General features: G+C 41.1%; 85 protein-coding genes (2 of these 85 running past the window's edge). 43 read left to right on the forward strand and 42 right to left on the reverse strand.

Annotation, left to right across the window (positions count from 1 at the left end; all coding sequences use genetic code 11):
• Positions 1-1,083, forward strand: the 3' portion of a protein-coding gene (locus BM176_RS03585) for a glycoside hydrolase family 31 protein (protein WP_090099608.1). 1,080 nt of this gene lie to the left of the window's left edge; only the last 1,083 of its 2,163 coding nucleotides appear in the window; its start codon lies beyond the left edge, outside the window; its stop codon occupies positions 1,081-1,083.
• Complete coding sequence (locus BM176_RS03590; RefSeq protein ID WP_090099609.1) at positions 1,047-2,255, forward strand: alginate lyase family protein; 1,209 nt, start codon at positions 1,047-1,049, stop codon at positions 2,253-2,255. The genes BM176_RS03585 and BM176_RS03590 overlap by 37 nt, the downstream gene beginning before the upstream one ends.
• Before the next feature lie 233 nt (positions 2,256-2,488).
• On the opposite strand, the gene BM176_RS03595 is transcribed toward BM176_RS03590, so the two are convergent.
• A complete protein-coding gene (locus BM176_RS03595) occupies positions 2,489-4,618 on the reverse strand; it encodes an elongation factor G (protein WP_090099611.1) in 2,130 nt (709 codons plus the stop codon).
• Positions 4,619-4,826: 208 nt separating this feature from the next.
• Between BM176_RS03595 and BM176_RS03600 the strand changes: the two genes are divergently transcribed.
• From BM176_RS03600 to BM176_RS03610, 3 genes are all read left to right on the forward strand, one after another.
• Entirely contained in the window at positions 4,827-6,605 is a 1,779-nt protein-coding gene (locus tag BM176_RS03600) for an ABC transporter ATP-binding protein (protein WP_090099613.1), read from the forward strand.
• A 72-nt stretch (positions 6,606-6,677) separates the two neighbouring features.
• Entirely contained in the window at positions 6,678-7,094 is a 417-nt protein-coding gene (locus BM176_RS03605) for a DUF983 domain-containing protein (RefSeq protein ID WP_090099615.1), read from the forward strand.
• A 45-nt stretch (positions 7,095-7,139) separates the two neighbouring features.
• Positions 7,140-7,622: a hypothetical protein gene (locus BM176_RS03610; RefSeq protein ID WP_090099616.1), complete on the forward strand. Its 483-nt coding sequence runs from the start codon at positions 7,140-7,142 to the stop codon at positions 7,620-7,622.
• 96 nt (positions 7,623-7,718) lie between these two features.
• Here the strand turns inward: BM176_RS03610 and BM176_RS03615 are convergent, their stop codons facing one another.
• The 5 genes from BM176_RS03615 to BM176_RS03635 all read right to left on the reverse strand — a co-directional run bounded on the left by BM176_RS03615 (position 7,719) and on the right by BM176_RS03635 (position 15,357).
• Positions 7,719-10,175 (reverse strand): TonB-dependent receptor, encoded by a 2,457-nt coding sequence (locus BM176_RS03615; RefSeq protein WP_090099618.1) that lies wholly within the window; start codon positions 10,173-10,175, stop codon positions 7,719-7,721.
• A 107-nt stretch (positions 10,176-10,282) separates the two neighbouring features.
• Positions 10,283-10,609 carry a hypothetical protein gene (locus BM176_RS03620; protein WP_090099619.1) on the reverse strand — a complete coding sequence of 109 codons (327 nt, stop codon included), beginning with the start codon at positions 10,607-10,609 and terminating at the stop codon, positions 10,283-10,285.
• A gap of 118 nt (positions 10,610-10,727) precedes the next feature.
• A complete protein-coding gene (locus BM176_RS03625; protein WP_090099621.1) occupies positions 10,728-12,308 on the reverse strand; it encodes a DUF1501 domain-containing protein in 1,581 nt (526 codons plus the stop codon).
• Between the two features lie 25 nt (positions 12,309-12,333).
• Entirely contained in the window at positions 12,334-13,989 is a 1,656-nt protein-coding gene (locus BM176_RS03630; RefSeq protein WP_090099623.1) for a DUF1800 domain-containing protein, read from the reverse strand.
• 621 nt (positions 13,990-14,610) lie between these two features.
• Positions 14,611-15,357, reverse strand: coding sequence for an ester cyclase (locus BM176_RS03635; protein ID WP_177230283.1), 747 nt, complete (start codon positions 15,355-15,357; stop codon positions 14,611-14,613).
• 447 nt (positions 15,358-15,804) lie between these two features.
• On the opposite strand from BM176_RS03635, the gene BM176_RS03640 reads away from it, so the two are divergent.
• From BM176_RS03640 to BM176_RS03650, 3 genes are all read left to right on the forward strand, one after another.
• A complete protein-coding gene (locus BM176_RS03640) occupies positions 15,805-16,950 on the forward strand; it encodes a transglutaminase-like domain-containing protein (RefSeq protein WP_090099635.1) in 1,146 nt (381 codons plus the stop codon).
• 201 nt (positions 16,951-17,151) lie between these two features.
• On the forward strand, positions 17,152-18,006 hold the full coding sequence (locus BM176_RS03645) for a hypothetical protein (protein WP_143097689.1): 855 nt from the start codon (positions 17,152-17,154) through the stop codon (positions 18,004-18,006).
• 2 nt (positions 18,007-18,008) lie between these two features.
• On the forward strand, positions 18,009-18,695 hold the full coding sequence (locus BM176_RS03650) for a hypothetical protein (protein ID WP_090099647.1): 687 nt from the start codon (positions 18,009-18,011) through the stop codon (positions 18,693-18,695).
• A gap of 15 nt (positions 18,696-18,710) precedes the next feature.
• Here the strand turns inward: BM176_RS03650 and BM176_RS03655 are convergent, their stop codons facing one another.
• From BM176_RS03655 to BM176_RS03730, 17 genes are all read right to left on the reverse strand, one after another.
• Positions 18,711-19,124 carry a beta/alpha barrel domain-containing protein gene (locus BM176_RS03655; RefSeq protein WP_090099649.1) on the reverse strand — a complete coding sequence of 138 codons (414 nt, stop codon included), beginning with the start codon at positions 19,122-19,124 and terminating at the stop codon, positions 18,711-18,713.
• Positions 19,125-19,344: 220 nt separating this feature from the next.
• Positions 19,345-20,820 carry a calcineurin-like phosphoesterase C-terminal domain-containing protein gene (locus BM176_RS03660; RefSeq protein WP_090099651.1) on the reverse strand — a complete coding sequence of 492 codons (1,476 nt, stop codon included), beginning with the start codon at positions 20,818-20,820 and terminating at the stop codon, positions 19,345-19,347.
• Positions 20,821-20,834: 14 nt separating this feature from the next.
• Positions 20,835-22,349 (reverse strand): DUF5689 domain-containing protein, encoded by a 1,515-nt coding sequence (locus tag BM176_RS03665; protein WP_090099653.1) that lies wholly within the window; start codon positions 22,347-22,349, stop codon positions 20,835-20,837.
• A gap of 6 nt (positions 22,350-22,355) precedes the next feature.
• Positions 22,356-23,858 (reverse strand): SusD/RagB family nutrient-binding outer membrane lipoprotein, encoded by a 1,503-nt coding sequence (locus tag BM176_RS03670; protein WP_090099654.1) that lies wholly within the window; start codon positions 23,856-23,858, stop codon positions 22,356-22,358.
• A gap of 10 nt (positions 23,859-23,868) precedes the next feature.
• Positions 23,869-27,363 (reverse strand): SusC/RagA family TonB-linked outer membrane protein, encoded by a 3,495-nt coding sequence (locus BM176_RS03675; RefSeq protein WP_090099656.1) that lies wholly within the window; start codon positions 27,361-27,363, stop codon positions 23,869-23,871.
• A gap of 58 nt (positions 27,364-27,421) precedes the next feature.
• Entirely contained in the window at positions 27,422-28,381 is a 960-nt protein-coding gene (locus BM176_RS03680) for a FecR family protein (RefSeq protein WP_090099658.1), read from the reverse strand.
• A gap of 73 nt (positions 28,382-28,454) precedes the next feature.
• The gene (locus BM176_RS03685) at positions 28,455-28,997 is read right to left on the reverse strand and encodes a sigma-70 family RNA polymerase sigma factor (RefSeq protein ID WP_090099660.1); all 543 of its coding nucleotides are present in this window, start codon (positions 28,995-28,997) and stop codon (positions 28,455-28,457) included.
• Positions 28,998-29,156: 159 nt separating this feature from the next.
• The gene (locus tag BM176_RS03690) at positions 29,157-31,559 is read right to left on the reverse strand and encodes a TonB-dependent receptor (RefSeq protein ID WP_090101600.1); all 2,403 of its coding nucleotides are present in this window, start codon (positions 31,557-31,559) and stop codon (positions 29,157-29,159) included.
• Between the two features lie 212 nt (positions 31,560-31,771).
• Positions 31,772-32,506: a hypothetical protein gene (locus BM176_RS03695; protein ID WP_090099662.1), complete on the reverse strand. Its 735-nt coding sequence runs from the start codon at positions 32,504-32,506 to the stop codon at positions 31,772-31,774.
• A gap of 106 nt (positions 32,507-32,612) precedes the next feature.
• Entirely contained in the window at positions 32,613-33,185 is a 573-nt protein-coding gene (locus BM176_RS03700) for a class I SAM-dependent methyltransferase (protein WP_090099664.1), read from the reverse strand.
• 123 nt (positions 33,186-33,308) lie between these two features.
• On the reverse strand, positions 33,309-33,440 hold the full coding sequence (locus tag BM176_RS32835) for a hypothetical protein (RefSeq protein WP_255373425.1): 132 nt from the start codon (positions 33,438-33,440) through the stop codon (positions 33,309-33,311).
• A gap of 283 nt (positions 33,441-33,723) precedes the next feature.
• Entirely contained in the window at positions 33,724-35,004 is a 1,281-nt protein-coding gene (locus BM176_RS03705) for a TCR/Tet family MFS transporter (protein WP_090099666.1), read from the reverse strand.
• A 275-nt stretch (positions 35,005-35,279) separates the two neighbouring features.
• Positions 35,280-36,122 carry a VOC family protein gene (locus tag BM176_RS03710; protein WP_090099668.1) on the reverse strand — a complete coding sequence of 281 codons (843 nt, stop codon included), beginning with the start codon at positions 36,120-36,122 and terminating at the stop codon, positions 35,280-35,282.
• Positions 36,123-36,494: 372 nt separating this feature from the next.
• Positions 36,495-37,271, reverse strand: a complete 777-nt coding sequence (locus tag BM176_RS03715) for a pseudouridylate synthase (protein ID WP_090099670.1) — start codon at positions 37,269-37,271, stop codon at positions 36,495-36,497.
• 210 nt (positions 37,272-37,481) lie between these two features.
• The gene (locus BM176_RS03720) at positions 37,482-39,011 is read right to left on the reverse strand and encodes a right-handed parallel beta-helix repeat-containing protein (protein ID WP_255373426.1); all 1,530 of its coding nucleotides are present in this window, start codon (positions 39,009-39,011) and stop codon (positions 37,482-37,484) included.
• A 175-nt stretch (positions 39,012-39,186) separates the two neighbouring features.
• The gene (locus BM176_RS03725; RefSeq protein ID WP_090099674.1) at positions 39,187-41,043 is read right to left on the reverse strand and encodes a T9SS type B sorting domain-containing protein; all 1,857 of its coding nucleotides are present in this window, start codon (positions 41,041-41,043) and stop codon (positions 39,187-39,189) included.
• 359 nt (positions 41,044-41,402) lie between these two features.
• Entirely contained in the window at positions 41,403-41,903 is a 501-nt protein-coding gene (locus BM176_RS03730) for a MarR family winged helix-turn-helix transcriptional regulator (protein WP_090099676.1), read from the reverse strand.
• Between the two features lie 186 nt (positions 41,904-42,089).
• On the opposite strand from BM176_RS03730, the gene BM176_RS03735 reads away from it, so the two are divergent.
• From BM176_RS03735 to BM176_RS03745, 3 genes are read left to right on the forward strand one after another with little or no spacing between them, the layout of a single operon-like run.
• The gene (locus BM176_RS03735; RefSeq protein ID WP_255373472.1) at positions 42,090-43,379 is read left to right on the forward strand and encodes a TolC family protein; all 1,290 of its coding nucleotides are present in this window, start codon (positions 42,090-42,092) and stop codon (positions 43,377-43,379) included.
• A gap of 23 nt (positions 43,380-43,402) precedes the next feature.
• Positions 43,403-44,479 carry an HlyD family secretion protein gene (locus BM176_RS03740; protein WP_090099680.1) on the forward strand — a complete coding sequence of 359 codons (1,077 nt, stop codon included), beginning with the start codon at positions 43,403-43,405 and terminating at the stop codon, positions 44,477-44,479.
• A 2-nt stretch (positions 44,480-44,481) separates the two neighbouring features.
• Complete coding sequence (locus tag BM176_RS03745; RefSeq protein ID WP_090099682.1) at positions 44,482-46,059, forward strand: DHA2 family efflux MFS transporter permease subunit; 1,578 nt, start codon at positions 44,482-44,484, stop codon at positions 46,057-46,059.
• Between the two features lie 125 nt (positions 46,060-46,184).
• Here BM176_RS03745 and BM176_RS03750 read toward each other — a convergent pair whose 3' ends face one another.
• The 4 genes from BM176_RS03750 to BM176_RS03765 form a co-directional block, all read right to left on the reverse strand.
• Complete coding sequence (locus tag BM176_RS03750) at positions 46,185-47,048, reverse strand: HvfC/BufC N-terminal domain-containing protein (protein ID WP_090099684.1); 864 nt, start codon at positions 47,046-47,048, stop codon at positions 46,185-46,187.
• Positions 47,041-47,964, reverse strand: a complete 924-nt coding sequence (locus tag BM176_RS03755; RefSeq protein WP_090099686.1) for an MNIO family bufferin maturase — start codon at positions 47,962-47,964, stop codon at positions 47,041-47,043. Before BM176_RS03755 ends, BM176_RS03750 begins: the two co-directional genes overlap by 8 nt.
• A 9-nt stretch (positions 47,965-47,973) precedes the next feature.
• A complete protein-coding gene (locus BM176_RS03760) occupies positions 47,974-50,064 on the reverse strand; it encodes a ferritin-like domain-containing protein (RefSeq protein WP_090099688.1) in 2,091 nt (696 codons plus the stop codon).
• A gap of 138 nt (positions 50,065-50,202) precedes the next feature.
• Positions 50,203-50,850, reverse strand: a complete 648-nt coding sequence (locus BM176_RS03765; RefSeq protein ID WP_090099690.1) for a DUF6266 family protein — start codon at positions 50,848-50,850, stop codon at positions 50,203-50,205.
• Between the two features lie 702 nt (positions 50,851-51,552).
• Here BM176_RS03765 and BM176_RS03770 point away from each other — a divergent pair.
• The 3 genes from BM176_RS03770 (at position 51,553) to BM176_RS03780 (ending at position 53,544) form a co-directional block, all read left to right on the forward strand.
• Entirely contained in the window at positions 51,553-52,101 is a 549-nt protein-coding gene (locus BM176_RS03770) for a 2OG-Fe(II) oxygenase (protein ID WP_090099692.1), read from the forward strand.
• 117 nt (positions 52,102-52,218) lie between these two features.
• Positions 52,219-52,599 carry a DUF805 domain-containing protein gene (locus BM176_RS03775; RefSeq protein ID WP_090099694.1) on the forward strand — a complete coding sequence of 127 codons (381 nt, stop codon included), beginning with the start codon at positions 52,219-52,221 and terminating at the stop codon, positions 52,597-52,599.
• 45 nt (positions 52,600-52,644) lie between these two features.
• Entirely contained in the window at positions 52,645-53,544 is a 900-nt protein-coding gene (locus tag BM176_RS03780; RefSeq protein ID WP_090099696.1) for an alpha/beta fold hydrolase, read from the forward strand.
• 45 nt (positions 53,545-53,589) lie between these two features.
• On the opposite strand, the gene BM176_RS03785 is transcribed toward BM176_RS03780, so the two are convergent.
• The 5 genes from BM176_RS03785 to BM176_RS03805 all read right to left on the reverse strand — a co-directional run bounded on the left by BM176_RS03785 (position 53,590) and on the right by BM176_RS03805 (position 57,495).
• Positions 53,590-54,480, reverse strand: a complete 891-nt coding sequence (locus tag BM176_RS03785; RefSeq protein WP_090099698.1) for an amidohydrolase family protein — start codon at positions 54,478-54,480, stop codon at positions 53,590-53,592.
• Positions 54,481-55,146: 666 nt separating this feature from the next.
• Positions 55,147-55,716: a phage tail protein gene (locus tag BM176_RS03790; protein WP_090099709.1), complete on the reverse strand. Its 570-nt coding sequence runs from the start codon at positions 55,714-55,716 to the stop codon at positions 55,147-55,149.
• Positions 55,717-55,749: 33 nt separating this feature from the next.
• Positions 55,750-56,295: a phage tail protein gene (locus BM176_RS03795; protein ID WP_090099711.1), complete on the reverse strand. Its 546-nt coding sequence runs from the start codon at positions 56,293-56,295 to the stop codon at positions 55,750-55,752.
• 36 nt (positions 56,296-56,331) lie between these two features.
• A complete protein-coding gene (locus BM176_RS03800) occupies positions 56,332-56,886 on the reverse strand; it encodes a phage tail protein (protein WP_090099713.1) in 555 nt (184 codons plus the stop codon).
• Between the two features lie 249 nt (positions 56,887-57,135).
• Positions 57,136-57,495 carry a DUF4180 domain-containing protein gene (locus BM176_RS03805; RefSeq protein ID WP_090099715.1) on the reverse strand — a complete coding sequence of 120 codons (360 nt, stop codon included), beginning with the start codon at positions 57,493-57,495 and terminating at the stop codon, positions 57,136-57,138.
• Between the two features lie 164 nt (positions 57,496-57,659).
• Between BM176_RS03805 and BM176_RS03810 the strand changes: the two genes are divergently transcribed.
• The 9 genes from BM176_RS03810 (at position 57,660) to BM176_RS03850 (ending at position 72,425) form a co-directional block, all read left to right on the forward strand.
• Positions 57,660-58,274, forward strand: coding sequence for an RNA polymerase sigma factor (locus BM176_RS03810; RefSeq protein ID WP_177230285.1), 615 nt, complete (start codon positions 57,660-57,662; stop codon positions 58,272-58,274).
• A gap of 48 nt (positions 58,275-58,322) precedes the next feature.
• The gene (locus tag BM176_RS03815) at positions 58,323-59,519 is read left to right on the forward strand and encodes a FecR family protein (protein WP_090099719.1); all 1,197 of its coding nucleotides are present in this window, start codon (positions 58,323-58,325) and stop codon (positions 59,517-59,519) included.
• Between the two features lie 245 nt (positions 59,520-59,764).
• On the forward strand, positions 59,765-63,067 hold the full coding sequence (locus tag BM176_RS03820; RefSeq protein WP_177230286.1) for a SusC/RagA family TonB-linked outer membrane protein: 3,303 nt from the start codon (positions 59,765-59,767) through the stop codon (positions 63,065-63,067).
• A complete protein-coding gene (locus tag BM176_RS03825) occupies positions 63,067-64,467 on the forward strand; it encodes a RagB/SusD family nutrient uptake outer membrane protein (RefSeq protein ID WP_090099724.1) in 1,401 nt (466 codons plus the stop codon). Before BM176_RS03820 ends, BM176_RS03825 begins: the two co-directional genes overlap by 1 nt.
• A gap of 121 nt (positions 64,468-64,588) precedes the next feature.
• The gene (locus BM176_RS03830; protein WP_090099727.1) at positions 64,589-65,515 is read left to right on the forward strand and encodes an ABC transporter ATP-binding protein; all 927 of its coding nucleotides are present in this window, start codon (positions 64,589-64,591) and stop codon (positions 65,513-65,515) included.
• A 10-nt stretch (positions 65,516-65,525) separates the two neighbouring features.
• Positions 65,526-67,811, forward strand: coding sequence for a DUF4350 domain-containing protein (locus BM176_RS03835; RefSeq protein WP_090099729.1), 2,286 nt, complete (start codon positions 65,526-65,528; stop codon positions 67,809-67,811).
• Between the two features lie 69 nt (positions 67,812-67,880).
• On the forward strand, positions 67,881-70,667 hold the full coding sequence (locus BM176_RS03840; protein ID WP_090101603.1) for a M16 family metallopeptidase: 2,787 nt from the start codon (positions 67,881-67,883) through the stop codon (positions 70,665-70,667).
• 199 nt (positions 70,668-70,866) lie between these two features.
• Entirely contained in the window at positions 70,867-71,724 is an 858-nt protein-coding gene (locus tag BM176_RS03845; protein ID WP_090099731.1) for a helix-turn-helix domain-containing protein, read from the forward strand.
• Between the two features lie 77 nt (positions 71,725-71,801).
• On the forward strand, positions 71,802-72,425 hold the full coding sequence (locus tag BM176_RS03850) for a class I SAM-dependent methyltransferase (RefSeq protein ID WP_090099733.1): 624 nt from the start codon (positions 71,802-71,804) through the stop codon (positions 72,423-72,425).
• An 82-nt stretch (positions 72,426-72,507) separates the two neighbouring features.
• Here BM176_RS03850 and BM176_RS03855 read toward each other — a convergent pair whose 3' ends face one another.
• On the reverse strand, positions 72,508-74,622 hold the full coding sequence (locus BM176_RS03855; RefSeq protein ID WP_143097690.1) for a chondroitinase-B domain-containing protein: 2,115 nt from the start codon (positions 74,620-74,622) through the stop codon (positions 72,508-72,510).
• Between the two features lie 642 nt (positions 74,623-75,264).
• Here BM176_RS03855 and BM176_RS03860 point away from each other — a divergent pair.
• Complete coding sequence (locus BM176_RS03860; RefSeq protein ID WP_090099736.1) at positions 75,265-76,281, forward strand: endo alpha-1,4 polygalactosaminidase; 1,017 nt, start codon at positions 75,265-75,267, stop codon at positions 76,279-76,281.
• A 146-nt stretch (positions 76,282-76,427) separates the two neighbouring features.
• Here BM176_RS03860 and BM176_RS03865 read toward each other — a convergent pair whose 3' ends face one another.
• Positions 76,428-78,671 (reverse strand): ATP-binding cassette domain-containing protein, encoded by a 2,244-nt coding sequence (locus tag BM176_RS03865; protein ID WP_090099738.1) that lies wholly within the window; start codon positions 78,669-78,671, stop codon positions 76,428-76,430.
• A 289-nt stretch (positions 78,672-78,960) separates the two neighbouring features.
• Here BM176_RS03865 and BM176_RS03870 point away from each other — a divergent pair, with 289 nt between their 5' ends.
• The 3 genes from BM176_RS03870 to BM176_RS03880 all read left to right on the forward strand — a co-directional run bounded on the left by BM176_RS03870 (position 78,961) and on the right by BM176_RS03880 (position 81,297).
• The gene (locus BM176_RS03870; RefSeq protein WP_177230287.1) at positions 78,961-79,551 is read left to right on the forward strand and encodes a Crp/Fnr family transcriptional regulator; all 591 of its coding nucleotides are present in this window, start codon (positions 78,961-78,963) and stop codon (positions 79,549-79,551) included.
• An 85-nt stretch (positions 79,552-79,636) separates the two neighbouring features.
• A complete protein-coding gene (locus BM176_RS03875) occupies positions 79,637-80,122 on the forward strand; it encodes a nuclear transport factor 2 family protein (RefSeq protein WP_090099742.1) in 486 nt (161 codons plus the stop codon).
• Between the two features lie 590 nt (positions 80,123-80,712).
• Complete coding sequence (locus BM176_RS03880; protein WP_090099744.1) at positions 80,713-81,297, forward strand: hypothetical protein; 585 nt, start codon at positions 80,713-80,715, stop codon at positions 81,295-81,297.
• Here the strand turns inward: BM176_RS03880 and BM176_RS03885 are convergent.
• On the reverse strand, positions 81,292-81,681 hold the full coding sequence (locus BM176_RS03885) for a DUF1801 domain-containing protein (protein WP_090099747.1): 390 nt from the start codon (positions 81,679-81,681) through the stop codon (positions 81,292-81,294). The two genes, BM176_RS03880 and BM176_RS03885, sit on opposite strands and share 6 nt — an antisense overlap.
• 250 nt (positions 81,682-81,931) lie before the next feature.
• On the opposite strand from BM176_RS03885, the gene katG reads away from it, so the two are divergent.
• From katG to BM176_RS03915, 5 genes are all read left to right on the forward strand, one after another.
• Positions 81,932-84,208 carry a catalase/peroxidase HPI gene (katG, locus tag BM176_RS03890; RefSeq protein WP_090099749.1) on the forward strand — a complete coding sequence of 759 codons (2,277 nt, stop codon included), beginning with the start codon at positions 81,932-81,934 and terminating at the stop codon, positions 84,206-84,208.
• A gap of 353 nt (positions 84,209-84,561) precedes the next feature.
• The gene (locus tag BM176_RS03900; RefSeq protein WP_143097691.1) at positions 84,562-85,572 is read left to right on the forward strand and encodes a hypothetical protein; all 1,011 of its coding nucleotides are present in this window, start codon (positions 84,562-84,564) and stop codon (positions 85,570-85,572) included.
• Between the two features lie 209 nt (positions 85,573-85,781).
• On the forward strand, positions 85,782-88,982 hold the full coding sequence (locus tag BM176_RS32840) for a sigma-54-dependent Fis family transcriptional regulator (protein WP_255373427.1): 3,201 nt from the start codon (positions 85,782-85,784) through the stop codon (positions 88,980-88,982).
• 402 nt (positions 88,983-89,384) lie between these two features.
• Positions 89,385-89,741, forward strand: a complete 357-nt coding sequence (locus tag BM176_RS03910) for a YciI family protein (RefSeq protein WP_090099756.1) — start codon at positions 89,385-89,387, stop codon at positions 89,739-89,741.
• A 135-nt stretch (positions 89,742-89,876) separates the two neighbouring features.
• Positions 89,877-90,656 carry a succinate dehydrogenase cytochrome b subunit gene (locus BM176_RS03915; protein WP_090099758.1) on the forward strand — a complete coding sequence of 260 codons (780 nt, stop codon included), beginning with the start codon at positions 89,877-89,879 and terminating at the stop codon, positions 90,654-90,656.
• 54 nt (positions 90,657-90,710) lie between these two features.
• Here the strand turns inward: BM176_RS03915 and BM176_RS03920 are convergent, their stop codons facing one another.
• The 4 genes from BM176_RS03920 to BM176_RS32360 all read right to left on the reverse strand — a co-directional run bounded on the left by BM176_RS03920 (position 90,711) and on the right by BM176_RS32360 (position 93,217).
• Positions 90,711-91,994: an RNA polymerase sigma factor gene (locus tag BM176_RS03920; RefSeq protein ID WP_255373428.1), complete on the reverse strand. Its 1,284-nt coding sequence runs from the start codon at positions 91,992-91,994 to the stop codon at positions 90,711-90,713.
• A gap of 24 nt (positions 91,995-92,018) precedes the next feature.
• On the reverse strand, positions 92,019-92,360 hold the full coding sequence (locus BM176_RS03925; protein WP_090099762.1) for a YciI family protein: 342 nt from the start codon (positions 92,358-92,360) through the stop codon (positions 92,019-92,021).
• A 32-nt stretch (positions 92,361-92,392) separates the two neighbouring features.
• Positions 92,393-92,851 (reverse strand): carboxymuconolactone decarboxylase family protein, encoded by a 459-nt coding sequence (locus BM176_RS03930; RefSeq protein WP_090101608.1) that lies wholly within the window; start codon positions 92,849-92,851, stop codon positions 92,393-92,395.
• Between the two features lie 189 nt (positions 92,852-93,040).
• Positions 93,041-93,217, reverse strand: a complete 177-nt coding sequence (locus tag BM176_RS32360) for a hypothetical protein (RefSeq protein WP_177230288.1) — start codon at positions 93,215-93,217, stop codon at positions 93,041-93,043.
• 491 nt (positions 93,218-93,708) lie between these two features.
• On the opposite strand from BM176_RS32360, the gene BM176_RS03935 reads away from it, so the two are divergent.
• Positions 93,709-95,781: a cellulase family glycosylhydrolase gene (locus tag BM176_RS03935; protein WP_090099764.1), complete on the forward strand. Its 2,073-nt coding sequence runs from the start codon at positions 93,709-93,711 to the stop codon at positions 95,779-95,781.
• An 84-nt stretch (positions 95,782-95,865) separates the two neighbouring features.
• Here the strand turns inward: BM176_RS03935 and BM176_RS03940 are convergent, their stop codons facing one another.
• Positions 95,866-99,324: a NosD domain-containing protein gene (locus tag BM176_RS03940; RefSeq protein ID WP_090099766.1), complete on the reverse strand. Its 3,459-nt coding sequence runs from the start codon at positions 99,322-99,324 to the stop codon at positions 95,866-95,868.
• A 612-nt stretch (positions 99,325-99,936) separates the two neighbouring features.
• Here BM176_RS03940 and BM176_RS03945 point away from each other — a divergent pair.
• From BM176_RS03945 to BM176_RS03970, 6 genes are all read left to right on the forward strand, one after another.
• The gene (locus BM176_RS03945) at positions 99,937-100,671 is read left to right on the forward strand and encodes a hypothetical protein (RefSeq protein ID WP_090099768.1); all 735 of its coding nucleotides are present in this window, start codon (positions 99,937-99,939) and stop codon (positions 100,669-100,671) included.
• Between the two features lie 154 nt (positions 100,672-100,825).
• The gene (locus tag BM176_RS03950) at positions 100,826-101,380 is read left to right on the forward strand and encodes an RNA polymerase sigma factor (RefSeq protein ID WP_143097692.1); all 555 of its coding nucleotides are present in this window, start codon (positions 100,826-100,828) and stop codon (positions 101,378-101,380) included.
• 64 nt (positions 101,381-101,444) lie between these two features.
• Positions 101,445-102,530 carry a FecR family protein gene (locus BM176_RS03955; protein WP_090099772.1) on the forward strand — a complete coding sequence of 362 codons (1,086 nt, stop codon included), beginning with the start codon at positions 101,445-101,447 and terminating at the stop codon, positions 102,528-102,530.
• A gap of 28 nt (positions 102,531-102,558) precedes the next feature.
• The gene (locus tag BM176_RS03960) at positions 102,559-105,915 is read left to right on the forward strand and encodes a SusC/RagA family TonB-linked outer membrane protein (RefSeq protein ID WP_177230289.1); all 3,357 of its coding nucleotides are present in this window, start codon (positions 102,559-102,561) and stop codon (positions 105,913-105,915) included.
• Positions 105,916-105,926: 11 nt separating this feature from the next.
• Positions 105,927-107,480 carry a RagB/SusD family nutrient uptake outer membrane protein gene (locus BM176_RS03965; protein ID WP_090099774.1) on the forward strand — a complete coding sequence of 518 codons (1,554 nt, stop codon included), beginning with the start codon at positions 105,927-105,929 and terminating at the stop codon, positions 107,478-107,480.
• A 150-nt stretch (positions 107,481-107,630) separates the two neighbouring features.
• Entirely contained in the window at positions 107,631-109,100 is a 1,470-nt protein-coding gene (locus BM176_RS03970; RefSeq protein WP_090099775.1) for an RICIN domain-containing protein, read from the forward strand.
• Between the two features lie 160 nt (positions 109,101-109,260).
• Here BM176_RS03970 and BM176_RS03975 read toward each other — a convergent pair whose 3' ends face one another.
• The gene (locus BM176_RS03975) at positions 109,261-109,848 is read right to left on the reverse strand and encodes a thioredoxin family protein (protein ID WP_090099777.1); all 588 of its coding nucleotides are present in this window, start codon (positions 109,846-109,848) and stop codon (positions 109,261-109,263) included.
• Between the two features lie 503 nt (positions 109,849-110,351).
• Here BM176_RS03975 and BM176_RS03980 point away from each other — a divergent pair.
• From BM176_RS03980 to BM176_RS03990, 4 genes are all read left to right on the forward strand, one after another.
• On the forward strand, positions 110,352-112,091 hold the full coding sequence (locus BM176_RS03980; RefSeq protein ID WP_218162140.1) for an FAD-binding protein: 1,740 nt from the start codon (positions 110,352-110,354) through the stop codon (positions 112,089-112,091).
• Between the two features lie 2 nt (positions 112,092-112,093).
• Entirely contained in the window at positions 112,094-112,942 is an 849-nt protein-coding gene (locus tag BM176_RS32705) for a class I SAM-dependent methyltransferase (RefSeq protein ID WP_218162141.1), read from the forward strand.
• A 2-nt stretch (positions 112,943-112,944) separates the two neighbouring features.
• Entirely contained in the window at positions 112,945-113,979 is a 1,035-nt protein-coding gene (locus tag BM176_RS03985; protein WP_143097693.1) for a hypothetical protein, read from the forward strand.
• A gap of 65 nt (positions 113,980-114,044) precedes the next feature.
• Positions 114,045-114,524 carry a hypothetical protein gene (locus BM176_RS03990; RefSeq protein WP_143097694.1) on the forward strand — a complete coding sequence of 160 codons (480 nt, stop codon included), beginning with the start codon at positions 114,045-114,047 and terminating at the stop codon, positions 114,522-114,524.
• Positions 114,525-114,574: 50 nt separating this feature from the next.
• Here the strand turns inward: BM176_RS03990 and BM176_RS03995 are convergent, their stop codons facing one another.
• A protein-coding gene (locus BM176_RS03995; RefSeq protein WP_090099782.1) for a DUF6929 family protein crosses the window boundary here: on the reverse strand, positions 114,575-115,343 show its 3' portion. The gene runs 134 nt beyond the window's last position; the window shows 769 of its 903 coding nt (coding positions 135-903); its start codon lies off the right edge, out of view — the gene reads right to left on this strand; its stop codon occupies positions 114,575-114,577.

The raw sequence follows: 115,343 nt of genomic DNA on the forward strand, positions 1-115,343 counted from the left end.
ATAGATGAAGTAGACGGATATGATTATTACCTCTGGCCGGATATTGCCACATTCCCCTCAGGTAAAGATGGCGAACAAATGCGTCAGACTTATGGTCTGCTGGCGCAACGCTACAGTGAGGAAATGTACCGCGCAAGAAATCAGAGAACATATGGCCTGGTGCGGGCGTCAAATGCCGGGGCCAACTCTTTTCCTTATGTGATCTATAACGACTATTATAATCATGAAGATTTCATAACGGCCCTAATCAACAGCGGTTATGCAGGTGTATTGTGGACGCCCGAAGTACGGGTTTCGAAAACTGGTGAAGAATGGTTGCGCAGGTTTCAGACAGTAATTTTTTCTCCTATGGCCATGATCAATGCATGGTCAAGCGGAACAAAACCCTGGAGCTATCCTGAAGTAGCAGAACAGGTGAAGAAAATGGCGCTGCTGCGTATGCAGATGATACCGTATTGGTATTCCGAATTTGCAAAATATCATTTCGAGGGCACCCCTCCTTTCAGGGCCATGAACCTGGAAGAAGGGTTTGCACAGGATGTAAAGAAAGAGTCCGGCAATACCAGCCTTGAAGAAAACCCCTATGCAGAAGCAACAACTAAAGAAATAAAAGATCAGTATATGGCAGGCGAATACCTGCTGGTAGCGCCTCTTTTTACAGGACAGAAAACCCGGAAGGTAGTATTACCTAAAGGCAACTGGTACGATTTCTATACAGGTGAGCGAGTAGGAAACGGGGAAGTGATTACCATAACTCCCGGGCTGGATAAGATCCCGGTATATGTAAAAGATGGAGGCATTATACCAATTATGCCGCCTTTGCTCCATGCACCCGCTGCAGGAGAAAAAGTAGATCTTGAAATAAGGCACTTTGGCGAAAAGAATGGATTGTACAAACTTTATGACGACGATGGTGAAAGTTATAATTACGAAAAGGGTGAATACTCCTGGCGTGAAATAAAAGTTGAAAAAGATAAAAACGGAAAATGGAAAGGAACAATCTCCGCTGCCGTAAAAGGCAAGCCAAATACTATAAACAAAATAACATGGAAGTTTATGACAGAAGCAAGTCAGCCACGCTGACAATAGTTCTATCACTGTTTTTGTCGATCTCCTGTTCCGCTCAGTATTTTGGCAACAGTGCATCTGGTAGTTCCTCTCAAAAGGAGATTACCGCCGTTTTGCACGAACAGATTATTAAAGATGCTTTATGGGCTCTGGATCAGAAACCCATAACTGTTACGGCTCAGTCATCTGGCAGAAGTGCAGGAGGCAAACACGACTTCTTTTCCGAAGGCGACTACTGGTGGCCCAATCCCGCAAGTGCCGATAGTCCGTATATCCAGCGCGATGGCATGACAAACCCCGATAACTTTGTTGCTCACCGCCTGGCAATGATCAGGTTCAGCAGGATAATGGGTGCACTTTCTTCGGCTTATAAACTGACAGGAGACAAAAAATATATGAGGCATGCCATTGTTCATTGCCGTGCATGGTTTTTAGATACTGCTACCAGGATGAATCCTAATCTTTTATTTGCCCAGGCTATTAAAGGAAGACATACAGGAAGAGGGATAGGTATTATTGATACCATTCATTTTATGGAAGTTGTGCAAGGCCTGATGGCAATGAATGGAGTGGAAATTTACGATAAAGAAGCTATCGCCGGAATTAAAAGCTGGTTCGAACAATACCTGCAATGGCTTACCACCCATCAGTATGGTAAGGATGAAATGAATGCTGCCAACAATCATGGCACATGCTGGGTAATGCAGGTTTCCTGTTTTGCAAAGTTCACCGGCAATAAAAAGATAATGGATTTTTGCCGTGATCGTTATAAAAATGTGCTGCTTCCCAATCAGATGGCTGCTGATGGAAGCTTCCCACAGGAACTTAGAAGAACAAAGCCTTATGGTTATTCTATTTTTAACCTTGATGCTATGGCCACCGTTTGCCAGATCCTTTCAGATGATAAAGACAATCTGTGGACATATACCACTTCCGATGGAAGGTCTATGAAGAAAGGTATAGAATTCATGTATCCTTTTCTTGCCGATAAAAGCAAATGGCCTTTTAAAAACGATGTGATGTATTGGGATGAATGGCCGGTAGCTCAGCCTGCACTGGCTTTTGGAGCAATTGCTTATTCAAATGAGGACTGGCTTAATACCTGGAAGCGTTTAAAGCATTCGCCAACGGTAGAAGAAGTTATCAGAAATTTACCTGTTCGTAATCCACTTATCTGGATAAACTGATTATCCAAACGAAATTAAAATAACGGTTAGGGCAAAACCGCTGTGATGATAAAATTTCATTTAAAATAGCAACGGCTGTTCTCAATGCAGAACAGCCGTTGCTATTTGAGAATTACTGATCAAATAGAAATTAGAGGAAGAAACTAATTCGCTCCCTTTGTTAAAATGGACAGAAGCGAAAATATACAGCCACCTCATATTTGTAGAAGCTATACAGTTCATGAGCTCTACAATTATGCAGGCACTTCCTCCTTCTTATACTCTTCCGCCAGTTTCTTCTGCAATTCACCGGGCACAGGGGCATATTCTGCAAACACAGCTTTAATCTTTGCCTTCCCCTGGGTAACATTCCGCAGCGCAGCATATAATTTATCCAATTCTGCCTGCGGCGTACGGGCACGGATCACCTGATAGTTATTATGTGTATCCATCCCTGTTATAATGCTTCTCCGGGTTTGGAGTTCGCCCATGATGTCCCCCATCATGCTATCGGGGGCTGTAGTTTCCACATCAAACACGGGTTCCAGCAACTGGGGATCTGCCTGATGGAAGGCATCACGGAATGCCATCATACCAGCTATTTTGAAAGAAATATCGTTACTATCTACAGGGTGCATTTTACCGTCGTATACACTTACCCGTATGTCCCGCACATATGAACCGGTAAGTGGTCCTTCATGCATTTTTTCCATGATCCCTTTCAGGATGGAAGGCAGAAAACGGTTGTCAATAGCACCACCTACAATGCAATTATTGAATACCAGTTTACCTCCCCAGGCAAGATCTATTGTATCGGTATCGCGTATAGGGTAATCCTTTAATGGAGGCATGCCTTCATAATAAGGTTCTATCTTCATATATACTTCACCGAATTGTCCTGCTCCGCCGGACTGCTTCTTATGCCGGTATGTGGACATTGCCTGCTGGCGGATCGTTTCACGATAAGGGATTTTCGCAGGCAGGAACTCCACTGGCATTTTATAGATGTGTTCCAGTCGCCAGCGGATCAGCGCAAGGTGCAGTTCTCCCTGTGCATGCAGGATTACCTGCCGGAGTTCTTTGTTGTATTCTATTTCAAGGGTAGGATCTTCCATGTGAATTTCTGCCAGCACCTCTCCTAGTTTTTCATCATCCGACTTATTAACCACTTCTATGGCTACCCGCACTTTTGGAGGCGGAAATTCGATGCCGGCTATCTGTTTGCCAAATTGCTTATCACATAAAGTATGATTGGTAAATGTATTTTTCAGTTTAAGTGTACAACCGATATCGCCGGAGCGTAGCACTTCTACGGAGTTACGGTTCCTGCCATCTGCGATGAACAGCTGGTTGAGGCGTTCTGCGGTATTCCCTTTCTCATTGTACAATTCTATACCTGGTTTTATTTCGCCGGAAAGTACTTTAAAGAATGACAGGCGGCCGATATGTGGTTCCAATAATGTTTTGAAGACAAACAATACCGGAGGGCGGGCAGGATCGCAGGGAACAGGGTCACCTTCTTCTGTATGTTCCGGCGGCATCTCTATAGCAGCAGGCGCTACATTATCAATAAATCCCATCAGTCGGCCAGAGCCCATATTGTTCACCGCCGAAAGGCAGAATACCGGGAATACCTGGTGTTTCAGCATCCCTATTTTCAGTCCCTCCCTAAGTTCATCTTCATCCAGGTTCCCTTTCTCAAAATATTGTTCCATCAGGGTATCATCATTTTCTGCTGCTTTCTCCACCAGCTCATTATGCAGGCGTTCTGCAGTTTCCATTTCACTGTCTGGTATAGGCAACTTCTCCGGTTTGCCTCCGCCGGCAGGAAAACGGTACAAGGTCATTTTGAGGAGGTCGATCACACTGTTAAATCCGGGCCCCTGGTTTACAGGGTATTGCATGACGGTTACGGCGGACCCAAGAGTACGACGGGCATCTTCTACAGTAGATGTAAAGTTGGAAAATTCTGTATCCAGCTGATTAACAGCCAATATGGTGGGTTTCTGGTATTTATCTACATAATCCCATATCAGCTCTGTTCCCACTTCCACCCCATGTTGTGCATTCAATAGTAAAACGGCAGTATCGCAGACGCGGATGGCAGAAATTACTTCTCCGATAAAATCTTCCAGTCCGGGGGTATCAATAATATTGATTTTACAGTTTCGCCACTCTGTATGCAAACAGGTGGCGTATACCGAGCTTCCCCTTTCATGTTCAATTTCGTGGTAGTCCGAGACAGTATTACGTTCTTCTATTGTACCGCGGCGGGGAATAATACCAGCTTCAAATAACATTGTTTCGCACAGGGTCGTTTTACCGCTCTTGGCGGCACCCAATAGTACGATGTTCCTGATGTGTTTCTCATCATAGGTCTTCATAATAAAAAGATTAAGTATGTGACGGGCGGGGTAGCCGCATCGAGATTAAGTAAACGTGGAAATGCCGTTTTTGTGAACTCTGCCGGTGCGAAAATAGCTGTGTAACCGATTCTTCCTATTAAGTTACTTCATTTTTCTGAGTACTGAATCAATATAATATGTTGCAACATCAACTTAATGTACCTTTGCAACCTAGATTGTTTTAAGCATGAAATTGTTTTTGCATTATTTGAAAAGTTACAGGTGGCTAATTGTACTCGCACTGTTGCTTGCCACCGTTAACCAGGTGTTTTCTTTACTGGATCCATACATCTTCGGTAAGATCATTGATCTTTTTGCTTCGCATCCGCATAACACCGGGAAAGGTATACCACGTCCGCAATCGGAGTATATTAACGGGGTGATGTGGTTATTACTGGCTTCTATTGGCGTAGCCATGGTATCGCGTATTGCCAAAGCCTTCCAGGATTATTTCGTGAATGTGATCATTCAGAAATTCGGGGCAAAGGTATACACCGATGGATTACGCCATTCATTACGGCTCCCTTATCAACAGTTTGAAGATCAAAGGAGTGGAGAAACGCTGGCGGTCCTTCAGAAGGTAAGGATTGACTGTGAGAAGTTCATCACCTCTTTTGTGAACGTACTGTTTGTAGCAATGGTAGGGGTAGTATTCGTGATGGTCTATGCATTCCGCGTACACTGGAGCCTGGTATTTGTATACTTCGGCGGATGTCTGTTATTGGGCTGGCTGATGAATGTACTTAGCCGGAAGATCAAAACGATCCAGAAAACGATCGTAAAGGAAACCACCATGCTGGCAGGTGCCACTACGGAGTCCCTGCGTAATATTGAACTGGTAAAAAGCCTGGGGCTCACCAACCAGGAAATCCGCCGGCTCAATTCCACTACTATCCGCATCCTGATGCTGGAACTAAAAAAGGTAAGGAGCATCCGCAGTATCAGCTTTGTACAGGGAACTTTTGTGAACTTCCTCCGGCAGGTAATCCTGTTTATGCTGTTGTACCTGATTTATAAGGATACAGTAACTGTAGGACAGCTCTTCACGCTCCAGTTGTATTCCTTCTTTATATTCGGTCCCTTACAGGAGCTGGGCAATATCATCCTCTCTTACCGTGAGGCACAGGTATCCCTGCTGAATTTTGAAGGGATTCTGAATACGCCGGTAGAAGAAATGCCGGTAAATCCGGTGCAGATCAACCAGATAGATACCCTCACATTTGAGCATGTAGGATTCAAACATCTGACTGCTGCTACCAAAGCATTGGAAAATATCAGCTTTAAAGTTAATGTTGGCGAAACAGTGGCCTTTGTAGGACCATCCGGCTCCGGTAAAACCACCCTTGTAAAACTGCTCGTGGGTTTATATTCCCCACAGGAAGGACAGATCGATTACAATGGTGTAAGCAGCACTCAGATAGATATTGAAGAATTACGCTACCAGATTGGATTTGTAACACAGGATACACAACTCTTTTCCGGTAGTATCAAAGAGAATATGCTATTTGTGAATCCGCGCGCTACAGACGATGAGATCCTGCAAGCGCTGAAACAGGCCAGCTGTGACTCCCTGCTGGATAGAGCCGATAAAGGACTTGATTCCATGATCGGTGAAGGCGGGATTAAGATATCCGGTGGAGAGAAACAACGTTTGTCTATTGCCAGGGCATTGCTGCGTCGCCCGCGGTTGCTGGTATTTGATGAGGCCACTTCTGCGCTGGACTCTATCACAGAAGAAGCAATTTCCACTACTGTAAGACAAGTGACGGCCAGCCGTGAACATATCACTGTAATGATTGCACACCGGTTGTCTACCATTATGCATGCAGACCGTATATACGTACTTGAAAAAGGACGTATCATTGAAACAGGAACTCATGCCAACCTGCTGTCGGAAAAAGGATTGTATTATGCGATGTGGAGACAGCAGATAGGGGAACGTTACTCTACATCAGGAGTTAGCTAAAAAGTAGGATAAATTTTTATTTGAAGAGCCTGTATAATCACTATACAGGCTTTTTAAATTTATCTTTGCGCTATGAGTAAAAAGCGACCGAATTATCTCCTGAGCCTATTAGGTATGAAATGCCCACATTGCCGTAAAGGTCACATGTACAATACCAAAAACCCTTTTCACTGGCGCTTATCGAAGATTTTTGACATGCCTGAACGTTGCCCCGTTTGTGCACAGAAGTTTGAACTGGAAGCCGGCTTCTGGTTTGGTACCGGTTATGTGAGTTATGCTTTAAGTGTAGCTCTTTCTGTAGCTACGCTTGTTGCTTATTGGGTGCTAATTGGTATCTCCTGGCAGGATAACAGTATTTTTATCTGGCTGGGGGTGAACGGCTTTTTGCTGGTAGTTTTACAACCCTGGCTGATGCGCATTAGCAGAGTAATCTACCTCTACTTCTTTGTATATTATGATGAGAGTACAGCAGATCTCCCGGAAAAATAATATTCATTGCACGACTTTTGTAATACTCCCTGCAAAAGATCTATCATGCAACGATCACTCATATTGTACATTCTGGCAACTACATTGCTGACCAGCTGTGTATCATCTGCCTCACAGGAAAGCTCCGCCGACAGCTCCAGTGTAATAACCGGTGCCAGGAACGAAGCCGTTAAACAAATAGGCGCAGATACTACGTCTTTAGTTTCGGATTCAACTACTCTCAGGCCACAGGCTGGCCCCTACTCGCCTGAATGTTATAAGGCGATTACTGATATTGTGTTAAGCTCCAGTTTTAAATCTGATGATGCTAAAAAGGAAAATATCAAAGTGAGGATAGACAGGCAGATAAACAGTAAACTCATTATACAACTCTTTGCCAGCGAAAAAGACCATGAATCCACCCTGGGATGGTTAAGACTGGATAAGGCTAATGAGAAACTGGAAGATATCACAATAGATCCGGACAAACCGGTATTACTTGATTATGATAAGACTTTAATAAGTGCATTAAGACAACATTGCCCGTAAAAAAATATCAATAAAAACACCGACTCCGTAGACTCCCTGTTTATAATATTTAACAGAAGAATCTACGGAGCCGGATTTTATACATGTCCCCCTTAATTACTTAAAATCTATTGGTATTGTTACTTTCACGCTGAAATTCCTCCCCATATTGAATACTCCATTACGACCAGTCACTTCATTTTCAGGACCATATTTCAAACGGCTCAGGTGATTCTGGTAGGCCACATCAGTGATGTTATTGGCAGCCAGGTGTAAAGAGAATAATACTTTATTGTTTTTGTTTACAAAGTCAGTCCCCAATCCTGCATTAAACAAAGTATAACCAGGTGTGGCAGTTTCTGTCTGATAAGCATAGAATACATCATTCTGCGCAAAGGTTTTATCCATTTCGATGCCGATGTAGGCATTCTGCATAACACCTCCTACCTTTTTAAATTTCCCTTTCAGTTCTGATAACCAGCGACCAGCAGGAATATTAGGCAGATATTTAGTAGAGTCGGTGGCATTGGGAGAGATTGCCTTTACATAAGAAACTGTGTTCTCAAAATGCAGCCAGTCGATCGGATGCGGATGAATATCCAGTGTAAATTCGCCACCATACAAGTTAGCGGTGCTCTGCTGATATTTGAAAGCGCTATATCCTTCACTATTATCTACGGTAGGAATGGAATCATTACCCGCAGCATTCTGCAATTTACGACTGTAGATGAAGTTGGATATATGATTATAGAATACACTGGCAGCTACCGATACATGTTCTGAATTAAAATCCACACCGGCATCTCCCTGCGTACTTACTTCGGGTTTCAGATCATTATTGCCGTACTCATACTTGATGGTTCCTTCATGTACCCCATTGGCAGCCAGTTCGGAAATATTAGGAGCCCTAAAACCACGTGCAGCATTCAGTTTCAATGTAACCTTATCACTGGCAGCATAACTGAATCCAACACTCCCGGAAATGTTAGAGAAGTTTTTATCGAGACTGCTGAATTTAGTTTCACCACCTGTACCTACGGGTTTGCCATCATCATCCAGAGAAAGTGATTTTGTTTTCATAGAACGGTTATCGAACCGCAGTCCACCACTCAGAGTAAGTTTATTAAATGTTTTACTGGTAACCGCAAACACACCTGCATCAAACAAGTCATAAGCAGGAATCAGGAATTCCTTACTGGAAGAAATATCGTTATGCTGCTGCATACCATTTACGCCAATGGTTGTTTGCCAGCCCTTCATTTCCGGAAGGAAATATTTCAATCCGTAATTGAACGTATTTAATTTCAGGTATAACCCTGCCTCATTGGGGCTTAATACATCTTCAAATTCCTGACGACGGTTCCACTGGTAACCCAGAGTTAATGCAAGACGTCCCCCATTATTCAGATAAAGATTATTATCCCATACCAATTTCTGGTGATTGATCTGCTGACGGGGTAAGCCTAAGCTGTAAGATTTGAAATCGCTATTGGTAGCTACGGCTTCATCTTCTGTACCATTGTTATTAACTGGTTTAATAAATTTGCCTTCTGCATTACGTTCTCCTTCTACAATACCGAGGTGCTGATTAAAAGAAGTAAAACTCAGGCTGGAAGATCCCCAGCTTTTATTAAGACCGATTGCAGCTCCAAAATTGGTGTTATTAAATCCGGAGCCATACACATAACCGTCGTATTTATTCTGATAGTCGTGCGCCCATTTCTGAGTACCATATACACTCCAGTTAAAACCGTTCTGGTTACCGGCGATATCAGCGTGATAAGCGATCTGACCGTTATTGGAGAGATAGTTAGCGGCCACATTTCCTTTGATATGACCAAGTGGCACCGGACCAGGCGGCACGATATTCACCACACCTGCCAGTGCATCAGAACCGTATACCAGTGAAGCGGGACCCTTCAGCACTTCCACTTTGCTGACGTTATAATCATCCACCTCAATACCATGTTCATCCCCCCATTGCTGTCCTTCCTGGCGAATGTCATTACTTACAACCACTACGCGGTTGTAACCTAATCCGCGAATGAAAGGTTTGGAGATAGCCGGACCTGTAGTCAGCTGACTAACACCCGGTAATTTAGCGATAGCATCTATGATATTGGTGGAGATATTGGCATCAAGATAATCCCTTCTTACAATACTTACTGGTGTAGGTGTTTGTTTTAAGGTAGTAGCCATGCTCACACCGGTAATTACGACTTCATTCTTTTCTATCAGTGTTTCGGACAGATAGATATCGAGAGTTGTAGAACCATTGATCTGAGCAGCCTGCGTAAAAGCAGCATACCCGATATAATGAGCTTCTACAAGGTATCTTCCTTTTGGCAGGTTTTTGATGGTGTAATGGCCCTGTGCATCAGCCGAAGCACCTACATGAAGATCCGGCAGGTAAATAGTAGCGCCGGGTAATGGGGTGTTTGATGATTTATCCCTAACGGTTCCGCTTAATGTATTATCGGCAATTTCGTCCGGTATGTTTAAAGCAGATGCCGCTGGCAATACCAGCATCAATACGGCGATTGCTCCTAATATAGAGACACGTAAATAGTGCATAAAAAGTCTTATTTATATTTTTTGTGCGGACTGGCATCATGTCCGCTGTACGCGAATAATTAAAAAGCAGGTATAGCCTGCTCCGGAAAGAGTAAATGGGTAGAGGTTTATGCGACAGGAGGTGCGCGGAGCGATAATGCCCTGAATGGAATATACCTGACAACAGGCATAAATGGTGAAGCGTAATTCCAGATGATATGCTGTACGGATACCTGGTAGAAAGCGGTTACGTGTTCGTAAGGTTCCGGTTCTATCTGGAGGTAAGCACAATGCTGGTGTTTAGCTGAAAACGCGGTGATATCATGAGATATGGTAGTATCTTTTGTATCATGATGTTCCAGGAACTGGTGAATAAACTCCCTGGGGATAGTATTAAATGTAAATACACCCAGGAGCGTGACCGCCAATATTTTATATAGAAAGTTCTTCTTCACCAGTTATTAAGACGAAGACAAAGGTAAGAAAATTAACTTATTTGCAACAATGTTGAAAAAAGGAAACTCCCGGTAAAGCAATTCACTTCACCGGGAGTTTCTTTATAATTATATTTTCTTACTTCACTTTTAACATAGTTCTTACCTGTTGGTAAGGACCATTCTGCAAACGGGCATAATAAGTACCAGTAGCCAGTTGTTGTGCATCAAATGAAAGAGTGTATTCTCCGGCTGCCAGGATCTTATTTACAGGTACGCCGATAAGGCGGCCCATGGTATCAAAGATCTGGATCATAGTATGTCCGCCTTTGCTTTTATATTTCAATGTTGTAGAATCAGCAAAAGGATTCGGATAGTTGGTGATCAGATTCTTGCTGCCGTTGTTAACATCATCGATAGCAGTGATCGTACCGCACGCGATGCCATTTACGATAGGCAGGCGCTGGTAATCTTTCAGCAGAATGGTTTGCAGGGTGGTGTTATCCACACAGAACCATTGTTCCAGCAGGGATGCATATACGGAACGGAAATCGTACTGCATAGGCATGTTATCGTTCACTGAAGTAGCATCCGGGATGGTGGGTGAGGCACCCAGTACCCCCTGGAGTACATAATCTCCAAAAATGATCATAGGAGCAGCAGCACCGTGGTCGGTACCCATACTACCATTTGATTTTATACGGCGGCCGAATTCTGAGAAGGTCATACCGGTAACGCGGCGGGACACTTTCAGACCGGTAAGGTCATCCATAAATGCTTTAACGGCAGAAGACACACGTCCCAGCAGTTCTGCGTGATAACCGGTAGTGTTATCTCCACCTTGAGTCTGACTGGCATGCGTATCAAAATAACCGATGCTTACCATATAGAGGCGGGTTTTTAAACCACCGGCAATAAGGCGGGCAACTATTTTGAGCTGGTCTGCCAGGCCATTATGATCCGGATAAGCACCCTGGGCAGTCACCTTAGATGCAGCCGCTTTGATAGCATCTGCAAACTTGTTGGTTTGCCGGGCTATAGTACGGATATATTCCAGTTCTATCCCCGCGTGTGTATTAGGCACGGGGTCCTGCACACCATCTATCAGATTATAAAAGTCTGTAGAGCTGGTGATAGCAATACCCATGTTGGCATCAGGTCCCTGGAAAGCCGGGGATACGATAGAGCCTATCTGGATAGCCAGCGGATCTGTCTCCTTATCATTAGGATAATTATCCGGGAAATCGGGGTGATCTGTAGCCAGGTAACGGCCAGCCCAACCGGTCTGTAATACCTGGTTGGAATCGGAACCCGTTAACCATATATCTGTAGCACGGAAATGCGAATAATCCGGTGAAGGATAGCCCACACTTTGTACGATGCACACTTTTCCATCATCATACAATTCCTGGATACCTTTCATCGCTGGATGAAGGCCTGTTTTAATATTATTGATCAGTGGCAGTACCTTGCCTTCAGGGATGGCAATATTGGTACGGGCTGCCTGGTATTTATCGTATACATCCAACGGAACAACCATGTTCAATCCATCATTACCACCAGCAAGCTGGATCATGACGAGCACATGGTCATTATCTGCAGCAGCTTCCAGAGCAGCCAGCAGCGACGATGAACCAAAAGCTTTTACGGCAAACCCATTTATGAATGTGGGTAGTACGGCGGCCGGTGCGGTATATTTAAGAAAGTCTCTGCGTTTCATAGTAATAGTATAGGTCTTTCTAAGATCAGGCTAATTGATATTCAGACAGGTCCATAATGTACTTATAGAGCGTTTGCAAGCGGCTTTCTATGATCTGTTGATAGCTAGCATTGCCGGGATTGGATTTATAATCATTCCAGGCATCAGTCCAGTAATAGTCGCTGTCCGGATTCTGTCCGCTGAGTAATATGGTATTTTTAAGCCAGCTACGTGTAGCATCAGATACATCTATACGATACAGAATATCGAGAGAATCTTTTACAAGTGCAACAGGATCTGAAGGTGCAGAGAGTTGATCTGCAAAGGCCAGTACATCAATTTTGAGGCCTTCAAAACCGCCGGCGCTAACTAGGCTGTCGCTTAACCGGTTACGTTTAGGCAGTGTATCGGTATTGATCCACAATTCATGAAATTGCGGTTCCTGGTAGTAAGCATCCCAACCGGCAACAGTAGGCGGTTGTCCGATGTCCTGCAGCATTTTCGCCATATAGTCACGCATGGTATCCCAGGCGGTATAGGCATCCATGTAGGCAGTCGGGAACTTAACACCAAATTCACGGCACATACCCACAGTAAAGTCTACCGGACTTTTAATCAGGCAGGACATATTTAACGGATCATAAAAATGTTCGCTTTTAAATAATGCCCTCAGTACAGGAGCGATTTCAAAACCACTATTACGGAAAATGTCTGCCAGTGGAGAAATCACATTCGTTTCTACCGCATCATCTATCAGATAGTATACGAAGAAGCGGTATAATTTCCGGCAGATATGTTTTGCCACTTCATTGGCGGAAAAGATAATATCCAGCAGTGAGTCCAGCTCAGTAGCACCAGCCGGCCCTGTTTGACCGGAAACCTTTTTATTCAGATAGAAGTCTGAGAATTCTTTATTGGTAATTTCGTGTTGTGTAGTGTCAAAGTAGCTGGTCATTGTAACAGGATCCACTCTGAAACCGGTTAGCACGCGCGCTGCAGCTCTTACATCCTCCTCTGTATAATGAGAACCAGATCCTTTCCCTACAGTAAACAATTCCTGCAACTCACGGGCATAGTTTTCATCTGCCACCTCTTTACCATTCAGATTACCATTCAGGTAAATCAACATAGCAGGATCCAGGGTAACCGCTTTCACCAATGCCTTGAAATTACCCAGGCCATTTGCACGAAACATGTTATTGTACCTATATAGAAGACGGGCATCAAGCACCTTATCTGCTTCTGTTGAGAAGTGGTTATTCCAGAAGAGTACCATTTTTTCCTGGATACTTCTACCCTGTGACAGCATTACGCTTAACCACCATGCCTGGTAGGTAGGGCGTCTCATTTTATCCAGATCAAGATCATCTGTTGCTGCAGGTGGCGGAGCTGAATTTACCCAGGTAGCTCCTGGAGCAATCCCCGTAATATCATCACCATAAGTATTTAAAGGAGAGGTAGATACTGTTGTTATAGTTGTTAACAGCGCTTCTACTGCCTGGTCCATTCCGAGTCCTTTGCACCATGCCACGTCTGCAGGAGTAGCCCCAAACATAGTACGTTTAAGCAAATGTACAGCCTGACCAGTATCAAATGTACCGGTATAAGCTCCAACACCGGAATCAGTACGGCCACCGGTAATATTCGCTTTCACCGCTTTCTGGCGCTGAGGAGATAGCGTAAGGAATTGTCTGCGATCCATAAAAATGATATGGTTATATAATTATTGGGATAAATTAAAGATAATATAGGCTTTCACACAGGTCCCCAAAAGTTCCAGGTACCAAATTAATAAAAAGTTTAATTTATTGGAATTATTTTATTGGTAAAAGGGGGTATGTAAACGTAGTTAACCTGGAGAATTTAATTAAAAGCATGATTATCAACACAAAGTACAAGAAAAATTCATTCCCGCCATCCTGGTAATCTGATACCGGAAAGTGATGTAACCCGGATCCTGGATCAACGAATCCCCTCTGTAAACTTCAAACAGGATTATTTAACCAGGAAGTGACATTGACTGTACAGATGTTTCTATATGCTTATAAGCTGCTAGGCCTCTTCCTATAAGGTTCTACCTAGGTTTATATAAGCTTAGCTTATAGGAACCTTATAAGAAGGTTATAGGAAGGTAGGTAGCAGCTTATAAGAAAAGAGGATTTATACAGTACCATAACAGGTTTCAGGGTGATGAAAAGGCGAAAAACGGGGTATTTGAGGCAAAAAGAGGGAGTATGACCATCTCCCTCTTTCTTATTAAATGATTATGTATAGAATTTAATACCGGAACAATCTTAGCCGAAAGTAGTCAGGCCTTAAGATCCTAATAGTCATCCAGTTTTGAGTAAACACCTCTGTCAGCAATAACATTTAATCTTTTCAACATTGCTGGCATATCAACTCCCTGTTTTTTATATTCTGCCTGTACCGCTTCTTTTGCTTTATTTAATGCAGCTGCATTTTCCCATAAGGCGACAGTAATACAAATCAGATTCCCATTCTCATCTGTACGCTCATATGCAGCATCTTCAATAAATCCGGGTAACTGTTTAATGAAGTTCCGGTTAATACGTACCCTTTCATAAAACTCATTCTTCGCATTGGCGGGCACCAGGAACTTATCAATGAAGCGAACATTGTCCTTACCTGATTTCCTGGCTAACAAGGTTAAATCAAGTGGTAATACCTCTAACTCCTGTTGGAACCCTAAACGGTCTGTCAGAATATACGTATCCGTTACTTTACCATCATTCAATTCATAAATACCAATTCCATCATTTGTAATCAGTTTACCTGTTGCCGCAATATTTCTAAATGACGCAGTATGAGTGCCATGTAACTTCCATCTTACAACTACCTTATTTCCTTCACCGATCAGGTCCTTTATTTCCCACTGCATATCTGGAAAAGCCTTTATAAGTGGAGTAACATTTTCTTCAAATCCGGCGGCGCCTTTCTTCCCCTGAACACCTATATAATCTTCAGATATGAAATCGCTGAGTAAGGCCATGTTTCTCTTATTCAGAGATTCTTCATACAGTTTCCGTATTACTTCTTTGTTTCTTTCCATGTTAGATTTATTATTAGTTAATTGGGCATCAGAGATCACGGGGATCATTAGAATAGCTAATATCAGAATTGATTTCATTGTTTTTTTTTACAAAAGTAGCTATGGCTCAAAAGGGAGGATTGTAAAAAATCATTGATCTTTTATGGGAACAATAACGTCCAGATATAGATAAACAGAATTCATCTGAAAATTTGGAAAATCTGAATTTTATTGCTAATCTTGTTTCATTGCCAACCATGTGGCAGCCCGGCCTGTGGGATGTTATAGTATTTGTGCCTGACTCGGTATAAATCCATGGAATATCGTTGACCTGTTTACCAGTAAATAACTTTTATATCCCGTTTATTGCCATCCTGAAGGAGTTTGACTATGCTGATGTAATCATTAAATAATAGGGATTGGGGCTTGGGACAGGCGACAGCCTATTTATTAAAATTCAAATTCATTATGATAAAACAGTTAAGTATATCCCTGACTTTTATGCTTTCAGCACAGCTGCTTTTTGCTCAGAAAGAATTACCTGTAATCAGAGCGACTGGAAAAAGTGTAAACATACGCGATGGGAATAACTTCAAAAAAAATGGCTGGACAATTGCACCTGAAATAAAACCGGATATCTATTTCACAAAACCAATTCCAGGAAAAACCAAAAAGGTTACATTTTATACTGATATAGATTCCATTTCATTTGATGTTAAAACAAACTCACATTTCCTTTTTAATATCGTACTCAATAATAAAGACACAGCATTAACAGGCATAATGCCATCCTATGATACTTTGGGTATACTGAAGAGAGCCGGTAAGTATAATTATTCAGAAAAAAGAGACTTACCTGCATTCACTTATCAATCTGCAGATAATCCGAATCTTCAGGCACTTAAAAAGGCATTTAACCTGGACTCTATTGCAGGAGGAGGCAATGAGGCGTCTAAAATTTTAAACTTATTACACTGGATCCACAATTTAGTACCACATGACGGGAACCATGGTAATCCAGCTTCGATGAATGCAATGGATATGATCGCAGTTTGTAAGAAAGATCAAAGAGGATTAAACTGCAGAGGGCTGGCAATGACGTTAAATGAATGCTATCTATCCCTGGGAATCAAATCAAGATATGTTACCTGTATGCCAAAGGATAGTTTAGGCGTTGACAATGATTGCCATGTAATCAATATGGTTTATTTAACTCAACAGAAGAAATGGATATGGATTGACCCCACTAATGATGCTTATGTGATGAATGAAAAAGGAGAACTGCTGGGTATAGAAGAAGTAAGAGCAAGAATCGTCAACAATAAGCCATTAATTCTTAATCCGGAAGCAAACTGGAATCATAAAGTGTCTTACACAAAAGGATATTATTTATACAGCTACATGGCCAAAAATCTATATCTACTGGAAACCCCTTTAAATAGCCAATTTGATTTGGAAACAAGGCAGGCCGGGAAAACTATCAACTCTGTACAACTTATCCCTTTAGACTCTAAAAAATCACTTGACAAATCCGTAAGTACAAATAATACAACCAAAGTAACCTGGGTAACATATAAAACCAACAACCCGGATTATTTCTGGCAGGTACCATAAGGACGCTCTCCTTCCCTAAAAAACACCACTTAAATGTATCATAAAATTTTTCTTGAAATAATTTTATGATACATTTACTATAGCAGCAGCCACATGCTTTCCTTGAAATAATTTTGCACTAAAACATTGTATGTTAAACTGATTACACCTGAATCATTATACTACAATAAAGGCTGATTTAGTTATATGAATATATGGTATATGAAGGGACCTCATAAAAAATATTTAATTAACAAGTTAAGGGGTGGAAGGATAAATGAACGAGGGAATACATTCGAGAATTATTATGCATGTTATAAAATCATGCAAATTACGCATGCATTTCCTTTACAACTTCATGACTTCCTGATATCAAGTCAGGCAACTTCCTTTGTGGATGATCTTTATATAAATGATGTAAAGGAGAAAAATGAATCATTCTATCAATTAAAGATGGGGAACGATTTGTCCTGGGGAACAAAATTCCAATCCCTGTTCTTTGACTTTAATAAGCAGAAGAATATACTTCAATATCGCAAAAGGAAATTTAAACTTTATCTGGTAGTAGGATGTTCAATTGTATTTGAGAAAATGAAGAAGTCCTTACCTGCAAAATTAAAGAAGTGTACCATTATAGAATATTTCCCTTCTCATCATTCAATTAATTCTCAACTAATCAACAATTCTCAATTTAGAGATGTAGTATCTCATTTATGCGCTTTAAACGATCTTAATAAACTTGAGGCTCTTGCCTCTTGTATTCTCGGAGCCTGGGGTTCAACAAATAAAAACAACATTCCAATTTCCGATATTTTAAATCGGGTAAGAAATATGGGGTATTCATATTTAAAAAGTGATATACCTTTGTATATATCCCCAACTTTAGATAGTATTCTTCGTAATATCTCAGGGTTTAGCTACGAAATTAAAAATGGATATTTCAGCTGGACATATGGCACTGCAGACAGCGGAAGTATACCTAATTCAATAGATTCAACAGAATTTCGTAATATTGAATCAGAGATCATAAAAGAAGTACCTAAAACATTTGATGACCTTGAAAAGATAATGGCTTGATTATGAGACAACTGAGTGAACATGCCGAAGGTTCTATAATTGTTCAGGATCTATTGAACAAACTAGCTGATTTCAATACTACTCCTGTAGATTATGCTCAATCTTTTTATCATCTTGGGGAAATTTTATCTGATATCATTAAAAAGAAATTTGATATTTCTAATTCTAAAATAACAATTGCTTGTTCTTCTGAAGATGCAGACTGGTTATCCAAAGGGATTCTGGATCATACACAAAATGCACATACATCATTAGCTGTATTTTGGAATTTAAGAGTAAATCCTTTTGACAAAAAAGATATAACAATCGCTCCTATCATTAAATCATATATTGAACCAACAGATCGTATTGATTACCTGATAATATGTAAATCAATAATAAGTACATCCTGTGTTATCAGGACTAATCTTACTTATTTAATTGAAAAAACTCAACCCAAAAAGATAATTATTGCTTCACCGGTATTGTTTGCAGATGCTATTTCCAACTTATCTAAAGAGTTTTCTTCAGACATTAGTAGCAGATTTGAATTTTTATATTTTGCTACCGATAACCAATTAAATGAAGCAGATGAAGTTGTACCTGGTATTGGCGGATCTGTTTATAAACGCTTAGGTTTGGAAGATCAGTTTAAGAAAAATAAATACATTCCTGATATTGTCAGAAAACGTAGAGCTTCCATGAAATAAAAAGGCATTTTTATTCTAGCGAGCATTAAGCATACTTTTCAATCTATCCCTTTGATAACCCCGTTTGAATGAGAAGATCTTTTGTTCTCTTTCCTTCTGAGCCGTATATGTAATAAGGGAATGAATTTTTGCCAGCAATAATTCCAGACCATTAAGATCAGAGAGATCCTTCTTTATATCTGCTTCCTCCAGTAAAAGATCGATGATTGCATCAACGTTTCTGTAATCTATGTTTTCCTTATTAACAAACTCTTCAAGTTCTGTTACACTTAAATTGTTGAAGATATTTTTGTCCTTGAACTTTGTCGCATTAAATGCCTGATGAATATTTTCCAGTGCCTTTCCCGGGTTACTCTTTTTAAAAGCTAATACCGCTTCTAATGCTCTGTTCAAGTCTTCAACTCGTTCCAGGATATAGTCTTTGGGCATAAAAGTAATTATTGAGATAAATAAATGTACCCATTTATCAGGAGAAAATGGCAGATGATGGAATTGAGGCAGTTAAAAGAAGAGGTGAGGCAGTTGAAAATAAAATAACCCTTAAGCTAAAAAAGAGGAGCCTGTATCACAAGGAATACAGGCTCTTTTATTCGGGTTTTAGATGGCGATACGTAGTTGTTATAGCAATTCTCAGGTACTCTAACCTTTATCAGATCGTTTCCTCATACACATTACCAAATCTGTCTGTTGCTTTTACAGTAATCTTTTTAGCATCGGCAGAAGGCTTTGCAAAAAACATATGATCGTTTAATGTAGGTTCAACGAATGCCCGTTTTTTAGGAAGCGCAGGTCCAAGATATAGCTCTACTGCCCAGGGATCATAAGCCACACGTTGCTCCATCGGACCTTTAAGAACGCCATCTTCAAACCATTCCACTTTCCATTTATTATCCCAGTTCCATACGTTGGCGGAAATTTCTTCAGGTGCATCCTTCAGCCGGCCTTTAGCATAGATCCTGAGTTGTTTGTCCTTTGCCATACCCGTGGATTTATAATGCCATTTGATCTCTGTGCCATCCACTTCATAAACACCGTAGCCACTGGGAGTACCATCACCGCAGATTGGTCCTGTCCACCATGCACCGCAAACAGTGCCATGATTGTGTTCCATGATATTCCCTTCTTCCCAGTTATCGTTAAAATGCGTATGGCCACTCATGATATGTACTTTGTAAGGAGCCAGCATTTTATACAACTGTTTTCTGTTGGCCACTGTACCTCCAGGTTCTTCTGCTTTCTTCGCTCTTCTTGCAGAACCTGTGAAAGTAGGAATGTGCAGACTTAATACGATGGTAGTTCCTGGTTTTACCAGCGCCAGATCCTGCTCAAGCCATTGCAACTGATTTTCCGTGATATAACCGATATAATTTTTGGCAGCACCTAAAAAGAACACATCATCCAGTACTACATAATGAATCTCTCCCCTGTTGTAGGAATAATAGGTAGGTCCAAATTGCTGTTTGAATGTATTGGCCGATTTATCATCGGTACGTGCATCGTTATCCATATCATGATTACCAATCACATTGAAGAATGGAATCCCACACATTTCAACGGCTTGTTTGTAATCTTTGAATAATTCAAACTCATCCCATACCAGATCTCCACATCCTATACCATGAATCAGAGTATCCTTTGGATAAGATTTTATAACTGCCTGCAAATCCGGTACTGACTGGCTTAACAGAAGCTCCACATCTTTCTTTGATTTCATCTGTGGATCTGCCCATACCACAAAAGTATGTTTACGATCATCTACCGTCAGTTTGTCCAGTTTAAAATCATTCTTAGATGAATTACTTATTGACTTGTAAAATGTAGCAATACCTTTCTCTTCAGGGAATGCATATCCTGCAGGCACAGTGATGTAAACAAATTCTGCGGTAGAGTTGCTCACCAGTTCATATTGCCCGTTCTTATCTGTTAATGTGATGTTGATACCATCTGTTACGGCTACTCCTGCGATACCTTTTCCCTGATTATGTACCTTTCCTTTTAAGGTAATAGCTCCAAGATCTATGTTGGCGGGTTTGGATAAAGGTCTTGCATTCAGCAACACTGAAGGCATGGTTAGTAAAGAGCCAGTAATGCCTAAGTTCTTTAAGAAGTTTCGTCTGTTGATCATAGTCTGTTTATAATTTATTTGAGCGTTGTAGATCCCACACCTTCTATTTCACTGATAGCGGATTCTTTGGTTAATAAAACGTTTGTCTGGGTTCTGGCTCTGATCCATTTACCTAAAGCCGGACTATAAATACCTCCGAGCATATAAAAATAGCCCAGGTCGGCTGTGTTGTAACTAAGGTTAAGTGTATTTGAACCACTTAAATAAAATGGCTGATCTTCCCTGGTGATAGGATTTTTTACATCATAAAAATCTGTGGTGGTAATGCGATACCCCTTTGCCGGAGAACCTGGAGTATATAAACTTCCGCCAGTAGAAATAAACATAACATCAACAGGTTTGGAGTTAACAGTTACTACTGTATCCTTAAATACCGCCATGCCGAAAGCATTACCACTGTTGGCTAACAGACCTCCTGTTTTGGTGCCAAAACCATCTCCGTCAGCAGTTGTATAATTGAAAGCCCTGATCCAGTTGGATGTACTCATGCTAGTAGAACCGGCACCGTTAATTGTTTTACCGTCACCACCTACATAGAAGAAGGACCCCTTGGCCGCCGAACCTTTTGACAGGTTAAATTTAAACGTACGCATCCCTCCGGTAGCCCATCCCTTAGCAGGATAACCTGTAGGCGTTGACGCATTAGCGTTATTAGTAACTATCACCGCGTAAGGCGTGTCTGCAAAATTAATATCCCTTGTGGCCATCATCTGTATATACTCATAATTACCATCTCCCCCCTTTACATCACTGATAAAACCGGTAATGATGACAGGTGCAATTTCTATAGTGGAACTTAATACCGATACATCATCTCCTTTACGAAGACGTAACTGTGGCACAAGCTGTCCCTCTTTCGCGATTGTATTAAAAACAATACCATAATAGTTAGCACTTACAGGAACCGAATCCTGTGCGAATGCAGCAGTAGGGAGTGTATGCAAAGTAAGATCGCCAAATCCATCATTCAGGATCTTATCACCTGCCAATACATCTGTAGGCGAAGGCAGCGGATCAAATCCACCTCTTACTACAACGGCCAGCGTACTTTCATAATCATCCGGCTTTGCCAATATGAGATTTGTTGCAACCCTGTTAATGCGAATTTCATTTCCGGAAGATACTTTCGTGATATCTTCTTTTTTAATACCAGTGATCTGTAAAATACCATCTACTCTTTTCAGAACACTACCTGCTACATTGATCACCACAGAATCCCCTGGTAAATAACCTGCTGCATCTGCACCCAACGGAATAGAAATCCCCCTAATCTGTGACAGACGGCGGCCATCCTGCACAATCAGTAAACCCTCCGGCAGATTACCTTCTGTATGATCTGATACAACCATAGCGGCAATCTTATCAGAACCCAACATATTATCTACTGTAAGCGTAATATCCTGCCCCTTATACAGACTTCTTACATCGTATATAGCTATATAAGGGCTTATTGTTCCACCCGGATAAGTATCCTTTTTACATCCCCAGAAAAAAAGCAGGATAAAGGCGTATATGAATATTCTTTTCATAGTTTATTATGGTTTTTGCCACCATACCTGCGTAGAGATCACATCAGGTCCCTGCGCGGCAACAGCCAATTTATAATTTGTGGGATTAGTAGATTGTACATACACCGGGTAAGTCATCCTTGCGGGCATGATGCCGTTATTTCTCAAACCAGGCCCTTTAGGTAATGCCGGATGACCAGTGCGGCGATATTCAAACCATTGCTGCATATCGGTCAGAAACAGAGCATAGTATTTCTGTAAATGAATCTTCTCCATCTTCTCATCTAGTGTAGCACTTTCAATCCATTCAATGTCTGCAGCAGTGAGGAAATCTTTAATAGGTACAGACCATTTGGGCAGCCAGAGTGTGATACTATTTAAAGCTCCATTATTATAATAGCTTTCAGCAGTACCACTTATCCATCCCTTTACCGCAGCTTCAGCAAGAATAAACTGCAACTCGGCATAATTCATCATCATACCTGTTAATGGCTCCGTCATTAAAGAAGAAGTCGAGGTATTTGAATAGAAATATGATTTCTTAATAGGATTCTCTCCGGGAGCATAACCAGCGGGAATTCCCTGGTATGAACCTGAATAAGGAGCAATACCCCACCTGTTAATACTATTGGTGCCATAAGTAGGAATATCGATACGGGGATCATTCCATGCTGCGAGGTGATCAATGAAAAAACTACCAAGTCCGGGAGTTTTAAAGTCCTGTTCTCTTACACTCAAATAAGGAGAAGAATAAGGTCCTACGCCGGTCCATCTCAGAATGGCAGATTCAGCATTGCTTGCTATAATCGGATAAGTTGCCGTATTCACTATCACGATATCCTTGATTTTTGCAATACAACTTTCTGATACTTCTGCTTTACCGGAAAGTCTTAACAGCAGTCTTAAGTACAGCGAATTGCCAAATTTACGCCAGTTAGCTACTACACCACCATATACCGGATCACTTGCGGCATTGATAGCAGTACCTACACTTAACAGAGTATTTGCTTCTTCCAGTTTCTTAAAAATATCGAGGTAGATATCTTTTTGTGCATCAAAAACAGGTTCGTAAATACCACTGTCTTTCCCCAGGTTTGATTCCGAATAAGGAATATCACCATAAGTATCCGTGAGCATTGAATAGATCCATGACTGACAGATCAATGATATGCCCATATAGGATTTATTATAGTTCAGCTCCTGACTGGCAATTTTATAAATGTCTTTAAAGTTAGTTAGTTCCGAATACCATCCATTATAGAGATAGTCTGCCCAGGTAGCGCGATAATCATATCTGAAAACTTTCCCTTCGGCATCACCCATATCTACTGTTACCTGCATGAGTTCATTATTGAAGTTGCGGTTACGCAACATTCCATATGATAATGTGCTCACCAATGCCGGCGCTAAGAGCTGTTGCGGCAATGCCACGGGAGTACCATTGGGATTGGTATTAATCTCCTTGAAGTCTTTTGTGCATGATGAGAGCAGAATGCCACACATCAATAAACAACCAATTATTTTCTTCATTTCAAAAAAGTTAAAGTCCGATTACAAGGTTAAATCCAAATGTCCGGGTAGAAGGAAACTGACCAATTTCAAAACCCTGTACGATATCAGTTCCACTAAGTGTACCGAATTCAGGATCAAACATTGGCCATGTTGACCAGATATGCAGATTACGGCCATAGACACCTACGGTAGCACGTTGCAGTCCTATTCTCTTAGTGAGTTGCGGACTAAGAGTATAATCCAGACGTGCTTCCCTGAATTTGATAAAGTCGGTCCGGAAAGTACTGCCTTCAGCATTGTCCACACCATAGTGAGAACGATAATATTCATCAATATCAGTAGCTATCACATCATTCTTTCTGTATTTTCCATCTCCGTCCTGCACAACACCATTACCTATAATCCCGCTATATCTTCCAGGAAGTGTATTACTTGTTTTCCCCTGCTCTGCCAGTTTGTAGTGCATTAGAGAATGCGCAACGCCGCCATACTGGGCATCGAATAACAGGTGCAGATTAAATTGTTTGTATTGAAAGTCATTGCTGAATCCCAGTTTCCATTTAGGGATTGTATTACCCAGGTATTTAACACCCTCTGTAAGTAATGCAACACCGGTGGTAGCATCGTAAACAACCTGACCATCGGGAGAGCGCTGATATCCTCTTCCATACAGATCTCCCATGCTTCCACCTACCTGCGCTACAATCTGTCCACCCCCTACCGGGCCTGTCTGCAACACTAAAGAACTGTCTAGCAGTTTCTCAATTCTATTACTGTTAGCAGAGAATACAATATTCGTGTTCCATCTGAATCCACTTTTCGACTTAACAGGCGTGCCATTTAAAGCCAGTTCCAGACCCTTGTTGCTCACTTCGCCTGCATTGATCAATACCCATTGAGAACCTGAAGAACGGTCTACTACGCGCCTTAAATGCTGATCGCGTGTAGTTCCTTTGTATACTGCCAGGTCAAATCCCAGGCGGTTATTAAATAGCTGTACATTGGTACCTGCTTCATAAGAGGCTGTTCTAAGGGGCTTAAGATCTGGATTGGCTAATAATCCGGGGTTCTTTAAACCACCATTATAAAGGCTGCCTGCTGAAACATAAGTATATGCGGTAAGGTAGGAGACAGTACTTCCGCTGCCCACACTGGAAGCAGAAAACCGCAGCTTTGCAAAGTTGATAGCCTTAGGTAATTTAAATGCTTCGGAGACAATAAAGCTCAGGTTTGCAGATGGATAAAAGAATCCTGCATTGGTGGTACGACTGGGTGTTGCCAATGTACTGGCCCAATCCTGACGGGCTGTTACATCTAAAAAAAGGAAGTCTTTATAACTGGTAGCCAATAATCCATAAAAGCTATTGATAGCATATCTGCTTCTTTCAGGTATTGTTACTAAAGGGCCTGCAGCGTTGGCCATTGTATAAATACCGGCAAACGCCAATGAGTCTGCGCGGGTTTCATCTTTATTGTAAGTATTTTTCAGAGTACTACCACCGGCGGTAACAGAAAACGCAAAATCATTGTTGATCTTTTTTGCATATTTTAACAGAAAGTCACTACTCGCTTCCAAGGCAAAAAGATTCTGTGTGCGATAACTTCCTTTGGGCAGTTTTGCTCCCGCATCATAAGGACGTCGTTGTTCACGCTGCTCATAAGCTAAATCCACAGACGTTCTTACCATCAGGCTTAACTCATTAGTGAAGTTATAAGTGGCCTGAATATTACCTGTGATGCCATGACGGTTCGTTTCATTGATAAACTCATAAGCTACCGCATATGGATTTTCGGGGAAAGAACTAAAGGGATATTTTATCACCTTGTTTTCCTGACCCTTTGCCCAGTAATTCCGGAGCCAGTCCAGGTTTGCATTCGGCTGCCAGAAAATATACCAGTACATCAGCGACTGGTTGCCGTATCCGGAGCCTGGCAGGTTATCACTCCATTTATTGGTATAATTTATTTTTGAAGAGATCTGTAATTTATCATTCACTTTTGAATTGACGGACATCGATACCGTATTACGTTTATAGCCGGTATTGGGTACAATCCATTTGTTTGAAACATTGGTGAATGAAAAACGGGCGGTGGTTTTATCGGAACCACCATCTACGCTGATTGTGTTCGTATATGTTTCTCCGGTATTGAAGAACTTTTGCAGCTGATTGGGATAAGCTACCCAGGGCGTTTTTTCTGTGCCCTGCGCTTGCGTTACCGGGTCATACTGATAAAACTTTTGTCCGTCGAAGCGCGGGCCATAAGCGGAACTGGTACCACTTGTGTTGGCAGCACCATCCGGAGAAGTTCCATATGAATAATAACCTGCACCATCCAGACCTTGTCCGTATTCATATTGCAGGTCGGGCCAGCGGTTTACCTGTTCCCATGAGGCGTTGGAATTGAAGGTAACACCTAAACCTTTTTTACGCGGTCTACCGGATTTTGTGGTGATGATTAACGCTCCGTTTGCACCACGCTGACCATATAGAGCAGAAGCTCCCGGTCCTTTCAACACAGTTACAGATTCAATATCCTCAGGGTTAATATCATTTAAACCGCTACCATAATCTGCAGGCATATTATCGCTACTAGTGCCATAGGATGATTCTCCGGAAATAGCATTACGACGGCCGCTACTCTGATTAATAACTACACCATCCACTACAATCAGGGCTTCATTATCTCCACTCAGATTATTCTCACCTCTTAAGATAATTTTATTGGAACCGGTAGGACCGGCATTTGATCTTACCAGGTTTAAACCAGCAACCTTGCCGGACAAAGCATCTGTCCAGTTGGCTGATATAGCATTTGTTAACTGCTCTCCTTTAACTACAGTAGCAGCATAACCCAATTCTTTCTCTTCACGTTTTATTCCGAGTGCAGTTGTTACTACCACCTCATTTAGTGCTTTAGCATCGGGAGAAAGTTGTACATCCAGCTTGCGTGTTTCTATTACGGAAACTTCGCGACTGGTATATCCCAGGAAAGAAAAAATGATAATAGTACCGGGGGAAGAAACAGTAAGAGTATAGTTACCGTCCATATTGCTGATGGTTCCCCGGCCACCGTTTTTAGGCCGGATATTTACACCAATTAAGGGCTCTCCTTTTTCATCGGTCACTTTACCGCGAACAACTATATCCTGCGGTTTACGCATTATTACAAACGCATTGCTGTTGCGTACAAATTCATAACTGGTACCATGCAACGCTGTTCTGAGGATTTCAGGTACAGTGGCATGCTGCAGGTTTACAGATACAGTTGTATTACCATTCACCTCATCTCCACTATAATTCACCAGGTACCGGGTATTCTTTTGGATAAACTGGAAAACGTTTTTCAGTGGCTGGTTTTCCAACGCAATATCCAGTGTTGGCTCACTGGCCTGCGCGTTGACAGATGAAAAGAATGCTCCAAAGAAGAATAGTACTACCAGCACTGTACATCTGATGATACCGTTCGGTTCCGGGCAGCAATTTCCGAACGGGACTCCCCGCTTTTTTGTACTTTTATCCATTCATTTTAAAATTTAGCTCAGTTCTGAATTTCGGCACCCTGTTACAGCAGGGTGTTTTTTATTGTATAAGTATTTGGTCGTCAGTAATTGTGTAAGAGATATTACTCATCAGTTTCAGCTGCTGCATAATCGTTTGAATGTTATTGTTTCTGAAAGTGGCATTAAACCGTCGTTTCATCAACAGCGAATCTTTCACATCAAAACGTACAGCATATCTGTGTTGCAATACCTGCAGCACCTGTTGTAAATCTGCATCATGAAAAATGAGTTCTCCCTTTGTCCAGGCAGTTGTAGCAGCGGTATCAATGTTCTGTTTTGTAAGTGCTCCTGTATGTTTGTTCAATATAGTGCCGGTGCCGGCTATTAATTCAAATTGTCCCACAGCCACCCTGCCGCTATTAACGGAAACAGCAGCCTGTTTTTCATCGCTGTAATTCCTGACAGAAAAAGAGGTACCTAACACCTGCACTTTCAGTTGAGTCGATTTTACAATAAAAGGATGCTGTGCATCCATAGCTATATCAAAATAGGCTTCTCCTTCTTTCAGATAAACAATACGTTGTGTTCCTTCAAACTTTTCAGGGAACAACAGTTCGCTACCGCCATTGATGGTAATGCGCGTACCATCTGTCAGTACCAAAGTTGCTTGTTTTCCGTCTGCAACCTTCATACTACGAAACTGTTTAGTGGCTTTTCCATTCCTGTTAAACAGACTGGTACTTTTCCTTAAAAGGAAAGTGCTGCCTAACAGCAAAATGAAGATGGCTGCATAACGGCTGATATTTTTCCATTGGATCAGTTTCCCTTTTGGCTTCACAGTTTGTTTGAAACGGGACAGCGCAGCTGTTATCTCCTCTTCAGGTAGTTGAAAACGGTCTTTCTGCAGATAGGCATCTACAGGAAAAAGTTCCATGCGTTCTTCTTCCGTTAATGCCGCAAGAGCATTCCGTAAGTCTTCCTTTTCGGAAGGTGTTAATTTACCTGCTGCGAAATCGTCTAATTTTCCCCTGAGATCCATGCTGACTGAGATAGTTTATTATAAGAACAGTAAATGGGAAAGGTTACCGTCAGCCTGGGAGGTTAAGAAATTGTTACCAGAAAAAAATCATGCTGGCAAGGCGGGAGCGCAGGGAACGGAGTATGCCTCCAATATAGCGTTCCACTGTTTTTTCAGAAACGCCTTCCTGCAGAGCAATCTCTTTATAGGTGAGTCCCTCTTCCCTGTTTAGCAGATAAAAGCGGCGGGCTGCTTCCTTATGGGTGTTAATGGTATGGTCTATGATCTGCTGTTGTTCTTTTATTTCTATAAGGTTCGAAGCGCTGCTTATTTCAATGTATGTACTGGCGTAAGCATCATATTGTTTCTTTTGCTTTAAAGCCAGTTTCAGATGATCCAGGAAGCAATTGCGGGACATTATTAATATATAGCGCAGTGCCTCTTCCTCATCTTTGGGGAGCAGTTCCAGTTTCTGCCAGACTTTGAGGTATGCTTCCTGAGCAAGGTCTCTTGCCAGTTCTTTATTGTTGCTTATTTTTTCCAGGTAGGCAACAACATTCGGAAAGGTTTCCCTAAACAGCCCGTCAAAATACACCTCAGGATCAGATGACGCACTATGTACACTATTGAATCTCATCGTTATGTTACCTGGTATTTACCGCAAAAATACACTGCCCTTGTTAAGCCAATGTTAAGTCTGTGTAAACAGGTTCGGCATACCGGCTAATTTTTAAAAAAATAGTCCCGGTTACATGATGCAACCGGGACTATTTTTAACCGTCAACTTTTTCGGGAATCAAAACTTGTAGGCAAAGCTGGCAGCAAAATTTCTTTGCTTCTGCGGGTTAATAGACCAGTAACCAATATAATATTCGGCGTTATTGATGTTATTTACATTCAGGGTAATTCTGAATTTATTTGAATTATAGAATACGCTTCCATTTATAAGGGTATAACCTGGCAGGTTAAAAACACCTGTTACACTATTATCAATTACTTTATACTCACCAGCATAGTTTCCTCCAAGACCAAGACCGAAGTTCTTCAATTTACCTTCTGTAATTTTATATGTTGCCCAGAGGTTTGCCAGATCTGAAGGACCTTGTCCTCCGGGAGCTCTGCCTGGTTCTGTATAAAAATCGGTTGAACTTCCTTCCAGGTTTTTTATTTCGTTGTGGCTATATCCGGCAATCAGATTTAATCCGGGTAACAGATGAGCACTCATCTCAAACTCAATACCCTTACTACTTACCTTTCCTCCCTGTCTGTAGTCGTTTTTATTATCAACAAGAGGAACAACTCTGTCCGCTACCCTTATATCATATACAGAAATAGTAGCGCTGAGTTTATCATCCAATAAATTAGTTTTCACACCGAATTCCCATTGGTTGGCATGTTCCGGTTTAAATGATTTCATACCGGTGCTGTTACCATCTTTATCGGATGTTTCCCGTGGATTTACATTTATAAATGCGTTCATATAGTTTGCAAAAACGGACACCTTATTCAGAACAGGTTGATACACCAATCCAAATTTAGGTGACAATGCAAACTGTTCGAAATCATCATCAGCGGTAGCCTTCTCTCCTTTGGACTCAAAATAGTCTGCCCTTAAACTGACCATTGCCATTAATCCGGGAGTGAAATTGATTACATCAGAAACATATGCACTGTATGTGCTGTTAGAGATATTACTATTGTTTATGCCCGATCCCGCCAGCAGATTATCAATAGTAGCCCTTGATAAGTCTACAGCATTCATCGTATCTCCCTGTGGAGTTACACTTCTTCCAAGCACCGTTCCTGAGCCGTTATCAATAACATTGCGGTTAAAATAATCCAGTCCTATCAATACACGGTTTCTCATTTTACCAATCTTGAAATCACCATTAAAATTCTGTTGTATATCAGTGGTATTGATGGTATTATTTTCATTGTGGAAGTATTGCTCAAACCAATTATCTCTCGCTACATCATCCCATATGTAAGTATAGATCCCTTCTGACTTTACTGATCCCCTTGAGAACACCGTTTGTGAAGTCCACTGATCAGATAATTTATATAACATCTGTCCCTGCAGATTATACCTGGAATTTTTTATTGTGAGATCGTTACTGGTAAAGGAGAGATAATTATTAAGATTTAATTCCTTTACCGTTTTAAAATCAAGTGAACTGTCTCTATTGTTATGAAAAAATACCGGAGGGACTGCCCTTTCTTCATTCAGAATTTCTGTCATAAAGGAAAATGAAAGCCTGTCATTCACTTCATATGATAAAGAAGGAGCGACGAAGAAAGACTTTTTAAATCCTGCATCCTGAAAGCTGTTTTCCGAATGATAAGCCGTATTTACACGTAATGCTATCTTTTCTGTTTTGCTTAAAGGAGTATTGATATCTGCGGTTACTCTGTTTAGTCCAAAGCTGCCGAAATTATAGGCAACTTCACCACCAAAATCGTAATACGGTTTCTTTGTGATGGTATTAATGATCCCTCCATAGCTATAGAAATTACCACCGAACAGCGTTCCTGAAGGTCCTTTGATTACCTGTATCTCTTCAACATTTGCAGGATCCAGATTACCGCTGGTAATACCCGGCAAACCGTTATACATTATAGGTTGTGCGTCAAAGCCTCTTAATGCAAAATAAGAAGCACCATCGCCGGCACGTCCGGTAGATTCCCATGTACGGCTAATGCCAGGAACATTCCTCATGGCATCATCATAATTCGTAATTCCCTGTTGCTTTAATATCTCTGATGAAACAGAACTGTATACCTGCGGATTCTCCAGGTTTTTAAGGGGTATTCTGGCTACAGACTTTACCTCTTTCCTGGAGTTTTTAGTTAACACAATCACCTCTTGTAGTTGAGCAGCATTTTGATTCAGTACAAAATCAAGCTGCAAGGTTTGCGCTGCCACAATAGTAATTGTCTTCTCCTGCGATCCCGCAGCAACAGCAGAAACTTTTAAGGTCCAGTTACCGGGTTTTACATTCTTAATCGTATATTCTCCATTCTCGTTACTGATATCACCCCATTTGGTATGGTCGATCCTTATGGTAACATTAACGGCAGGTTTACCATCGCTGGTAGTGATTGTTCCTTTTATAATAGCATTATTATCTTTTGCACTCTGAGCAAATAATGCGGAGATGGAGCATAATAATGTAATAGTAAAGAAGAAACGTTTAGTCATTATAGGCATTATTGTTCGGTTGACAGAATAATTTTGAAGTGCAAAGTTGACTTATCAAAAAAGGAACAATTTGCGCAATCGGGAAATTATTTTACAACGGGCAGGAAATGACTTTCAAATGACAGAATAGAGACCAGGAATGGGTTTCATGATAACTATAGAAGGATTAGATGTTTCCCCGGCACTTATAACGTCAACTATTTATTGCTTTATTAAGGTTGAGCAGGATGCTCTCTTCTCCATGTTTGAGAAAAATATTTACCAGATTCTTTGATGTATTCAAGGTATTGGTATTCGGTTTCGAAACCCTGAAGTGTTTCATAACTGGGCCTGTATTCTACCATGAAGGTATCAAGGGCGGGCGGCTGTAAACCTGTTATTTTCTTTACCAGCCCTTTGTTGAACCGGTGATCCACATATTTATCACGCTCCAGTTGCTCCATATAACGTCTGAAATTCTCCATCCTCTTAATCTTTCTGATACTGAATAACGCATCCAGGTTAATACCCACCCCTCCATTGCCACTGGCTATGTATTCTGGTTCATAGTTAAACACCTTCTTATACTCTTCACGGTTTTCCAATGAATCCAGATGATAACTTCTCTGTTGTACCACAACTGTTGGTAATACCTTGATATCCACATGCAGACTCATGTCGAAGGGGCGGTTTATGGGAATATCCTTTACCGGGAATTTTTGGGTAGCCTTCCCCTGGTAGGAAAAACTGATGGAATCGCTTAATGGCAATCGGATGCTGTAATGCCCTAAAGAATCGGTGATTGTTCCGGCACCGGTAGTACTCCTCACACTCACCCCTTCCATTCCATAGCGCGCCGAACGCTCATAGACTGTACCGTTGATCTGCACCTGTCCGGAGGCGGCCAGGCGAAACAAAACTAATAATGTAAATATTGTTATCTTTTGCAAAAGATTGTAGGTCTTCATCAGATCCGAATCTAAGACAGGATGAAAACATAATCAAGAATAGCTGGAATATTAACAATTCTTTTTCTCTGACCGGCGATTTTTCATCGACCAACGCCCTGTTTCATCAGAAATCAGGTACTCTCTTCCTACCAAGATATTCTACAACCCCTCTATCTTTTACAGGTCTTTCAGTATGGCTGATGAGATCAAAGGATGATACTAAAGACAATAATTCATCTTTTTGAAGTGGCATGTTTTCTACTTGCAGGTCTGTTGGTTTACTAACGGCGAGTTTACAGATGAACAGCCCCTCGGGTTTAAGCGCTTTAAATATTTCGGGGAAAAGCGCCCTGTCAAAATGATAATATAAAATGATGAGGTCAAACGATTCAGGTTGCAGGTGATAGTGGGCCACATCCAATATAAAAGTATCAACATGCACGTGAAGACTGGCGGCGGCTTCTTTGAGTTGATCGATTGCTACTGCAGAAATATCTACAGCTGTAGGCTGCCATTGACGATTTGCCAGATAAAGAGTATGTCTCCCAATTCCCGCAGCCAGGTCCAGCACCTTTCCTCCCGATGGATATGTGTTGCTGATATGCTGCTCATACATCGTTATAAAAAAAGGATCCGGTTTTACCAGCGACGATAATCCCTTTTTAAACCTGTCATCCCAAAGTGCCTTCGCATCCATACTTTTAATTAAACTACGAGGCAAAATTAGCTATAATAAGATGATGGATGAAATTCCTTTCCAAAATAGCAAAAGGTTGAAATCCCTCTCCCGGAAGGATTCCAACCTTTTACTAAATTCATTTTATCTGTAATATCCATGTCCGTGATAATAACGATGAGGGTGATAATATCCCGGCCTGTCGCGGACAACCAGGCAACTACTTAATCCGGATATTAGCAATGCTGTGATAACAAGATATTTTAACGTTTTCATGATTGTAAGGTTTGAATGTATGTGGTGAATTAAGGGAAGTTAAGCGTCTGCAGGCCGTTTAATCTTCTTGTTCAGATATAGTAAATGACAAAACTGTGCCAGACTCGGGGGAGAACTGTTATTTATTGTTAACGTAGAGCAGTAGGTTACTGTGGGGTATCTGAAGAGACATTATAGAAAACAAACAGCCGCCATTAAATGTAATGACGGCTGTTTGCTTTTTATGGTATGCCCTGGAGGGGCATATGCTGAATAAGATTGTTGAAGTTGAATAAATTAACGGTTAATGCACAGGTGTATCACTAAGACTGCCTACACCTTTAATCACCTGCAATAGTTCAGGACGATCTTTCTTTTCCCGGCTCAACACTTTGTACGTAATAACTATACTAAATAGCATGCACACTGCTCCAATTAAAAAGTGTATTCCCGGAAAATAAAATGGTGCTCCATCTGTTGTAAAATAAGCAAATGTACCGTTCATAATCAGTGGTCCAATAATGGTAGTAAGGCTCATCAGACTGGTAAGAGCACCCTGAAGTTCCCCCTGCTGATTAGCTGGTACATGTCCTGATATTACGGATTGTAATGAAGGTCCACATAGCCCGCCCAAACAATAAGGGATCAGAAAAGCAAACATCATCCATCCCTGTGTGGCAAAGGCAAACAGGATCAATCCCAGGGTGTAAAGAGATAACCCGAGGTAGATGCTCTTTTCATTCCCTATTTTAGGATTTATAACTCGTGTGAGCCCGGCCTGCACAGCTCCAACCAACACACCTACTACTGCCAGGGAAATACCAACCATTTTTTCACTCCAGTTAAAACGGTAAATAGTGAAGAAATTCCAGTTACCCTGAACTGCCTGGCTTCCAAGATAAATAAGGAAAAAGCTGAGTGCCAGTCCGCCTATCTCAGGATGTTTGGTTAAAAATTTCAATGAGCCAAATGGATTAGCACGTTTCCAGTCAAAGGGCCGGCGATTCTCTTTGCTTAATGATTCGGGTAAGAAAAAGTATCCATATACACAGTTAAGCAGGCAAAGTGCAGCAGCTGCATAAAAAGGAGCCCTTATACCCCAGTTTGCCAGCAACGCACCAAGAGCTGGTCCAAGTACAAAACCCAAACCAAATGCGGCACCGATCAGACCGAAATTCTTAGCCCTTGATGTTTCATCTGTGCTTACATCAGCAATGTAGGCGGTGGCTGTAGTAAAACTCGCTCCTGTAATACCGGCGATAACACGTCCTACAAATAACCATCCATATGTGGGAGCCAATGCCAGAATAATGTAATCAATCCCAAAGCCAAGTAAGGAAAATAATAAGGTGGGGCGACGGCCGTACCTATCACTCAGGTTTCCAATTACAGGAGAAAATAAAAATTGGGTAATGGCAAAAACGGATAACAAAAGGGCGCCATAAGTACTGGCCTGATTAACGGGAATGCCTTTTAGCTGTGCAATCAAGTCAGCCATTACAGGAATAATCAGCCCCCATCCCATTATATCAATCAGCAATGTAATGAAGATAAAACTTATGGCAGCCTTCTTAGATGTGTGCATAATATTACTTTAGAAAATTTGCAAAAGTGAACATTTTTGAACAAAAAAAACAATCCTTTCCGATTCCGGTATCAACCACCAACCTGATCAAGATGCTTTTCTTACCAAATACGCAATCAAATTTAGCTCTGGCTTATGCCATACCAAAGAGAATTCCGGTTAGAAACATTGCTTAACCGGTGAAAGCTGAATTTTTACCGGTAAAAGTGACAAGTATGAATAGCAATTTATCTTGTACTATATAACGTAAATGCTGTATGAGGTTTTATACGAGGTTATGCATTCACCAGATCTGCAATAATTAATTTTTTCATTTGCATCAGCGCATTCATAACTCGTGGGGCCCTATTAGGATCTTTTACTAATTCCATTAATACTTTTGGTATTATTTGCCAGCTTATGCCATATTTGTCCGTCAACCAGCCACAAGCCACTTCGTGTCCACCGTTAGTAGTCAATTGCTCCCAATACTTATCAATTTCAGCCTGAGTGTCACATTCCACAACTAAAGATATAGCATCATTAAAACCAAAACCATGAGCTGCCGAACTATCCATTGCCATAACAACATAGTCCTTGATTTTAAATTGAGCATGTTTCACAAACTCAGGATTGTCGCCCTCCCCTTCACTATATTTTAAGATACCCTTAATATTGGATTGTGGAAACAGTTCAGTATAAAAATGCACTGCGCTTGAAGCCTTACCTGCATTAGCTCCTGTAAACATTAATGTAGGGCAGAATTTTTGCGGCGTATCAGTTCTACTACCGGTGTACACTTGCCAGGAAACACCATATTTATCCTGCACCCAACCATATTTAGGACTCCAGCCATAGCTATCTAACGGCATCATAATATTTCCCCCGTCAATCAACTTGTTCCAGTATTGTTCTGTCTCTTCTGCTTTTTCGCAAGTTACCATAAAGGAAATAGATGCATTAGGTGATGAAGTTGGTCCCTCATTCAGCAGCAGAAATTTTTGCCCGCTTAATTCAATTTGAATTACATAAGGTGAAGTTTGTCCAATTTTTCCTTCTCCAAAAGTGTTGATATAAAAATCAGCAGCTTCTGCAATTTTGCCTTTAATGGTAAGGCAAGGATAAACGAAATTGTTCATGATCTTTAAGTTTTTATTGTTTACTAGTTCTTTCAGTTTATTTAAGGCAGTGTATGTGTGTCCGTTTTGTCAGCAAAACTGTAGTTTTAAAAAGTATCATCAGGGGGTTCTGCTTCTATGCCAGTCATCACTTTTCGATTTATCCAACTATTCGTTCAATGCAAAGATATACCTACTGGAAAGACTTCACGGGGGGAGGAAAAGACATTAAGAGGGGTAAATTGCGACATACTAACGGGAATTACAATGCTTCAATAAAGGTTTTGGGGGAACTCCAACGTCATCAACATTTTTCAGAAAGGGTAAATATTTTACATATTACACAAGTTTAATCAGCTAAAATATCAAAGAAGAAAAGTATAATAACATATTCTATCCCGCTAGCATATGCGTAAGTATAGGAGCACATTTTTCCTGGCAAGGATTATAGAAGTGTCCATGTTTCCAGGAAGCCGATTTAGGAGATAAACCCCACCAGAATTCGGCCAGCGCCAATGGCTCCATCTCATGACGAAAGGCATATTGTAATAGTTTAGGTGCAGCACATTCTCCAGCACCTGCAGGTGGTTTTTTATAAGGGGTGTCTTCAAAAATCTCAATTAAACTTTTTGATTCACTGGCCTTATTCAAAAAATGATATTGCTCAAAAATTTTATTTTGCAGGGAGATGGAATGGGTTTTCCGTAATATTTTCAGGAGACGGATTTCTTCATCATATGCTTCATTTTTATACGATTCCAGCAAACTGATTTCTTCATTAATCTGAGTAAGTTTTGTCATCCCTGCATTCACAAAACCTCCTTCTGCCAGTCCGTCGAAAATTGGCGGAACAAATTTAGCATGATGATTTCCGCCTGCTAATTTTCCCGAAAATGCTGCCAGATAACCCAGTTCATTTCGTTTCGTTCGAACGATCAATACTCCGAACATCTTCCCTATTATTGTCCCTTCTATATCAGATGACAACCCAAAATTGTGCGTCCATTCCTGTTGATGCTGCAAATATAACTGCAGCTCGCCAGCGGCCAGCAGGCAAAGTGGATGCGGCGCATCGTTTAATGAAAAGGTAAGTCCGGCTGCTAGTGAATTGACTTCTTTTGATTCATCAAATGGAAAGAATGCTGAATTCCGGTAAACCTGATTATGCATTATAGATATAGAGATGTTTTTAAATTAATGCTATAGATCAGGAAGTAATATATAATACCATATAAATGGCGCTAAATACAATCTCATCAGTGCATAGGAATAATTCAAATATGGCGCAAAGCTAGGAAAAAAAGTGCGCAAACGTTACCGGCATCATAAAAGGCCGTCTTCAAAAATAATTGAAGCGGCCTCTTTTTATGCATCAACTTCTTACTGCTGTGCCCCCTTGCTGATCATATTATTCTTAATACGGGGATTACCATCTATATCCAACGTGCCATTGATATCTGCACTAATTACAAATCCGGTGTTCCTGGCGGGAGAAGATGTTTGTATATGCAGGTCGGGCGTTGTTACACTCACCAGTAAAGGATCTACACCATAAGTGGACGCGGCATCGGTACCACTGGTTGCCTTCCAGGCATCAAAACTCGTCAGAGGTGCATCATTGGTACTGTTCCAGATCCATTGAGGTGTGCCAGTGGTATAATAAAGATTGTTGTCTATTATATTCCCGGATCCCGTATTTGTATATTTGTGAACGAAAATATCTACAGGTCTTGCATATATGATATTATTACGAATCACATTGTTAAAGCATCGTTCAGTCAGCCGGATCTCCCCTTCAATTTCGCCGAAAGCACCGATGGCGCGATCATTCTGAAGCAGAGTATTGTTCAATACGTAACAGTCATATGTACCACCGGAAGTATAGTTCAGGTAATCTCCCATATAAATGCCGGTACGCCAGCAGTTGTACACAAAGTTATTCCTTACTATGGTAGTTTTTGTAGGATAGATATTGCTTTCGCTCACCAGTCCAATACCACGATCGCAGTCGCGTACAATGTTTCTCTCTATTACAGTACCTGTGCCTCCGCAAACGTAGATGGCAATGGCACCATAGTTACCGGCACCCCATATGTCCACGCTATTGCTCATGGAAATGTTGGACAGTTCATTATCGCTGATTACTCCATTGCGAGCGTAATTGGTCGCCACATTACCCTTAGGATTCAGGTTATCTCCACCGGCAATGATAATCCCTATGTTTTCAGTATGGTACATCTTGTTATGGCTGATGGTAAAGCTGTCAATATTCCCTGCCAGCGTAATGTTTTCACTGGTTCCGGTTTGTGTATCATGCACAGTGCAACCGGTAATCAGCAGCTTGGTGATAGCCGTGGTTCCATTGCCAATCACCAGTATTGCATGTCCGCTACGCCAGTCTTTCAGCGATGCATTGCTTTTTATATTATAGATATTGCAATTCCTGATGGTGATATGATGCGAATCACCATTAATTGCAATGCCCTCCGGGTCTGTATTGAAAGAAGAGGAGACAAGGTTACATATATCAAACCCTTCTATTGAAATGTACCTGACATTACTAAAAGTCACCAGTGCCTGCCAACCCTGAACTAAAATATTGCTACCGTCAATCAGTGGTTTTTCACCGGAATATGCTTTTAATGTGATCCAGTTGTCTGCCGCGCCAGAGCGGGGAAACGTGATCTGTTCATAATAAATACCTCCCCTGGCTATTACTGTATCCCCGGGTACAACCTTGGCCAGAGCTGTTGCAATGGACTTCAGTGGTGCAGCCAGTGTGCCTGCATTGGCATTGTTACCGTTGGGAGATACATAATAAGTGTGATGTTTGATGATATTGTTAACTTCTGCCGGAGGGTTGCTTTTGCTGCACGCCGCCGCTATCATAACTGCTAAAAGCACTTTCATTATAACGTTTTGTTTCATGAGTAATCTGGAATTGTATAGTACAACGTATAGATTAACTACACTCATTTATGCAAAACGGGTGACTATGCGAGCGTTTTTTTTGGGGGAAATTATTCCGTAAAAAGAGGGGCTCGCCACATAGCAAGCCCCAGATAATATAAGAAATGATAATAACCTACCTTATTATTACCAGCGGTCCTTTGTATATTTTCACTCTCCCATCTTCATTTACTTCCAGAATATAACTATACAGTCCCTGGTAACATCCTTGTCCATCCCAATCGTTCTTATAATCTTTTGACTGGTAAACCAATGTTCCGCCACGCAGCAGATTATAGATAAATAACTTTGAGTTTGGATATTGTTCCAAGCCACGGATCACAAATTTATCATCCCTGCCATCTCCATTAGGTGTAATTACATTCGGGATAACGAGTCTATTAGGCCCACAATGCGTTGGCGCACGATCATTATCTGCAATTGAAACAACAGTATCTGTTACCGGACCAACCGGATAATGCAAATTATTCCCATATGCACTATCTGTTACTATTTTAACATACTCGGTGTCTTCTACTGCATTGTCATCAATAATCGTTATTGGTATAGTAGTACTATGCTGACCGGCCGGAATAATAACATCAGCAGGTATTGTAAAGTCAGTACCTTGTGTGGCAGTTGTTCCGGAAGGGTCAATATGATAATCTACCTGGACATCTTCTGCTGCAACTAAATCATCTGAATAAGAGAGTGTAATACTTCCCTGCGTTCCACCTTCTTTTCCATTCGCTGAACCGGCAATAGTGATGTTTGCAGAATCATCGTCAATGATGCTAATGTATACCGCATCATTAATATAATAGTCAATAGTTGCGCCAGGTGGTATGGTTACATTGCTGATATGTACTTCAACAAACTCATTCCCTTCTATAATATTATCATTCAATGCAGGTACAGGTACGTTTACCCAGTTATACATTGTATCAGTAACCGGAACTATAACGGTTTGTGGCATAGTATAGTCGATTCCATTAGTTGCTGGACCTTTCGTTGTCAACGATACGGTAATTGGTTCTGAGATAGGTAAACTACCAAGATTTTCAAAGCGGAGAAAGAAGTTACCAGGATTATCAGCACTACCTTCTGTGGAGGAGTAAGCACTTCCATTTCCTATTAATCTAACCACCCCACGGGCAACGGGGATGCTATCATTATCAAAGATGTAAATAGTATCTCTTCCATGAGCCACGTAGTAGAAATAATTATCTTCAGCTCCATAGGCGTCAAATATATCCAGTATAATATACTCTGTACCTTCCGTTTTATAATCATCAGCTATATAAATCGGTACAGTTACACTGTTCTGACCTTCAGGAATAACAAGTGTGGGCTCGTCTAAATCGTAACCACCTGCAGTTCCAGAAGCACTAGCCGCTACTGTAATTGGCTCTGAAGCAAGGTAATCACCCTCTATACCAACCGTTACAGTTGCATACTCGCCTCCTTCAATTCCATCTGTTTTGCCTTTGAAAGTTATGAGTTTACCCTCATCATCATCCTGAATAGCAACACTTGCTGGTCGGTCAGGTAAATCTACAGTAGTTCCGGATTGCGCAATTGCACTTTGAAATTTAAAGATGATAACTTCAGTATATTCCATTATCCTGTCATCAATGGCATGTACAGGTATCGTTACACTACCACTGCCAGCAGCAACAGGGATTTTAACTGTTAGGGGGAAGGGTACATAATCCACTCCTATCTGAGCCTTCCCTTCTACAGTATAAGTAACCGTCACAGTGTCTGTTACTGTTAAAGATCCGGCAGTAGTTACAGTAATAGTAAAGCTGCCATCTGTTCCATTCTCCCGTGCAGTAATGTCGCTGAATGAAAGTTGATAATCCGCAAAACGGGTTGATTGTTCAAGCTGATGACGGAAGTTTGCAGTCGGGAAATTCCAGCTGGTAATACCAGCGGATACAGATATACTGTTGCATAGAAACAACAGCACTACAAGTAGCGGTAATTTCATAAAGAGAAGATTATTAGGGGTACAAAAAATATAGGCACATCCGGTAGATTGCCTTATTTATAATTTATTGAGGAAAACGCGCTCGCCGGAATGTATGGGAACACAGCATAAATAGAAGTGTAAAGTTGGGCATAATCTTGGTCTTAGAGGTTATTAATGGTATATTATCAGCTAAAGAACTATGGTCCTAACTAAGTTACAAAATTATTGTATCTACTCAATGTAAATTTCGTATTTCGATGTTATCTTTTTTAATTAATTGTAAATGAGCCAATTATTATTTATAAAATACTCAATAACGACCTTGTATGGTACTACTATAAGTAACAATAGATAAGCGTATAGGCTTTGGCTGTTTCTTAGTCGCCAAAATGATCATCATTATCGTCATCATGTGTATTTAGAGATTCATGATAATTGATGATCTTATTTAAGACATCGAATGCAATGTCCAGGTTCTTTTCACCCACCAACTCTTTATAAGTATCCATCAATTTAGCTAACTCAATGTTTGAATCCAGGATTAGTTGCTTACCACTCGGCGTCAAATAGAGGCACTCGCTCCTTTTATCACTTTTGCTCGTTTCGCTGAAAAGCATACCCTTTTCCTCCAGTTCCTTGATTGTACGACTCATTGTTTGCTTCACAATCATTGACCTGCGGGCTATTTCCATGGCGGTGCTGCCTTCTACAGCTATGTTACAGATTACCGGCCAATAGGATATTTTCATTTGACCCCAGCGTGGCTTAATATGCCTATGAGCCCAGATATCCAGATGCTTTCTTAAAACAAAGATCAACCGTTGCCAGTTTTTGCCTTTCTGATTTTCAAATTGTTTTAGCTGTTCATCTATTTCCATGTCATCATTTTGTAAAAAGAGTAGAGAAATATAAGTAAGCAATGTTTACTATTTGGTAAACATTGCTTACTTTTGTTCTACGAAGTTCCAGAATTTTACTGAATAATCATAGCATAGCTATGATCTAAATTAACAGCAACTAATAATATGTCTAAAAGATTGATTTTTAGGTTTATACCATTATTAATGGTATTGCCAGGGGTCTCCTATGCCCAACAGTTAAGGCGATTGCCCTTGCAAGAGGCAATTATGCTTGCACATAAGCATAGTAACCAACTCAGTGCCGACAGTCTGCAATACCGCATTGCACAGACCCATGTATCACAAGCCTCGGCAAACGCTTTACCGCAGATTAACTTAAGCTCAAGTTACCAGCGTTTAAGTAATAACATTACTCCCTTTTCAATTAGTCTGCCAAGTGGGTCTTTTCAATTAAATCAGCAAATCTTAAACCAGTCATTTAATGCTGTACAACTTACTCAGTTGTTATTCAGCGGAGGAAAGCTGACCTACGATAAACAGGCCTTTAAAAAGGAAGCAGCGGCCGCAAAATCGGACTATGAAAAGAATGTGCTGGAACTGGATCATCAGGTCACAGACCTTTGGTTTAACCTTTACAATGCAACAGCTTCCCAGAAAATTATACTGGCTAATATAGAGGCTCTCAGCAAAAAAAGGGACGACCTGGAAACATTCCGTGTACAGGGACTTGTACTGGATAATGATGTGCTGAAGATTGAATTGTCTATCACAAATCTTCGTTCCAACCTGGCTGATATTTCCAGTCTTGCCGGAAGCCTGAATTATAATCTTTGCCTGACAACAGGCATCGACCCTACTACAACTATTGAGATTCCGGATGATTATCTGCATACGCTAACAGCAATAGAACCTCTGCAGAATTATATTAGTTCGGCCTTAACTAAAAGGGCTGAACTAAAGAGCTACAAATACCGCAGTGAAGCTGCTGCGTACAGAATAAAAGCTGTAAGAGCGGATTATTTTCCTACAATAAACCTTATTGGGAATTACAACTATGATAAACCCAATCAACGGGTAATACCTAGTGTGGATAAGTTTAACTACTCTGCCTATGCAGGTGTTAACCTGGCCTGGAGACTATCATCTTTCTATACTAATCGCACAAGGGTAAGTGAGAGCAAACTAGTTTTCACACAACTGAACAATAATTTACAACAGACAACAGAAAACATTCAGATAGAAGTAAACACTAAATATCTGGAATACAAAAAGACACTGGAGAAGATAACACTTGCGCAAACAGAATTGGAACAGGCTACAGAGAATTTCAGAGTAGAACAAAACAAACTGAATGCACAAACGACAACTCCTACAGATTTCCTGGATGCAAATACAAAAATGTTACAGTCCCAGTTAAATCTGGCTACTGCTAAGGCAAACGTAGAACTTGCCTATCGTAAACTTATTAAATCAACGGGCGAAACTGCCAATTAATTAAACTTAAACTACATCACACCATGAAAGCTATATATACTCTTTTACCCATACTCCTCGCTTCCTTATTTATGGCCGGCTGCTCCGGAGAAGGAACAGATAATGCTCAGTTGGAAGCCGATATTAGTCCTGTAATTCCCAAGGTAAACAGTACCGTAATGGAAGTCCGTGTTACGGATAACCAACAGGTGAAAAAAGGGGATACCCTGATAATACTGGATGATGCAACCTATAAGATTGCTGTGGAAGAATCTGAAATTGCTTTACTCCAGGCCACCCGGAATGTAAAAGTGGCCAGCATCAATAATTCATCTGCTAATGTGAATGTATCCAATGTCACAGCTAATTCTTATGCAGTTTCAGCTACTTTATCCTCAGCTAATACCACTATCGAATCTGCCAAAGCACAACTGGCTGTAGCCGAAAAGAATTTCGAACGCTACTCAACACTTTTACAGCAGAAATCAACTACACAGCAACAGTTCGACCAGGTAAATGCAGACAAGATCGCTGCAGAAGCCAGACTACAGACGGCTATCGGCCAACGGGATGCTTTGCTGAAACAAATTGATGCGAGTAGATTACAGATTGAAAATACCCGTACCCAATTATCCGGCACCAATGAGAATATAGGACTGGCAGAGCTTTCCGTTAAACAAGCACAGGCTAAACTTGATGCATCCAGACTACAACTCTCCTATTGTACAATAGTTGCCCCAGCGGACGGTGTTGTATCGAAAAAAAATGTACAGATAGGCCAGGTTGTTGCTATCGGTAATCCCCTGATGGCCATTGCCAATAATAGAAAAGTATGGGTAGTAGCAAATTTCAAAGAGACCCAGCTGGAAGAAATTCGCCCCGGACAGGATGTTAAAGTTGAGGTAGACGCCTATCCCGATACTACTTTTAGCGGAAAGGTGGAATCCATTTCACAAGCTACAGGTGCAAGGTTTTCATTTCTGCCAGCTGACAACGCCACTGGTAACTTCGTAAAGGTTACACAGAGGATTCCCGTAAAAATCACTATGGCAGAAAATATGAGCCAAAATTATCCGCTGCGTGCAGGGATGAGTGTTTATGTAAAAGTTAAAACCAACTAATAATGGAAACGATAGCTGATACTAAACCCACTTTTGAGGTGGGCGCACGTAAATGGCTGATCACTATAACGGTCATTACCTGCGCTATCATGGAATTGATTGATACCTCAATCGTGAACGTGGCTACCCGGCAAATCGCCGGTAACCTGGGAGCGACTGTTGAGGAAACAGCCTGGGTGATTACAGCTTATGCGATCTCCAATATCATCATTATACCTCTAACCGGCTTCCTGGGGGATATTTTCGGCAGGAAGAATTATTTTACTGCCTCTGTTATATTATTTACTGTCGCTTCATTAATGTGCGGTCTTTCCGGTTCTATATGGACTCTGGTTGCATGGCGATTTGTGCAAGGTATAGGCGGAGGTGCGTTACTGGCAACAGCGCAAACTGTGCTGGTTGAAACATTTCCTCCCGAAGAACTGGATAAAGCGAACGGCATTTTTGGAGCAGGCATCGTGATGGGGCCTACACTCGGCCCCGTTTTAGGTGGTTATCTCACCGATAATTATTCATGGAGCTGGATATTTTATATCAACATTCCTATCGGGATTGTTGCTGCGATTCTATCCTGGAAATTTATAAAAGGAGCTAGCAGCAAGATAGCCGGCAAGGTCGATTACTGGGGTATCCTGGCTTTGGTAGTTGGTATTGGCAGTTTGCAATTGCTACTGGAAGAGGGAGAAAGAAAAGATTGGTTTGCCAGTACTTTTGTTATCATTTTCTTTATCCTGGCCATTGCCGGAATCTGTCTTTTTGTGTTGCGTGAACTCAAAGCTAAAAATCCTGTCGTGGATCTTCGGGTGTTACGTTTCAGGAATGTAGCAGTGGGATCGGCTCTACGATTTGCTTTCGGTTTAAGTATCTACTGTTCGATATTTCTGTACCCGGTTTTTGTACAGGGTGTTTTAGGTTGGAACGCGACAAGAACAGGTTTTCTTATTCTTCCCGCTGCTTTTATAACGGGGATGTTAATGGGAGTAAATGGTGCATTGATAAAAAAAGGTATCAGCCCTAAAATACTGCTCATTTTTGGCTTTGGGATGGTGATCGCTTATGAATATATCACATACCGTTTAGCCACACCGGCTGCCGGTGAATGGGACTTCTTATGGCCACAGCTTATACGTGGAGTGGGTTTTGGCTTCATATTCGTTCCCGCGGCGAGTCTCACCTTAGCCGGTTTAAAAGGGAAAGATATTAGTCAGGCTTCAGGTCTTTCCAATATGCTCCAATTGTTAGGAGGATCAGTTGGACTGGCTATCATTAACACATATGTTACAAGAAGAATAGCAGCACATAGAATAGACTTAATGGGCAACCTGTCTTTGTATAATCCGGAAGCTAATGAAAGGCTGCAAGCTCTTACAGGGCAACTAATAGCGAGTGGAAAGTCGGGCGAACAGGCGCAACAAATGGCAATGGGCATTATGGAACGCGCACTATCGGGACAATCGTCAGTATTGGCATATAGTGAAGGGTTCATGATGATCGGTATTATTTGCGCAGTCATACTTCCTTTAGTATTTATTGCGAAGATTAAAAAGGGAGAAAGCCTGAGTAGTGGAAGTATGCATTAGTAATTAAACGACTTATATAGTCGTACAATATATTTTGTTACAAACAGTGTAACAGTTGTAGGTTTAAGCAATACACCGGTGCAATCCTGCATCGGTGTTTTTATTTATCTTGAACTAACAGGAGTTTAAGGGAGCATTAAATCAACAGTATCATCCCGGTAAATATATCCGGATCTTAAAGCTATAGGTATCCATAACATCAGTTCGGCCATTAGGGTACCGTTACTTATCCCGGAGTTTCCGGCGGCGATGCTTATAGCAGTAAGATAATTATTATTGCTTTGCAATACTTTTAGAAACTGCCATTGCCATAGTTCCAGATCGTTTAGATGAACAATGTAATTTTTCCTGCTAATAGCTACAAAGCTTTCTTTTATACCTGGTGTTATAGCATCTTCTCCATGTTGTACAGATTTTATAAATCCCGTTAGTGGAAAATGGAGCTGCAATAAAACCAGGCATGGTGAAGTTTTAAATGATGCCGTATCAAAAAGATAAAGCATCTGGTTATCATCAGTACTTTCTTTTTCCAATCCCTCAAGACCTTTACATCTGGAAACCTCAGCCAAAGCACGTTCAAGCTGTGCGAGTTCAACGGGAAGATCAAGCATGGTTGGTTCATCACTCACTTTATTTTTGGGTTGCGAAGCCTTTAGGAATGCAGGAAAGTTTAGTCCGAGGTCGTACAGATCGGTAGAAACAGGAGGCATTTCCACCAGGTACGACCGTGCAAAAGTATTGAACAGCTTTTCACCAAGCAGATGTAAAAGTATAGGGTATTCTGCCGTCATACATTCCATCAAACGCAGTATATATCCTTTGGCATATATCTCTATTTTTTGTCCGGACGACATACTTCCATCCTGCCGGATCACTTCTGTATGGTTGAGTTGATAGAACTGATCTGCCATACCTATTTTATCATTTAGCCTGCCGGGTTTAATGATAATGGATGTTAACCATTTCTGAATTTTGGCCAACTCACTCATTAGTTATTTGCATTTGATGATCAATTGGATTTGAAACCGCATCGGCATAAGGAGTACGGTAAACCGGTACTTCGGGAAAATTACCCTGCAATACTTGTTTGGCTTTATTTACTTCAGCAATCAGCTCATCATACTCCGGAATATTTGCATCCCATTCTAATAACGTTGATACACCTCCGGTAAACTGTTGTGCGAGGTGGTACAAATGCCACACGGGAGTAGGTACAGGCCTATCATGAGTATCTAAATAGTATTGGTCGCAATCTGTAGGTCCGGCAATATGTATCTGCACTACGGCTTTATGAGGTATGTTGCGGATATAAAATTCCGGATCAAAATTGTGGTTATGACCTGATACAAAAACATTGTTTACATCCAGCAGTAAACCGCAACCGGTTTTATTCACCAGTTCAGTCATAAACTCCCATTCGTATAAACTGGAGCTTTGGAACTCCATATAGGTGGAAGGATTTTCCAATATCAACGGACGTTGAAGAATATCCTGAACGCGATTAACGCGATCGGCTACATGTTGCAGGCTTTCCAGCGTTAAAGGTAAAGGCAGCAGATCATGTGTGTTTAAATGGGCTACACCCGTCCAGCATAAATGGTCTGATATCCAGACTGGTTTTACTACATCGGCCAGCTCTTTCAGTTGTTTAAGATACTCCAGGTTTAATGGGTCCGTGCTACCTATAGACATAGATACTCCATGCATCACAATTGGTCTTAACCCGGCAACATGTTCCAGCACATGTCTGGCATAGCCGAAGTTATTCATATAGTTTTCACTGATGATTTCGAACCAGTCAATGGCCGGATCATTTTGCATCAGGTGAGCATAATGTTTGCTGCGTAAGCCAACGCCCAGGCCCAGATTCGGAAGGCCCAGACGTTGATTATTATTTATATCCATACAAATAGATCAGGTAGATGGAGGAAATGCCAGTCTGATGTCGCTGGGTTGTGGTTTTACAGGTTCCGGTGCATCAGGGTTTCTGCTTTGTAAAACTTTAGTATAAGCATCCCATGCCACATCATAAACCAGATCGCCGTATTCAAATATAACACGGCCTGGTAATTTAGTAGTGCTGTGTTTCGGACCTTCAAAATCATTCAACTCCATAGCGCCAACAGTTGCAGGTTTCCCTTGTTGATCAGTAAATGGAGGATAGATCTGCGATGCAGAAATAGGAACAGCACAGCCACCAAAACTCTTGCACATATTATCGGCAGGGGCGCTGTATGGAGGAGCAGGTAAACCGCAACCAGCTTGTACGCCATCTGCTCCTACTCCTTGTACCAACCTAACGCTTTGGCTGCATGATTTTGATTCGCCAACCAGTTGTACAAATCCGCAGCCTCCTTCAGCCTTACATGAGTTGGAGCCCTTGCAGTTATGGTAAACCTCCGCTGAAGCACAGTTATTATCAACGGGTGCATCCTGGTTCAGATTCATGCCCTGGCATGCATGATACAGTGTATTTGCCACACGGGGTTGTACTCCTACTGAAAGATCGGGAAGCTGCCCAAAAACAGCCCAGCACATCATCAAACGATCGCCAGAGCCACCCATTGACGGATAAGGGAATCCTACTGAGGTATCTTGCCAGTATTGGTCAAGCACGGTGGTAATACCAGCTATTGCACCTGTGGCAACTTCGCAAAACTGTTTGTAGTTGGCATCACGTTTTGCAGTATCAAGATTCTGAGAATCTTTTAACAATGGATTATTCAGGCGGTTTAACGCACCTGCAATGTCCTCCGCCGATGGTAACGGGTGTTTATTCTTATCATAATCTACACCCATTAAATCCTTTGCAGTCCATTTATTGGCATCTTTTCTTATTTGGGAATGCCAGGTAGGCCATGTTATAATTTTGCCTGATTTAAGATCATCGCGTATCTCTTCAAATCGTTCATAATGGTCTTGCGCGCCATTATCAAAACGGGCATAAGCATGTGATGAAGGAGCAGGAGTCCCCGCATCGGTATAAGATGGATAATCCGCTTTAAGGGCTTCATCTGAAGCCTGGTTAACCGGATCAACGGCTTGTAAACCTATTGATGGACGTATGTTTTTTCTGATACCACTACCTTCACCCTGATCGGTTATACCGCAAATAAGTTTGAACACAAGTTCTTTAGCTTTTTCAGGTAACCAGCCTGAAATGGTAGTTTCCAATTTCTGAAACTCCTTATAGGGGTGGCTTGAAGAAACAGTGTTAAATATATCTTGCTGAATAGAGGCCGGAGAATACATTTTTTCCCAAAGAGTAGTAACGCTGCCTTCATCATCTTTATAGGTGATATCAAGGTAATCCCAAAGGCATTGGTACATATGACCAATACTACCAAACATAGGCAACGGATCACCTTTTTCCCAGTTCCCGAAAGGAGCTATGGGAAAGTACTTTTCCGGATTTTTTACACGGGCTTTAGCTTCTTCTTCAGGTGCTTCGATGGCCAGAAACAAGTCGTTCTGACTTAAATTAAGCTCATCAAGTTTTACCTTCATGCCGGCATACTTAACGCCGTTTGATTCAGGTTTACAATCCTTGAAATCAATAATGCCTGGAATAACAGTACTGTCTGGACTATAACATGTCCATGCATAATTGCCGGAAGCGGGAGACAGTTGTGTGAATTGAGGAACAATACCCAAGGCAGTAGCGACATTTGAAGCCAGTTGCAGGTGAAGCATTTCTTCAATAAATACGCTGAATATTGTATTGAATGCTTTTTCGTTTTCAGGGATATTGTTTAAAGATGATCCTGTCCCTGGTCTAAATGTAGGTGCTAATCCCGGCCATAATCGTCCCTGATATAAGTCGCTGTTTTTCCCGGTAATCTGATGTACTCCCTGAATAGAATACAGGGATGTCATGTACAATGGGATTGTAAATAGTTCAACATTTACAGCTTGTTGTACAATAGCCTCAACGGCAGCTTTATCAACTTCAAAAAGGCTTAAGGGGCGATCAAAGAGATCTTTTGGGTCTGCTTTAGTTTTCATTTTAGGTAATGTCTTTAGGGTAACTTAATATATCCAAAGTATACTATACTTCAAATGTATTAAGCAGTGAAAATATAAGAATGATGGTGCTGAATATTAACATGGAAGATTATGTTTTTGTTTGGTTTAATGAAACCGTTAGCCTACACTAAAATTCCCTGTATAAATACTATCGGTACATCTGATCCCATTTTCAGTAATAAATGAAAGGTACGTTTCAACCACTACGTCTCTCCCCCATTGATCAACTGGCAAAATCAACTGATCGGTACCTGTACTTCTCCTTTCTCCGCAAAGGATATAAACTGCTTCGTTTAAAACGGGTGAATAAGCCAGCAGCATTACACGATCACTGGCATGTTTAAAACTATTATCCGGAGTCCAGGTAAAAATCAATTTATTATCCTCCAATGTGGCTGCAGCGTGGATATCCTTTGTATCTATTGGTCCTGCGGTAACTTTTACCGCTGCATAATCTATTGTCAAATTGGGATATTCTCCTACAATTGCATTTTTAATCTGCCAGCCAACGGCGGCTTCGGTTGCACTATAAGTTTTCCCTATAGATATGTAAGCAAATCCGGCTTTTACAAATTCTGCAAATGCTCCTAAAAATCTTTTAGTAATCTTCATTTTCAACCTGCAACTCAACTGTTTTTCAGAAGGCGGTTTAGTACTCTTTGCACGACGCGTACGATAAACTAATTGTCCTCTCAACATATACCCTTCAATATTACCTATTGCTCCTGTAATACCACCCAGGAGGCCATTTTTTAAACGTGCCATTATGTGTGTATTTAAGTTTTGAAGAAATCGGGATCCTTATACTTTTTATTCCATTTTAGCAGGGTTTAATGATGAATAAGTGAAACAGAAGGCTTGTTCCCATTGACTTTCATCATTACAGCAATATTAATAAATCTTCCATTTCACATTTCAAAAATATGCACGGGCATCACAAAAAACATGCACGAACAGCCTAAAAAGCAGCACGAACGGTTTTTACTTAAATATTTATGCAGATAATACATAATATAAAACCGGTGTACCCGAAAGAAAGGATCTGCCGGGAAATCAGTTTTTGAAGGATGAGACTACTAAGTGAGTTTATAGGTTGAACATACATTGAACGAACATTGGACATTCGTTGGACAATCTTTGATCACATATACCTGTTCAAAGATTGTCCAACGAATGTTCAAGGTATGAAGCAATTATAGACTCACTACGAACTTGCTACAAACTTTTCCCGAAAGTGTCATTCACCTGAAAAAAAGGTAAATTATTAACAATCAATGATCATCATACAAAAAGGCATTCTTAATATAAAGGATTGGCCCAAAGACCCGAAAAACAGTGTCCTGTAAACTTAGGATATTTCACTGAAAACACTTTACTTTGTGTCAAAATAACATAAAGCAAATATAACGTCTGTGTCCAACTTGAAAACAGGCATATTTCCAGCCAATAGCCGAGTAAAAATATTTTATGGAAAAACATGTTTATACCCAGGACATCTTTACTATTAGTAATTTCCTGAGCAGGGAAGAATGCGATGCTCTCATTCAGAAAAGTGAAGCCATAGGTTATGAAGAAGCTACAGTAACTGCTGCTGGTGGTGTACAACGTATGCTTAAAGAAGTGCGGAATAACGAAAGAGTTCTATACAAGGATGAGTCTTATGCTGCTATTATTTGGAACCGGCTAAAAGATTTTGTTCCGGAAGGGAAGTCTGATGCAACCGCATGCGGACTGAATGAGCTATTCCGGTTTTATAAATATAGCCCAGGCCAACGCTTTAAAATGCATAAAGATGGTAGCTTTATAAGAGATGCTTCGGAAGCCAGTCAGTACACTTTTATGATCTACCTGAATGATGAATATACAGGAGGTGAAACGATCTTTGCATCCGGTGAAATTATCCGTCCGGAAACAGGTTCGGCCCTCATTTTCCACCATCCGTTACGTCATGAAGGATCACTGCTGACAGCTGGTGTGAAATATGTGTTGCGAACAGATATTATGTACAAATTATGAGACCTTAAATACCTGCTATGTCTATATGAAATTGTCCGGAATAATTCTAGGATATTCCAGCAAACTTTCAGATCTTACATTAAAGGACAATTTTTAATTCGTTTAAAATCACCATGAATGTTTAAGTCTCCATTTTCATCTGAGGGACGTATCAGAAGAAAAGAATACGGCATTACACTAATTGTTTATACAATCTTAGCAACTCTGGTCAATACGTTATCTTCATTAGCGCAATTAGGAAATACCTCTTTGGATATGGATGCTGCAATTGGCATTGTAACACTTCTCCTTTACATACCAATACTCTGGCTGCTGCATGCTCAGGGAGCTAAACGATGCCATGATGTGGGTAAAGCTGCCTGGTGGCAACTCATTCCGTTTTATCCTTTTGTTCTGCTGTTTCGGAATGGTATTAAAGAATCGAATGAGTATGGAGTAAATCCCAAAGCTGATCCTACAGTCACGCTGATTGACGCTATAGGGCGAAGTGATAATTAAGCAGAATACCATTATCAATACATTTATACAACCAATTTCCTGCTTATGAAATCTATATTATTCCTCAGTACTTTCATCTTTTGCGTAATCTCCAGCAGTTATTGCCAGCAAACAAATACAAAGGATAGTAGTGTCCTTACATCTGACAGTGTTTCACTTTATCTTAAAGTATCCGGCAAGGGTACCCCATGTATATTTGTACATGGAGGACCCGGAGCCTGGAGCAGATCTTTTGAGGCAATGGGGGGCAACAGCCTGGAAAAACATCTCACAATGTATTATTACGACCAACGTGGTTGTGGGCGCTCCCAATCACCGCGTAATAACGACTACAGCCTTGACAGAATGATAGAGGATATTGAAAATATTCGCGTGCTGTCCGGATCTGATAAGGTTTACCTTTTGGGGCATTCGTTTGGTGGTATCCTCGCCTTTAAGTATGCAGAAAAATATCCTACCCATGTAAAGGGACTTGTACTTCTTAATGCTACACTTTATATAAATAACTCCCTACGCTCACAGATCCGGTTCATAAATCAGTTGTTAGGTGAAAACGTAGCTATGAAGAATGATGACTCCATTATGCAATCCTTCTTTATAGCGAAGGAGTTACTGAACAAAAAACAACTGGCATATAAAATGTTGTCCGACAATAAAGCCGCTATAGAAAAGCTGGATAGCATTGACGCGATCCCCCGTAACTATTCATTTGGACAACATGCATTTGGCATTCACGAATATTTGAATGACTTCACAACAGAAACTGCAAGGGTAAACATTCCCGTACTTGTAATTTCAGGAACAGAAGATCATAATATTGGTCCGGATCACTATAAATTATTCAGGTTTCCAAATCAACAGACAAAAATTATTAAAGGCGGCCATGTGCTCTATTATGAAAAGAATAATGAGTTTGCAGAAACCGTTTTCAGATTCATAAAATAATGTAAAAAGAGGAAAGCAGCTGTGAAACGCTTTCCTCTTTTGTTGTTAATCATGGGTTTTAATCTGTAGCAATCTGCATGCATTTGTATAGAATATTTTCTTTTCTTCTTCCCTCGTAAAGCCCATAGCGTGAACGCCATTAATCGATTCCGATGGAGTAAACACCGGAAAGTCTGATCCGAATAAGAACTGTTCCACTCCAATCTTCCGGATAATCCATACCAGTTGATCACGGAAAGGTGAGTCTCCCAGGAGAGGTGCAATTGCAGATAAATCGAACCAGATATTTTTTTTGTACCAGGGATATTTCTTCAATGCCTCAATAGTAATTAGCTGTGGAAAATTCACTAGTCCCGAATGAGCAAATATGAATTGTGTGGTCGGATTACTCGCCGCCAGCAGGATCAATTTGCCGATTTCATCGGAATCCCACGGACTATAACTATCAAACAGCAGCACCATATTCAATTCACCAGCTTTCTTCGCTACTACATTTACTTCCGCCGCCGCTACATCAAATTTTTGGGTATTGGGATGTAATTTTAGAATACGCACACCCTGGTTATGCACTCTTGTCATTTCTGCAAGCGCATCCGCTCCGTCCATTGGGTGTACAGAACAAATTGGGATTAAAGAAGGGTATCGTTTGCTCGCGGAAATGATGCTGTCATTTCTCAAGCGTGTATCCTTCATATTTCCTTTCTGTGCCATGGTAATGATAACTGCTTTTTCTATGGATGCTTTAGGCATGAAAGCAAGTATATCTTCCAGTTTATTTGTACGTTCTGCACTTAAATTATCTCCTTCTTCTATAAAAAGGTGCACGTGCATATCGATTATAGCACCCTTGTAAAATGTATCCTTTGACTGACCTCTACCATTGAATGAAATAAATAATAAGGATAAACCAAACGCGTATAGGAGCCGTTTTTTCATTAATAGTTGTTTATAGGTTTAAAATGGGTTATGACCTATGAATATAAGGATTATTATAGATCTGACGATGCTTCCGGATTCAGTTTGATTTTTTCATCCTGCCATTGCTCTAATAATTTCTCACCTAACCGATTCTTATTGGCAGATATCCATAACATTTTATTAAAAAATCCCCCTTTTGCAGGAGTAAAAACCTGTGCTATTCTCTATATCTTTAAATAGCAATACGTTTTGTAAAACCTTTAAACCTTGTTTTATGAAAAAGAGAACAATGCCAAAGCTGAGGCTTGACAAAATTAAGATTGGAAATTTAAGTACGAACAGCCAAATTGTAAACAAAGGAGATAACAGGTCAACAAACTCTTTATTTGCAGTTTGTAGTCAGATTTGCGCTAGCGTACGCTGCTCTTTTGAATGCTAAAGGAGAGCCAATAGATTTACAGATTAGGATCTATACCTATGAATCTTTTCAGCTAAGAGGTCTTCATTGTTTGCACATATAAATTGTTTCACCCTAAGGAAAGAGCTAATATTATTTACGATCCTGCCCTACCAGCAAACAAGATTAAAATTACAACATCAACTTTCTGATTAGTTTATTCCATTAACACACATCTGCAAACCCTGGTTTACAGATGTGTGTTAATGGAATAAACTGATCACTATTTACTGAAAAGATGGAAAGATACCGTTCAATGCGATAATGTAGTTAATACATACGTATGGCATCATGTTATCATGAGGCTGGGTTCCTCCCGTCATACTTAGCGAATTAACGTCGAGTGTTACATTGGGCGTACTGGGGCCTGATGGCAGCGGCAGTGTAGTATACAGTTTTACATCCGGATAAGGTGGTTGCACCGTACTGTCATTTCCGTTTGTTTGAGCAAGAAAATTATTAGTGGGGTCGCCGGTGGTAGCTGGGGTATTACTTGCCATCAGGGAATGGGTATGTGATGCTGTATTACCTGGAAGAAGAGTAACCTGTGGTGCTCCTCCTATTTCTCCAGGAATATAATTTCCACCACCCGCAAGCTGCCCCATCCCAACGCCTATCCTTACACGAAAATCAGGTAATGCAAAAGTGGTTATTCCATCACCACCATAAGTAGTACCCAGCAATGAAAAAAGCGCGGTTTCACTATTGATACTTTGCAAAGCACCGTTGCACAATGCCCAGCCAGCCGGGGCATAGTTACCTGCAAAGATTCTTATTTCTCCAAGGAAATTATCCATATAAATTAATTAAACGTTTTTGTATAAATGAGTTTATTGCCTGGAAGGATAGATCCCGATAGTTGCAATACAATAGTTCATAACAAGGAACGGCATCCTGTTTTCATGTGGAATGCTTCCTCCGGAAGATGTGATAGCAGGCGCAAGTGGAGCGGGGGTACCTCCCTGCGGAGCAAACAGATTAACTGTAGCTTTGTTTTTATTTCCAACATTGGTAGAGGTGTTGGCATTCGCGAAATAATTAGCAGATGGGCTACCCAGATCGTATGAAATGTTTGCAGATACCAGGTGATTGTGAGAGGGAATGTTATTAGTGGTTAGTGTAACATTTTCTGTACCTCCCACACTTCCAATTGGATAGGTTGTACCAGATAAACTGGAGCCTTCTCCGATAATTGCTCTGCCATTTAAATTGGGCAAGGCAAAAGTTGTTATGCCATCTCCACCGTAATATACCCCGAGCAATGAAAACAGTGCTGAATTCTGGCTGATCGACATAAGTTGACCGCTACACACTGCCCATCCTCTGGGGGTTCTATCAAAACCAAAGAGGCGAATTTCTCCTATAAAATTATCCATATGATGTAAATGAGATAAGGTTAGAAAATACAGATACTACGAATGTGGAGGGAATATTCCTTCTACACAGATCGAATATGTTAGTGCCAGATAAGGTGACATATTCTGGTGTGGTGTACTACCGCCTGTAAGACCTATTGACTGTTGATTTAGTATTGTACCATTGTTAAGTGTATCGGAATAAACAACAATACCCTGAGAGAGGCCGGATGAAAAAGCATTAGAGAGATATACATTGGCCGCAGGTTGCGCTGTAGCAACAGTTGTCTGTTGCAGGCTCGTACGCGTAACAGCCTGGATATTGTGATTATGGGCGGGCATGGTAGATGTTACCAGCGCTACCTCTTCACTGCCGCCGTTTTCTCCTGGGGTATCAAAACCGGAAATAGCGGGATTAACACCTGTTAATACTATTCCGCGGAGGTCCGGAACCTTAAAATTCGTAGTACCATTACCACCGAATTGAATACCAATAATAGCAAAAAGGGCCTGGAAAGAGTTGATACTATAAGTACTACCATCGCAGGCCAACCAGCCAACAGGTGTAAAATTAAATCCCAAAGCCCTGATTTCGCCAATGAAACCATCCATAAGTGTAAGTTTTTAGGTGAGTAATTGGTAGTTATAAAATGAAAGGGTAACCGGAGGAAGGGGTAATTCCACTCCGGTAATATCAAAATAAAATATTTTACTAGTTAATAAAATAAGGTTGTTATGGGGACCTCTTCTATTGATAAAGCAAATGGTAATTAATAAACAGTGCAGATGCAAAAAGGTTCAAACAATTTATTGATTGAGGGCTCTTAATCCAAATTATGGGTAGCGGTATTTAAGAATTTATCATTTCGACATTTTTTCAACAGCCAGTTCAACTGAATCCAGGAAATTGAAACGCTGTCCTTTATTACTTTCGTAAATGAAAGCTTTGAGACTCTTGCCTGGATATTTTGTGAATTCGCCGATGATGAACAGCTGTATTTTGTAGTTGGAGAATTTCTGGAGGACTTCTCCTGCGATACCAGTTTCCAGATTAAAGAAATCCGGTGTGATATTTTTTTCGTGGATAATTATTTTTTCAAAGTCCTGGTAGTAGAGGTCAACAATAAAATCGAGCGCATCCTCCTGATTTTTAATCAGGACTTCTTCTGAAATCACTTCTGCTATTTGAATGTCACCAATCTTGTGTATTTCTATGTTCATTATGGGTTGAATAAGGACAGGAATATTACCTGTAAAATAAAACAAATCAATTCGTAAATTTTAACTTTTAACTTCCCGAATGTAATTTTAACTTCTTTAGCCCATTCAGAAGATACCTTTTACTTCTGAATGTTTTTGATTAAATTTGGCTCAAACGCAAGGGGTTGGCCAATAACGGCATTTCAGATACTAATAAGCTTCATAATGATCAGGATATCATATCACGCTTTTCGCAAGGTGATGAAGTCGCGTTCCGTATAATATTTAATGAGCAGTTACGTCCCCTTTGTTACTTTGCTCATAAGTTAATAGGCCAGAAAGAAGAGGCCGAAGATATCGTTAGCACAGCATTTGCGAGCTTATGGGAACGCAGGCAGCAGTTTTCCGCTTTCAGTGCAGTAAAATCATTTTTATATATCGCTGTGCGTAACAGCTGCTATGATTTACTGAAACATCGCAACGTAGTAAACAAATCAGAAGATAATCTTCAATATACCGGCAATACACCTGATATTGCTGTTGATGCCCGCATCTTACAAACCGAATTGTTACAGATCATTCTCGGGGAACTGAACAACCTTCCTGAACGTTCCCGTCAAATCCTGGAATGGAGTTTTTTAGAGGAAAAGAAAACTTCCGAGATAGCAGCACTACTTTCTTTGTCTGAAGCTCACGTCCGGATGGAAAAATCCCGGGCATTATCACAGTTGCGTAAGTTACTGAACGACAAACAATTACTAGAATCCTTACTTCTCCTTTGGGTTATCCTGGAAAAATAATTTAAAATTCCTGTTGCACTTTCCTACCCCGGTCGTTTTAATATATGTATGCAACCAAACTCTGAAGTTTCGCCTTTATTAGTCCGCATTTTATATAAATGCCTGTCTGGAGCCGTATTAAGCTCCGGCGAGCAGCAGACTCTTGATGAGTGGTTGGATGCAGAACCACAAAACAAGATTGTGTACGCTGAGATCATGTCTGGCGAGTGGCCGGTTTCTGAACTGAAATACTATAATAGTATTTCATACGATGACAACTGGGCCAGGGTTCAACAGAAGATAGCAGGCGCTGCATTATATGAAGAGCGGCCTGTTAAACGGCTTCGCTTCTGGTGGGCCGCTGCTGCTATTGTTTTCGTGCTTCTGGGCGGCATATGGTTCCTGAAGCAACAGACTCAGCCGAAAAATGAAAAAGGAGTACAGCTGGCAGATATTGCCCCAGGTACCCAGGGAGCAATACTAACGCTGGCAGACGGATCTACGGTAGTGCTGGATAGCCTCAACAATGGTGTGGTTGCAAGCCAGCATGGAGTAAAAGCTGTTCTTATGAATGGCGAGTTATTGTACCAGAAAAGTGGCAGCGAAAGTGCAAATACCATTGTATATAATTCAATGACAACCCCCAAAGGCCGCCAGTTTCACCTGGTTTTACCGGATGGCTCTCACGTATGGCTGAATGCACAAAGTTCGATTCGCTATCCCACAACCTTTACAGGTAAGGAAAGAAGAGTGAATATCAGTGGTGAGGTATATTTCGAAGTGAAAAAAGATGAGCAGAAACCCTTTATTGTAAACGTTCCGGACAGGGCAGAGATAGCCGTACTGGGTACAGATTTTAATATAAAGGCATATATAGAAGAACCATCTCTTAATACAACTCTTGTAAACGGGACCGTAAAAGTATTGTCCACAAAAGGACAGAATGCAATACTCAAGCCTGGTTATACGGCACAGATACTTACCAGCCGGCCAGATGATATAAAAATAGTGCCAGCGGATATTGACCAGGTACTGGCCTGGAAAAACGGTGCTTTTTATTTTGATGACGCCACTTTACAGGAAGTTATGCGCGAGCTTTCCAGATGGTATGATATTGAAGTAGTATACGAACCGGGATTACCGGAAACCCGTTTCGGCGGAAAAATAAGCAGGGATGTAAGTCTTGCCGGTTTATTAAGAGGCCTTCAGGCCACCGGCGTACATTATAGAATTGAACAGGGACGAAAATTAGTGGTTTATAAATAATAGTAATCAATCAAAGATTGTCGATGACGCTTACCAGGAAATCTTAAATCAGAAACCAACCTATAAAACAAAACCGAAAGTGCTAGAACACTTTCGGCGCGTATGGTTGAGTCAAAATTCGCTTCAACACTCATTTTAACAACCAAACAATGCAATTTATGCAAAAAAATGCTGATTGTTCCGGGACCTTCGTGCGCCTGCCACAATGGCCCAAGGGCAGTCCCTTGCCAAATCTAATTCGGGTAATGAAATTAACAGTGATCTTACTGACCGTAGCTTTTTTGAATGTTCAGGCTACGGGGTTTTCTCAAAACGTTACGCTTTCAGGGAAAAATCTTCCCCTGAAAAAAGTGTTTAATGCTATTGAAGAACAAACCGGATTCATGGTGTTTTATAACCAGGATGTACTTGCGAATGCCAGACCTGTATCAGTATCTGTAAAGGAGATGTCTCTGACGTCTTTTCTGAATGTTGTGCTGGCAGATCTTCCGGTATCCTATATTATTGAAGGAAAAACTATTTATCTGTCACAGCAAAAAATTGTGACTCAAGCCCCGTCACAACTCCCTCCGGGAGAGATCAGCGGAACCGTAAGAAGTACTTCCGGAGAATTACTTGCCGGTGTATCCATTAAGTTAAAACGATCCAATACAGGTACCATCACCTCCCAGAAAGGAACGTTTAAGTTGAGCGATGTTGCTGAGGGAGACGTCGTACTGGTATCTATAGTGGGATATATGCCGGTAGAAATTGTTGTTCACAGCACAGGTGAAAGTTTTACCGCCGCTGTTGTCAACAGGTTTCAGGCAACATCATTAAAAGTTGTAAAAGGAGAAATTGCTATCATCATGACTCCTGTTGTAAGCAATCTCTCAGAGGTAATTGTAAATAAAGGGTATTATACAGAGAGCCAGCGCCTGTCTACCGGCAGCGTATCCAGCATAGACTCAAAAATAATTGAAAAACAACCTGTCACAAACGTATTACAGGCCCTCCAGGGACGAGTACCCGGATTAAGTATTGTTCAAAGCAATGGTTTCCCGGGCACAGCTTTTAATGTACAGGTAAGAGGTGTCAATTCTATGCTTAGAACCTCTACTCCTCTTTATATAGTGGATGGCGTTCCATTCCTGTCCGAAGCTATCAATGCACAAACGGGTACTGAAGTTACCGGGTCCAATGGTTCTACCAGTCCATTAAACAGCATTAGTCCGGCAGACATTGAACGTATCGAAGTACTGAAAGATGGCGATGCTACCGCTATCTATGGTTCCCGTGGGGCTAATGGCGTGATACTTATTACCACAAAAAAAGGCAAACCAGGAAAAACAAGGTTTGACCTGAATGTGAATACTGGAGTTTCACATATTCCTAAAACAGTGCCGGAATTAAATACAAAAGAATACCTGGAACTGCGCAAACTGGGATTCAAAAACTCCGGTACCACGCCTAATGCTACTAATGCGCCGGACCTGGTGCTTTGGGACCAGAATGCTTATACCGATTTTCAGAAACTGCTTATAGGAAATACCGCTAAATCTACAGATGTCAATGCGAGCGTGTCCGGTGGTGATCTCAGGACCAACTTCCTGATCAGTGGTACCTATCATAATGAAACAACTGTATACTACCTCGATAAATCGTACAAAAGAGGATCTGCAAATTTCAGTGTTAATCATAACTCTATAGACCAGAAACTGGGTATCAGCTTTTCAGTAATGTACAGTGCCGACAACAACAGGTTGGCAGTAGAAGACCTGACTTCCCGTGCATATCAGACATCACCAAATTTCCCCTTGTACAATCCTAATGGGAGCCTCTATTGGTCCGGATCACTGGTACAGAATCCAATAGCTGTTATGATGCGTACCAACCGTAACAAAACCTCTAACCTGAACAGTAATCTGAATATCCGTTACAGACCATTTGCAGGATTAGAATTTAAGATACTTGGAGGGTTTGGCCGTGCAGACATGGATCAGGCACAATTAATACCTCTTGCTTCGCAGGATAGGTCTGTGGCCACCAATACTTCGAGATCAATATTTTCTTACAGCTATACCAACAATTATATTGTAGAACCACAGGTGAGTTATGTGAGAGGTATCGGTCTGGGTAAAATATCTGCACTTATCGGCGGGTCATGGCAATACTCAAAATCCAGGCAGCCTTATTATACCCTTGCATCAGACTTTATTTCTGATGAATTCCTGGAAAATATAGGATCGGCGGCAACAGTAACTACAAGGTCCAGCTCTGCAGATTATAAGTTCGCATCTGTGTTCGCAAGACTGAACTACACTTACAAAGAACGTTATGTACTGAATGGTATCTTCAGAAGGGATGGATCTTCCAGATTCGGACCAAGCAACCGCTTTGGTAACTTCGGTTCCATTGGTGCAGCATGGATCTTTACCGATGAACCTTTCATGGCCGCTCAGCAAAAATGGTTAAGCAGCGGAAAACTTCGTGGTAGTTATGGTATCACCGGAAGTGATAACATCGGTAACTATGGTTATCTGGATACCTATTCATCTACCTCCTATAACTACAATGGTTCTCCAGGATTATTTCCTTCCCGTATAGCTAACAGTAACTATAAATGGGAACAGACGAAAAAGATAGAGATAGCGCTGGAACTTGGATTCTTAAAGAACAGAATACGATTCACGCCTGCTTATTATAACAATAACACAGGTAATCAGCTGATCACCTATACCATCAGCTCTCAGGCCGGTTTCAGCAGCTATCAGGCAAACATGCCGGCTACAGTGCAGAACAGCGGACTGGAATTGACATTAAGCACCATCAATATTGTGAAGAAAAACTTCACCTGGACCAGCAATTTCAATTTTTCAATGAACCGGAATAAGTTGAAATCATACCCCGATCTCAAAAAGAGTTCTTACTATACCAGGTATGTTGTAGGAGATCCTGTTTCCAGTATCTACATTTACAAATATGCAGGTTATGATAGTACCACCGGCCTGCCTAAAGTGGCAGACCTGGATAAGAGCGGTACTATTTCATCTGGACTGTATGCTAAAGGTCTGGGAGACCGGTATTATTATGGTACTTCCTATCCGAAATATTTTGGTGGGTTTAATAACTCGTTCACCTACAAACATTTTTCCCTGGACGTGATGTTACAGTTCGTTAAACAAACCGGCAGGGATTTGCTGGTATCCAATACCTATCCTCCAGGATATATCTATAATGTATCTAAATCATCACTCGATAAATATCTGGCCGATGGCCCGGCCGATAAGCGACATGTACTGGCAGGCTATAACAGCAGCATAGGCAATTATTTCGGCTCTGATGCAATGATGGTGGATGCTTCCTTCATTCGTCTGAAAAGCGTTGCTTTCTCATATGATCTTCCTGCTCAGGTAGCAATGAAGATGAAAATGAATGCTGCAAAGCTGTATATCCAGGGACAGAATCTGTTTACGATCACATCGTATAAAGGGTTTGATCCTGAATCGCAGGGAATGTCTCTGCCTCCATTACGTACCTTATCTGCTGGCTTAAAAATTTCTTTCTAATGAGACGAATAATGCTTTTCAATAGTATATTACTCATAACGGTGCTGACTGGCTGTGAAAAAATGATTGAGATTCCGGCGCCTATTACTGAAATGTCCAGCACATTGGTCTTCAGTTCGGAAAAGACGGCGTTGTCTGCATTGTCCGGAGCGATGAGCAGTACCACCAATTCTCTTACGATGTCTGTATATCTTACATCCTATACTGCAATGGCAGCTGATGAACTGAAATTCTTAGCTAACACCAACTATGAGGAATTAGAAAAAAACACTTATATGCCGCTGTCCAGCACTTCTGCTGTCAGCAACCTTAATACAATGTGGGCGGATCTGTATGCTGGTATTTACCGTTTCAACAGCTTGCTGGAAGGAGTACAAAACACTACAGCGCTTTCTGATTCACTGAAAATACAGTTATCCGCAAATGCAAAGTTTATGCGGGGCCTATGTTATTTTTATCTGGTAAATCTGTATAAAGATGTACCACTGATATTAGTGACAGATGTAAACCAAACAGCACTGGCTCCTAAAGACTCTGCAAGCAAAATATACAATCAAATCATTGCAGACCTCGTCCAGGCCCGCGATGTATTACCAGATAATTATACTTCCGTTACCGTTCCCGGTGCAAGAACAATCATTACCAAATGGGCAGCCAGCGCATTGCTGGCAAGAGTATATCTCTATACCGGACAATGGGCACTTGCAGAACAGGAAGCAACTAAAGTGATAGAAAGTAGTGGATCATTGTTTGTAATGACACCAACCGCGACTATCAGTAATGTGTTTGTAAAGAATAACAGCGAAGCCATTTTACAATTCGGTTCATACATTTCCGCAACAACCGGTTATACTTATGAAGGCATGAGCTTTGCCAGTAACGGTACACAGTATTCGCTGCTGCCAGAATTTATAAACAGCTTTGCATCAGGTGATGTACGACGTACAAAGTGGATCAGAGATACCACTTATTTAGGTGTACTTAACTATCAACCGTATAAATTCAAGGTAACAACCAGTGCTAACGGTACCGGACGTATGGAAGCCCCTACTGTCCTCAGACTTGCAGAGCAATATCTGATCCGTGCAGAAGCGAGGTTACAATTACAGCGCGCAGTTGAAGGTCGTGACGATATGAACGTGGTACGCGTACGCGCAGGGCTGACTGCCAGTACATCTACAGACGCTGCTGTTATTGCACTGGAAATCGAAGAAGAGAACAAACATGAATTCTTCTGCGAAAATGGTCACCGCTGGTTCGACCTTCGGAGAACTAATCGCATCGATGCTGTGCTGGGAGCTCTTAAACCAACATGGCTGCCACGTGCGGCTTATTTCCCTCTGCCACAAACTGCTATAAACGCCAATCCTAACCTAATACAAAACCCGGACTACCAATAGTCCCTTTACCCGGAATACATTTAGTTGTATTCCGGGTATTCCTTTCAGTTATCGCCATAAGTCTTCATGCATCAGAATATGATGTCAGGAACTTATTTGAATTTTCAAGGAAAATCTATTTATGGATACAAGTATTGTAAAAATTGAAAACCTTTCGCACAGGTACAGTCAAGCCTGGGCTATAAAGGATATCAACCTGGAGATCAGGCAAAAGGGTATTACCGGCTTTCTTGGCTCCAATGGCGCCGGCAAATCTACTACGATGAATATTTTGTGCGGTGTGTTAAATCAAACGCAGGGAAATGTATTCATAGATGGTATTGATCTGCGTACACGACCACTGGAGGCTAAGAAACTGATCGGGTTCCTGCCGCAGAACGCACCATTGTACCTGGACCTTACAGTAGACGAATATTTACGTCACTGTGCCTATATGCGACTTATTCCTAAAAATAAGATCCGGTCGGCCATGGAAGAAGCAAAAGAAAGATGCGGAGTAGCCCATTTCAGTAACAGGCTACTCAAGAACCTGTCTGGTGGGTATAAACAAAGAGTTGGTATAGCACAGGCTATCATTCACAAACCCAAACTGGTAGTACTGGATGAGCCAACGAACGGGCTTGATCCTAACCAGATCACAGAGGTGAGAGGACTGATTAAAGAAATAGGAGAAGACCGCTCAGTGATTTTTTCTTCTCATATCCTTTCAGAAGTACAGGCCACCTGCGATACCATTAAAATGATAGAACAGGGAGTAGTTGTTTTTAGCGGTACGGTAGATGATTTCAACAATTATATCGAGCCGGACTCCATGGTGCTTTATCTGAAAAATCCGCCAACAGAAGCAGAATTGCTGGCTATCGAAGGGGTTACACAGGTGAAAATTCTGAACAGCAACAAGATCAGGGTCAGCTTTAATTCCTCTCCGGACATTGCTGAAAAGATGATTGAATACAGCGTAAACAGAGGCTGGAAAATGCAGGAGATACATCTGGAAAGAAGTTCTCTGGAAGAAATATTTGCACGATTATCAAATAAGATTAAATAATTTTTTTAAGATGAAAATTGCTTTCAGAATAGCCCGGTTAGAACTCAGCAATCTGTTTTACTCTCCTGTTGCCTGGGTGGTACTGGTCATATTTATGATACAATCCGGCTGGGAGTTCAGCCACTTGCTGGAGCGGATGGAACGCGCCCAGCAAATGGGAATGGCGTCCTCCGATATGACGAATAACATTTTTTCAGGCTTTGCTGGTGTATTTACAAAAATAAAAGAGTACCTGTATTTATATATTCCTTTACTAACGATGGGACTTATCAGCCGGGAAACAGGTAGCGGCTCTATTAAACTTGTATACTCTTCTCCGGTAAAGGTCAGTTCTGTAGTATGGGGAAAATACCTGGCAATGGTAGTGTATTGTGTGTTGCTGATGCTTTGCCTGGCATTGCTCGAAATCATTGCAGGGTTTACTATTAAAAATGCAGATCTTTCTTTCATTACTGGTGGTATTATCGGTCTGTTTCTGCAGATATGTGCCTACTCTGCTATTGGCCTGTTTATGTCTTCACTCACCACTTACCAGGTAGTGGCGGCTATTAGCACACTGGCTTTACTGGCAGGATTAAATTATGTAGGACATTTATGGCAGGACATTGATTTTGTGCGGGACCTCACGTATTTTTTGTCGATCTCCGGAAGAGTAGATGAGTTCATAGATGGTCTCATTACCAGCAAAGATGTGTTTTACTTCCTCATCGTTATCTGCATGTTCGTGGGTCTTACTATCCTGAAACTGAAAGGCGACAGGGAATCCAGATCTCCCGTATTGAAATCGCTGCGTTATGTAACGCTTATCGCCTTCGCACTGCTGATAGGATATGTTACTGCACGTCCTCAGCTGATCGTTTACAGGGATATGACCGCGAGCAATAAACGTACACTTTCTCCCAACACGCAGCAGATTCTTCGTAAGCTGAAAGATCCAGTGAAGGTGACTACATACGTAAACCTGCTGGATCTGAATTATTATATTGGATTGCCATCTTCAAGAAATACTGACTTATCAAGTTATGACAAATACTTCCGTTTTAAGCATGATATAGAAGTGAAGTATGTTTACTATTACGACACTACGAATAACATTGAACTGTTCACGCGCAATAAAGGACTACCTGCAAAAGAAGTAGCGCGTAAAATGGCGGCTTCCATGAAACTGGATTTCAAAGATTTCCTTTCTCCTGAAGAGATCCGTAAAACGATCAACCTGAGTAGTGAGCAAAACAGACTGGTACGTGTAATACAATACGGTAATAAAACTACCTATCTCCGGATGTTCGACGACATCATACGTCAGCCCACTGAGAAAGAGTTTGCTGCTGCTTTTAAACGTCTGGCAGTAACACCGCCCAAGGCTGTATTTCTGAAAGGTCATAATGAAAGAAGTATACGTAGAATGGGCGACAATGATATAAAGCTTCCCACTACAGAAATCACCTTCCGCAGCTCGCTGGTAAATCAGGGATTTGATGTGGAGGAGATGTCGCTCGAAAATACAGATCTTCCCGCGGATATAGCCGTACTGGTAATCGCAGATCCCGGTACACCATACTCACCTGTAGAAATGAATAAGATAAAGAATTATCTCAATGCCGGAGGTAATCTGCTTATCGCTGGTGAACCAAAGCGAAGAGATATCATAAAGCCTTTATTGGACATGATAGGCGTACAACTGGACCCGGGTGTAATGCTCCAGAAAAGTGAAGATTTTGCTCCGTCGCTATTCCATGCCCCACTTACTCCGGAAGGAATGCAATTGCTGGGAGCCAGACCATCTCCTCGTTTGATGTCTGGAATGGTATTCCCTGGTGTTGCAACACTTTCATGGGATACATTAAATTCATTTAAGGTAACTCCTCTCATTGTTGCTAATACACTTAACTCAATCCGCAGAACTGCCCAGATAGATGACAGTCTGCGTTCTGTGGAATTCAATGATGTTTTACATGACGAAAAAGGAGAATTCCCGGTAGTGATAGCACTTACCAGGAATATAAATAAGAAGGAGCAACGTATCCTGGTATCCGGCGACGCTGATTTTATGAGCAATGCTGAATTACTGAGAAGTAATATTCAGACAGGTAATTTCACTTTTATGATGGAATTATTCAGATGGTTTTCATTCGATAATTTCCCTGTTGATGTATATAAAGAACCTTCTACCGATAATGCTATATTGACAAATGCAGGCGGAGTTTCTATGATAACATGGTTCCTCATTGCTGTGCTGCCTGGTATAATTGTAATCGCTGTTGCAATTATGCTTTTACGAAGAAAAAGAAGATAAAATAATATTTCCTACGAGGGCCGCTCTTAATTGTGCGGCCTTCGCTTTTTTAATAATATGAACACTGGTATGAAAATTTTGAAAGGATACCTGCCGGCCACTTTGCTGCTATGCTCGCATCTGGCGCTGGGTCAGGAGAAGATTACATTGGATCCTGAAGTAAAAACAGGCAAGCTGGCCAACGGCATGCAATATTACATTAAGAGGAATACAGAGCCGTCCGGACGTGTGGTAATGTATCTTGCCAATAAAGTAGGTTCAATTCTGGAAACAGACAATCAGCGCGGGCTGGCCCATTTCCTGGAACATATGAATTTTAATGGCACCACCCACTTCCCTAAAAATGAACTGGTAAATTATCTTCAGAAAGCTGGTGTGCGGTTCGGAGCAGATCTGAATGCTTACACAACATTTGACGAGACTATTTTCCAACTCCCCCTCCCCTCAGACGATACCTTGCTGCTGGCGCAGGGATTACAGATCATGCGTGACTGGGCAAAGGGAGCCTTATTGGAAGAAACAGAGATCGATAAAGAAAGAGGTGTTATTCTGGAAGAAAAACGGTTGAGAAAAGGAGTTGATCAGCGCATTCAGGATCAAACACTACCGCTCATTATGAATCATTCCCGTTATGCAGAACGTATGCCTATCGGAACGGATGATGTACTAAACCATTTCAGCTATAAAGAAATCAGAACGTTTTATGAGGACTGGTATCGCCCGGATCTGCAGGCACTCATCATTGTAGGAGATATTGATGAAGCAAAAATAGAAAAGGATATTAAACGCTTGTTCTCAGATCTGAAAAGTCCTGCAAAGATCCGGAAACGTGAACAATACACCGTTCCCCTGAAAGGCGAAAATCATTTCCTCGCCATTACTGATAACGAGATGACCAGTACACATCTTCGGGTACTTCACAAGTTCGCGGTTCAGCAGATGCGCACCGAAGATGATTACCGCAAGGAGCTGATACGTAGCTTTTACAGCCGTATGATGAGCGCAAGACTAGCAGATGCGACACACGTGGCAAATCCCGCTTATATCAATGCCAGTAACGGATTTGAAGACCTTTATGGTAATCTGGAAGCATTTGCAGTGAACATTACTTTGAAACCCGGAGAGATTGAAAGAGGAGTAAAAGCTGTATACACAGAGATGGAAAAAGTAAAGCGTTTTGGTTTTACTGATGCAGAGCTAAACAGGACCAGGGAAAGTTTCCTGAAAGGTATGGAGGCCCTTTATCTGGAAAGAAACAAAAAGAAATCTCAATCTTATGCAGATCAGTATCTCAACTATTTCCTGGGCAAATCACCTGCGCCAGGTATTGAATATTATCACAAGGCAGCAGCACGCATAATACCTGCTATCAGGATTGAAGAGATAAACAATATCATCAAAGAATACCAGCACGATATCAACCGTGATATTTTTGTGATGGCACCAACCTCGCAGAAAGAACAACTTCCATCTGAAGCAACAGTGCTGTCCTGGATCACAACTGTACAAAACAGCGAGGTAACCGCCTACAAGGAAGACAAGGGAAATGGATCTTTAATAGCACAGTTGCCAGTTCCCGGTCGTATTATTAAGAAAACCGACAATCAACAGCTTGGCACTACAACACTGGTATTAAGTAATGGCGTGACCGTTATACTTAAGCCGACAACATTTAAGAATAATGAAATACAGATGTATGCTTTCAGTCCCGGAGGTACATCACTTTATTCTGATGCCGATTTTGAATCAGCCAGTAATGCAACAGCACTTGTACGTTCCAGTGGATTAGGCACTTACAATGCTACACAATTGAGAAATTACCTTTCAGGTAAAAATGTGCAGATCGCTCCTTATATATCAGAAAGGTATGAAGGGATCAGTGGTGCTAGTGGAAAAGAGGACCTGCCTCAGGCTTTTGAATTGATACATGCTTACTTTACCAGTCCTCGTATGGATCCGGACTTTTTTACTGCCAGCATTGCACAAGCACGCACTAACGTAGTGAACAGACGCAGTAACCCTGCCGCTGTTTTCGCTGATACTGTCAACACATTACTATACAAGAACAACATCCGTAAAACAACACCTACATTAGAAAGAATAAATAATATAAATGCTGATCGGGCATTAGCGATCTACAAAGAGCGTTTTGCAGATGCTTCCGATTTTGTATTTACTATTGTGGGTAGTTTTACAATAGATGAAATTGAACCTTTGTTGCTTAAATATCTGGCAACCCTACCAGCGAACGGACGTAAGGAAACAGCACGCAACCTGGGACTTTATCCGCCCGATAAAGGATTTTCAGCAACTATCAGAAAAGGTAAAGAAGACAAAGCAACCGTTGCAATGGCATATGTCGGTAAGTACACTTATACTCAACAGGAAAACCTGCTGATGGATGCTTTGTCAGAATGCCTACATATAAGATTGCTGGAAAGACTAAGAGAGGAAGAGGGAGGTATTTATACCGTCAATGTAACACCTGCCACTTATAAATATCCTGTAAACCGCTTTTCTCTGAATATTAGTTTTGCCACTTCTCCTCAGCAAAGAGAAAAACTGATCGCTGCTGTAAAGGATGAATTAAGAAAGATAAGAGAAAATGGTCCCACAAAAGAAAATGTCGAAAAATTCATTGCTGAACAGCAAAGGACAATGGAACTAAAGCTGAAAGATAATGGTTTCTGGCTTGACAGAATCGTGTATGAAAACAGGGAACAGGAAGATATTACAGGATTACTGCATTATAATGATGTACTAAAACAGGTAACACCGGAAAAAATAAGAGAGGTTGCGGCTAAATATTTTAACGAAGACAATTTATTTATTTTCGTACTGATACCAGAGGATTGATAGTTTATGTTCAGGCAAAAAGAAAGCTTCAAGTTCAATGACTTGAAGCTTTCTTTTTTTGTATATTGACATTTCTACATCTAAACACCTGATAAAATTTTATTTTCAATGGGTATATGTTCGGGGACAAGATAAAAACAACCCAGTAATCTTATTTGTCGATTTAAGTTGGCCAAATGCTAACAATAATTAGAATAAAATGGGAAAAATTCCAATAAGGCATATTAATGTAACACAAAAAGAGCCGGATTTTTCCGGAAGCTTTAGCATACGGGATGTTCGGGATTTGCTTGCTGAGAAAGATATGATTCAGGAGCTTCACAGACATGATTTCTTTTATATTCTGGCTTTGAAAAAAGGAACAGGGAATCATGAAATAGACTTTACGCCATACGAAGTTTGTAACAATTCTGTTTTCTTCATGCGGCCCGGTCAGGTACATCAGCTCATACTGAAAGCAGGAAGTACGGGATACCTGATGCAATTTAAGACTGATTTCTATTATCCTAATGACAAAGAATCAAACCAGCTATTACATAAGGTAAGTAATATGAACCTTTATCAGCCTGATGCCGATAGGTTCAAGAAGTTACTTTCAATATTAACTTACATTTTTCAGGAGTATACTAACAAACAGGAAAGGTATCAGGAAGTCATTAAAGCAAATTTGGGAATTTTCTTTATCGAACTTGTTCGGCAGTATAGCAAAACCTCCTTGCAGAATGTTAACACTTACACTCAGGAACGACTTGAGGAATTTTTAGAACTTTTGGATACTCATATTTCTACTCATAAGCAAGTGTCTCAATATGCTGAAATGTTGAATCTTTCCTCTTATCAGCTCAATGCAATTACTAAAACAACGTTAGGTAAAACGTCTTCAGAACTTATTAATGAATACATTATACTGGAGTCCAAAAGACAGCTTCTCGCAACATCAAATCAGGTAACCCAAATAGCATATCATCTGGGCTACGAAGATGTTTCCTACTTTATCAGATTCTTCAAAAAGCATACAGGCCATTCACCTGAAGCATTTAGACATAATTTCAGATAAGTCCTATTAAACTACATTTTTGTCCTATCCTACAGATTACCAGAGGACCTAATTTTGTGGGTAAATAAAATCATTATATGAATCAGAAATGGGATGAAAGATATAAAGATCAGGAATTTGCTTATGGCAAGGACCCTAATATGTTTTTTAAAGAATGGCTTCCAAAATTTAAATCCGGATCTATATTGATGCCAGCCGATGGAGAAGGACGTAATGGGGTATTTGCAGCCCGACTCGGGTGGAAAGTGACTTCATTTGACCTAAGTGTAGAAGGGCAATCAAAAGCATTACAACTTAGTAAAGATAATGGTGTTGCTCTTGAGTATATCGTTGGAGATCTGGAACAACTCCAGTTTGAAAGAGAAACATTCGATGCTATTGGACTTGTGTATGCACACTTTTCATCTGAAAAGAAGTCTATGTTCCATAAAAAATTAAATGACTATCTCAGACCGGGTGGCATAATTATTTTAGAGGCTTTCAGTAAAAATCACATACACTTTAGCAAACTTGATCCAAAAGTCGGGGGGCCGAAAGATATTGATATGTTATACTCTAAAGCAGAAATAATAGCCGATTTTGAAGATTATGAAATATTAGTGTTAGAGGAAGAAGAGATTCTTTTAAATGAAGGGAAATATCATATTGGAAAGGGTTCTGTGATTAGATTTGTAGGAAGAAAAGCTACTAACAAGCTTTAGAGTGAAATACATAAGCGAACAAAGGCACGATTAATCGCACCTTTGTTCGCTACACAAAACAGGGCTCAAAGGAATCTGTCGATTATAATTTTTGTATTTTTCTCACACTCTCTTTCCCGTTATAATTCAGTGACACTATATATGTACCTGTTGGTTTACTGCTGGCATCAAACGGAATATTATATGCACCTGCTTCCAGGTGTGCACTTACCAATACTTTCACCCGTTTACCATGTATGTCATACACTGTAAGACTTACAATACCGGATTTTTTCAGGTTGAAGCTAATCGTTGTATGGTCATTAACTGGATTGGGATAACTATTTAAGGAAAAAGAATCATCCACACCATGAGTAGCATTCATCCTGGCAGACGCCAGCAAGTTGCTGCCTGTTTGTACTTTCACTTCTGAATAGCTATTCCATGCATTTACACTATTGCCATGACCAACTATCCGCACATATTTACCGGTTTTTGGGGTAAAGGAAAATGTTTGCAGGCTAAGAGAAGTACCGCTGCTAACCAGTCCTGCTGCTGCTGTAGTCCAATTGATGGCATCATTACCTACCAGTACATCAAAAGTGGATGTCCGTACATTGCCACTGTAGAAGGCAATCTGTACACCAGATACCGCTAGTGTTTCATCGAGGCAAAATTGTATCCATTGTCCATCACCACTGGCAGACCAGCGGGTATTCAAATCTCCGTCCAGTACATTCGTAGCCACATTACCATCATCGGCACTGGCAATTACGGGCTGACAGTCAGTTGTCAGATCACTGGCCAAAGGGCCTACCATTGCAGGTGTGAGGATACGGGCAGTAACAGCGGTGGAAGAAACTTCATCGGCTCCCGCATCTTTCGGGGAAGTTCGTGTCTGTCCGTCCATATCAGTTGTAACTGCTGAATAAGAGCCTGTAGCAGCATTAATAGCAGGACTTCCTGCCTGGAGGTGAAAAGTACCGGTAGCGTCTCTTGCCAGCAATGGATTAGCGGTTGTATATCCACTGGTTGGCATATCACCATCGCCATTGGTATTATAGATTATATTGCCCGACCATACGGCACCGGTGTAAGGTCCTGCAATTGAAGCTGCTGAGCCGCCACCCTGAATGATGTTATTAACAACGGTTTGGGCAGTAGCACCAAGTCCATTTGTACGGCCAGATTGTACGATGTTCCCCGTATTATTCACAAGGGTATTAAAAGCAATCAGTGTACGGTCCGGACGATCATGTGATGTAAGCGCAGCTCCATCTGCCACTTCTCCATCACCATTACCAATATTAATAGCAGGATTACAATTTTCAAAATGATTACTGAAAATGTTGTGATCATCTCCAAAAATGCGGATTCCCGGCGTGTTAATAAAATAGTTTCCATACACGGTGCAATGATTACCATGCCTCAAAGTAAACTGGGCAGGGCAATTGCGGATAGTATTATAACGGACAGTAACAGCAGATGATTTGATAGATATCATTTCATTTTCGCCGGCACAATCTTCAAAAAGATTATACTCTATAATACTGTTGGAAGATGAGAGACTTAAACCACTAAGCCCGAACTGTACTGTTTCAGCCCCATTACCTGTTTGTGGCTGTTGATCAAGAAAGTAGTTATGGTGAATGTGAAGGCGTTGTGCAATCTGGCTACCACTACCACGTACAGCAATAAAACGTCCCAGAGCATTTTTATGCTGAAAGGTATTATGATCTACTTCCTGGTCATTTCCATTTATCAACAGATTCTCTCCTTCATTAGGTGTCTGGAACACGTTGCGGGTCCACCGGCAAAAGCTGGTACCACTGGCCATGGTAGCCTGAGAGGCATTATGGGTGAACTTGAATCCCCTGATAACAATATACTTTGCAGGACTCACAATACTAAAACCAGCAGTCCCTTTTACCTCCGCTCCACCTATTGTTTGTGCAGCAATAGTAATAGGCAGTGCAGCAGTTCCCTGCTTGTTGATAGTAATGTCTGTCGATGCAGTATAAACACCATTGGCAAGAATGATAATATCCCCTGGTGCAGCATTGTTGATTGCCGTTTGCAGAGCCGATAAAGAAGAAACATTAATCGTGGCAGCTGAAAGTTTTAGTGCTGCCGTTACGCATAACATAAAAAAGAAAATCTGTTTTACCATGCGGCGTGTTTGCAGCATGAATAATAATGAGTAATTTTTCCGATTCATTTTGATCGATTTAGAGGTTCATTTTGAGTGAGGGTGACATTCATTTGTCATGGGGATTTCGTAACATCACGGGGAATAATGTAGAAAATACCTGGGAATCCTTTAAAATTGCGCAATACATTAATAATCAACAGTCTTACTCGTGGAATTTACGTTGACCCTTATCTAAAGTAAGTATTTTATCTCAAATTGCAAACGATTGCATAAACTTTATTAAGAACTGTTTAATGATAACATTATGCTTGGATTCCGTAAAATCTGAGAAAGGTTCCTGTTTGTTATCTGCGATAATCAACTTATTCCATATGAATAATGAAAAAGCAAAAAGGCAATCATCGTTTCCGGCAACTGGAATAATTACTATTTCATTATCTGAATATCGTCTGCATCTATACGCATTATTCCATCATGGAAACCTGCATTTGCCAGATGTGTTACCATCATTATTTTCATCACAACTTAATTCATATGAAGTATACAAGTCAATGTTCTATTGCTTATTGTTTGAACGTACCCACAATTTTAAATGCCCTACCCATCTTCTTTAATCTCCCAAATTAGTAACTTGCGCCCGAAAAATATGATGCTTCCTGTTTCATAAATGGGATGTTTCATTCTTTTAATTATACCATATAAAATTCTATGAAAACCAGAAAAAAACTACTGTTTGCATTACCCATGCTACTGAGCATTTTGTCCTGCTCCAAAACCGAAAAAGTTAGTCTATCACAATCAGAGAAGCTGGCTCAGGCCCGGGTTCAGGCTGCTATAGACTATCGGGCAGAGATGCGGAACTTTGTGATCGGTATCAGCCAGTATGCAAAAGCACAGAATCCACAGTTTGCCATTATTCCACAGAACGGAATAGAACTGATCACCACCAACGGGGAAGCCGACGGTACCCTGGCACAGACTTACATAAACGCCATTGACGGCGTAGGACAAGAAGACTTGTTCTATGGCTATGATAGCGATAATGTGCCTACACCTTCCGACGACAACCTGTATCTGAGAGAATTCCTCAATAGGATCAAGACCACCAAAAAAGTGCTGGTAACAGATTATTGTTCAAGTAAGACGAACATGGATAAGTCTTACAGCTCCAATAACACCAACGGATATGTTTCTTTTGCCGCGGATCACCGTGAGCTTAATAACATTCCTTCTTACCCGGCCACACCCTATGGCGTGAACAGCAATAATATCACCAGCCTGTCCCTCGCAAAGAATTTCCTGTATCTGATCAACCCGGAGAACTATTCTACCAAGACGCAGTTCATCAACGCTGTAAAGGCTACAAACTATGATGTGATCCTGATGGACCTGTTCCTGGGAAGCACCGAATTTACCGCAGCGGAGATTGATCAGCTTAAAACAAAAGCCAATGGCGGTAAACGTCTGGTTATTTGTTATATGTCTATTGGAGAAGCAGAAGATTACCGTTACTATTGGAAGAGCACCTGGAAAGTAGGCAGCCCATCGTTCATCGTAGCAGAAAATCCTGATTGGCCAGGCAACTATAAAGTGCAGTACTGGAACGCCGACTGGAAAAATATCATTTCCGGTAATGATACTTCCTACGCGAAAAAGCTGCTGAACAGTCATTTCGACGGTGTCTATCTTGATATTATAGATGGCTTCGAATACTTCGAGAACTAGATCACTTATCTATTTACCAGCATAATAAAAAAGATGCAGTACGTTTAACGCTACTGCATCTTTTTTTATTATTATCCATCTCTCAAGGTCATTGCCCTATGAAGAGGTAATCCACCTGCTGGCGGATTCGTGAATAAGCGAACGGATTAAGCAAAAAGGTATTGACTTGTAAGTGAACTCTTCACATTCGAAAGCTGCTCGGGAGTACCTTCAAATATTACTTGTCCGCCTTTGTTGCCACCTTCGGGTCCCATATCTATGATCCAGTCGGCATTTTTTATTACGTCGAGGTTATGCTCAATGATGATTACAGTATTCCCTGTATCTACCAGACGGTTCATGATGCCTAGTAAATGGCCAATATCTGACATGTGCAAACCTGTTGTAGGCTCATCCATCACATAAATACTTCCTTTTTTATGTAGCTCACTTGCCAACTTAATACGCTGACATTCGCCCCCGGATAAAGTACTTAATGGCTGTCCGAGTGTTAAGTAATCCAGCCCAACATCACTCATCGCCTGAAGCTTACGATTTATCTCTTTATATTGGAAAAAATCCATTGCTTGTAATACTGTCAGCTCTAACACATCAGAAACTGATTTTCCATCCAGTTTGTAGGCCAATACTTCTTCTTTAAAACGCTTCCCTTCGCATATTTCGCAAGGTGTTTTTATTCCATCGAGGAAAGCCAGATCGGTATAAACCACACCTAAGCCCTGGCAATTTTCGCAGGCACCTTTTGAGTTAAAGCTAAACAATGAAGCGCTTACCTTATTAACTGTTGCAAATGCTTTACGAACATCATCCATAATGCCGGTATAGGTAGCAGGATTAGACCGGGTAGATGTGCCTACTGCCGATTGATCTATTACAATAGCCTCAGGATGTTGCTTTAGAAATACATGATTAATAAGTGAGCTTTTGCCGGAACCTGCTACGCCGGTTACAACAGTAAGTACGCCTTTGGGAATATTCACACTCACATTTTGCAGATTATTAACCTTAGCATTTGCTATTGATAAATGTCCCGCTGGTTTTCTGAAACTGTCTTTAATTGGTAATGACTGTTTAATAAATCTCCCCGTAAGCGTATCTGCCTGCAGCAGTTCTTTATAACTACCTTGAAACACGATCTCCCCTCCTTTCGTTCCGGCATGCGGACCAACATCTATGATATAATCAGCTACTTTGATTACATCCGGATCATGTTCTACAACAATCACAGTATTACCCTTATCACGAAGTTTCTGAAGCAGTTCATTTAAACGATGAACATCACGCGGGTGTAATCCTACACTTGGTTCATCGAAAATATACATCACATCAATTAAGCTGCTGCTGAGGTGTTTAACCATTTTAATACGCTGAGACTCGCCTCCGGATAGTGTACTGGTTTCCCGGTCGAGACTTAAATATTCCAAACCAATGTCCAGCAGGTGCTGCAAACGCTCGGTTAAAGTTGTAACCATGGTTGCTGCTACCGGATCCTTAATTTCTTTAATTATTTCTATCAGTTCGGAAACCTCCATTGCCGAAAGTTCTGCAATATTCTTTCCGTTAATCTTTGAACTTAAAGCCGCCTGGCTAAGTCGGGAACCTTTACAAAGCAAACAAGGACCAAATGCAATATAAGGGGCAACCATCTTCTGTGTGCGCTCTGATAATGTTTTAATATCCCTCTTAATGTATGATTGGGTAAATTTTTCAATAATGCCCTGATAGGTAGCATTCATGGTACCACCGCCAATCTGCAATTTAAACTTGCGGGGTTTACTATACAGCAGGAGATCCAATTCTTCGGGTGAGTAATCGCAAATCTTCTTATCATTATCAAAGAACCCTGAACTTGCGTAACTGTCACGCTCCCAGGCAGCAAATACCGGAACCTGTACGGCCCCTTCATTCAGCGATTTGGACATATCCACAAACGAATCGGAAACCACTCCCATTTTTCGGCCTATACCATTGCATTCGGGGCACATACCCTGAGGATCATTAAACGAAAAGACATTTGATGAGCCGACATGAGGTTGACCAATACGTGAATATAATAGTCGTAATACAGGGGAGATATCGGTGATTGTACCCATAGTGGAGTGTGAACCACCACCCAGTCGCTTTTGATCTACTACAATGGCCATACTGAGATTCTCGATAGCATCGGCCTGTGGTTGCGGATAGCGGGGCAAAAAGTTCCTGATGAACATGCTGAAGTTTTCGTTCAGTTGACGCTGGGCTTCTGTCGCAATTGTATCAAATACAATGGACGATTTACCGGAGCCGGACACTCCTGTGAATATAGTTATTTTACGCTTCGGTATACTCAATGTCACATCCTTAAGGTTGTTTTCTCTGGCTCCCCGTATTTCGATATATTCCTGATGCATATTCTTTCTGGTTTTCTGTAAAACTTTAAACACTCGGTTAGGAGCCAACAAAAGTTCGGATTTTACAATTGAAAAAATTGTAAAAAAACGACAATAATTATTCAGTTAGACTATTAATCTTCTTCTTTCATATAAAAATTTGTGTCTTGATAATTTTACTACCCCAGCCCCATATCCCTATCAGATGTAGCTTTCATTCTAATAAGGTAAAAAGACGTCTCTCCATAGACTGAAGAATTAAATACCTTTGATTTCAGAAATGTCAGAAAATCTCCTAAATAAAATTTCCATGAATGATTATTATGATAAAATTCTTAACGCTATTAGTTGTGTAAGCCCGATTACGGAAACTGACTGGGCGCTATGCAAACCAGGGTTACAGTATAAAGAAATAAAGAAGGGCGAGAATTGGGTTGAAGAGGGAAAAACATATAAAGAAATAGCTTTTGTTCTGAAAGGTGTTTTTCGGGCATTTCAAGTTATCGACGGAGAACAAATAAATTGCAACTTTTACTTTGAAGGTCAATGGCCCAAGGCCTACCATAGTTTTTTAACCCAGAAACCCAGCAAAATGTGGATTCAGGCAATGGAAGATTCGAATGTTTTTTTGATTAGCTATGATCATCTGCAATACTTATTTAATGAGAGTAAAAACTGGGAAAGGTTTGGAAGAATTGCTACAGAAAATGCTTTTATTGCTGCCCAGGAACGTAACGATATGCTACTGTTGGATACTCCTGAAACACGATACATAAACTTAGGCATTCAATATCCCCTGATATTAGATCGGATACCTTTATATCATATCGCTTCATATATCGGTGTGAAACAACCTTCCCTTAGCCGCATAAGAAGGCGAATTGCAAAAAAAGATTTCTGAACCGAAATATTATAACCCAGGTTATAGTATTACGGCATCTAAACAAGCTAAGTTTACTGCGTAATTAAATATCAAAAATGTCATTATGAAACAGATGCTAATTGTTGGCTCTCTGCTATTAGCCAACACAATTATTTACGCACAATCTAGCAATGAAATCATGGAAACTGCAAAAACAATGAATCAAAATCAGGAAAAGATACTTACGTTACACAAATCATTTTATGATGCTTTAACGCTGAGAACAGAAAAAATTATACGTGAAGGCTTAAGAGAAGAATTTGTATTTACATCTGCGAATGGGGATATTCTGGATAAAGAAAAATTCATAAAAGGATTTGCAATGAATCCCTCTATAAAAATACCATTACTAAATACCTCAAATCAAAAAATAGTAGTTATTGAGAATACAGCAATATTGACGGGTATAATGCATATAAATATCATCAGAGATATAACTAACGACAATACCGTCAGGGATTTATGGGAAAGAATTACTGAAACTTATATAAGGCAAGGTGATCAATGGAAATTATTGGCTTTGCAGGCAACGTACATGCAAAATAAGTAGTCTGGCAGTGAAGACTGTGTAGCAGATAAACGCAATATTGATATATGCTTAACATTTCATCCTGGTTATTGAAATAGGTCTATTATAAACCAATTTAAGGTCTTATATAAGCCATACCTTTATAGATAAGGTTTATATAAGACTAAAATAAGACTAGAATAAGGCTTATATAAGAGTTATACTACTTACAAACCACTGCTAGCATACATTTGAACACGTTTTAAAAGAGAATACTATAAAGTGATTTATATGTTGATGATTGAATATTAGATGATTATAAAAAAGCAGGCTTCAGAAGTAAAACCTCTGAAGCCTGCTTTTTTATAAAAAGTGATAGTTTATTCGCTTTCCCACTATATACGGATGGAAGTAGGTTGTATTCCAGTTCAAAGTCCCTTGTAAAGTACTTCGGATTGTTATTGGAAAACAGTCTATATCTTTTATAAGCTCCTTGAAAATTGTGTAGACGTATTGTAGATCCTTTTTAAAGAAAGGTAGGCGTTTTGTAGTATGCTAAAACTTGCAGGCCATTGCGTTGCATCATAAATTTGTACAATGTCTTTTCCGGAAATAGAAAATCATTGCTCCAAATGGAATCCATAATTATAAAAAGATCAACTGATGCTAATATAGAAGCAAGCCTTGGCTGCCTGCTGGTAGTGGCACTACCAGTTATTGGGTTTTTATACGCGATGCTTACAGCCAACCATAAGTATGACGTTATAGCATATGGTATTATTATAATAGCTTTTCTTCTACCTTCATTCATCAATTTTATTTCGACTAAAATTCCTTTAAAAGCAGCAATGATAATATCAGATGATGGTTTGATGTTATCCCCAAGTAAAAGTATCTTCGACAGCTTTGCCTTTTTGCGAAAATTCCAGGCTCGACGCGAAAAACGACTTCTTTGGGAAAATATAGCAGGATTTGGCTTAGTAATTTATAATAAAGAATATACTATGAGTCCTACTGATGGTACCGGGTCAACAACCTATACTGTACCCCAACATCATCTTTGCATTGAAGGTAAAACGAAGAAAGTAGAAGTTATTTTTTCCATTCATGGTTTAGATAAGACTCCGGATGAAATTCTGCTCCTTTGTAACCAATTTTTAAAAGAGTATGGATATGTGGAAAATGGGGCCCACACAGACTATAAACGACAACTATAGTAACCGCTCCAATTGACCTTTCCGTTTCACGATGTTCTTATAGTCCCACTGGATTTTTGCAGATTTTTCAAGCCAGCGTTTCAGTTGCTTTGTATCAATCTGTTTTTCATCTGTATAGCGTGTCTCGGCAGCTTTGAAGCTTCCTTCCGGTTGTAAATCTGATTCATCAAACGACTGACCACTCCAGAATAGCAAACGTACACCACCTTTCAGTTTACTATAGCCAACAATCGGGTTGCCATTCAGAAACCAAACCGGATGCCTGTGCCAGATTTTATTTTCTGCTCCAGTGAGATGTTGATCAATTTCCCCGCACAGTTTTTCGCAAATGGCTTTATCTTCAATTGACATGGAGTCGTTGTATTCCTGTATTGATTTGTCCATAGTAGTTTATGTATTTGCTATTTTACCTTAATATACAGCAAAAATAACTTCTGGTATAACCAGCTATGCTGAATCCTACTTTCGAGCTCAACGATACTCAAACACACAGATGAATTATGTTACAATAGGTTTTATTTATTAAAATATAGAATTAATTGATTGTGATTATATCTCCAATATCTTAATTTTATAAACCTGCACGAATACCAGGTGCAAGCATGTGTTCACTCCGTACCCTAAATTTATAAAAATGGAAAAAGAATTAAACGACATCAGTAAATGCCCGTTTCATAATGGCAGTATGAAGAACAATGTTGGCGGTGGCGGCACCAGGAATCATAACTGGTGGCCGAACCAGTTAAAGCTAAATATCCTGCGTCAGCACTCATCCTTATCAAACCCGATGGGTGAAGATTCTAACTATGCCGAAGCTTTTAAAAGCCTCGACCTGGACGCAGTGAAAAAAGACCTTCATGCACTCATGACCGATTCACAGGACTGGTGGCCGGCAGACTTCGGACATTATGGTCCTTTGTTCATTCGCATGGCCTGGCATAGTGCAGGCACCTATCGTGTGGGTGATGGTCGTGGTGGAGCAGGCGCAGGACAGCAACGTTTTGCTCCGCTTAATAGCTGGCCCGATAACGTGAGCCTCGATAAAGCCCGCAGGCTGCTTTGGCCTATCAAACAAAAATATGGCCGCAAAATTTCCTGGGCAGATTTAATGATCCTTACCGGTAACATAGCACTGGAATCAATGGGTTTTAAAACCTTTGGTTTTGCTGGTGGACGTGAAGATGTATGGGAGCCAAGTGAAGAAGTTTATTGGGGTTCAGAAACCACGTGGCTGGGTGGCGACGTGCGTTATGCGCATGGATCTCATGGCGTGCAAGAGCATCATGGCGTAGTAGTGTCGGACGACAAGGCTGACGGTCATATCCACTCCCGCAATCTGGAAAACCCACTTGCTGCCGTACAGATGGGGCTGATCTATGTGAATCCTGAAGGTCCTGACGGTAATCCGGACCCTATAGCAGCTGCTAAAGATATCCGTGATACTTTTGGCCGCATGGCAATGAACGATGAAGAAACGGTTGCGCTGATAGCAGGCGGACACAGCTTTGGCAAAACCCATGGCGCTGCTCCCGCTACCCATGTAGGCAAAGAGCCTGAAGCGACCGACATGGAAATGCAGGGCTTCGGATGGAGTAATAGCTATGGTTCCGGTAAAGGTGCTGACACTATTACTAGTGGACTTGAAGTGATATGGACGAAAACACCAACTCAATGGAGCAATAATTTCTTCGAAAATCTGTTTGGTTTTGAATGGCAACTTTCTAAAAGTCCGGCCGGTGCACACCAATGGGTAGCTAAAGATGCAGATAGTATTATTCCGGATGCGTATGATGGCTCAAAAAAACATCTGCCAACCATGCTTACTACGGATCTTTCTTTAAGGTTTGATCCGGTTTATGAAAAAATATCCAGGCGCTTTTTGGAAAATCCTGAAGCATTTGCAGATGCATTCGCCCGCGCATGGTTTAAATTAACGCACCGCGATATGGGCCCCCGTGCCCGTTACCTGGGTCCTGATGTACCCGCAGAAGAACTGCTTTGGCAGGATCCTATTCCTGCTATTAACCATAAATTGATAGATGCCAATGATATTGCAGCCTTAAAAGCAAAAGTATTGGCATCCGGATTGAGCGTATCTGAACTGGTATCCACAGCATGGGCTTCGGCTTCCACCTTCCGTGGTTCTGACAAACGCGGTGGTGCTAATGGCGCCCGCATTCGTCTGGCTCCTCAAAAATATTGGAAGGCAAACAATCCAACGCAGCTGCAAAAAGTATTGGATGCATTGGAAAGCATTCAGAAAGAGTTTAACGGAGCGCAATCAGGCGGTAAAAAAGTTTCGCTGGCAGATTTGATCGTACTGGCCGGTTGTGCAGGCGTTGAAAAAGCAGCTAAAGATGCGGGGCGTGTAATCACAGTTCCTTTTACACCTGGCCGTATGGATGCTTCGCAAGAGCAAACTGATGTTGAGTCAGTTGGCTATCTCGAACCTGCTGCTGACGGTTTCCGCAACTACCGCAAATCAAAATTTGCTGTATCTACGGAAGAGTTGCTGATAGACAAGGCTCAATTGCTTACACTTACAGCGCCTGAGTTAACAGTATTGGTAGGTGGTATGCGCGTATTGAACACTAATTTTGATGGTTCTAAACATGGTGTTTTCACATCACGCCCGGGCTTGCTCACCAACGATTTCTTTGTAAACCTGCTCGACATGAACACTGCATGGAAAGCTGTATCGGCAGACAAGGAACTTTATGAAGGCAGCGACCGTGCCACTGGTAAAATAAACTGGACAGGTACCCGTGCAGATCTGGTGTTTGGCTCTAATTCAGAACTGAGAGCTGTTGCAGAAGTTTATGGAAGTGCAGATGCTCAGGACAAATTTGTGAAAGACTTTGTAGCAGCCTGGAATAAAGTGATGAATTTAGACAGGTTTGATTTAGCCTGATTGTAAAATTCAGCAAATAATATAATAGAGAGCCTCCGTTATCGGGGGCTTTTTTTATGTAGATATGGCAGTATTGGAAGAACCTGCAATTGCTTATAGTTACCCGAAATATAGAATATCGATTCGTCAAATGGCGAAATATAGTGAAATAAAATATCAGCGATTCTATCTAACTGTCTGATATCTATAATTTTAATAAATGGTGCGCCACTTGCAATTCTTAGGTCGTATCTGGCCAGATCATCATTTTTAGTGAGATCTTTTAAAAGCAAGGTCATCTCTTCGTCAAATGGAGTAAAGGGTACTTTAATGGATCCGAATGGATCATGTTTATAACCAAAAAAAAGATAGATATGTACCTAAAAAATAATGAACCTAATTCCGGTTCCCTACTTGCAGAACTTGCTGGCAGTATTCAGAATTTTAATGATTCAGTGGATGTATATATGAATCAAATCAGGGATTATGAAGTCTTTAATCCTTTTCAGAGTAGTGCTGAGATGGATTCTGTCGGGATCAATAAACCAATCCCTTGCGAATTCTGGGAAAGACTGGGAATACGCCATTTAATATTAAATACACTCCATAGCAGATTAGAAGTTCCGGATCATTGGAATATAGAAAATGACAAAAATAACAATACGACCTACAGATGGCGGAATGTAAAAAATGATGCCATCCTTGAAGAGCTCAAAACGCTTTTTAGTTATAGTTCGGTTGTTCAATTCGCAGATTGGGCAAGCGTGGATGGGGCTTCAGATTTTTGGGACGGAATATTTTATGATGTGATAAAGCCACTTGGTAAACGGGATTTTCAATTCGTTTTTCGTCTTGGAGATATTAGAAGAAGACTCGTATTTGAGATAGACGAGATCCTTGATATAATGGGAATATATTCCTCTTATGGAAGGGTTACATTAGTTCTTGAGAACAATGAGGCTGACAAATTATGGAGCAAACTGAATGGTATTGCATATGATGTAACTATTCCCGGTTCCCGGCCACAGGACGCAAGAGAAAGATATTTGTTCATTTTTAATACAATGAGGATAGATTCCTTAATAGTGCTCTATGCCAACCGTACTATATTATACTCCACGGGGCAACAATCCCAATTCGGTGGGAGATCATTCGAAAATATTTATATGCCCGGACAGGGCAAGGATTGTTTCGATGCAGGTTACCGGCTGGGCTTGTTACTTCAATTGGAAACTCCTCATTGTATTGCTTTAGGTCAGGTAGTGTCAGGGGCATATGTGAGGAATGAATCCTTGCCAGGTTCAGAAGTACTGCTTACTTACATAAAAGACTGGATGGCAGAAATGTCTCCAGATCGTTATTCATCCTCTCTAATGAAAAAATAAATTTCATGCTCATTTTTTGATATTGGAAAATGTTTATGCAGCATTGGAAAAATAAGTAATTGTAGTGTTCGCAGGCTCTTGATTTCCAAGTAAAAATTGTTAAATTTTAGAAGGATATAAAATATTGGGCGAAATTTGTCCAGATATCATTTTTCAATTGTCATGTATATAGAGCAGGGAATACAATTATTAATCTGTCAATTTATAGCATGAAAGAAATGAAGAGTGTAACTACGACTGGACAGCCGAAAATGGGTGTCGGAGAAAGCAACATCACTGTATTTGACCAGCGGATAAAGTCATTGGAACGAGAACGCAAAATACTTCTGGCGTTGGGAGATGACATCACGAAGGTCCGGGAGAAAAATGACCTGATCACTTTATTTTCATTGAGGTTAAAGGAGTTATTCTCTTTTTCCCATACCATTATTACCCTGATAGACCATGAAGCGCAGGTCTATACACCTTTTCTGCTTGATCCTGCCTCTTCTCCCATTAAAAACCATCCGGCTTATCCCTCACTTGTGGCTGCACATTATCCGTTGGATGAGCCGTTTATCCGGCAGGTGATGGCAAACGACGGACCTAGTGCTTTTATATTGGAAGATGTAATGAATGTTCCGGGAAGTCCTCCTTTTTTGAAGGTTAATTATGAAGGAGGCGTGAGGGAGATCTTAATGACTCCTTTGAAAAGCAAGGAGCAGGTTATCGGGTTTCTACATATGTATGTTAGTAATATCAATGGTTTTACTGACGAATTCAAAAGCATCATAAAGGGTATTGCTCCGCAGATTTCGAGTGCGGTAATCAATATCATAAGGAATGAGGAGATAAGCCGTGAAGAATCGCTTAATGAGGTGCTGTTGTCCTTAAGTACTGAAATGGTAAAGGTTAGAGACCGGCAGGCCATGTTGAAGGTCATTTGTTCCAACCTTAGAGAGGTCCTCGGTTTTTCCCACAGCATGATGACTGTAATGGATGAATCAGAAGAGAACTATAAAGCTTACCTGATCGATGCAGAGGCCAGGCTTAGGGAGCTGACGGACTTTGGGGACGCTCTTAACATACCCACGCCAGTCGAAGACGGTATCTACGATATAGCTTCTCTTTACTACAAGCCGCTGGTCTTTAATATGGAGTCTTTCGATGCAGACAGAGCACCCTTGTGGTTTAGGCTGCATTACGAAGCAGGTGCCAGGGAAATGATGGTGAAGATACTGGGAGACAATGGATCGTCCAAGTATAGTTTGGTGTTATTCGCTGATAAGGTGGGCACCTTTGGCAGAGAGGCGGTAAGCATTATTCAGCGTATATCCGGCCAGCTTTTTACTGCTGTCAGTAACATATCGGCCAATGAGGAAATATTGAAAAGGGAGAATGAAAAATCATTCCTGTTGGATTTCAGTAGTGATATTGCTACTGTAAGAAGTAAGGAAGATCTCTCTGATGTGGTACGTAAATGCCTCAAAAAATTAAATCCACAACTGGGATATGCTATCCGGAAGATCAACGATGATCTGTCCACCATGACCGCATACATCTATCAGGCCAATATTGCAGATGACGATGAAGATCTGCAGGAAATGAGGGTCGCAAAGTTCCCTATCGAAGACGGACTGCAAAACAGGGTACTCAATAGTGAAATACCGCTTCTTGTCAGCGTAAATATGGAGATCAGCCGGGGCAATACTGCCAAATACCTGTATTTATGGAAAAAGATGGGATTCAAAACAATGGTGGGTACACCTTTGCGTACGGGAGATGTAAAGCTGGGGATTTTATGGCTGGGGATTGAAGAAATTAATATACCACTGTTACAAGGTATATGCGCACAGATTTCCATTGCTATGTATAACATTATGGCAAATGAGGAATTACTGCGCAGAGAACGGGAACAGTCTTTTCTGGTGGAATTCAGTCATGACATTGCCGCTGTACGCACAAAAGATGAGCTGAAACAGGCCATCTCCGACGTGCTGCAAAAAGTGTTGAATATAAAGCTGGCCATGATCCGTATCATAGAGGATGATGGTGTTACACTCAGCTCCTATATGTATGATGAAAGTATGTTTGAGAAAGTGAACAGCACGTTCAAAATGCAGGCATCTATGAATATTGATATAAATGAACCATTGTCTGCAAGAGTGTTAAATAGTGACGAAGTGGTTATCTTCAATGTTGAAGAAGAGATACAACAGGGTAACTCAGGCGGATATGTTCAGTTCTGGAAAGAGGCCGGGGTAAAGAATGCCTTCGGGGCGCCTTTGCGTGTCGGGAATGTAAACCTGGGAACACTCTGGTTGCTGATAGATGAGATCAACCTCACTATCCTCAAGGGAATCTGTGCACAGATCTCTATTGCTATCTCAAATATCCGGGCTAATGAAAAGGTTCTTGCTTATAAGCAGAAACTGGAGATGGAGAATGATTACCTGAGAGAGCAGATAAAAACGATCTACAATTTTTCGGAGATAGTAGGCAGTGGTGCCCAGATGCAGAAGGTATACCGCCTGATATCGCGGGTGGCAGAATCTGACTCAACAGTGCTTTTATTGGGCGAAACGGGCACCGGTAAGGAATTGATTGCGCGGGCCATTCATAACACATCCCCCCGCAAGAGTAAATTAATGGTAAAAGTAAACTGCGCAGCCTTGCCTGCCCATCTGATAGAAAGCGAGCTTTTCGGTCATGAAAAAGGTGCCTTCACCGGTGCCATAGACAGAAGGATTGGTAAGTTCGAGCTGGCTAATAACAGCACGCTGTTTTTAGATGAGATAGGCGAGATGCCGCTGGAACTGCAGGTTAAACTTTTACGTGTATTGCAGGAGCGGGAGCTGGAGAGGCTTGGCGGCAGGACTACCATTAAGGTGGATGTGCGCGTCATTGCTGCTACTAATCGTAATCTGGAAGCAGAGGTGCAGGCAGGCCGCTTTAGGTCTGACCTTTTTTACAGACTGAATGTGTTTCCTATCAACCTGCCTCCATTAAGGGAACGACACGAGGATATTGAACCTCTGGCCAATTTCTTCGTCGCTAAATTCAATAAGAATACTGGTAAAAAAGTAAATGGCATATCTCTCAAGGTGATGCAGGAATTAAAAAGCTACCAATGGCCAGGCAATGTAAGGGAGCTTGAACATCTGATAGAAAGGAGTATACTCTTATGCGAGGGCAATACATTAAAGGAAATTCATTTGCCCCGGCATGAGGATAATAAGCAGACCCCGGGGGTTTACAACGTTACACTGGAGCAAATCGAACGTGTTTATATCATTGATGTGCTAAAAAGATGTAGCGGTAAAATTTCCGGAACCGGCGGAGCTGCAGAAATATTGGAGGTTCCCGGCACTACTCTCCACTCTAAAATGAAGAAGCTGGGTATCTCAAAAGCAGATTATTTTATGAAATAGCTATTATACAGGTAATGCAAGGCTGGAACATATACGGTTCCGGCCTTTTTCATTTTATACAGATAATGATCTCACTGTATTTAGTGAAAGCTAATGACAATTCTCTTAATAAAGTGAAATGGAAGAAGCAGATTCCCATACAATGAATTGATTTGCAATTATATACATGAATGGCATCCTGCTTGCAAAATAGTAAGCAACAATAAACGGTAAAAGTATTCCCCGCCAGCCAACAAAAGGAAAGGTGGGGATAACGGAAACGGTTAAATAAAATTTTTCAGATGCCGGGTGTCAGTTCGTTGTGGTTGTTATACATCAGCGCCTGGCAAGCCTGGAAGTTTATCATTCGTATTGAATACATCAATAATAGATCATCATTGTTAACATTTAAAACAGCAAAAAATGCAAGAATTCTTATTAGTGATCCACAGAGATCTGACCAGCGCTAACCCGGCGCCCTCTCCAGAACAAATGAAAGAAGCTCTGAAACCCTATCAGGATTGGGTGGCTGGCATTGCGGCCCAGGACAAATTGGTAGCACCTCCCAAACGTTGGGATGTTGATGGCCGCGTCATTAAGCACGAGAAAAAGAAAGATCATGTATCCAGCGGACCCTATGCTGAAAGTAAGGAGTCCATTGGCGGCTTGTTCCTGATAAAAGCCAAAGATTACGACGAGGCGGTAGAGATCGCAAAAGGCTGCCCTATCATTAAATACGGCGCCATCGTTGAAGTGCGTATGGCTATCACCGCTGCCTGAAAGCGGTACTGAAAAATAATAAATAAAGAGGTTGTAAAAATAAAAGAAGGGGCTAACGATTGTTCTCCATCAGATACCCGAATAATAAAATGTTGTATCATACTTTTTACAACCTCTTTATTAAAACCATCTATTATGACAAAATTCTCTCAATTCTTTGGTTCCTCAATAGGCAGAAAACTAATTATGTCCATGACAGGACTGTTCCTCTGCCTTTTTCTTATTGTACACCTGGGCGGCAATCTCACATTGTTTGCTGGTGATGATGGCTACACTTTTAATATTTATGCTCATTTTATGACGCACTTCCCTCCTGTTGAAATTGCGGGCTATGTGCTGTATATATCCATTCTGGTTCATGCCTTCTATGCCCTCGTGCTAACGTTGAAAAACAGGCAGGCGCGACCTGTAAAATATGCTATCGCGCCCAAAACGCCTGTTAGATGGGCCTCCCTGAATATGGGATTGCTGGGCAGTATTATTTTCCTCTTTCTCATTATACATATGAGCAACTTCTGGGGCCGGTATAAATTCATGGATGGTACTTACCGGGAATACCGGAAAGACCTGTTGACAGGCAAACTGACATCTTCTGTTTACCAACCGGTTTCTCCTGATTTTGAGTACGCGGTAACTACTGAGAATAATATTGAGATCGTACGCGTAAAGGATCTATACGTTATAGTGACACACAGCTTTAGCCTTCTGTGGTATGTGTTGTTATATCTGGTAGCAATGGTAGCGGTTTCCTATCATCTGTATCACGGTTTTCAAAGCGCCTTCCGGACAGCAGGGCTGGTTCATAATAAATATACTCCTATCATACAGTTCACGGGTATATGGCTCTTTACGATTATTATTCCATTAACGTTTGCGCTTATGCCTATTGTATTCTATATAAAAAGCCTGCTTTAATACAGCTCTAAAGCAGGTATAAGCCTGCACCTTTAGAAGCTGTCCCAGATACCTTTAACTGCTCAGTTTGTATTTCAACTGATCAATGTGCTTTGTCATCAATATCCTGTCGGCCGTAGAATTGACCAGCTTCAAAGCGGCTTCATAGTGCTGCAGTGCTTTTTCGTCGTCGATATCAGTATATAGGTTGCCCAATAATGAGTAGTAAAAATAATTGCCCGTTAACCCCAGCTTTTCCGCTTCATTGATCGCCTGCTGTTTACCCTTGACTTTGGCAAGTGCAAAAGTGCGGTTTAATGCTGCAATGGGCGAGTACTCCAGAACTAACAAATGATTATACAGGTCCAGGATGTTATCCCACTTCTCACCGGAGTCTTCCTTATGGGTATGCCAGTAGGCGATAGCTGCTTCCAGGTGGTACTTTGTTAGAGTAGATGTAGCGGCTGCTTCATTCAGGTAGTACTCGCCACGCTCAATAAGCTCCCGGTTCCAGAGTGTTTCATCCTGATCCTGGTACAAGACCATTTCCCCTGTGTCATTTAATCTCGCATCAAAGCGCGAAGTGTGAAAGCACATCAATGCCAATAGCGCATTTACAGCGGGTTTGTTGGTGTGGGGATGTTCTGCCAGCAGATAGTTCAGCCGCATGGCTTCTATACAAAACTCTTTCCGGAGTACCGTATTACTGGAAGCGGAATAGTAACCTTCGGAAAAAAGAAGGTACAAGGTTTTGAGTACTGTTTCCATCCGGTCGTTTATTTCTGCAAGTGTTGGCTGTTGTATTTTTATATTTGTTTCCTTTAGTTTGTCTTTTGCTCTGCTGATCCTTTTGTAGATTACTTCCTTATTGGTCAGATAGGCATCGGCAATTTCCTGTACTCCAAATCCGCAGAGCAGGTTTAGTGCAAGCGCTACCTGTGATTCGCTGGGGATAGAAGGATGGCATACAGTGAATATCATTGCCAGCTGACTGTCTGTAATATTTTGGGCAGAGAGATCTATTTCTATCTCTTCCCCCTGTGGCATGCTGTGATGCAGATCAGCCAGGAGCTTTTGCTGAAAGAATGAGTTCCTTTTTAGCCAGTTCTTAGTTTTGTTCTTTGCCACCGTATATAGCCACGCTGTGGGATTGTCAGGCGCTCCCCTTACACTCCATGATTCAGTAGCGGAAAGAAAAGTATCGCTTACAATATCTTCTGCTACCTCTATATGCTCAATCCCAAAAAGATAACACAGCACCGAAACTATTTTTTGATACTCTGTTCTGAATAAATGCGGTAATAGTTCTTTCTCTTCCATTACAAATAAAAATGCCTTCTTGCAAAAATAAGAAGGCATTTTCATTTGCTGTTCACAGCCACACTATTTCATTGCCATACGTATCTCCACAGTACCGCCCAGTTCAAAAACAGGGGCCCCCTTTGCTATTTCCACAGCTTCCTCATAGTCGGTGGCCTTTATTACTATGAAACCACCAATGGACTCTTTGATTTCGGCGTAGGGGCCGTCCGTTACGCTCTTATCATGCTTAAGCACCCGTCCACTGGCGTCCCAGGGTTGCAAGGGTCTGGCAAGCTTATCCTGCGACTCAAGGCTGCGAAACCAGTCCCGCCAGCGGCTCAGATGTGCCTGTAGTTGTTCGGGGGACGGTTGGGACTCTTTTGTCTTGTAATCCCTGCGGAATAATAACAAGAATTCATTCATAAAATATGGATTTAGTATGCGGTAGTGATAGCTCAGCCAAATTGCCCTGCTCTGTAAGTACCCACAGCTTCTGGCATGGTGAAGGCAATATTAAAACGGTTCCAGGTATTGATGGTCGTAATGGCCAGTGTAAGGTCAATAAACTCCTCATCGGAGAAATGTTCCTTGGCACGGGTATAGATCGCATCAGGCATCTGGCAGGCAGTCACAGCTTCGGCCCAGGCCAGAGCAGCTCTTTCCCGGTCTGTAAAATACGGAGTTTCCCGCCATGCATTTAAACCATATAAACGTTGCTCAGTCTCTCCGTGAGCGCGTGCATCCTTTGAATGCATGTCCAGGCAGTAAGCACAACCGTTGATCTGGGATACACGGAAGAATATCAGCTCCAGCAAATTTTCCTGCAGGGGGGATTGTTTAAGATACGCACCAATATTAAAAAGCGTTTTTAAGGCGTTATGGCCTTTTTGTAGATAATTGATCCTTTGTTCCATTTTACTGTTTTTTTTATGGTTAAATAACAATCGGTTTTTTGTTATTGGACAAATTCCCGACATTCTTTTTGGGGTTTTATATAATAATATCGGTCTGAGGCATTATCAGAGGGGGCAATTCCTATCTGGGAGATGGGAATGTCATTGGCAATAGAAATTCTTTCATGTTGCAAAGTTTCTTGCGTCCGTTTATTTTGTCTCATCGTCAGGGATGTCGTCCTCATCCAGCCTGATAAAGTCGTCCAGAAATTCACATCCCAGAGCAACATTTTCTTTATGTATTTCTTCCAGAGGAGTTTGTACCAGTATCACTACGGACTCTTTGTCTTTAAAAAGCTTGTTAATAATTTGGAAAAGCGCTATCATAACTTGTAGTTTTTAGGTGATTTCTGTATAATGGATTACAACCAATGTGCCATATGGATAACTAAGTAATTATTAATTATTTACGAGATTTTTAATGACGTGGGTTTCACGATATATCGTTAAGTAACCGGCGGTTTAACTGTATATGGTGATGTTTTACCTTAGTACCGGAACAGTGATGCATTTATGGAAGATTGGATCAGGCCTATTTCATCAAACTATGACTACAATATCGTTAGAGTGTTTTGAAGACACTAATGTATTTTGCGTTCCCTTTGTCCCTGTTAATCACACAACTGTTGAGCGACTTTTTCAAACATGTTAAAATAAGTAAAGTCATTCTTCAATTTATATTATACATTTGATCGATATAACCATTATTCTTTTTTATCCCTTATTATCATTAATAACCCGAATGCATTGCCATATGCAATTCAAAATTGGAGAGTAAGCCAACTATTGTCTCTTAGATTAACCTAAATAAATACAAGATGAGAAAAACCACTATCCTATTACTAAGCCTATTCTTAACAGCATACGCTTACGCACAAACGCCAGTATCCATTAATGGCCAGCTTAAAGTAGTTGGTACAAAACTGTGTAACCAGAATGGTTACCCTATTCAATTAAGAGGTATGAGTACTCACGGAATTCAATGGTATGAAAGCTGTATGACAGATGCCTCACTGGATACCCTTACCCGCGACTGGGGCGCTGACATATTACGGGTATCCATGTACATTCAGGAAGGTGGCTATGAAACCAACCCCTCCTACTATACCTCCCTGGTTAAAACACTTGTAAATAAAGCCACAGCCCGGGGCTTATATGCATTGATCGATTTTCACATGCTTACTCCCGGCGATCCTAATTATAACACCAGCAGGGCAATAACCTTCTTCACCGATATTGCCAATACTTACAAGAACAATAACAATGTGCTGTATGAAATATGTAATGAGCCGAATGGCGTAAGCTGGGCAAGTATAAAAAATTATGCCGATCAGGTTATTCCTGTGATCAGGGCCATTGATAACGATGCTGTTATTTGTGTAGGTACAAAAGGATGGTCATCGCTGGGACTTTCGGAGGGCAGTACCTCTCAGGATATTATAAACAATCCTGTCAACTTTCCCAATATCATGTACAGTTTTCACTTTTATGCCAAAAGTCACCAGGATTATTATATAAATCATCTGGACTGGGCATCTGACCGTTTACCCATTTTCGTTACTGAATTTGGTACGCAGGAAGCATCCGGTGATGGTCCTAATGATCTGGCAATGGGACAAAGATATATGGACCTGATGCGGACTAAAAAAATAAGCTGGACAAACTGGAACTATAGTGACAACCCGCTTAGTGGTGGGGTATGGATTAGCGGTACTTGTTCTGGTAACACCTGGACAACAAGTAAACTCAAAGAAGCGGGCATTTTCATTCGCAATAACATGAGAAGCCCGGCAGATGATTTCGGTTCTGCCGGCAACAATCTGGCATTAGGAAAAACCATTACTGTTTCATCAACAGAAACATCTGCACTCATTGGTGCCAATGCTGTTGATGCCAATTCATCCACCCGCTGGGCCAGCGTATTAGCAGTTGATCCACAGTGGATAACCGTTGATCTCGGTAATAACTACAATATCTCACAGATAAAAATAAACTGGGAAGCAGCCTATGGTAAGAACTTCCTTGTACAAACATCTGCTGATAATGCAAACTGGACTACCTTGAAGGATGTTCAGAACAATACTTCACTGAGTAACGACTTCACAAGTCTCAGTAGCACCGGACGTTATGTTCGCATTTACGGTACTGCCCGCGGCACAACCTATGGCTATTCTATTTACGAGCTGGAAGTATATGGCACACTGGTATCCTCGCCAAATATTGCCCTGAATAAATCAGTAATGGTATCGTCTGTAGAAACATCCGGACTTGAAGGCAATTATGCTGTTGATGGCAATACGTCAACACGGTGGTCATCCACCATGTATGCAGATCCGCAATGGATCACAGTTGACCTGGGCGGTAATTACAATATCTCGCAGGTTAAAATAATCTGGGAAGCAGCCTATGCAAAGGATTACCTGTTACAGGTTTCAACAGACAATACGAACTGGAATACGGTGAAAACAATTCAGGGTAATACATCCCTCAATAACGATCATACCAGTTTGTCTGCAACAGCAAGATATGTTCGTATGTATGGAACCTCACGCGGATCGGATTACGGGTATTCGATCTACGAAATGCAAGTATATGGAACCGCCAGCGCGTTACGGTCAACCACAGCACTAGCTACAAATAAAACCGTCAACGAACAATTGATCACAGTATATCCCAATCCGGCACATGATCATGTGTTGATCACTATTCCCAATAACAATCAACAGAAAAGCCAGATCATCCTTTACGACATTAACGGAAAAGTATATTTTTCAGGATCGGAAACAGGAAATACTTATAACATGAATGTCAGCAAACTACCAGCAGGCATATACGTTGTAAAAATTATTAGCGGGAATAAAAAAACAATAAAGAAAATAGTGAAAGAATAATACTTGTTCATACATTATGGCTGACTCAAAAGGTCAGCCATAATGTATGAACAAGTATTATTCTAATTTTCCGGTACTATTCAGTTATTGTTTTATATGGACCATCTTATAAGTTTTAGTGAAATTATCCATCTTCAACTGGAGGATATAAATACCTGCGGGCAGATCCGGAGTTTGCCAGGTAATAGTCTGGGTACCAGGCTGCATTACTTTATCCAGTAAACGTGTAACCATCCTGCCATTTGCATCATAAACGGTTAATTGAACCTTATGCTGATCTTTCAATCCAAATGAAATGATAGTGTAGCTGCTGAATGGATTAGGATAATTTCCATTGAAGCTGAAATCTATTAATTCCTTGCTGCTGTTATCTTCCAGACTTCTCAGTTCATCATTATTATTGCTTTCCCTCCACCAATTCGGATGATGATGATCCTGCATTAATTTAAGTTGATCAATAATCTTTTGAGCTGCAAGGATAAGCGCTTTCCTGTCAACATTTGTAAGATGCGTTCTATGCGTAGCATTCTTCACCAGTATGATGAATACTTTAAGTACAATAATGGCAGGCTGTATTTTTCCTTTGGTTGCCTGTCTTAACGAGAGTTCCAGGAATCCCTTCAGCACCCTTCCTTCCTTAGGAGTCAGTTTACCGTTATTTACCAACGCTGTTACCTGTTGTATAAGTTGTTTGTACTGTTCTGCTATATTAGGTTGCTGAACTACCTGTATGGAAACACTGCTCTGATCATCTTCTGTAGCAACACCATTACCGGGTGATGAATCAGGATCAGCTACACCACTTGCGGTAACTTCAGCAGTATTGGTAATAGTTCCGGGCTGTGTAACGGTGCCGGTAATAGTCAGTGTAACTTGCTGGCCGCTGCTCAAAGCACTGACAGACCATTTACCGGTAGTGTTATCATAAGTACCTGCAGATGCTGTTGCCTGGCCGAAAGTAATACCGGCAGGCAATACATCTGTAACCACAATACCGGTTGCAGTGGCCGGTCCTTTATTGATTAATTGGATGGTAAATGTTACCGGATCACCAACATTGTATTGCGTTTTATCGGCCTGTTTGGTTAACTCCAGGTCAGCTGTTTGTACATTTCCCGTGGGCAGACAGGCACTGAACTCACTTGTATTGTTATTGGGATCGGTGGCAGTAGCCGTAATAACAGCACCGGCTGGAAATGTTTTACCTGTTAATACAGCCGTAAAAGCGGCGTTACCTGTTCCATCTGTAATAACCTTAAAAGAATCGAGGAAAGCCTGTCCTTCCCCAAAGCCCGAAGGGTTACACGCATCATTTGAGAAGAAATCCAGCCTGAAAGTGGTATTAGGCGTACTGCTTAAAGTGCCCTGTATGTTGGCATTTCCGCCTCCATTATCCGCCGCCGTTAATACAGGGAAATTCTGAAGGTTATTCGGGCCCGTATCTGCATCATCTGCATCGTTAGGGCTAGGACCGTCGTTACCCAGATCGATACCCAGTCCGTTGTTTTTAAAAATGGAATTAGCTGTTAACCCACTTCCTGTTCCGGTTCCGCCCAATGCGATACCTTTTCCATTGGCAGTGATAGTATTACTGGTGATGCTGGCTGTTGCAGCATCGTTCACCAGTATGCCAGTGCCATTACCGGAAATTGTATTCCCTTCAAGATGCGCTATAGTGCTACCGTTGAGTAACACACCAGGACCTCCGTTATTGGTAATGGTATTATCGAGGATACTCTTTCCACTTAAGAAGCTGGTGACTTCAATCCCGGCGATCGTATTTTTGTCAAATAAATCTCTTTCTATAAAAGCGCGGACGGTAATAAGATTTTTTCCATCGCTGATCCAGCGGAGTCCTGCGCCTGCATTAAGAGAAAAATCATTGTCCATTGATGTGAATGTAGCAATGGCATTGGCATCAGTAAACACATCTAACCGGTCCCCGTCTTTTCCATTACTGACCCCTGATGAACCGGAGAGTGCATAGCTAAATTCCGTTCCAGCCTTCAGCACAACTTTCCCTTTTCTTCCTTCAGCACCATTGGCACTGTATGTCTCCCCACTCGCTCTCAATGCCATTTGTGCCCCGGGGCTTATATCTGCTACATAATTAAAGGCAACACCTGCATTGGCATTATATATGCCATTGGTGAAATTCTTATTACCCGAGCAATGGAAGATAAAGTTCGCGCCCACCTGTCCCAGCCGCATGGTATCACCGAGAACGAGCCAGTCGATTTTGCCACTGACCGATTCTTCCACATCCATGGCCATATCGTTATTGGTGTGGAAATTATTTTCATACATTATTTGAACAGTCCTACCTTCTGAGAACCGTAGTTTAGCACCGACTTTCATATTGCCTTCAATACTATTTTTACGCAAATTATAACTGCCATCTCCTTTTACAAACAGGTCAATACCTACACCCTCAATATCGGTAATGATATTTCCATCAATGGTTATTGGCTTGGCACTGGCTGAGATGCCTATCGCGAATTTGGCTCCCGTTTTATTTTCTCCGATAAAATTGCCCAATATCTTAATGCCATCTGTGAGACTCCCCGTGACTGTGACACCGTTACTGGTATTATTGCCCGCCATTTTGTTTCCTTCGTTCGCACCCGTTCCTCCTATGGTATTGGTGGGGGCATCATTAAGAATAACGCCACCCTTTTTATTGGGTAGTGCATTATCTCCCGATATATCGAGACCAATGAGATTACCTATTGCCTGATTATTCGAAGCACCATTGGTGCCAAATTGAGCTGGATCCAACCCCTGGATATTAATACCATAGCCATCATTACCGGAGATGATATTTCTCGACACGCCGGTACCGCCAATTCTGTTTCCAGGGGTATTATCAATGAATATTCCATCTCCCCCGTTGCCTTTGGCAATAGTACCAGTGGCGTCTGTACCTATATAATTGCTTTCGATGTGGTGGCTACCTTCTCCCGGAGGAGGAGTACCTGAAATATAGATACCATGGGAAGAAAAGCTGTTGATGATAAAGAATGAAATCTGACAAGTCCCTCCCAACAGGCGCAAGCCTATTGCATTGGCTCCGGCCGCGGTTCCATCCAGTTCAATACGTCTTCCATCATTGTTCTTGGCGATGATAGTTACTGCTCCAAGGATAGAGGGCAATGGCCCTAATCCTGTGCTTCCTATTTTGATGACGATACTACCGGAACCTGGTGCGTTGGGTATCTCAAACTTTATCTCGTTCTGCCCCAAGTTGCGATTACCGTTCTGATTCTCAACAGCAGCACGAAAAGTACACTGATCTCCCGGAGTATTGGGGTCTACATCACATACTCCGTCATCACCAATTTCACCGGCATTGGGATCGCTTTCATCACCTACTGTATTCACTGTAAAGGTTTTGGTGCCTTGTGCCAGTATCTTTTCCGGCATAAATAATGAGAGCAGGAAGATGAAGAAAAAACTTATTGCTGAAAAAGTACAGAAATGATTTGATCTTGCCTTGTCTAGATTAATAAGATGTAGATTTTGCTCATTTAGATTTGATTCCATGTTTAGTTCTTTGGAAGATGAATAATACACTCCTGATCAGGGAATGCAAACGACTCCTGATAATGCAGATCTCTTACATTATTCACATGTACGGGGTGATTGAGTTACCCCTTAAAAATTTTCATTAAAGCATTAAATTATTCCATCGGAGTAAGTTGAACGAACGTAACTGGCGGTATAAAACCAGAATATCTAAAATTAGCCACAGGTCCGGAGAAAGGGAAAGCCACTTAATCGATTCTAGCCATGCAGACGATATACTCAAAGGTTAAGTAAAATTATTGAGAAATAAAAATAATATATGGTCCTATCAGCTATACATAAACGAAATTCTTTTTTATGATGATCAGCCTGCTTGATACGATTATATCCATTTGTTTTTTATCCTGGAATAATAGTTTCCTTTATTATAAAGGATCAGATCTTTATAAATATTATTTCTGATTAAAGGAGCAGAAATAATTATGTTTCCTGAAGCTGATAGCAAGCTGCTGCATATCGCATTCCGGAACCAGGTTTTGGATAGAAAAAAATCAGACATCGTATTAGTGTGTATGGCGCGTGGGTAAGCGAAAAATCTTATTATTGTGAGTCAAGCATAATGAACAACCTATGAACCTTACCATTCTTAACGTCCCTGGTATTCAATTCTCCAAGATCAAACCTTATCAGCATCGCCAAAAAGAGTATCATAGCACAGGCTATAGTGGCCGGATCACAGAAAGTGGGCATGTGTATGCACGCAAGGGCTATTATACGTCCATAAAGGTTTCCCAGGCATGGCGAATTGGTTTTAAGAATGTGGGCAATGTTCCCGTTGATATTATGATGCGTTTTAGTGTGTATGATAAATATGGTAAACTGGAAACCTTTGCACAGCTATACCGCAATCTTCGCCCAGGTGAACCGGCTGAAACATTTTTCGAGGTGCAGGATAAAAAGGCCAAAATCCTGTTTGATACGGTCGAGATCTATGCTAATGATCAACTGCTCTCCACTACAGAAGTAATGCAGTTTATGCCACGTATGGGTTGGGGTTTAAAAAGCTGGGCTGTTGCATTATTCATGGCCATCTTCGCAGCAATGGCACTGACAGAACCGCAACCTTTGAATTTTGCCAGCATTATTTTACCCTTTTTTGCGCTCACAATAATGGGTGCTGGAATTCTTAACAGAACTCCCGTCATTCTCATGCTCCTTCTTTTATCTCTTGTTCCATTCTCTTCACATAGCCTTGAAATAGGTACAACGATCATGCTCATGGGATTGGTCTATCTCTATTTTGTCTGGAAAAAAAGGCACTCAATAAAGGACTTTCTCATGGCAAGCGCTACACCTTCTATGTAAGGCTGTTGGATATATTAATACCCAAATAAAAATATTGATAATCAATAAGTTAATAATTTCAGACAAAGAGAACAGGAATAGATAAAAAAAGTTTGGTTAAAATAAAATAAGTGGTAATTTGACACTTATTTTATCCACGTGCCATAACATTAAATTGCAAACATTTAAGACTACCGAGCTTTGGGACTGCATGCGGGCGGGAGATGTTAGTGCATTGAAAGAGTTGTATAATTCATTTTATAACAACCTCTTTTCTGCAAACTTCTCTATTTGTACACATCGGGATATGGTAAAAGACAGTATTCATGAAGCTTTCATTAGTATTTGGGCCAATCGCGACAAACTCCCATCCGTAACTTCCGTGGGCGGATATCTCAACACCTGTGTACGAAGAAAGGTGATTGATGCTTTAAAGAAAGAGTCTCAGCTTGAAACGGCCTTCTTAAGGATGGATGCCGGACATGAACTTTCATATGAAGAGGTCATTATTGCTTTTCAGGAGCAGGAAGCAATCAGTAAAACCCTTAAAGAAGCACTATCCCATTTAACGAATAAACAAAAAGAGGTAATCCGTTTACGCTTTTTTGAAAACAAAAACTACGAAGAAATCGCACAACTGATTGGTTGTGAACAACGTACGATTTACAACTGCATATACGAGGCTGTTAAACGGCTCAGGCATTACTTCTCCACCAAACATATTTCTTAAAAAATCTTAAAATTTTACGGTAAAAAACTCCAGTTCTTCCGTCATACTATTAAGTAAACACGGAATGAAGGACTATTTATTGTACCACGTTGTGGATTTCATCACAGATGAGTCATATCTACGTTATTATTTCAAGGAAAATGAAGAAGATATTAACTTTTGGACAGAATGGATAAAACTTCATCCTGAAAAACTGGATATTATTATATCAGCCAACAATTATATTGATGCCTTTTCAGTGCGGATTCCTGAATCTGAATTTCAGAAAGAACAGCAACGTTTTGCCCAGGCATTAAATGACCTTTCATTGGATAACGATTTGTGCCGGGATAATGCCAACAATGAAGAACCAGGCATAACTATCATTGAGAACAGTTACAAAGCGCGAAAACTCAGAAGAAGAATAACCGGGGCCCTGGCATTGACCTTTCTGGCAGTGGGTTCCATTGTATATGTAGCTTTGCAGAAAGCTAATTATTTTTCTGTTTCCCTTGAGCCGGTAAAGGTGACGATGATAGAAAAATATGTGCCCAAAGGTCAGCGTGAAAAAATTACGCTTCCGGATGGTTCGGAAGTAGAGCTGAATGGCGATAGCAAGTTGGCGTATCCGTCGAAATTTACAGGCTCCTCAAGGGAATTGCAACTAACTGGCGAAGCGTTCTTCAACGTGAAACAAGATTCGCGACATCCTTTCCATATAACCACTCAAAATCTGACTATCACTGTACTTGGCACTTCTTTCAATTTGCAGTGTTACCCGAATAAAGGCCTTGCTAAGGTGGCATTGGTTACGGGTAGAGTTGGGTTAAACAAAATCAATCATCAACCAGACGAAACAATAGAATTGGCACCCTCCGAAATGGGCGTTTTAAAAATATCAGATTTATCGCTCAGGAAAACGAAATTCGATATAAATGAAGAAATAGGATGGCGACAGGGCATTGTTGTATTTAAGAATGCTGATTTTAATGAAATAGCCGACCGCTTTGATAAGATTTACAATATTAGACTAGTAAATCTAAGCCATAAAACAGCATTCAGATTCAATGGATCATTTACCAAAATTTCACCAGAAGAACTAGTAAAAATTATTTGTCTGTCGAAACAACTTTCATTTACAACCAATGGAAATGTAATAACGATTCACTAAATATTCCTAACACTAAATGAACAATGCCATGAGTAGACTAGCTATACTCAGAGGGAAAGTATTGCATGTACTTTTCCTAATGATAGCGATTTCCCTGTATCACAATGCAAAAGCCGGACCCGATGACAGAGATCAGGATTATATCGGCACTATTATTAAACTTAATAAAAAGAAGTTTTCATTAGTTGAACTTTTCACTATTACTGAAACGCAAACTGGTGTGAGGTTTGCTTATGATGCTTTGGAGTTGAATTTAAATGAGCCAGTAGAAGTATCTGCTAAGAAACTCAGGTTAAAACAACTTCTTTCCGAAATAAATAAACAATCGGGCGCTTCTTTTGAATGGTCGCAAAATATAGTTACGGTAATACCGCCTCAGAAGAATACTACAACAAACCCTAAATTGACTGAAAGCCGAACGGAAGTGAGCGGAAAAGTAGTGGACAAAAATGGACATCCTGTTTTCAAAGCAGTGGTTTTAGTAAAAGGGACCGGAACAGGTACAATGACGGATGAAAATGGCAAATTCAGGATTGATGCGAAACCGGGCGATGTGTTGGAAATCAGGTATGTTGGTTACCAATCCGTTGAAGTAAAGGTTACGAATACCTCCGACATCACAGTAGTACTGGAGGAAAGTAAAGTAATATTGAGCGATGTAGTTGTAGTTGGCTACGGTACGCAAAAGAAAACAAATTTAACAGGCTCTGTTGGAGTAGTTAAAATGGAAGATATGGAAACCCGGCCATTAACTAATGCCGGTATGGCTTTGCAGGGCACCGTTTCCGGTGTATATGCGTTGCAAAATTCAGGAAAGCCGGGAGATGATGGTGCTGTAATTGATATACGTGGTGTCGGTACATTTGGTGATAATTCTCCACTGGTATTAATAGATGGAGTTCCGGGGAATATAAACGATGTTAGTGCAAACGACATCCAATCCATATCTGTGTTGAAAGATGCCGCTTCATCTTCCATTTATGGAAGCAGGGCTGCTAATGGAGTAATTCTGGTTACTACTAAAAAAGGTACCGCCGGGAATTTAAAAATTAATTATAATGCCTACATCGGCACGCAAAGTCCCACCAGGTTACCGAATGTCTTAAACTCCGTTGACTATACAACACTTTATAATGAGGCTTCTTTAAATTCAGGAGGTGCAGTTGTATATTCCGATGCAACCATTCAGAAATATGCGGCACATAATGATCCGATGTTCCCGGACATCGATTATTTTAAAGTATACTATGGAAATGCAACTACCCGAAATCACCGGTTGAGTCTTTCAGGTGGAACTGATAATATTAACTACGCATTAATGCTTGGTCAATTGAATCAGGATGGTGTTCTTGTAGGAACCAATTATAAGAAGACCGACTTCCGGTCAAATATTGATGCCTATTTCTTAAAAGACAAAAGGTTAAGAATTTCATCAAAATTAGCCGGTAATCTTGGTGTTAAAAATGAACCTACCGATCTGTGGAGTGCTGAGTGGTACGCAACACTTGCACCTATTCATCCTCTACAAAATGCGGATGGGAAATGGGTGTCTGTTAATGGGGAACGGAATTTCTATGGTGAAATTAAAGAAGGTAGTACCGCACAAACAAAACGTTACAATTTCAGCGGACAGGTAGAAGGAGAATATAAGATCCTGAATGGTTTAAGCGCCCAGGTTACCTATGGGTATAATGTGACATCTTCAAAGGCGAATGCCTTCCATGCAAATGTAACATTGTATAATGAAAGTGGTTCTACCACTGATCTGGCTTCCAATTTAACAGTTACCAATGAGACAGATGTTCAAACATTGCTGACTTCTCTCTTAAAGTATAACAAGGTGATCGGAAAACATGAGTTTAATATACTCGGCGGTTATTCCGAAGAGGAATTCACTTATGATTGGGAAAGCGGCTACCGTGCCAACTTTGTTAATAACACGCAACGGGTGCTTAGCCTGGGAGACGCTTCTACGCAAACCAATAATGCAGGAAGTTACGATCTTGGATTACGCTCTTACTTTGGACGTATCAATTATAATTTCGACGGGAAATATTTGTTTGAAGCAAATATCAGAAGAGATGGTTCGTCCCGGTTTTCCCAGGGAAATCAGTGGGGTACATTCCCTTCTTTTTCCGGAGGCTGGGTAATGTCAAAGGAGAGATTTATGGAAAAGCTGGACTGGCTGAGCCATCTTAAATTGCGTGCTTCATGGGGTAGACTGGGTAATCAAAATATAAACACTTATTACAACGGAAGCGATATTTTAAGTTCAGGACAAAACTATTCGCTTGGTGGTACCTTATATTCAGGGGTGGCTGTTACTGCTATGACCAATAAACAGTTGACCTGGGAAACTGCACAGCAGCTTGACTTTGGTGTGGATCTGGTTTTGAAAAATAATTTTGAATTTACTGCAGACTATTTCGATAAGAGAACAAAGAACTTATTGCTGATTCAACCAATACCGCTTACAATGGCATTATCTGCACCATATGCAAATGCCGGAGAAGTACAGAACAAGGGTATCGAAGCATCTCTGACCTACAGAAAGGAATTTTCTAATGGTCTTAAATTGAGAGGAACTATTAATGCCTCTCATATAGTGAATAAAATAACCAGGATGAATGTTGCTGAGCAGCTTACTTCTCCTAAAGCTATTAAAGTAGGTGCCGCTATCAATTCATTTTATGGATATAAAATGGACGGAATTTACCAGATCTCCGATTTTACCTGGCAAAACAACAGCGATCAGTCAATAGCATACGCCGATCGAACTTACACTCTGAAACCAGGAGTAGTAAAGGTTTCTAACTATACAGCGCAACCTGGTGATATCAAGTATAAAGATCTGAATAAGGATAATATAGTTGATATGAATAATGACAGGGAAATAATAGGAAGCCAGTTTCCTGATCTCACCTATGCCTTCAATTTCAATGCAGAATGGAAAGGATTTGATTTGGGTTTCTTCTTACAGGGAGTTAAGGGCATTCAGGGGTATACTTACTATGAGATAGCTTCTCCATTCAGTGGTTTTGCTAATATGGGCTCGTGGTGGCTTAACAGATGGACACCGGAGAATCCATCTAATACTTTACCAAGATTGACCCTGGACGGTGTGCGGAATAACATTCATTCGTCCTTTTACATGGAAAATGCTTCGTATTTACGTCTGAAAAATATTGAGCTGGGATACTCCATAAGTCCAAGAGTTCTTTCCCGTGCGGGCATCAAATCCCTCAGACTTTACGGAAATGTGCAAAATGCCTTTACCATTACAAAATTCAAAGGGTTTGATCCTGAGCAAACAGTTGGTCAGACCAGAGCAGAGGCCTTCCCGCAGGTTCGCGTAATGACGATGGGTGTAAATGTTAATTTTTAATAGAACAGGTTATGAAAAACATGCATAAAATCACTCTTTTCATCTCAATATTGTTTTTTACGGGTTGCTCAAAGGATCTTTTGGATAAAACTCCAAAGGACCAGCTATCCCCTTCTACATTCTTTCAGAATGAGACACAATGCAAAATGGCCCTGATAGGAATTTATAACGCTATTCAGCCCAATGCAACACCTGCGCATTTTTATCAGTTCGACTATATGTCAGATAATGGTTATTGCCAGGATTCATGGCAGGGATCGAAAGAAGTGGGTGAATGGCTTACAAACTCCTCGAGCTGGGCGCCCTACGCTAAATGGACACAGGATTATAACATTATATCAAGAGCCAACGAATTTCTTCAGGACATCAGCAGTGCAACCGTAAGTGATGATGTAAAATCAGCAATGTCTGCCGAAGCTAAATTTCTGCGTGGTTATGCTTACGCTGACCTTATTGCTTATTTCGGGAATGTTCCGCTTATTACGAAAGTGCTGGCTTTATCGGATGCTTATGTGTCAAGAACTGCTAAAAGTGACGTGCTTACTCAAATTCTTTCAGACTTTAATGATGCTGCAGCTGCTCTTCCCACTTCCTATTCAGGAACAGATGTAGGTCGTGCTACGAAAGGAGCCGCGCTTGCTTATAAAGCAAGAGCTTTGCTTGCAAACCAAAAATGGGACGATGCTGCACAGGCAGCCCTGGATGTTATAAATCTGACAAAGTATGATTTATACCCCGACTATGCAGGTACATTCTCTGAAGCCCATGAAAATAATATAGAGGTGATTTTTGATATCCAATATATCCCTACAACGCAGTCGCAACCATGGCCAACGGCAGCCTTGTCGCTTACCAGCTGGCCCACAGCCAATGTTACTGCAGACCTGATTAATTCTTATTACATGCAAAATGGGTTGCCTATTACAGATGCAGCCTCAGGCTATGATCCGCAAAATCCTTTTGTGAATCGTGATCCACGATTAGCCGCATCAGTGGTGTTACCAGGTTCGGCATTTGGTTCATCCACATTTATACCGTCCCTCGACCAGGTACCTTGTGGTGCAAGGCCACGTAAAAATGCCAGTATTGGTATTGCGGACGTTAATAATTGTTCGCTTAACACGATTTTAATGCGTTATGCTGATATATACCTGATGCGGGCGGAAGCACTTATCGAATCCGGAAGTACGGATCAGGAAATTTATACTTTGATTGATAAAGTAAGAGCCAGAGTAAATATGCCAACAGTGGAAGCTGTTGAAGGAACAGGATTGAGTCAGACTCAGTTAAGAGCTATCGTACGACATGAAAGAAGAGTAGAATTTTATAATGAAGGAACCCGCTATGCTGATATGTTAAGATGGCAGGATGCTTCCCTGGTACATGATGTTTATGGCTACGATAAATCGTTGCTTTCAGACCCTTCATCTTCAGCAACATGGACATTTAAACAGGTCAAAATGGAAACGAGGACTTTCGATGCAACAAAAGGATGGTTGTGGCCTGTACCTCAGGGTGATATTGATATAAATAAAAATCTTCTTCCAAACAATCCCGGTTATTAATAAAGAGTAGGATACCCCGTAAGGCTGACTAAAAAGTAAAATGAAAACCCCTTTTTAGTCAGCCTTATACAAACTTCCGGTTATTACGGAGTGCATTGATTTTCCACGTATCGTATTGTATGTATTTCGTCAACCCAAAAATACAATCAAATGAAAAACAACATTTTTATTCTGTTAATTTGTTTGCTGGCAGTTTTGGCCAGTTGTTCAAAGAAAGAAGCGACTTTACAAAAAGGCCAACTGCTTTCCAATTCTGTTGCCGTGGCCGGCACCCCTACTGTAAATACGAATAGTTTCCGGGGCATAAACTGGGCAGACCCTAACGGAAACGAGGCACCCTCACGAGTAGTCACCCCCAGTGGTTTGTCATCTACAATATCAGCAACAAATGCGGCTATTGTTGGGAAGCGGATTTCTGATTCTTTAAAGGCAAGTGGTGGTACAACAATTCGAATGCCAATCACCCCTTTGACTGCCAGCAACTCCACTTATTGGCCGGTATATCAGTCGGCTATTAATGCAATTGTAGCGAACGGATGCAATGTGATTCTTTGTTATTGGCCTGATGGCGTTCATCACGTGCCTGACTCTACGCAATGGTACACAATGTGGAAGCAGGTAGATTCTGTTTATAAAAACAATGGATCTGTATATTATGAACCCATCAACGAACCCGTAGATTATTCAGGTACTGATTTATGTAATCTGTATGCCAATTTTCTAAATACGCTTCATCCTGTTTCCTGGAAATGTATTTTAGATGGTACCGGATATGCCGGAGAAGTAATCACAGTAGGAAATGATAGCCGGTTAAGCAGCCATTATCTTGGTGTTCATTGTTATTGGTGGTTTTATGGATCATATAATGTATGGTCAAGTTACTATAATATAGTATCAGGTAAAGTGGGTTCATATGCAGCAAGAACTGTTGTTACGGAAATCGGTGTTGAAACATATCGTACTGTTAGTTTCTGGTGGCAATGGGATACAGGAGTATATGAAGATCAGGCATTCTTAACAGGAGCTTTAGCCTATTCAAAAGACAATCAGATGGGGACCATTGCCTGGTCGGGCGTAAATGATATTGACACATATCGCTGGTATGTATCAAACACTAATCTTGTGGAAGTTAACCCGGGTTGCGCTAACATGTTCAGATGGGCATGGGGGCTTAGTACAGCACCAAAATGGCAGGGGCCAATTGCAGATGGAAGAATTAAGCTAAAGAACCGGGCCAGCGGTCTTATGCTTGATAACCTGGGCAGTACAACAGATGGTGCAACTGTAGCTCAATGGCAGGATGGTACAAGCGCCAATCAGCAATGGAATCTGAGCTATACAGCCGGCTATTATACATTAAGTTGTGCTACCGGAAAAAACTGCCTTGACGTAGGCAGCAATACTACCGATGGCTCTGTTGTTCAACAGAAGGCCTTAAGCTTTAGTAACACCAGCCAGCGTTGGACACTTGTTTCTGCGGGAGGAGGCTATTATAAAGTAGTTAATCTTGCTACCGGTAAATGCCTTGATACGGGCGGTCAAACCACTAATGGTTCGTCTATGCAACAATGGTATAGTGGTTCGAGTTATAACCAGCAGTGGACAATAGTTCAGCTATAATATATAACAAGGATAATCCTGATTGCCAACAACCTCTTGTTTCAACAAGGGGTTGTTGGTTTAGTCCTCAAGAGCTATAAGCATTTTTTGTTTTTAAAAGTTTAACCCAGGTCTGATAACCCACTTTGTTAAGGTGATCACCCAAATATTATGGATAGGGTTACATTTGAATGGACATGCAATCTGCACGTTCGGCCCAGATGCTACCGGGATATTCCAGCATTAACTTTTCCCAATAAGGATATAGACTGTCTGGCGCTCTTTGCTGCAGGAAAAAGGCAGCAACTCCACACCAATACAGTGCTTCCTGAATAATTGTATCTTTAGAAGATGAAATACAAAGCCCCTCCAGTAAATTCAAAGCTTCTCTGCTTTTTGACTTAAACAATAAAGCCATAGTCCTCCCCAGATCCATTTCATCAATAAAATGATCAGGAGATAAATAGCCTGTTACTTTTCTAATTTCTGTTCCATCATTGGCATACACCATGAAGCAAGGTGTCCATAAAACAGTGGATGAATGAAAAGTACCACGCGGAACCTTGTTTTTCGCCATTACATTGAATTTTATGAAAATAAATGTAGTCTCAATGTAACTGAGCACTTTAGTATCCTGATAGGTTGAAATGTCCATCTTCCTACAACCCTTACAGCCTGGGGCCCAAAAGTCAATCAATAAGGGTAGTTGCTTTTGCCTGGCTATAGCAAATGCCTCGGAAATGTTTTCTTCAGTGAAATAATTCTTCATAGAACTCAGCTTTAAAGTGTTTTACAAAAGTCTGAATTCAGGAAAAGAAGTTCCTGTGACGATCGTCACAAAATGGGATTACTGAAAATAATCGCACCATTTTTAACGGGGATGCTCCGGTCAGCATAAGTCACTATGGCTACTCCTTCCGGGCAACAGTGGAATTTTATAATAAGCCCCGCCGCCAAAGTCATCGTATGCGAATCAAATCAATGATTATGCTAAACCAATAATATGTACAGGTATTACCTCAAAAATGCTCCTGATAAGTTCATTGTTGGAAGCATTATCGAGATATATGAAATATAAGTAATTTTTATTATTCTCAAAAATACAGGATTATCTCCTTTTAATTTCCAATATTATAGTATAAATTATATATTTGTAAAGTATCTGTGAATATTACTTGTACTGATTGATGTCTAAATATCATGAAAGTAACTGGTACTACCGGTTAAGTGTTTTATAGTTTTAACAGTATTCATATCCCCTATAATTCCTGCATGGCATTTAAAGATAAATTACCTGTCAGCTATTTACTTTTTACGACCCGCGGAAGGATCAATCGCCTGACTTATTGGATGGCTTCTCTTTTTATCTGGAGCAGCTTTTATGTGTTATTTAACGCGTTGAATATTGCTTTCTCTTTTACTGCCACCTTCATCATTTATCCCATTTTGTTCTGGGCGCTTTTTGCAACGGCTGTCAAAAGACTGCACGATACGAATAAACGCGGGCTATGGTTGGTTTCCTTGCTGATTCCCGTAGCGGGCCCGTTATGGCTGATCTATTTATTGGGCTTCCGAAAGGGAAATCCGGATCACAATAATTTTGGTAGCGTTCCTGGTACAGCTGCAGATTATTATAAGAACGATGCCGGTACAGTGATCCCACATTTGAAAACAGATGAAAGACTGATCAACGATATAACGCAACTCAATCCAGTGCTGGTAGCCAGGATAGAAGTACCGCAAACAGTGGAGGAATTACAGAAGATCGTCCAACAGGCAGACAGGCCCCTGTCATTAGGAGGCGGGCGATTCAGCATGGGAAGGCAAACGGCCAGCCCGCAAAGTATTCACATTGATATGCGCGCGCTGAACCAGGTACTCGATTTCTCTGCATCACACAAAACGATCAAAGTGCAGGCAGGCATCCGCTGGTGCGATATTCAACATTTTATAGATCCTCATGGTTTAAGCATCAAGATCATGCAGACCTACGCTAATTTTACTGTAGGCGGGGCACTTAGCGTAAACTGTCATGGCCGTTACGTTGGTCTGGGCCCACTGATACTGTCGGTTAGATCATTGGATGTGATGTTAGCCAATAGTGAAATGATACATGTGTCGCCCACCGAAAGGCCAGAAATTTTTTATGCCTGTGTGGGATGCTACAATGCCATCGCCATCATTGTGAATGTAACGCTGGACCTTGATGATAACGTAATCGTGGAGCGGCAACAGGTGAAAATGAAAGGAAAGGACTATAAGCAATATTTCTTCGAAAAGGTGAGGGAAAATAAGGAAGTTATTTTTCATAATGGCGATATTTATCCGCCATTGTATAAAAATATCAGAGCGGTAAGTTGGGTGAAGACTCTCGAAAAACCAACGGAAAAAACAAAATTGATGCCGCTGGCCGCTGCCTACCCGCTGGAACGCTATTTTCTAGGGGCCTTCAGTAAAAACCGCTTTGGAAAATGGAGACGCGAATTCCTGATTGATCCACTGTTGTTCCGATTTAAAAAGAGACACTACCGTAACTATGAGGCGGGCTACGATGTGTTAGAACTGGAACCGTCCTCCAGGGAACAAAGCACATATGTGTTACAGGAATATTTTGTACCGGTGCAACAGTTCGATGCATTCCTGGCCCTGATGTCGGAGATATTTATTCGCCATCAGGTGAACGTGATCAATGTATCCGTCCGCCATGCAAAGGCAGACAGCGGATCGCTACTGGCATGGGCAAACGAAGAAGTATTTGCATTCGTTGTTTACTACAAACAAAAGACGGATGGAATAGAAAAGGGTCGTGTGGCTGTTTGGACGCGGGAGCTGATCGATGCGGCACTTTCCCTCCAGGGCTCTTACTACCTGCCTTATCAACCACATGCCACCATCGAGCAACTACATAAGGCCTATCCAAAAGCGAAGGAGTTGTTTGCGCTTAAACAGCAGCTGGACCCTTCGGGAAAATTTCGCAATGTAATCTGGGACACTTACAATAAAATAGGATAAATATGCAATCGGAGTTTAAAGCAGTATTTTCAGACACCAAATGGAGTGATGATTTCTATCGCTTCCTGCAGGTGATCTTTCATTTATATCCGGAAGATAAATTCCACCACTTGCTGGCCACTACAGCAAAGGAAAAATCGACGGACGAAATGATCTATAAAGCCGTGCAACAGCAGTTACCTTCCATAAAGCCATTTCTTTCCGAATTCACTTACGCATTGCCTGCGCTGAAAAAGCAAAAAAAAGAAATGGCCAGACAGGTATTGCAACTGTTAGGTGATCGGAAACAGGTGAAAGGTTATCTTGAAATCGGATCTACAGGCCGTTATATCAGTGAATTGCGCAAGCATGTCGCTGTTTCAGGAGATATATTTTTAACCAATGATATTGCACCAGACAATTCTCCGGGCGAAATCTTTGAACGTGGGCAGATCCGCAAATTGGGCAAGTTCATTCCGCTGGATTATACTCCCATCAAAGCAACTGATATCCCGGATGAAAGCCTGGATCTGGTTACCTGTCATATTGGTTTGCATCATTGTCCCCATAACTTGCTGGACGACTATATACATTCTATACATCGCGTTTTGAGGAGAGGTGGTTTGTTCATTATTCGCGATCATGATGTGAAGACGCCGGAAATGGCCACCTTCGTTTCATTGGTACATACAGTATTTAACCTGGGGTTGAAAGTGGACTGGGAAAAGGACAACAGCGAATTCAAATCATTTAAAACCATTGATGAATGGAGTCAGATCATTTCGCTCAAAGGATTTAAAGATCTTGGCGAAAGAATATTACAGGATAAAGATCCCTCTGATAATACACTGGTATCATTCATCAAGCTGTAATTATGAAACGTTTGTACATGCTCACTCTTTGTTCCCTGGGATTATCTATGATTACCTTCTTTTTTAAAAACAGACAGCCGTCCACCATACCGGCCAGCAAAGACCCGGTGATCCCGAAAACGTGGCTGGAAACCACGAAGAACCCGGTAACACCAGCCAAAGATATAAGGCCGGCGGATCAGACATTCCTGACCTTTCCGGAATGGTTTCTGGTATTCAGCCCGGAAGAACAAGCCAATTATTTTAAACAACATACCGCCACTTCTTTTCCTTATATGAAGCATACGGCGCAAATATGGAAAAGCTATCGTATCGTAAATCAGCAGATCAAAGGGAATTTTCCGACCAACTGGGGATATCATTTCATGATTTGGGTAATCGGTGTAAGCACTACCGTAGAATATACTTTAAAGTCATGCTACGAAACTATCGTCGGCAGGCTAACGGATACAAAGCTGGCAATCACGGAGGAAGATCAGTTCAATGCACGATTTACTCAGGACTACGTCGATTTCATTAAGGATCGTCCCTGGTACGAATTTGATTTCAAAAGCCGTTTGAAAGATCTGTGGAAAAATACTTCCTTTTCCGGTCCGCATTTTTTCCGGAAGTGGGAACGTAAATATATATTGACTTCTGAGCTTTCGATCAAGTATGTATATGGAAAACTAATCGGTATCGGTACGAAGCAGGTATATGGCCAGGCATTGCCCACAACTGCGGTGGTATTGGACGATGACAGCCTGCATTATTTGCCACGTTATAACAAATTTGCTCCCGCCGTCCTTGCGCTGGCCCAAAAGGGACATAGTTTCAAGGAGATTGCAGGCAACAATTCGGCTATTCTGATAACCGTGTGGGTGCCGGCAGGCAATGGAACTGGTTTTGATAACGCGATAACGTTGTTTGTGCAGCCTATATCCTCAGCCCCATCTATGAAACGAGTTGCGATTGCTACGCCAGTTTCTTCATTGAGCGAAGTGCTGTTACAATTAGAGAAAGAGCATATACAGGTAGAGCATGTGTTTGATTTTTGATGGTAGTTGTTCCATTCTAATTTGTCCTGTTTTTTAAATTCATTCCCGATAATTTAAAAATGTCTATGCTTAAATATATCCTTCTTGCAGCATTGATATTATTTGTATTAATAATAGGGGTCTTTTATATAGCACTGGCGCCTACTATCCGGAACCAGTCCGGCATACCGGCATTCAAACAATGGATAGGCAAACCGCTTATCTTACAGCACCCAGGACTGGTTTACATTCATCCGAAGGGTAATTACAGTTTCTATCCACAGGTCTTAACAGAGCGGCGGAATGGCGGTTACCAGCTTGCCTATGAGTTGCCTGCCGGTACCGTTATTACCATCAGATCGTTCAAAACCTATAAGAATAATGCGGGTTCCGGCTCGACGAGTTTATATGCCTTAGGTGATTTCTTAACAACAGATGGCAAGAAAGTACCTTTTGAGTACGACTGGACTTACCGTAAATCTATCTTTGGAGACATAGACATGGAGAAGTTACCGCCAGCCATCTGGCAAAAAACAGGGGAAACACAGGTTGATAATGATTTTTAAGCAAGGTCTGCCAGGAATATGGGACATTCAATAAAAGGCTTCACACCTTATCAATTTCCCATCACTAATTTGATATTAAATAATCTGCTTTCACCTTGATCATTGTCAGCAATCAGATGAAGTATTAATTCATTTCCACTGGCAGACTCGATGCAAACTCCTTCTATTTTTTCACTTTTAAAGTCTGCATCAACATCAGAGAGGTTAATCAATCCGTCCAGCACAATATCAGACCGTTGTAATTTTTGATTAATACCATTTACCCATCCAATGTAGCTATCTCCAATAACACCATCATCGTAAGCGTTATTAGTAGCCTCACTGGATAATGTAAATAATAGGATATCCTTTGATTCTACATAACACAACTCTGAAATTCCTGGTACTTCTTTGATACCGAAAGGCATTGCAACTTGCAATACAGAAAGTGCAGCTTCGTTTTGCCGGATCCAAAAGTCTTTTTCCGTTATAACAAGATGGTTCTCCCGATTAGCACTATTCCCACGGTTACTTAAAATAAGATGATCTCCAATCAATGTTGCTCCTTCGATATTTATTTCCGGAATCCCTTTCATCTTTACCCTCTTTATAAACTCTGCATTGGAAAATGCCTGCGGTTCCGGAAGACTAACATCAGATGCTGGAAGAGGAATCAGTATTCCTTTTTCTCTTTCTTTTCCTGATGCTGAGCCCAAAATGAGTAAATGAATCTTATCATTGACATTTACTAATACAGCGGTTTCAAAGTCAGCTTTTTCAGCTTTGGGAATCCTTTTCCCTGAATAATCAAAAAGCTTTAGTGAATCAATTTCCTGGTAA

It is taken from the genome of Chitinophaga sp. CF118, assembly GCF_900112615.1.
Taxonomy (GTDB): Bacteria; Bacteroidota; Bacteroidia; order Chitinophagales; family Chitinophagaceae; genus Chitinophaga.

What these genes read in the sequence shown, in the direction of transcription:
- BM176_RS03590 (WP_090099609.1), top strand. Translation starts at nt 1,047, where the DNA reads ATGGAAGTTTATGACAGAAGCAAGTCAGCCACGCTGACAATAGTTCTA.
- BM176_RS03595 (WP_090099611.1), bottom strand. Translation starts at nt 4,618, where the DNA reads ATGAAGACCTATGATGAGAAACACATCAGGAACATCGTACTATTGGGT.
- BM176_RS03600 (WP_090099613.1), top strand. Translation starts at nt 4,827, where the DNA reads ATGAAATTGTTTTTGCATTATTTGAAAAGTTACAGGTGGCTAATTGTA.
- BM176_RS03605 (WP_090099615.1), top strand. Translation starts at nt 6,678, where the DNA reads ATGAGTAAAAAGCGACCGAATTATCTCCTGAGCCTATTAGGTATGAAA.
- BM176_RS03610 (WP_090099616.1), top strand. Translation starts at nt 7,140, where the DNA reads ATGCAACGATCACTCATATTGTACATTCTGGCAACTACATTGCTGACC.
- BM176_RS03615 (WP_090099618.1), bottom strand. Translation starts at nt 10,175, where the DNA reads ATGCACTATTTACGTGTCTCTATATTAGGAGCAATCGCCGTATTGATG.
- BM176_RS03625 (WP_090099621.1), bottom strand. Translation starts at nt 12,308, where the DNA reads ATGAAACGCAGAGACTTTCTTAAATATACCGCACCGGCCGCCGTACTA.
- BM176_RS03630 (WP_090099623.1), bottom strand. Translation starts at nt 13,989, where the DNA reads ATGGATCGCAGACAATTCCTTACGCTATCTCCTCAGCGCCAGAAAGCG.
- BM176_RS03635 (WP_177230283.1), bottom strand. Translation starts at nt 15,357, where the DNA reads ATGGAAAGAAACAAAGAAGTAATACGGAAACTGTATGAAGAATCTCTG.
- BM176_RS03640 (WP_090099635.1), top strand. Translation starts at nt 15,805, where the DNA reads ATGATAAAACAGTTAAGTATATCCCTGACTTTTATGCTTTCAGCACAG.
- BM176_RS03645 (WP_143097689.1), top strand. Translation starts at nt 17,152, where the DNA reads ATGAAGGGACCTCATAAAAAATATTTAATTAACAAGTTAAGGGGTGGA.
- BM176_RS03650 (WP_090099647.1), top strand. Translation starts at nt 18,009, where the DNA reads ATGAGACAACTGAGTGAACATGCCGAAGGTTCTATAATTGTTCAGGAT.
- BM176_RS03655 (WP_090099649.1), bottom strand. Translation starts at nt 19,124, where the DNA reads ATGCCCAAAGACTATATCCTGGAACGAGTTGAAGACTTGAACAGAGCA.
- BM176_RS03660 (WP_090099651.1), bottom strand. Translation starts at nt 20,820, where the DNA reads ATGATCAACAGACGAAACTTCTTAAAGAACTTAGGCATTACTGGCTCT.
- BM176_RS03665 (WP_090099653.1), bottom strand. Translation starts at nt 22,349, where the DNA reads ATGAAAAGAATATTCATATACGCCTTTATCCTGCTTTTTTTCTGGGGA.
- BM176_RS03670 (WP_090099654.1), bottom strand. Translation starts at nt 23,858, where the DNA reads ATGAAGAAAATAATTGGTTGTTTATTGATGTGTGGCATTCTGCTCTCA.
- BM176_RS03675 (WP_090099656.1), bottom strand. Translation starts at nt 27,363, where the DNA reads ATGGATAAAAGTACAAAAAAGCGGGGAGTCCCGTTCGGAAATTGCTGC.
- BM176_RS03680 (WP_090099658.1), bottom strand. Translation starts at nt 28,381, where the DNA reads ATGGATCTCAGGGGAAAATTAGACGATTTCGCAGCAGGTAAATTAACA.
- BM176_RS03685 (WP_090099660.1), bottom strand. Translation starts at nt 28,997, where the DNA reads ATGAGATTCAATAGTGTACATAGTGCGTCATCTGATCCTGAGGTGTAT.
- BM176_RS03690 (WP_090101600.1), bottom strand. Translation starts at nt 31,559, where the DNA reads ATGACTAAACGTTTCTTCTTTACTATTACATTATTATGCTCCATCTCC.
- BM176_RS03695 (WP_090099662.1), bottom strand. Translation starts at nt 32,506, where the DNA reads ATGAAGACCTACAATCTTTTGCAAAAGATAACAATATTTACATTATTA.
- BM176_RS03700 (WP_090099664.1), bottom strand. Translation starts at nt 33,185, where the DNA reads ATGGATGCGAAGGCACTTTGGGATGACAGGTTTAAAAAGGGATTATCG.
- BM176_RS32835 (WP_255373425.1), bottom strand. Translation starts at nt 33,440, where the DNA reads ATGAAAACGTTAAAATATCTTGTTATCACAGCATTGCTAATATCCGGA.
- BM176_RS03705 (WP_090099666.1), bottom strand. Translation starts at nt 35,004, where the DNA reads ATGCACACATCTAAGAAGGCTGCCATAAGTTTTATCTTCATTACATTG.
- BM176_RS03710 (WP_090099668.1), bottom strand. Translation starts at nt 36,122, where the DNA reads ATGAACAATTTCGTTTATCCTTGCCTTACCATTAAAGGCAAAATTGCA.
- BM176_RS03715 (WP_090099670.1), bottom strand. Translation starts at nt 37,271, where the DNA reads ATGCATAATCAGGTTTACCGGAATTCAGCATTCTTTCCATTTGATGAA.
- BM176_RS03720 (WP_255373426.1), bottom strand. Translation starts at nt 39,011, where the DNA reads ATGAAAGTGCTTTTAGCAGTTATGATAGCGGCGGCGTGCAGCAAAAGC.
- BM176_RS03725 (WP_090099674.1), bottom strand. Translation starts at nt 41,043, where the DNA reads ATGAAATTACCGCTACTTGTAGTGCTGTTGTTTCTATGCAACAGTATA.
- BM176_RS03730 (WP_090099676.1), bottom strand. Translation starts at nt 41,903, where the DNA reads ATGGAAATAGATGAACAGCTAAAACAATTTGAAAATCAGAAAGGCAAA.
- BM176_RS03735 (WP_255373472.1), top strand. Translation starts at nt 42,090, where the DNA reads ATGGTATTGCCAGGGGTCTCCTATGCCCAACAGTTAAGGCGATTGCCC.
- BM176_RS03740 (WP_090099680.1), top strand. Translation starts at nt 43,403, where the DNA reads ATGAAAGCTATATATACTCTTTTACCCATACTCCTCGCTTCCTTATTT.
- BM176_RS03745 (WP_090099682.1), top strand. Translation starts at nt 44,482, where the DNA reads ATGGAAACGATAGCTGATACTAAACCCACTTTTGAGGTGGGCGCACGT.
- BM176_RS03750 (WP_090099684.1), bottom strand. Translation starts at nt 47,048, where the DNA reads ATGAGTGAGTTGGCCAAAATTCAGAAATGGTTAACATCCATTATCATT.
- BM176_RS03755 (WP_090099686.1), bottom strand. Translation starts at nt 47,964, where the DNA reads ATGGATATAAATAATAATCAACGTCTGGGCCTTCCGAATCTGGGCCTG.
- BM176_RS03760 (WP_090099688.1), bottom strand. Translation starts at nt 50,064, where the DNA reads ATGAAAACTAAAGCAGACCCAAAAGATCTCTTTGATCGCCCCTTAAGC.
- BM176_RS03765 (WP_090099690.1), bottom strand. Translation starts at nt 50,850, where the DNA reads ATGGCACGTTTAAAAAATGGCCTCCTGGGTGGTATTACAGGAGCAATA.
- BM176_RS03770 (WP_090099692.1), top strand. Translation starts at nt 51,553, where the DNA reads ATGGAAAAACATGTTTATACCCAGGACATCTTTACTATTAGTAATTTC.
- BM176_RS03775 (WP_090099694.1), top strand. Translation starts at nt 52,219, where the DNA reads ATGTTTAAGTCTCCATTTTCATCTGAGGGACGTATCAGAAGAAAAGAA.
- BM176_RS03780 (WP_090099696.1), top strand. Translation starts at nt 52,645, where the DNA reads ATGAAATCTATATTATTCCTCAGTACTTTCATCTTTTGCGTAATCTCC.
- BM176_RS03785 (WP_090099698.1), bottom strand. Translation starts at nt 54,480, where the DNA reads ATGAAAAAACGGCTCCTATACGCGTTTGGTTTATCCTTATTATTTATT.
- BM176_RS03790 (WP_090099709.1), bottom strand. Translation starts at nt 55,716, where the DNA reads ATGGATAATTTCCTTGGAGAAATAAGAATCTTTGCAGGTAACTATGCC.
- BM176_RS03795 (WP_090099711.1), bottom strand. Translation starts at nt 56,295, where the DNA reads ATGGATAATTTTATAGGAGAAATTCGCCTCTTTGGTTTTGATAGAACC.
- BM176_RS03800 (WP_090099713.1), bottom strand. Translation starts at nt 56,886, where the DNA reads ATGGATGGTTTCATTGGCGAAATCAGGGCTTTGGGATTTAATTTTACA.
- BM176_RS03805 (WP_090099715.1), bottom strand. Translation starts at nt 57,495, where the DNA reads ATGAACATAGAAATACACAAGATTGGTGACATTCAAATAGCAGAAGTG.
- BM176_RS03815 (WP_090099719.1), top strand. Translation starts at nt 58,323, where the DNA reads ATGCAACCAAACTCTGAAGTTTCGCCTTTATTAGTCCGCATTTTATAT.
- BM176_RS03820 (WP_177230286.1), top strand. Translation starts at nt 59,765, where the DNA reads ATGAAATTAACAGTGATCTTACTGACCGTAGCTTTTTTGAATGTTCAG.
- BM176_RS03825 (WP_090099724.1), top strand. Translation starts at nt 63,067, where the DNA reads ATGAGACGAATAATGCTTTTCAATAGTATATTACTCATAACGGTGCTG.
- BM176_RS03830 (WP_090099727.1), top strand. Translation starts at nt 64,589, where the DNA reads ATGGATACAAGTATTGTAAAAATTGAAAACCTTTCGCACAGGTACAGT.
- BM176_RS03835 (WP_090099729.1), top strand. Translation starts at nt 65,526, where the DNA reads ATGAAAATTGCTTTCAGAATAGCCCGGTTAGAACTCAGCAATCTGTTT.
- BM176_RS03840 (WP_090101603.1), top strand. Translation starts at nt 67,881, where the DNA reads ATGAAAATTTTGAAAGGATACCTGCCGGCCACTTTGCTGCTATGCTCG.
- BM176_RS03845 (WP_090099731.1), top strand. Translation starts at nt 70,867, where the DNA reads ATGGGAAAAATTCCAATAAGGCATATTAATGTAACACAAAAAGAGCCG.
- BM176_RS03850 (WP_090099733.1), top strand. Translation starts at nt 71,802, where the DNA reads ATGAATCAGAAATGGGATGAAAGATATAAAGATCAGGAATTTGCTTAT.
- BM176_RS03855 (WP_143097690.1), bottom strand. Translation starts at nt 74,622, where the DNA reads ATGAATCGGAAAAATTACTCATTATTATTCATGCTGCAAACACGCCGC.
- BM176_RS03860 (WP_090099736.1), top strand. Translation starts at nt 75,265, where the DNA reads ATGAAAACCAGAAAAAAACTACTGTTTGCATTACCCATGCTACTGAGC.
- BM176_RS03865 (WP_090099738.1), bottom strand. Translation starts at nt 78,671, where the DNA reads ATGCATCAGGAATATATCGAAATACGGGGAGCCAGAGAAAACAACCTT.
- BM176_RS03870 (WP_177230287.1), top strand. Translation starts at nt 78,961, where the DNA reads ATGAATGATTATTATGATAAAATTCTTAACGCTATTAGTTGTGTAAGC.
- BM176_RS03875 (WP_090099742.1), top strand. Translation starts at nt 79,637, where the DNA reads ATGAAACAGATGCTAATTGTTGGCTCTCTGCTATTAGCCAACACAATT.
- BM176_RS03880 (WP_090099744.1), top strand. Translation starts at nt 80,713, where the DNA reads ATGGAATCCATAATTATAAAAAGATCAACTGATGCTAATATAGAAGCA.
- BM176_RS03885 (WP_090099747.1), bottom strand. Translation starts at nt 81,681, where the DNA reads ATGGACAAATCAATACAGGAATACAACGACTCCATGTCAATTGAAGAT.
- katG (WP_090099749.1), top strand. Translation starts at nt 81,932, where the DNA reads ATGGAAAAAGAATTAAACGACATCAGTAAATGCCCGTTTCATAATGGC.
- BM176_RS03900 (WP_143097691.1), top strand. Translation starts at nt 84,562, where the DNA reads ATGTACCTAAAAAATAATGAACCTAATTCCGGTTCCCTACTTGCAGAA.
- BM176_RS32840 (WP_255373427.1), top strand. Translation starts at nt 85,782, where the DNA reads ATGAAAGAAATGAAGAGTGTAACTACGACTGGACAGCCGAAAATGGGT.
- BM176_RS03910 (WP_090099756.1), top strand. Translation starts at nt 89,385, where the DNA reads ATGCAAGAATTCTTATTAGTGATCCACAGAGATCTGACCAGCGCTAAC.
- BM176_RS03915 (WP_090099758.1), top strand. Translation starts at nt 89,877, where the DNA reads ATGACAAAATTCTCTCAATTCTTTGGTTCCTCAATAGGCAGAAAACTA.
- BM176_RS03920 (WP_255373428.1), bottom strand. Translation starts at nt 91,994, where the DNA reads ATGCCTTCTTATTTTTGCAAGAAGGCATTTTTATTTGTAATGGAAGAG.
- BM176_RS03925 (WP_090099762.1), bottom strand. Translation starts at nt 92,360, where the DNA reads ATGAATGAATTCTTGTTATTATTCCGCAGGGATTACAAGACAAAAGAG.
- BM176_RS03930 (WP_090101608.1), bottom strand. Translation starts at nt 92,851, where the DNA reads ATGGAACAAAGGATCAATTATCTACAAAAAGGCCATAACGCCTTAAAA.
- BM176_RS32360 (WP_177230288.1), bottom strand. Translation starts at nt 93,217, where the DNA reads ATGATAGCGCTTTTCCAAATTATTAACAAGCTTTTTAAAGACAAAGAG.
- BM176_RS03935 (WP_090099764.1), top strand. Translation starts at nt 93,709, where the DNA reads ATGAGAAAAACCACTATCCTATTACTAAGCCTATTCTTAACAGCATAC.
- BM176_RS03940 (WP_090099766.1), bottom strand. Translation starts at nt 99,324, where the DNA reads ATGGAATCAAATCTAAATGAGCAAAATCTACATCTTATTAATCTAGAC.
- BM176_RS03945 (WP_090099768.1), top strand. Translation starts at nt 99,937, where the DNA reads ATGAACCTTACCATTCTTAACGTCCCTGGTATTCAATTCTCCAAGATC.
- BM176_RS03955 (WP_090099772.1), top strand. Translation starts at nt 101,445, where the DNA reads ATGAAGGACTATTTATTGTACCACGTTGTGGATTTCATCACAGATGAG.
- BM176_RS03960 (WP_177230289.1), top strand. Translation starts at nt 102,559, where the DNA reads ATGAGTAGACTAGCTATACTCAGAGGGAAAGTATTGCATGTACTTTTC.
- BM176_RS03965 (WP_090099774.1), top strand. Translation starts at nt 105,927, where the DNA reads ATGAAAAACATGCATAAAATCACTCTTTTCATCTCAATATTGTTTTTT.
- BM176_RS03970 (WP_090099775.1), top strand. Translation starts at nt 107,631, where the DNA reads ATGAAAAACAACATTTTTATTCTGTTAATTTGTTTGCTGGCAGTTTTG.
- BM176_RS03975 (WP_090099777.1), bottom strand. Translation starts at nt 109,848, where the DNA reads ATGAAGAATTATTTCACTGAAGAAAACATTTCCGAGGCATTTGCTATA.
- BM176_RS03980 (WP_218162140.1), top strand. Translation starts at nt 110,352, where the DNA reads ATGGCATTTAAAGATAAATTACCTGTCAGCTATTTACTTTTTACGACC.
- BM176_RS32705 (WP_218162141.1), top strand. Translation starts at nt 112,094, where the DNA reads ATGCAATCGGAGTTTAAAGCAGTATTTTCAGACACCAAATGGAGTGAT.
- BM176_RS03985 (WP_143097693.1), top strand. Translation starts at nt 112,945, where the DNA reads ATGAAACGTTTGTACATGCTCACTCTTTGTTCCCTGGGATTATCTATG.
- BM176_RS03990 (WP_143097694.1), top strand. Translation starts at nt 114,045, where the DNA reads ATGCTTAAATATATCCTTCTTGCAGCATTGATATTATTTGTATTAATA.